This is a genomic window from Massilia sp. BSC265 (assembly GCF_000740675.1).
Taxonomy (GTDB): Bacteria; Pseudomonadota; Gammaproteobacteria; order Burkholderiales; family Burkholderiaceae_D; genus Telluria.
Genome location: NZ_JPXI01000039.1, coordinates 227704 through 322061, shown reverse-complemented (window position 1 = coordinate 322061; position 94358 = coordinate 227704). Strand labels below are relative to the sequence as shown.

General features: G+C 65.9%; 68 protein-coding genes, 2 tRNA genes and 1 pseudogene (1 of these 71 running past the window's edge). 38 read left to right on the top strand and 33 right to left on the bottom strand.

Annotated features, from left to right (window positions below; all coding sequences use genetic code 11):
• Positions 1–71: 71 nt before the first annotated feature.
• Both MA09_RS20250 and MA09_RS20245 read right to left on the bottom strand, forming a co-directional pair.
• On the bottom strand, positions 72–1445 hold the full coding sequence (locus tag MA09_RS20250) for a choice-of-anchor Q domain-containing protein (RefSeq protein ID WP_051933641.1): 1374 nt from the start codon (positions 1443–1445) through the stop codon (positions 72–74).
• A gap of 452 nt (positions 1446–1897) precedes the next feature.
• Positions 1898–3007 carry a right-handed parallel beta-helix repeat-containing protein gene (locus MA09_RS20245; RefSeq protein WP_051933640.1) on the bottom strand — a complete coding sequence of 370 codons (1110 nt, stop codon included), beginning with the start codon at positions 3005–3007 and terminating at the stop codon, positions 1898–1900.
• 315 nt (positions 3008–3322) lie between these two features.
• On the opposite strand from MA09_RS20245, the gene MA09_RS20240 reads away from it, so the two are divergent.
• From MA09_RS20240 to MA09_RS24295, 9 genes are all read left to right on the top strand, one after another.
• The gene (locus tag MA09_RS20240; protein WP_036252414.1) at positions 3323–4666 is read left to right on the top strand and encodes a lipopolysaccharide biosynthesis protein; all 1344 of its coding nucleotides are present in this window, start codon (positions 3323–3325) and stop codon (positions 4664–4666) included.
• A complete protein-coding gene (locus MA09_RS23855; RefSeq protein ID WP_051933639.1) occupies positions 4663–5991 on the top strand; it encodes a glycosyltransferase in 1329 nt (442 codons plus the stop codon). Before MA09_RS20240 ends, MA09_RS23855 begins: the two co-directional genes overlap by 4 nt.
• A 27-nt stretch (positions 5992–6018) precedes the next feature.
• Entirely contained in the window at positions 6019–7230 is a 1212-nt protein-coding gene (locus MA09_RS20230; protein ID WP_036252412.1) for an O-antigen ligase family protein, read from the top strand.
• A gap of 146 nt (positions 7231–7376) precedes the next feature.
• Positions 7377–7574, top strand: a complete 198-nt coding sequence (locus MA09_RS20225) for a hypothetical protein (protein ID WP_036252410.1) — start codon at positions 7377–7379, stop codon at positions 7572–7574.
• 131 nt (positions 7575–7705) lie between these two features.
• On the top strand, positions 7706–9001 hold the full coding sequence (gene serS / locus MA09_RS20220; protein WP_036252408.1) for a serine--tRNA ligase: 1296 nt from the start codon (positions 7706–7708) through the stop codon (positions 8999–9001).
• Between the two features lie 95 nt (positions 9002–9096).
• A tRNA-Ser gene (locus MA09_RS20215) sits at positions 9097–9186 on the top strand.
• Positions 9187–9607: 421 nt separating this feature from the next.
• Entirely contained in the window at positions 9608–11107 is a 1500-nt protein-coding gene (locus tag MA09_RS23850; protein ID WP_051933638.1) for an SEL1-like repeat protein, read from the top strand.
• Positions 11108–11255: 148 nt separating this feature from the next.
• A tRNA-Ser gene (locus tag MA09_RS20205) sits at positions 11256–11345 on the top strand.
• A 312-nt stretch (positions 11346–11657) separates the two neighbouring features.
• Entirely contained in the window at positions 11658–11873 is a 216-nt protein-coding gene (locus tag MA09_RS24295) for an AlpA family transcriptional regulator (RefSeq protein ID WP_081897716.1), read from the top strand.
• A 282-nt stretch (positions 11874–12155) separates the two neighbouring features.
• On the opposite strand, the gene MA09_RS20200 is transcribed toward MA09_RS24295, so the two are convergent.
• The 10 genes and pseudogenes from MA09_RS20200 to MA09_RS20160 all read right to left on the bottom strand — a co-directional run bounded on the left by MA09_RS20200 (position 12156) and on the right by MA09_RS20160 (position 24680).
• The gene (locus MA09_RS20200; RefSeq protein WP_036252529.1) at positions 12156–12413 is read right to left on the bottom strand and encodes a PAAR domain-containing protein; all 258 of its coding nucleotides are present in this window, start codon (positions 12411–12413) and stop codon (positions 12156–12158) included.
• A gap of 20 nt (positions 12414–12433) precedes the next feature.
• Positions 12434–12868 carry a hypothetical protein gene (locus MA09_RS20195; RefSeq protein WP_036252406.1) on the bottom strand — a complete coding sequence of 145 codons (435 nt, stop codon included), beginning with the start codon at positions 12866–12868 and terminating at the stop codon, positions 12434–12436.
• A complete protein-coding gene (locus MA09_RS20190; protein WP_051933637.1) occupies positions 12861–14126 on the bottom strand; it encodes a DUF2235 domain-containing protein in 1266 nt (421 codons plus the stop codon). The genes MA09_RS20195 and MA09_RS20190 overlap by 8 nt, the downstream gene beginning before the upstream one ends.
• A complete protein-coding gene (locus MA09_RS24290; protein ID WP_081897715.1) occupies positions 14123–14743 on the bottom strand; it encodes a DUF3304 domain-containing protein in 621 nt (206 codons plus the stop codon). Before MA09_RS24290 ends, MA09_RS20190 begins: the two co-directional genes overlap by 4 nt.
• Positions 14744–14755: 12 nt before the next feature.
• Entirely contained in the window at positions 14756–15646 is an 891-nt protein-coding gene (locus tag MA09_RS23845; RefSeq protein WP_051933636.1) for a DUF4123 domain-containing protein, read from the bottom strand.
• A complete protein-coding gene (locus tag MA09_RS20175; protein WP_051933635.1) occupies positions 15643–18246 on the bottom strand; it encodes a type VI secretion system Vgr family protein in 2604 nt (867 codons plus the stop codon). Before MA09_RS20175 ends, MA09_RS23845 begins: the two co-directional genes overlap by 4 nt.
• 476 nt (positions 18247–18722) lie before the next feature.
• A pseudogene (locus MA09_RS24285) lies at positions 18723–19035 on the bottom strand (transposase); the annotation flags it as partial.
• Positions 19036–19157: 122 nt separating this feature from the next.
• A complete protein-coding gene (locus tag MA09_RS20170; RefSeq protein WP_051933634.1) occupies positions 19158–20360 on the bottom strand; it encodes a family 1 glycosylhydrolase in 1203 nt (400 codons plus the stop codon).
• A gap of 143 nt (positions 20361–20503) precedes the next feature.
• Entirely contained in the window at positions 20504–21883 is a 1380-nt protein-coding gene (locus tag MA09_RS20165) for an enolase C-terminal domain-like protein (RefSeq protein WP_036252402.1), read from the bottom strand.
• A gap of 31 nt (positions 21884–21914) precedes the next feature.
• Positions 21915–24680, bottom strand: a complete 2766-nt coding sequence (locus tag MA09_RS20160) for a glycosyl hydrolase 115 family protein (protein ID WP_036252400.1) — start codon at positions 24678–24680, stop codon at positions 21915–21917.
• 329 nt (positions 24681–25009) lie between these two features.
• On the opposite strand from MA09_RS20160, the gene MA09_RS20155 reads away from it, so the two are divergent.
• Positions 25010–25717 (top strand): GntR family transcriptional regulator, encoded by a 708-nt coding sequence (locus MA09_RS20155; RefSeq protein WP_036252399.1) that lies wholly within the window; start codon positions 25010–25012, stop codon positions 25715–25717.
• Positions 25718–25784: 67 nt separating this feature from the next.
• A complete protein-coding gene (locus MA09_RS20150) occupies positions 25785–26207 on the top strand; it encodes a DoxX family protein (RefSeq protein WP_051933633.1) in 423 nt (140 codons plus the stop codon).
• A gap of 6 nt (positions 26208–26213) precedes the next feature.
• Here the strand turns inward: MA09_RS20150 and MA09_RS20145 are convergent, their stop codons facing one another.
• Positions 26214–28946, bottom strand: a complete 2733-nt coding sequence (locus tag MA09_RS20145; RefSeq protein WP_036252397.1) for a hypothetical protein — start codon at positions 28944–28946, stop codon at positions 26214–26216.
• 222 nt (positions 28947–29168) lie between these two features.
• Here MA09_RS20145 and MA09_RS20140 point away from each other — a divergent pair, with 222 nt between their 5' ends.
• The 6 genes from MA09_RS20140 (at position 29169) to MA09_RS20115 (ending at position 40130) form a co-directional block, all read left to right on the top strand.
• Entirely contained in the window at positions 29169–31001 is a 1833-nt protein-coding gene (locus MA09_RS20140) for a glycoside hydrolase family 2 protein (RefSeq protein WP_036252395.1), read from the top strand.
• 27 nt (positions 31002–31028) lie between these two features.
• On the top strand, positions 31029–31232 hold the full coding sequence (locus tag MA09_RS25125; protein ID WP_036252393.1) for a hypothetical protein: 204 nt from the start codon (positions 31029–31031) through the stop codon (positions 31230–31232).
• 84 nt (positions 31233–31316) lie between these two features.
• The gene (locus tag MA09_RS20130) at positions 31317–31601 is read left to right on the top strand and encodes a hypothetical protein (RefSeq protein WP_152594726.1); all 285 of its coding nucleotides are present in this window, start codon (positions 31317–31319) and stop codon (positions 31599–31601) included.
• A gap of 249 nt (positions 31602–31850) precedes the next feature.
• A complete protein-coding gene (locus MA09_RS20125; RefSeq protein WP_036252389.1) occupies positions 31851–35642 on the top strand; it encodes a TonB-dependent receptor in 3792 nt (1263 codons plus the stop codon).
• 233 nt (positions 35643–35875) lie between these two features.
• Entirely contained in the window at positions 35876–39046 is a 3171-nt protein-coding gene (locus tag MA09_RS20120) for a TonB-dependent receptor (RefSeq protein WP_036252387.1), read from the top strand.
• Positions 39047–39119: 73 nt separating this feature from the next.
• Positions 39120–40130: a family 43 glycosylhydrolase gene (locus MA09_RS20115; protein WP_036252386.1), complete on the top strand. Its 1011-nt coding sequence runs from the start codon at positions 39120–39122 to the stop codon at positions 40128–40130.
• 233 nt (positions 40131–40363) lie between these two features.
• Here the strand turns inward: MA09_RS20115 and MA09_RS20110 are convergent, their stop codons facing one another.
• On the bottom strand, positions 40364–42028 hold the full coding sequence (locus tag MA09_RS20110) for a sodium/solute symporter (protein ID WP_036252384.1): 1665 nt from the start codon (positions 42026–42028) through the stop codon (positions 40364–40366).
• Positions 42029–42338: 310 nt separating this feature from the next.
• Here MA09_RS20110 and MA09_RS20105 point away from each other — a divergent pair, with 310 nt between their 5' ends.
• A complete protein-coding gene (locus MA09_RS20105) occupies positions 42339–46232 on the top strand; it encodes a beta-galactosidase (RefSeq protein WP_229440792.1) in 3894 nt (1297 codons plus the stop codon).
• Between the two features lie 177 nt (positions 46233–46409).
• Entirely contained in the window at positions 46410–47165 is a 756-nt protein-coding gene (locus MA09_RS20100) for a hypothetical protein (protein WP_152594725.1), read from the top strand.
• A 302-nt stretch (positions 47166–47467) separates the two neighbouring features.
• Here the strand turns inward: MA09_RS20100 and MA09_RS20095 are convergent, their stop codons facing one another.
• The 7 genes from MA09_RS20095 to MA09_RS20065 all read right to left on the bottom strand — a co-directional run bounded on the left by MA09_RS20095 (position 47468) and on the right by MA09_RS20065 (position 55701).
• Positions 47468–48613 (bottom strand): glycerophosphodiester phosphodiesterase, encoded by a 1146-nt coding sequence (locus MA09_RS20095; RefSeq protein WP_373887857.1) that lies wholly within the window; start codon positions 48611–48613, stop codon positions 47468–47470.
• 104 nt (positions 48614–48717) lie between these two features.
• Positions 48718–50115, bottom strand: coding sequence for an FGGY-family carbohydrate kinase (locus MA09_RS20090; protein ID WP_036252380.1), 1398 nt, complete (start codon positions 50113–50115; stop codon positions 48718–48720).
• Positions 50116–50132: 17 nt separating this feature from the next.
• Positions 50133–51182 carry an ABC transporter permease gene (locus MA09_RS20085; RefSeq protein ID WP_081897714.1) on the bottom strand — a complete coding sequence of 350 codons (1050 nt, stop codon included), beginning with the start codon at positions 51180–51182 and terminating at the stop codon, positions 50133–50135.
• On the bottom strand, positions 51179–52174 hold the full coding sequence (locus MA09_RS20080; protein WP_036252378.1) for an ABC transporter permease: 996 nt from the start codon (positions 52172–52174) through the stop codon (positions 51179–51181). Before MA09_RS20080 ends, MA09_RS20085 begins: the two co-directional genes overlap by 4 nt.
• A gap of 2 nt (positions 52175–52176) precedes the next feature.
• Positions 52177–53754 (bottom strand): sugar ABC transporter ATP-binding protein, encoded by a 1578-nt coding sequence (locus MA09_RS20075; protein WP_081897713.1) that lies wholly within the window; start codon positions 53752–53754, stop codon positions 52177–52179.
• 70 nt (positions 53755–53824) lie between these two features.
• A complete protein-coding gene (gene rhaS, locus MA09_RS20070) occupies positions 53825–54844 on the bottom strand; it encodes a rhamnose ABC transporter substrate-binding protein (RefSeq protein WP_036252376.1) in 1020 nt (339 codons plus the stop codon).
• Positions 54841–55701, bottom strand: coding sequence for a DeoR/GlpR family DNA-binding transcription regulator (locus MA09_RS20065; RefSeq protein WP_036252374.1), 861 nt, complete (start codon positions 55699–55701; stop codon positions 54841–54843). Before MA09_RS20065 ends, rhaS begins: the two co-directional genes overlap by 4 nt.
• Before the next feature lie 367 nt (positions 55702–56068).
• Between MA09_RS20065 and MA09_RS20060 the strand changes: the two genes are divergently transcribed.
• The 3 genes from MA09_RS20060 (at position 56069) to MA09_RS20050 (ending at position 59927) form a co-directional block, all read left to right on the top strand.
• On the top strand, positions 56069–58177 hold the full coding sequence (locus MA09_RS20060) for a bifunctional rhamnulose-1-phosphate aldolase/short-chain dehydrogenase (protein ID WP_152594724.1): 2109 nt from the start codon (positions 56069–56071) through the stop codon (positions 58175–58177).
• Positions 58178–58244: 67 nt separating this feature from the next.
• Positions 58245–59552 carry an L-rhamnose catabolism isomerase gene (gene rhaI, locus MA09_RS20055; protein ID WP_036252370.1) on the top strand — a complete coding sequence of 436 codons (1308 nt, stop codon included), beginning with the start codon at positions 58245–58247 and terminating at the stop codon, positions 59550–59552.
• A 60-nt stretch (positions 59553–59612) separates the two neighbouring features.
• Positions 59613–59927, top strand: coding sequence for an L-rhamnose mutarotase (locus MA09_RS20050; RefSeq protein WP_036252516.1), 315 nt, complete (start codon positions 59613–59615; stop codon positions 59925–59927).
• A gap of 130 nt (positions 59928–60057) precedes the next feature.
• Here the strand turns inward: MA09_RS20050 and MA09_RS20045 are convergent, their stop codons facing one another.
• Together MA09_RS20045 and MA09_RS20040 are read right to left on the bottom strand one after the other, a co-directional pair.
• A complete protein-coding gene (locus MA09_RS20045; RefSeq protein ID WP_229440791.1) occupies positions 60058–60969 on the bottom strand; it encodes an alpha/beta hydrolase in 912 nt (303 codons plus the stop codon).
• A gap of 44 nt (positions 60970–61013) precedes the next feature.
• Positions 61014–62363, bottom strand: coding sequence for a hypothetical protein (locus MA09_RS20040; RefSeq protein ID WP_036252368.1), 1350 nt, complete (start codon positions 62361–62363; stop codon positions 61014–61016).
• A gap of 155 nt (positions 62364–62518) precedes the next feature.
• On the opposite strand from MA09_RS20040, the gene MA09_RS20035 reads away from it, so the two are divergent.
• From MA09_RS20035 to MA09_RS20025, 3 genes are read left to right on the top strand one after another with little or no spacing between them, the layout of a single operon-like run.
• Entirely contained in the window at positions 62519–64183 is a 1665-nt protein-coding gene (locus MA09_RS20035) for a rhamnogalacturonan acetylesterase (RefSeq protein WP_036252366.1), read from the top strand.
• The gene (locus tag MA09_RS20030; RefSeq protein WP_036252364.1) at positions 64183–64863 is read left to right on the top strand and encodes a DUF6250 domain-containing protein; all 681 of its coding nucleotides are present in this window, start codon (positions 64183–64185) and stop codon (positions 64861–64863) included. The genes MA09_RS20035 and MA09_RS20030 overlap by 1 nt, the downstream gene beginning before the upstream one ends.
• 15 nt (positions 64864–64878) lie before the next feature.
• Complete coding sequence (locus MA09_RS20025) at positions 64879–66300, top strand: glycoside hydrolase family 105 protein (RefSeq protein WP_036252362.1); 1422 nt, start codon at positions 64879–64881, stop codon at positions 66298–66300.
• A gap of 48 nt (positions 66301–66348) precedes the next feature.
• Here MA09_RS20025 and MA09_RS20020 read toward each other — a convergent pair whose 3' ends face one another.
• From MA09_RS20020 to MA09_RS20000, 5 genes are read right to left on the bottom strand one after another with little or no spacing between them, the layout of a single operon-like run.
• Positions 66349–67317 (bottom strand): glycoside hydrolase family 43 protein, encoded by a 969-nt coding sequence (locus tag MA09_RS20020; RefSeq protein WP_036252360.1) that lies wholly within the window; start codon positions 67315–67317, stop codon positions 66349–66351.
• Positions 67314–68627 (bottom strand): GDSL-type esterase/lipase family protein, encoded by a 1314-nt coding sequence (locus tag MA09_RS20015; protein WP_036252358.1) that lies wholly within the window; start codon positions 68625–68627, stop codon positions 67314–67316. Before MA09_RS20015 ends, MA09_RS20020 begins: the two co-directional genes overlap by 4 nt.
• Positions 68628–68637: 10 nt before the next feature.
• Positions 68638–71346 (bottom strand): hypothetical protein, encoded by a 2709-nt coding sequence (locus MA09_RS20010; protein ID WP_036252356.1) that lies wholly within the window; start codon positions 71344–71346, stop codon positions 68638–68640.
• 3 nt (positions 71347–71349) lie between these two features.
• Positions 71350–72582, bottom strand: coding sequence for a DUF4861 family protein (locus tag MA09_RS20005; RefSeq protein WP_036252355.1), 1233 nt, complete (start codon positions 72580–72582; stop codon positions 71350–71352).
• Between the two features lie 11 nt (positions 72583–72593).
• Entirely contained in the window at positions 72594–74537 is a 1944-nt protein-coding gene (locus MA09_RS20000) for a rhamnogalacturonan lyase (RefSeq protein ID WP_229440790.1), read from the bottom strand.
• Positions 74538–74765: 228 nt separating this feature from the next.
• Here MA09_RS20000 and lldD point away from each other — a divergent pair, with 228 nt between their 5' ends.
• The gene (gene lldD, locus MA09_RS19995; protein ID WP_036252353.1) at positions 74766–75899 is read left to right on the top strand and encodes an FMN-dependent L-lactate dehydrogenase LldD; all 1134 of its coding nucleotides are present in this window, start codon (positions 74766–74768) and stop codon (positions 75897–75899) included.
• A 642-nt stretch (positions 75900–76541) separates the two neighbouring features.
• Positions 76542–76784: a hypothetical protein gene (locus MA09_RS19990; RefSeq protein WP_036252351.1), complete on the top strand. Its 243-nt coding sequence runs from the start codon at positions 76542–76544 to the stop codon at positions 76782–76784.
• 120 nt (positions 76785–76904) lie between these two features.
• Here the strand turns inward: MA09_RS19990 and MA09_RS19985 are convergent, their stop codons facing one another.
• Complete coding sequence (locus tag MA09_RS19985; protein ID WP_036252350.1) at positions 76905–78230, bottom strand: DUF3422 family protein; 1326 nt, start codon at positions 78228–78230, stop codon at positions 76905–76907.
• Positions 78231–78699: 469 nt separating this feature from the next.
• Here MA09_RS19985 and MA09_RS24915 point away from each other — a divergent pair, with 469 nt between their 5' ends.
• A complete protein-coding gene (locus MA09_RS24915; RefSeq protein ID WP_161783240.1) occupies positions 78700–78870 on the top strand; it encodes a hypothetical protein in 171 nt (56 codons plus the stop codon).
• A 159-nt stretch (positions 78871–79029) separates the two neighbouring features.
• Here MA09_RS24915 and MA09_RS19975 read toward each other — a convergent pair whose 3' ends face one another.
• Entirely contained in the window at positions 79030–79806 is a 777-nt protein-coding gene (locus MA09_RS19975) for a slipin family protein (protein WP_036252346.1), read from the bottom strand.
• Positions 79803–81272, bottom strand: coding sequence for a nodulation protein NfeD (locus MA09_RS19970; RefSeq protein WP_229440789.1), 1470 nt, complete (start codon positions 81270–81272; stop codon positions 79803–79805). Before MA09_RS19970 ends, MA09_RS19975 begins: the two co-directional genes overlap by 4 nt.
• Before the next feature lie 174 nt (positions 81273–81446).
• Between MA09_RS19970 and MA09_RS19965 the strand changes: the two genes are divergently transcribed.
• The 4 genes from MA09_RS19965 to MA09_RS19950 all read left to right on the top strand — a co-directional run bounded on the left by MA09_RS19965 (position 81447) and on the right by MA09_RS19950 (position 85025).
• Positions 81447–82595 (top strand): DUF1624 domain-containing protein, encoded by a 1149-nt coding sequence (locus MA09_RS19965; protein WP_036252344.1) that lies wholly within the window; start codon positions 81447–81449, stop codon positions 82593–82595.
• Between the two features lie 62 nt (positions 82596–82657).
• On the top strand, positions 82658–83368 hold the full coding sequence (locus tag MA09_RS19960; RefSeq protein ID WP_036252342.1) for a YjjG family noncanonical pyrimidine nucleotidase: 711 nt from the start codon (positions 82658–82660) through the stop codon (positions 83366–83368).
• A 99-nt stretch (positions 83369–83467) separates the two neighbouring features.
• Positions 83468–83884 (top strand): CopG family transcriptional regulator, encoded by a 417-nt coding sequence (locus MA09_RS19955; RefSeq protein ID WP_036252340.1) that lies wholly within the window; start codon positions 83468–83470, stop codon positions 83882–83884.
• Between the two features lie 22 nt (positions 83885–83906).
• Positions 83907–85025 (top strand): PHB depolymerase family esterase, encoded by a 1119-nt coding sequence (locus MA09_RS19950; RefSeq protein ID WP_036252338.1) that lies wholly within the window; start codon positions 83907–83909, stop codon positions 85023–85025.
• Here the strand turns inward: MA09_RS19950 and MA09_RS19945 are convergent.
• Positions 85022–85957, bottom strand: coding sequence for a class I SAM-dependent methyltransferase (locus MA09_RS19945; protein WP_036252336.1), 936 nt, complete (start codon positions 85955–85957; stop codon positions 85022–85024). The genes MA09_RS19950 and MA09_RS19945 overlap by 4 nt on opposite strands.
• A 181-nt stretch (positions 85958–86138) precedes the next feature.
• On the opposite strand from MA09_RS19945, the gene MA09_RS19940 reads away from it, so the two are divergent.
• The 4 genes from MA09_RS19940 to MA09_RS19925 all read left to right on the top strand — a co-directional run bounded on the left by MA09_RS19940 (position 86139) and on the right by MA09_RS19925 (position 89274).
• On the top strand, positions 86139–86324 hold the full coding sequence (locus MA09_RS19940; protein WP_036252335.1) for a hypothetical protein: 186 nt from the start codon (positions 86139–86141) through the stop codon (positions 86322–86324).
• 34 nt (positions 86325–86358) lie between these two features.
• Positions 86359–87228 carry a neutral zinc metallopeptidase gene (locus tag MA09_RS19935; RefSeq protein ID WP_036252334.1) on the top strand — a complete coding sequence of 290 codons (870 nt, stop codon included), beginning with the start codon at positions 86359–86361 and terminating at the stop codon, positions 87226–87228.
• A 218-nt stretch (positions 87229–87446) separates the two neighbouring features.
• Positions 87447–88631: a zinc-dependent alcohol dehydrogenase gene (locus MA09_RS19930; RefSeq protein ID WP_036252333.1), complete on the top strand. Its 1185-nt coding sequence runs from the start codon at positions 87447–87449 to the stop codon at positions 88629–88631.
• 10 nt (positions 88632–88641) lie between these two features.
• Positions 88642–89274, top strand: coding sequence for a hypothetical protein (locus MA09_RS19925; protein WP_152594722.1), 633 nt, complete (start codon positions 88642–88644; stop codon positions 89272–89274).
• A 55-nt stretch (positions 89275–89329) separates the two neighbouring features.
• Here MA09_RS19925 and MA09_RS19920 read toward each other — a convergent pair whose 3' ends face one another.
• Complete coding sequence (locus MA09_RS19920; RefSeq protein ID WP_081897710.1) at positions 89330–90592, bottom strand: PepSY domain-containing protein; 1263 nt, start codon at positions 90590–90592, stop codon at positions 89330–89332.
• Between the two features lie 103 nt (positions 90593–90695).
• Between MA09_RS19920 and MA09_RS19915 the strand changes: the two genes are divergently transcribed.
• Both MA09_RS19915 and MA09_RS19910 read left to right on the top strand, forming a co-directional pair.
• A complete protein-coding gene (locus tag MA09_RS19915; protein WP_229440788.1) occupies positions 90696–92843 on the top strand; it encodes a TonB-dependent receptor in 2148 nt (715 codons plus the stop codon).
• A gap of 134 nt (positions 92844–92977) precedes the next feature.
• A protein-coding gene (locus MA09_RS19910; protein WP_036252332.1) for a M4 family metallopeptidase crosses the window boundary here: on the top strand, positions 92978–94358 show its 5' portion. The gene runs 416 nt beyond the window's last position; the window shows 1381 of its 1797 coding nt (coding positions 1–1381); its start codon is at positions 92978–92980; its stop codon lies off the right edge, out of view.

Sequence of the window (94358 nt, the reverse complement as noted above, 5' to 3'; positions counted from 1 at the left end):
ATGGGCTGGCCATCGCAGGGCTTGGTGTTGCGGGCAGGCCTGTATCAAGTGCCCCTGCCGCTATGCCTCGATCAGTAGTTCTCGTAGGCGCCGATGTCCCAGGCGCCGCCTTTCGGACGGGCCACGTTGAGGATGTCGACGGTCGGGGCGTAGTTCTTGGTGCCCTTGTTCACGGCCGGCGAGGTGCTCTGCAGGCGATAGTCGCCGGCGCCGGTCGGGTTGTAGCTGACGAACTTCGGATCGGCGGTGACGGTGCCGGTGGCGCTGCCGGCGCGCAGCGTGATGGCCGAGCCGTTGCCGTTGACCAGGTTGTTCGCGGTGACGTTGCCCGAGCCGATGCAGTTCTGGCCCGAGTAGCAGTACTGCGAGATGCCCTGGCGCGGGTTCTTGTACACGATGTTGTTGACGACCATCGTGTTCTTCAGCTGGATGTTGCCCGGCTTGTCGCCCACGCCGGTGACGATGCCGCCGCCCATGCCGCTCGAACCGTTGGCGAACACGGTGTTGTTGGCGATGATCGAATCGGTCGCGGCGTGCCACAGGTGGATGCCGTAGGCCGAAGCGCGGTAGACGATGTTGTTCAGGATCTTGCTGCCCTTGTTGGACGAGTAGATCCCCTGCACGCCGTTGCAGCCGCCCGGCTTGCCGATGTCGTGCACGACGTTGCCGATGATGTGGCCGGCCGAGCTGGTGTAGTTGGCGTTGACGATGCCGGCGCCGCCGCTGCCGGTGCAGCCGCCCGAGACGGTGATGTGGTGGACGCGGTTATTGGTCACCAGGGTGTTCGAGCCCATGTTCTGGATACCCAGGCGGCCCGGGCCGCTGATATCAAAACCGTTGATCTCGACATAGCTGCCGTTGTTGAGCCACATGACTTCGGTGCCGCTGCCGACGATCTTGGCGCCCCACTTGGTATCGGACACGAAGCGAATGGCGCCGGTCGAGGTGCCGCTGAGCCTGGTCGAGACATTGCCGTAGTAGGTGCCCGGGGCCACGTGCACGGTGGTGTTGGCCTTGGCCACCGAGGCGGCCTTGTTGATGGTCTTGAACGGACGCGCCTGGGTACCCGGGTTCGAATCCGAACCGGTGGTGGCCACGTACAGGTGGTAGAACGAGGTAGTGGCTGCGGCTACCGTACGGTTGGTGTATTCCTGACTGCTCGTGATGCCGGCGCGCACGCTGTCGAGCGGCAGGCCATCGCTGACGAGACCAGACCAGTAGGCGAGGCCGGCGGTATCCGGCTCACGGCCGAGCAGGGTACGGTAGAGGCCCGTAACCTGATCGACCGAGCTCGACGCCGCGGTAGCGGCGGCAACAGTCGCTTCGAATGCCATGGCGTTGTCAGCAGCATAGGCATTGCCACCGAGGGCGGTGAGCAGGACAGCTGCGCTGCAGAGGGCTGCGTTAACACGGGCATTCGAAGCAAAGTTGACTACGTTTTTCATTAAAAAGTTTCCTTCTCAAAAAAGTGAAAGCGAATCTTTTGAGAGCAGGAAACTGCAAGAGTTCAATTTTATTGGAGAAAAATTTTCAGCTGATAATAGTTGCGTAAATATTGTTTTCTGGACGAAACAAAACCGATGAGAGATACTTAATTGATCGTGATAAAAAATTATTCGAACAGACTACATCCATCAGTATGTTTCTTTGTAGAAGCAAACAGTGCGGATGAGCTTGTGGAATCAGGGCCGGCACGGCCCTGGCGGCTGGGGCGCAAGCACAAACAGATGCTGGGCCACGAACCTCGGCTGGCAGGGAATGCCAATCAGTCAGGCCGGCGGGCTAGGCCGGGACCTGCGCGTATGGGAACGGCATCAGGACACCCGGCCACAGAGGGATAGGACATCGCAGTCGCGCGAACAGCCGGCTACAAAGGCGCCTGTTGGCGGCGAAGCGCTCAAGGCTGCTGATAAGCCCCGATGTCTACTGCGGGAGCACGTGGACGGCTTATCCCTTCCATATCGGTCGGTGGTGCCAGCGAAGCCAGGCCGCGCTTGCGGGCGGGCGAGCTGCTGCGCAGGCGATAGTCGCCTTTGCCATCGATTCGGAAATCAACAAACAAAGGGTCTTGGGTAATTGTCCCAATATCTTTTCCGACTAGCATTTCAATTTTTCTACCATTTTGGAAAACGACATTGTGCGCAACGAGATTATCTGCGCCGATGCAAGACTCGCCTGTATAACAATATTGCCTGATTGATGCGCGGGGATTGTGGACGACGATATTGTTGATCACCTTGGTTTCCGTCATGACCACATTTCCCGGCGCATCGCCGGTGCCGACCACGATGCCGCCGCCCAGCACGCTGGAGCCGTTCGCAAACACTGTGTTGTTCGCGACGACGACCTTGTTGGCAGCATGCCAAAGATGGATCCCCCATGCCGAGGCGCGATAAACGATGTTGTTGTAGATCTTGCCGCGCAGGTTGGAGTAATAGATTCCCTGGACACCGGCGCAAGCGCCCGGCACGCCGATATCGTGCACGAGGTTGCCGCTGATTTCACCGTCCGAGGCCTGGTAGTTGGTGAAGACGATGCCGCCGCCGCCGTTGCCGCTGCAGCCGCCCGCGACCGCGAGGTCATGCACGTGGTTGTTGATCACGCGCACCCACGACCCATAGTTCAGGATCCCGTTGCGTCCGCTGCCGCTCACGTCGAAGCCGGCAATCTCCACATGCTCGCCATGGTTTTCCCAGACCGCCTCGGTCCCGCCCCCGATGATCTTTGCCCCCCATTTGACGGTCGAGACATAACGTATCGGCGCCACGGCCGTGCCGCTTTTCATCGACTTGACGTTTTCGCGGTAGGTGCCCGGCGCGACATGGACGACGCTGCCTGGGACCGCGCGCTTGGCGGCCGCCCCGATTGTCTGCAGCGGCGCGCGCTCCGTCCCCAGGTTGCTGTCGTTTCCGTTGGGAGTGACGAACAGGGCGCGCGGGTCGATCGGGGGCTCGAGCGAGATACAGGCCTTGAGGCCGGCACCGGCCACCAGGAGGGAGACGATCATCGTCGGATACCGTAGGGTTCGCAGGTTCATCGTATCTAAATACAAGACGAGGGCATCGGGATTCCGAGCTTAACGCGGCGCGTAAGCACGCAGTTTGCGTTTGGCCGACTACCGCCGCATTTCGTTCTTGTTTAATTTCGGCAATTGATTGTTCGCGTACACCTGCTTGATCGTGCGCAGCATGTCGTCAGGGCCGGTCCGGATAATGAACTGGACAATCTGTGCCGGCCAATTGCCAGCCGCACAGGCGCGACGTTCCAGGTCATCCTCATCCGAACCCGACAGCGAGTATCAAGACAGCGACGACAAGCCCATATGCTGACCCAAATGAAGAGCCTGCTTGCGTCGCTGTCGCTAGGCCGCAGCCCCGATTCGCGATTCAACCTTTCGACCGCCATCGGCTCGACGATGCTGCGCCAGATGCTCTCGAGCGCCCTGTACTTCGTCGCGCTGTGGGTTACCACGCGACAGCTCGGCCCGCACCACAACGGCCTGCTGGTGACGGCCCTGCTGCTGCCGCAAACCCTGTACGCCGTCCTGAACCTGGGCCTGGCCTCCAGTCACGTCTACCACATGAGCAGCGGAACCGCGGATGCAGCGGCCATGCGCCGTATAAACTGGATTCTGTCCTGCGTGCTGTGGGGCCTGGCCATGCTCGCGCTCGCGCTGAGCAGCGATGCCGTGATCGGGCGCTACCTGCCCGGGACGAGCAAGGACACGGCCTTGTATGCCACTCTCCTGTTTCCGGCGATGCTGCTGGCTGCCTGGACCGTATCGATGATCCAGGGCGCCCGCGACTACCCGACCTTCAACAAGACGGCCCTCACCCAGCCGTTCACCTTCTGCGCGGGCGTGCTGGTGCTGGGTGCCATCGACGCCATCAGCGTCATCTCGGTGTTGTCCTGCCACATCCTGAGCCAGACGGCGCTGTGGGTGGTCAGTGAAGTGCGGGTGCGTCGCTACGCGGCCGCGCCCCCGGCAGGCACGCTCGGCCTGGCCCAGATGATCGGCTACGGGCTGCGTGCGCACCTGAGCAACGTCATCACTTTCCTCAACTACCGGGTAGGCTTGTATATGGTGAGCCTGCTGCTCGATCCATCCTCGGCAGGCATCTACGCCCTTTCGGTGCAGCTGGCCGAGGCGCTATGGCTGATCGCAAGCGCGGCGTCGGTGGTCGTGTTCCCGGAATCGGCGGCGGCCAGCAGCACGCCGGCGGCGCTGCGGAAGATGGTCGGCCGTATAGCGCTGACCGTATTCAAGATCACCCTCGTGGTCGGGATGCTGGCGGCGGGGCTGTCGACCGTGCTGATTCCGTGGGCTTTCGGGGAGGATTACGCGAGCGCCGTCGTCCCCTTCATTGTCCTGCTGCCGGGGATTATCACCTGGAGCTACATGAACGTCATTGCCAACTCCCTGGCGGGCATGGGTCGGCAAGGCGTCAACATCGTGGGGGCCACGCTGTCCCTGGTACTGAATGGCGTCGGCTGCATGCTGGCGATCCCGGCTTACGGCACATGGGGGGCGGCGCTGGCTGCCAGCGTGGCGTTCACGGCAACGGCCGCCTATACGGTGTTCATGTACCGCCGCATCATGGCCAAGCGTATCGCGGAGGAGGGCGCCGGCGAAATGGCGGCGCCAGCTGGAGGAGACAAACGATGAAAACAACGAAGATGTTGATGGTGACTTCGCTGTATCCATATGGAAATGGCGAGACCTTCATAACAGCCGAGCTCGAACACGTCGCGCGTCACGTCAGCCATATCGAGATCGTACCGGGCTTCTATCCCCGGGATGCCGCACCGCGCCCGGTCCGGCAGCCGGTCAACCTTGCCTACGCCGATGGGCGCTGGGGCGCGCTGCGGGTGCCGATGATGGTCGCTGCGCTGCTGTCGGGCCTGTTCAAGTACCGCTGGCTGGCCGATTTCAAGATGATCCTGAAGCGGCCGGGCAAGGTAGCGAACTTCAAGGAGCTCGTCCGCGGGCTGTACCGGGCCAGCATGTTCGAGCGCTTCCTGGAACAGGAGGTCAGCAAGGGGAAGGCGGGCTACGACGTCATCTATTTCTACTGGCTGGTGCCCGAGATCCTTGGCGCCAAGCGGTTTTGCACGACCTCGGGCGAGCGCACCCGGGTCGTCTGCCGCGCCCACCGGGGCGACCTGTACGAGGAACTCAAGCCTGCAGGCTATGCCGGGCTGCGGCGCGAGATCGTCGCCGCAGTCGACGAGGTCTACTGCATCTCGGAGCACGGCAAGCGTTACCTGGACCGGCATTACGCGCAGATGGCCGCGAAGTTCCAACTCGCGCGGCTCGGGGTGAACGACCCGGGCTATCTCAACCGCCAGCCCGGCGGCGGACCGCTGAGTATCGTGTCGTGCTCCTTCGTCATTGCGAGCAAGCGCCTGCCTCTGCTCGTCGATGCCATCGCGCACCTGCTCGCTGCCGATCCGACGCTGGAGGTGCGCTGGACGCATGTCGGCAACGGTCCCCTGCTCGAGGAGGTGAGGGCCCATGCCGCGCGCAGCCTGGGCCCGCGCGCGCAGGCGCTGTTCAAGGGCTACATGACGCAGGCCGAGCTGATGGACCTGTACCGTGCGGACGCATTCGACCTCATCGTCAACGTGAGCGACAGCGAAGGCATCCCGGTAAGCCTGATGGAGGCCGCTTCGGCCGGCATCCCGATCGTGGCCACGGATGTCGGGGGCAGCCCGGAGATCATCGGCGGCGCCAACGGCGTGCTGGTACCGGCCGACGCGGACGCGGCGACGATCGCGGCGGCCATCGCGCGCTTCAAGGATCGCGACGCCGCCGCTGCCTGGCGCCGCGCCGCACGCCGCCATTGGGACGAGCGTTTCAACGCGGCCGTCAATTACGACCGCTTCGGGCGCATCCTTGCTGCCTTGCCGAGTCCGTCGACCGGCAGCGGCGAGCCGCAAGCGGGAACTGCGGCGCTGGCGGCGCAGGGCGGCGACCGGGTTGCCGGTTGAGGCGGAATGTCGGATACAGGAGGAGCCATGCAAGCGCACGCACAAGCCCGGACCGCCCGTATTCCGGCAGCCGTGGCGCTGTTCATCGCGCTGTTCCTGCTGTTTACTCCGTTCGAACAGGGCGGGCCGAATCCGAGCATGTTTCCGAAGTATTTCTCGGCCGGCGTCTCGGCACTGGCGCTGGCGCCCTTGTTCATCATCACCAGAATACGGTTCCGGGTGGAGTCCCAACTGGTGCTGGTGACGCTCGCGATGTTCGCCTTCCACGCGCTGGTGGTGAAGCCCGTGCCCTTTCACTTCCTGTTGCTGGTCGTCCTGAACGTCGTGCTGGCCATCGTCATCTACGAGGCCAGCTTCACGTGGCGCGCCGAGTTCGTCAAGGCGGTATCCTGGCTACTGGTACTCAACGCCGTGGTCATCGCCGCGCAGGCATTGATGTTTCACGTCCTCGGCGGGCCGATCTTCGACTTCCACAAAGTGATCTTCGGTTCCAACAGCCGCTTCGTCGAGGACTTCCTCAACATCGCGCGCTTTTCCGGGCTCCACGTCGAGCCGGGCACCTATGCCAACTACATCGCCTGCCTGGCGGTGATCCTGATGCTGACCTCCGGGTTCAGCGCCCGTTTCATTGCGCTGTGCTTCATGGCCGTGCTGTCGGTCTTCCTCACCAATTCGGGCTCGTCCGTCTATTTCGTGCCGGTGATGGTTCTGCTCCTCGGTTACCTGTGGCGCTCGAAGGTGCGCGCGCTCCATATCGCCCTGCTCGCCGTGTCGCTGTACACCTACATGCTGCTGTCCGGCGTGCTCGAGCACCTCGAAACACGCTTCCTGGAGCAGGACGATGGCAGCCTGTCGCACCGGATCCACGGCGTGAACGTATGGCTGGCCCTGACCCTCGAAGAGAAACTGATCGGCGTGGGGTTTGCGAACGATCCCTGCGTGCGCTGCTACTACCAGGACATCGGCATGATCTTCAACCTGCTGACCCGCGGCGGCATCGTCGTCGTGCTCGCCTTTGCCCTGGTGGTGGGGCGCATGCTCGTCGCGAACGGGTTGGTCCTCTCCATGCTCCTGATGCTCATCCCCATCAACGAGAAGATGTTCTTCTACGAAGCGCCGATCTGGCTCTTCCTCCTGTTTGCCATGACGCCCTTCGTGCGCCGGAATGCGGCGGCCGGCGCCACCACGGCCGATGCTGCTGGCACGCTGGCGGCGGCCGGGGCTGCGCAAGGGCGCTGACGCGGCGGGGCCGCTGCATCGCACGGCTGGCCCGCCGTTCCTGCATTTTATGCCGTGGTTTCAGCACTTCATCGCAAGTCGGTGGCTGCAGCAAGGATGCGTCGGTAAAGTTCGAGCATACCAAACGCATCACACAGGAGCACACCATGAACATCCGCAAGAACTTCGAAGCCATCTTCCTGGGCGCCGCCGCACTGGGCCTGGTCGCCAGCTACGCCACCGCCGCCGGCCGTCCGGTCGAAGTGGTGAAGCAGGAATCGGCGATCCTGATCGACTCCACCATGCACGTCGTCGTCGTCAAGGCGCCGCGCCTGAGCGTCGCCGAAAAAGCCGGCCTCAAGTAATGCAGGGAAGGGCCGCGCGAAGCCCGGGTCATCGGTGAATCACACCGTAATCGAGTTTCGCAAATCGCTCGCTAGGATTCTCTGTCGGCTTGGTACAATTGTGTTTTCGACATACGCAAGCCCAACCCGACATGATTGACATCCAACTTCTCCGCAAAGACATCGACACCGTCGCCGCACGCCTGGCGACCCGCAAGTTCCAGCTCGACGTGGCCGGGTTCAACGCCCTCGAAGCGGAACGCAAGGCGATCCAGACGCGCACCGAGGAACTGCAGGGAAAGCGGAATTCCCTGTCCAAGCAGATCGGCATGATGAAGGGCAAGGGCGAGGACACCACGGCCGTCATGGCGGAGGTGGCCGGCCTGGGCGACGAGCTGAAGGCCAACGAAGTGCTGCTGGCCGAAGTGCAGGCAAAGCTGGCGCGCTTCATCGAAGCGGTGCCGAACCTGCCGCACGACAGCACGCCGCAAGGCCTTGACGAATCGGGCAACGTCGAAGTGCGCAAGGTAGGGACCCCGCGCAGCTTCGACTTCGAAGTGAAGGACCATGTCGACATCGGCGAAAAGCTGGGCCTGGACTTCGACACCGCCACCAAGCTGACCGGCTCGCGCTTCTCGATGATGAAGGGCGGCATGGCGCGCCTGCACCGTGCGCTGGCCCAGTACATGCTCGACACCCACACCGGCCGGCACGGCTATACCGAGTGCTACACACCGTACATGGTCAATGCCGACTCGCTGCGCGGCACCGGCCAGCTGCCGAAGTTCGAGGCCGACCTGTTCTCGGTGAAGAAGGGCGGCGCAGAAGGCGAGGGCGAGAACTTCTACCTGATCCCGACGTCGGAAGTCTCGCTGACCAACGTGGTGCGCGACGAGATCGTGGCGCTGGACCAGCTGCCGCTGAAGCTCACCGCACATACCCCATGCTTCCGTTCGGAAGCAGGCAGCTACGGCCGCGACACCCGCGGCATGATCCGCCAGCACCAGTTCGACAAGGTCGAGCTGGTCCAGGTGGTGCATCCGGAACAGTCCTACGCGGCGCTGGAGGAGATGGTCGGCCAGGCCGAGTTCATCCTGACCTCGCTGGGCCTGCCGTACCGCGTCATGTCCCTGTGCACCGGCGACATGGGCTTCTCGGCCGCCAAGACCTACGACCTGGAAGTGTGGCTGCCGGCGCAGAACACCTACCGCGAGATCTCGTCGCTGTCGAACTGCGAAGCCTTCCAGGCCCGCCGCATGCAGGCGCGCTTCCGCAACGCCGCCGGCAAGCCCGAACTGCTGCACACCCTGAACGGCTCCGGCCTGGCGGTGGGCCGCACGCTGGTGGCGGTGCTGGAGAACTACCAGCAGGCCGACGGCAGCGTGATCGTTCCGGAAGTGCTGCGTCCGTACATGGGGGGGCTGGAGCGTTTGGCGCCTGCTGCCTGAGGCAGGGGAGGGCAAGTTTTTAAATTGCTCTTCCGTTTTCGCAAGAGCATCGCTATAATGCGTGTCTCTTGCAGCGACCGCGCCGCACCGAATCAGGAGAGGTGGCAGAGTGGTCGAATGTACCTGACTCGAAATCAGGCGTACGGGTGACCGTACCGTGGGTTCGAATCCCACCCTCTCCGCCAGCAAATAAAAAAGGCCCCAATGGGGCCTTTTTCATTTACTGGCGGAGAGGAGGGAGTCCCCTGCGGGACTCCCGTGTGGGATTCGAAGCTTGGCGCGTACTCGCGCCAAGGCGGCCCGCGGCACGTGGGCGAATCCCACCCATGAGCAGCCGCACACTTCGCGTGTGGGATTCGAAGCTTGGCGCGTACTCGCGCCAAGGCGGCCCGCGGCACGTGGGCGAATCCCACCCTCCCAGTAAAGAAGAAGGGCTCCCAAGGGAGCCCTTCTTCTTTACTGGTCCTACCGCGTCCGCGACTCCGCAGGTATGCGCCCATCCAATCATCTCGCTGATCACTTCCCCATCCCCTCGAAAACATGTAGAAGTTTATTATTAGTAACGGCACACTCGCTACTACGCATCCACTGTGCCAAGGCACCACCATGTTGAAACCTCTCCTCAGCATCGCCATCCTGCTGGCCTTGCCCTCCGTCGCCGCCCAGACCCCGGCTGCTGCGCCCGCAGCCGACGCTCCAGGCCAGGTGGTCAAGATCACCGGCGCCAAGCCGACGCCAACCGGAGAAGGCGCCAGGGTATTCGCCGCCAAACGCCGCGTCCTCAAGGGAACCCTGGCCCAGAAGTGCGCGCTCGACAGCGCCTACTTGACGGCGTCGGACGATATGGACACGTATATCGAGCAGCTCGAGGAGATGAAAGAGTCCGAAGAGATCAGCGAGACGGGCACGCCGATGCCGTCCCCGACCCTGAAAAAATCCAATCCCAACGCGCCCTATGGCGACGCATCGAACGTGGTCGATTCCTCGTCGATCACCGGCGCGGCCTCCCGCAACGACGTGGGACCGTGCGATGTCGGCGACCGCCGCTTCGCCTCGGGCCGCGAACGCATCATCCGCAACGACAAGTCCTTCGCGCAGGCCCTGGCGCATCTCGATGCCAAGGAGTACGACAAGGCGGTGCCCCAGCTTGAAACCGCCTACGGCAAGATCGGCTATGCGGAAGCCGCGGTCCTGCTGGGCAAGCTGAGCCTGGAAGGTCTGGGCGTGCTGCGCAGTACGGAACGAGCGCTGTACTGGCTCGACAGGGCTGCCGGCACCCGCTTCGATCCGCGGCGCGACGCACTGCGTTTCGATCCCAAGGACCCCGAAGCTAGCAACGGCATGATCGACGCGGCCCTGCTGCTGGCCAGGATCCACCTGCATGGGGTCGGTGGCGTCAGGAAGGATCCGCGCGAGGCGCGCAAGTGGCTCCTCAAGGCCGCCGACTTCGGATATGTGCCGGCCCTGAATACACTGGGAATGGCGAGCCAGGCCGGCGTCGGCGGACCCAAGGACAGCAAGCAGGCGCGCTCGTATTTCCAGCGGGCGGCGGAGGAGGGCTATATCCCGGCCCAGTTCAACCTGGCCAGGTTGTACCACGCCGGCGCCGATGGCACGGCGCAGGATCACAAGCTGGCGGGTGCCTGGTTCGCCCAGGCGGCGAAGGCCGGCCATGCCCGGTCGCTGTATGCGATGGCCCGCATGTATGACATGGGCGAAGGCGTGCCGGCCGACCAGTCGAAGGCCATCGTGTACTACAAGGAGGCGGCCCTGAAGCTGGTGCCGGAGGCCCAGAGCGCGCTGGCCTCGTATTTCTACAGCGGCGAGCAGGTCCCGAAGAACCTCGCCACCGCGCGCCAGCTGTTCAACCAGGCGGCCATGGGCGGACAGCCCGAAGCGATGTTCAACCTGGCGGTCATGCTGGTCAACGGCGAAGGAGGGGACAAGGACCTGGGCATGGCCTATGTGTGGTTCAGCCTCGCCAAGGTCGGCGGCCTCGAGCGCGCCGGCATGGCGATGACCCAGATCGACGGCAAGCTGACGCCGCCGGACCGCGCCAAGGTGAAGGCGATTCTGAAGCCGTCTGCCAAGACTGCCGAAGAGTGAAATTTTATTTCATAGAACATGGCTGTATGAAATATTATTTCATCGATGCCGCAGTAAATTAATGTGGCGGAACAGTTTCGTCTTCCACAAACGGAAAACAGCCGCTATAATGCGGCCTCGCTTACGGCGACCACGCAGCACCGATTTAGGAGAGGTGGCAGAGTGGTCGAATGTACCTGACTCGAAATCAGGCGTACGGGTGACCGTACCGTGGGTTCGAATCCCACCCTCTCCGCCAGACTAAAGTCCCCAGATGTTTGGGGACATCAAATAACCCGCTGTTCTCATAGAGACAGCGGGTTTTTTGTTGCCTAATACTGTCCAGTACCGTCCCCCAGGAGCCAGCATCCATGGGGGCTCGTTTGGGGGCCTCGTTGGGGCTCCCTTGGACAGAAGGCCCCAAAATGCCCAAGCGCGTACCGCCGTTGACCCAGCTGCAGATCAAGATCGCCCGAGCGGAGAAAGGGGCCAAAATCGGGGGTATTAGGCGCCGGTCCTGACCAGCTTTGCAGGGCTATTCTTGAAGACATCGCAACTGATTGGAATAGCGATGCAAACCCCAGTTCTTTCGAGCCACGGCCGCATCATTCGCATCCGCGGAGTCATCGCCATGACTGGGCTTTCCCGCTCAAGCATCTACGCAGCCATCAAGCAGGGCACCTTTCCAGCGCAACTCAAGCTGTCCACTCGCTCATCGGGTTGGCTGGAGAGTGAAATAATCGAATGGAGGGAAATGCGGCCTCGCGGCTCGCAGCGGGAAGGTTGATAAGTGCCCGTGTTCATGCCCAGCTCTGACGAAAGTCGGCTACGTATCCACGGGCGCTGCGTCAATTCAGCACTGTCGAGGTAAGAAAGCAGTAATGCATTTCCCTGTAACTTGGCATTTGAACCTATGCCGAACGGATTAAAAGTCGCCAAGGCGGATAGGTAAGTCCAAATCGATGACTTGCGACTCGTGGCAAACTCAGAAGTCAACCTTAACCAAAAAGGAAAATACCGATAGTTTTTGAATTTTGGGTTACAAATGTGTCATAACCCCGGATGCCGGTCAGATCGATGAAATCAGCTTGGCGCCGCACGCAGTGAGGTCCTGGTCGTATGCAACTTGCTTCCCATGGTGTCTGCGGGTGCTGCCGCTTGGCAGGATCGGAAACTTTCCTTTGCATTGAGGGCAATGGGTGGAATCGCCTTCGACAGCGACCCGCTTGCCCAGTACCGTGAAGTCCTGCGCCGCCGAGATGACTTCTCCGCCGTGCGTGGTTTTGTCGCCAAGCCGGATGACACCGCGCCCTCGATGGTCTTTCATGCTGGCCTCGTCCGAAAAAGTCACGCGACGTTGCGCGCCGCATCGGCATCCTGATTGGCTGCGATAAGCGCCTCGTCATTACCCAGGAAGATTTTTCGATAGCGCCAATAGCCTGTCAGTTCCAGCGTTGGCGAATTGAATCCGGCCAGCGAATCATGCACGTAGCTGTCAAACAGGGCGGCAAACGAAGGCAGCGTCGCTGTGGCGCGCTGGGCCCGGGCAAACACCTCCCGGGCTTCCGGGTCCAATGCGCTGGTCGTCACAAGGTCTTTTCGCGCACCGGTATTGAAGACGTCCTTGACGACCGCGAGTGTCCGCTGGCCCAGGCCCATCGCGGCGGATCGCAGCATGGCGGCGGCGTCGTTGACCAGGCTCTTGTTAAAGGCAAGCAGAATTTCCCGGTCGGACTGGCTGGCTCGCTTGACCTGAGTGGTCGTGTGAAAATGGTTACGCATCTGCCATCGCCAGTTGATACGGCTGGAGCCACTCGTACATCGGACGGGGCGCGAGCGTGGCTTGTGCAAGGAATTCGTCGTAGGCTTTGGCCAGGTCGGGATGGATGGCGAATGGGTCATGGGCACCAGATTTGATTTTAGGTTTTTTCATCGGGGCGCCAGCCGCTACCGCGCAATCGAACATGTGGTTCAGCGGTATCTGGGACAGCTTCAGGGAGTCGCCGTGCTGGGGATTATCTCCCACCGAGATGCCGAGCTCACCCGGCCGGTAGCCGCCGCCGACATCGCTGTGCGAGCCCGGGTAGGCGTGCTGGCTCCATCCTGTTTGCAGCTTCCCGTCGACGCCGATTTCATCCAGGGGGAAGTTGCGGCGAAGCTCGTGCATTGCAACCATGTGAACGCAATTCGGCACGGAGGCTGGTACGCGCAGCGACCCGCCACTCGCCCATGCGCCATGTCCGCCGGTCGAGTTGGCGAGCAGCGCCGAGGTGCCGGACCAGAATCCCGCTGAGGCGACGGTGTCAATCAGCCCGACGAAGCGAAAGCGCAGGGGCACGCCGGCCAGACGGCCGCCGACCAGCAATTCGTCCAGCCAGTGGCAGAATACCCTGGCTTCCGCCGCACCCCTGGAGAATCCGAACACGTCGAGGAAACATTCGACCACGCGGGGCTTTCTGCCCTTGAGTTTTGCTTCCAGAAGTTGGGCCTGCCGCGTCAGGAACGCACGGCGGTCGCTGTCGTTGGATAGCGCCGCTTGCAGCAGGCCACTGCGTGTGCCGAGCTTGGCAAGACAGTCTCTATCGTCTGCGTCGGTCACATTGCGGCCGTTACGGCATAAGGCGAGCACGGCGCCTTCGTCAAACATGAGGCTGTTGAAACAACGCCGGTGTAGCGCATTGAAAACGGCCAACAGGCCGAAAATGACCCGCTCTTCACAGCCGAAGGCACATGCTGAACCCATGGTGCTTTCGTCCTGCTCCCCGATCTCGGGAAATCGCGTTCCGACCCCTGGAATATAGACTCGGTAGTAGCCCATATCTTCCGCGCTATGGTAGACGTCACGCAGCCGCGCAATGTTGCTATCAGCGAATTCTGGACGATCGCGGTCTCGATTGTTGCGTGTTCCATCAAAAAAGAGTCCGATGTTCGACGTGACTTCGCATTTCTTGAAATCACAGTCGTATTCCGGAACGATCCGCCTCACTCCAGAGGTCGGCGCACCTCTTGTGGGCGCGATGATGACGTCGGCCCGTTTCATCGCCAGTTTCCATATTTAGCCCGGTCGCGGGCATTTTCACGTGCAATATCCGCAAGTTCTTCGGCAGTGAAAATTTCTTTGATCGGCACGCCTGCTGTCGCTAACAGGCCCTCTCGAGCATCCCCCTTTCTAATCGGGTGCCCATCCCCGGACGGGCTAATTGAACTCACAACAATGCGCACGCGACCATTGGGGAAGAAATGAACAACAAACTGCCCCGGTTCCCGATACGACTCCACCGGCACCTGCGCACGGTATATACCCTCTGGTTCCACCGTTTCTTCTTCCGCAGGGTCTGTTGGTTTGATTATGCGGTACACCTCCCAGCGGACGTCCGCTTTCAATCCTGGATGCCAGTGTTTCGGGAGCGTGACACAACATGTGACATCACCGCCGCCGCCTTCTTCACCAACGTTACCGTAATAACCTTTATCAACATAAAATTCATGAATGAGATGACCCGATCCCAGGTGGTGAACCGAGTTGATGGAGACACCCATACGGTCGTCGCCCCTGGTACGAGCGTGGAGTAGCGCATAAGATCCAAGCAACACCCCCATGGCCAGTAAAGATACGCTGGGATGCGACCGCACAACCGAGAGGATAGGAATTTTCATAATGCCTCTGTGTCAGATAACAATCGGGATTGCATTTGAATCGTCGCCTGCAGTGGCTCCCTGGGTGGCCCGGCTGCGTCTTTCCTGTAGATCGTCGACGAGTTCCCGCAATCTGCTTCGGAACGCGCTGACTTCATTCATCACAAGGAATTCGCGAATCTCCTGCCGTCGCAGGATTGCGCCGTTGGTCAGGAGTGCGGCCTCGGTCAGGAACATTAAAATTTGGGGTTGCGCGTTGCCGGCGGCTCGCCAGGCTCGGCGTGCCGCTTGCGCCCATTCGTGCTGTTCCACCGCGTTGCCGGGCAAGGCCTCGCCATTGCGCATCATCTTCACCTTGGCGATGAAGTGATCCGGTTCGCTTGCCTCGTCCAAGGCCAGCAGCTGATCCTGGTCCAGGCGCAGGGGCGTCAGTGCAACTGTGATCGCCTCGGCCGGTGGCAGCGGGACTAGCGCGCCCGAACGGTAATGGATAGTCCAACGTGCAATCGGTCCTGACATCGCGGCCCACTGTGCCGGCGTCAGCAATTCCGAGAGCGCTGCGAGAACCGCGCAGTCCGCATACCTGAGCGTGAACTGCTTGCCCTCCGGATTAAGAATGAAAATGAATCTGCCCAGATGGTGGGCAAGCTGGCCGATATCCAGCGCTGACTCGATGACAGACACGTGCAGTGCAGGCTTGCGCGCGTTCATGAGGCGCATGACACGATCGAGATCGCCGACTTCGTAAGCGGCTTCGACGTCGACCAGAAGTGGGCTGACCGCCAGGGCACGCTCTGGATAAATCGGCGCCAGCCATGCCGGGCGGCTTTCGGGAGCATCCTCGGCGTAGCTGGCCGATACTTCATCCAGCATGCCGTTGTCGATCAGGAGATAGACGGAACCATTCGAATTACCCTGGCTCATTCTGCCTCCACCAATGGGCTATGGGCACGTGCTGCCGCGAGCATGCAAGGGATGCAGATATCGTGATGCGGCAATTCGTCGGGGAACTGGGTTTGCTGCGCTCGTTTCGGGAAGGTCTGGTGATCGGCAGCGTAGATGTGGCTGTTGCCTGTCGTGCTGCCGATAATTCCCTCTTCGCTGATTTTCAATTCACTGCCACCGCCGTAGAGACAGACACCCTTCCTGGCCTTGATGCTGATCCAGTCTGTCGTGCTGATCAGCTCCATCACCTTTTTTGCCAGCAGCTCGATGGTGCCGTCCTGCGCTTCGGTCTGTATGTTGCCGCGTGCGGCAATGTGCTTCATGCCGCCGTCATTGGCAAAGACGCTGACGCCCTGCGCCGCGCGTAGCGATGTTTGCCCGCCGGCAGTGAGCTGCGTGTCCGCAGCCGTGATGAGGTAGGCGTTCTTTTCCGCACCGAGCGCCAGGTCTTCATTGCTTGCCACGACAATTCCCGCAGGACCGCTGACTGCCACAATGGGTGCGCCACCCGTAGCGCCGGCTGCTCCGGCAGCGGCATTCGTTCCGTGATCCAGATGCCTGAGCTTGTCAACCAGTTGCGCCAGTTGCGGACCGTTTGCCGGGTCTTTTGAATGAGTTTCCGCGAGCTTCGCGAGCTGGTCGGCAATGTCGCGCAAGCCGTCGGCAAGGCCAATCAATTCGGCCCGGTCCAGCTGTTTGCCTTCGGCCTGGTTGCTATTGCTTGCGGTAACCAGCACGCCTTTGCCACCCCGGATTGCGACGGCCTTGTCACTACGCAGCTCAGCGCCTTCGCCGCGGGGGCGCCGGTCTTCCCCCCTTGGATGCGTCAGCCATCCGAGATTCAACTGCGAAGCGCCATCGTCGCTCGCCAACTGGGCGCTGATTTCGCGCGGTGTATCGTCGAACCGGAGCTGGTTCATGCGCCCGCCGTGGATCTCCTGGCTACGCATGCCCGAAAGAAAGCGCGTTGACGGCAGGTTGGCGCGATTGCTCAAGGGGGGAGGCAAGGCACGCCCATTGAAAAGCTGGCAAAGAATGATGGGTTTGTCGGGGTCGCCGCCGAGAAAGGCCACCAGGACTTCGGTCCCCACGCGGGGTAGCGCCAGGGTGCCGCAGTGCGAGGTGCCGTTGCCGGCCCAATTCGTGGCCACCCGCACCCAGGCCGAATCCGCATCCGTGTCCGATGCGCCCGCGCCTTGTGCGTGCTGATGGTCTTCCGGACGCGTCGCAGGAAATCGAATCTTCACGCGGCCGAGTTCGTCGCAATGCACGACGTCGTTTTCTCTGCCAACCACGATTGCAATCTGCAAACCGGGGTCGCTCAGGTCGGTACGCGGGTCGAATGCTGGGACGATAGGGATAGTGCGCCGTACCGCCTCGAATCGCATGTGGAAACGGTTTGCGTTATCTTCGCTGGAAAGATCAGTGGGCATGCCCGCCGTACCGCGCCAGTCATTGAAATGGAACAGCCGTTGTATCCGTTGTTCCAAGCTTTTTGGGAGGTTGTTCTGTGCCTTGACTTCGATTGACGTGATGATGAAATCGCGCTCGGCGGCAGGATGGCCATCGATTTCCGGGTGGTCGCTGATGGTGAAGTACTCGCCTGCACAGAAGTCGCGGACGCTTCCTTCTCCGGTGAAGCGTTTTGTATCGAGCTCCTTGCGCTGCATGCGCAGCACGCCCAGGCGATATAGCTCCTTGTCGTCAGAGCCCGCATGCGGTGATTCAACGATGTATTCTTGCACTCCGCCAGCTAACTGGTTGCCGGATGGGCCTTGATCGACCTGGCCTGGTATTTCAGCGGCCATCCCGGGGATGCTTTCCGGTCGCTTGTAGTCCCAACTGAAACCCCGGACGCTGCCTGCCTGAAGCTTGCGTACTGCGCCCCAACGTGTGACCGAATCGCGCTGCTCGGTGGCGTTGTCGCGGTGGTAGCGTACGACGCCGGCCGCGTTCTGCTTCAGGTCACGCGGGTTGTCAAATAGCACGAGAGTATGCACCGGCAATTCCGAGTCGTGAGTTGCTTGCCGGTGTGCTGGGTGGCACCCCGGGCGGAAGAACCAGGCAACTCCGGAGCGCGCCAATAGTCGACGGATAAAGCTTGCATCCGATTCGTTGAACTGTATCGTCTGTTCGCGCTCGGGATATTTCTCCAGATGGAACCCAGGTGCAAGTTCAAATTCGAAGTAGCCACTCAATGCGCTGTTCAGCTGCAACCATTCCTGCAACACGACAGTGACGATCCGCGGCCAGCTCATTTTCCTGAACACGCGCGTGTTGACACGTTGCTCCATGACCGCCATGGCGTCGCGAATGACGAGTTGGTAGCTCGCAATCGCGCCATCGCACTCGCCAGAGCTTGCCTGCGTGACCAGACCACACACCTTGCGCAACTGGCCTCGATCATTGACGAACTCAAGGGCGGCGGGCACGCCAATGAATTCCTTCAGTGGCAGACTGTTGGAAGTGGCAACGCAATTGACCTGATACTCGAACCCACTGCAGACGGATTCGGTACTGCGGACAAACTGAGGGAGTAGGACGTCGGAGATCTGTTGCTTTTTATAAACAAGTGTCAAGCGGATAGGACGGTTGGTGGTGATCAGCTTTTTTTTTCGTCAGTATGAAATTGACAAGCTCGGTATCATTTTGCACAGCGTGCTCCCTGAGTTTCCAACCGGAACAATTAATTCTGGCATTTTCAGGCAAGCGTGGAATTGAGGATCGATAAGCTCGACCGTCATGAACGATGGGATAGAGGTTCCGCGGACGGCCTTCCGCGCGCTGCGGAAGATTGGTGACCTTCGGACGCTACGGTTCGTAAACTGACCAGAAGGCGTCATTATGGGCAGAGGAGAGGACTGGATGGTGCGACAGACGCGCACCTGACACGGGCGCAAGTTGCATGTCGCGTGGCGGTAGTGGCCGGGCTGCTGCGCGCCACAAGCACGGCACAGTAGGTAAAAGAGGGGCTGCCGCAGATACAAATAAGGCGCCACGATTACTCTGACCTGATCGGTTAATTTGTAGCCACGGCGATTGTTAGTTTTCGACTTCAGGCAACCTGTTTCTGGCACCGCTGACGCCCGACTGCAGCCGGTGTACGATTGCCAAGTGCAGAATGCGGCCGCTTATTGTTATAGAAGTGCCGCCATTTCTCAATGATTAGCTTGGCCTCCTGCCGGCTGACGAACCATTCCCGGTTCAGGTATTCATCGCGCAGTTTGCCATTGCAGCTTTCGACGAAACCGTTCTGCCATGGACTGCCCGGCTTGATATAGGCCGGGCCGATGTCCTTGGTCCCGCAGCCATTTCATGACGGCCGTGGCGGTGAATTCGGCCCCGTTGTCCGAGCGCGTGCGGAGAGGAGCAGAGCCCCTGCGGGCTCTGCGTGTGGGATTCGAAGCTTGGCGCGTACTCGCGCCAGGGCGGCCCGCGGCACGTGGGCGAATCCCACCCGTGAGCAGCCGCACAGTCTGCACTTTACGCCTCAGCGCAGGAAAATAAAATCGTTCCCCACCCGGTGCCGCCACGTCTGGATCAGGTCGCGATAAGCCTCGCCCACCGGCCGCACGCGCCGTTCCAGGTCGCACAAGCCGTACTGGTTGACCGTGCCGGCGTCAAGGGTGAGCGTGCTGTCCCAGTCGACCTGGTCCACCAGGCTGTACCAGGTGAAGCCGAGGATGGGGACCCCGTCCGATTTCAGGCGTACCAGGTTCGACCACTGCTTGTCGAGCCAGGCGCGCGCATCCTTTTCGCCGGCGCCGGTGTCGCGGTTGTTGGTCTCGGTGTGCATCACCGGGATGCGGTAGCGGTGGTAGTACTGCTGGGTGATCACGTAGTAGCCGAACAGTTCGCAGGACGTGGTGCTGCCGTCCGGCTTGATGACATGCTCGTTGGTGGCGTAGTAGTCGTTGCCCATGATGCAGACGGGCTTGACGCTGCGGTTGAGGAAGAAGTGGTAGTCCTTGCGCGTCATGCCGTGGTCGAACAGGTATTCGTACATCCTGCCGCTCACGTCGTGGCCATAGGTCAGGTCCAGGGCCAGGAAGCGCAGCTCGTTCATGTGGCGCGCGACCTCGGTGGCCTCGGGGCCGGAAGGGTGGTAGTACTCGGAGGATTCGCTCTGGATGAACTTGGCGTCCGGCCGCACCATCATGATCGCTTCCGTCGACAGGATGTTGGCCCGCGCCAGGTTGCGCATGGCGGTGACGAACGCCCGGTCCGAGCGCAGGCGCTCGTTCCACAGGCCTTCATGGGCCGAGAACTTGGCGGTGATGTAGATCTCGTTGATCGGGGTGTACAGGTCGACCCAGGGATAGCGCTTCGCGAAGGCGGAGGCGTACTCGGTGAAGAAGGGGACGAACTCCGGATTCTGGAAATTCCCCAGCCAGTCGGGCACGCCGAAGTGGCACAGGTCGACGATCGGCTTGATGCCGCGCCGCTGGATTTCGGCGAAGACCTCGTCGGTGAAATCCCAGTCATAGCAGCCGGGGCCCTGGTGCACGCGGTAGTAGGGCGGCCCGTAGCGCAGCGCGTCGATCCCGAGCGCGCTGACCAGGGACAGGTCTTCTTTCCAGTGCCGGTAATGGCCGGTCTTTTCCATCTCGTCGACGCGCAGCGCGTCACCGTTGCGCCCGGCGACGACCGGATAGCTGCCCTCGATCCCGGTCGCGAACATGAAGCCTTGCATGGCGTGCTCCTATCCCTTGGCCCCTTCGCCACAACGGGTCAGGGCGAATTCATCTTCCTGCCAAATCCGGGACCATGCAAGCGCAAAGCGGTAACAACTTGTATTCTTGGGCGTCCGCGCAACGCTTGCAAAAAAAGCGCCGGTCAGCGTGCGAAGCTCGGCCGTTTCGGATCGTAGGTCCAGCCCGGCACCAGGCAGCGCATTGCCATCGCATCGTCGCGTGCGCCGGTCGCCACCTGCTTGTACAGGGCGTGCGCCGCTTCGATGCGCGCCATGTCCGGTTCGATGCCCAGTCCGGGCCGGTCCGGCACGCTGACGGCGCCGTCGACGATCTGCAGCGGCTCGCGCGTGAGCCGCTCGCTCCCTTCCTGCCAGATCCAGTGGGTGTCGATGGCCGTGATGGCGCCCGGTGCGGCAGCGGCGGCGTGGGTGAACATTGCCAGCGACACGTCGAAGTGGTTGTTCGAATGCGAACCCCAGGTCAGGCCCCAGTCGTGGCACAGCTGGGCCAGGCGCACCGAGCCCCCCATGGTCCAGAAGTGCGGATCGGCGAGCGGGATGTCGATCGCGCCCAGCAGGTGCGAGTGGCCCATCTGGCGCCAGTCGGTCGCGACCATGTTGGTGGCGGTGCGCACGCCGGTAGCGCGCTTGAACTCGGCCATGATCTCGCGGCCGGAGTATCCCTGCTCGGGTCCGCAGGGGTCCTCGGCATAGGCCAGCAGGTGCCCGTATTCCTTGCCGACAGCGACCGCCTCGGACAGCGACCAGGCGCCGTTCGGGTCCACCGTGCAGCGCGCGGCTGGACGACGGCGCTTGATCGCGGCGATCGCCTGCAGTTCGTCCTGCGCCGACATCACGCCGCCCTTGAGCTTGAAGTCCTGGAAGCCGTAGCGCGCGGCGGCCGCGTCGGCCAGGTCGGCGATCGCGCTAGGGGTGAGCGCTTCGCGCAGGCGCATGCCGTACCAGTCGTCGCCGGGGCGCGGCGCAACGTAGTCGAGGCCCGTGCGCCGGCTGTCGCCGATATAGAACAGGTAGGCCAGCATCGGCACCCGGTCGCGCTGCTGGCCGCTGCCCAGCAGCTCGCAGACCGGCACGCCCAGGTGCTGGCCCAGCAGGTCGAGCAGCGCCGCCTCGACGGCGGTGATGACATTGTCGAGCCGCAGGTTGATCTCGTGCGGCTGGCGCAGCACGGCTGCCTCCGCGGCGGAGCTGACCTGGTGCTGCATGGTGCCGGTGTGCGCGCCATGGCTGGCGCGAATGGCATTCAAGGTGCGCTGGTAGCGGGCGACTTCCGTACCTTCGACCAGCGCTACCGCTTTCTGCAGCGCCTTCAGGATGCCGGCGCCGCCGGGTACCTCGCCAATGCCTGTGCTGCCGTCGCTGGCTTCCAGCAGCACCAGGTTGCGGATGAAGAAGGGGCCATGGGCGCCGCACAGGTTGAGCAACATGCTGTCGCGGCCCGCCACGGGAATGACCCGCATGGCGCTGATGGTGGGGCTCGAGGAAGGACGCGCGAGAGGCATGGATGTCTCCGTATTCAGAAGAGGGGGCGGTTCAGTCGGCCGGCGGCATGCCGTAGTAGTGCGGTGCGCCGTCCAGCACGATGTCGATACGGTCGAGCACCACGCCGGGATCGAGCGCAAAGACGCGCAGCGTGTGCACGCCGGGCTTGAGCCGGGCGAGGCTGGTGCTGCGTACCGCCGTGTTGGACAGGACGTTCTGTTTCCACTCGTCGCTGCGGCCGACCGTGGTGTAGTCGAAGGTCTGGAGCGGTCCGTCGTCGAGCTGGACGGCAATGCGCAGCCGGTGCTCGGAAGTGAGGGCGTGGACCGGCACGGCGACGAAGCGCAGCAGGGCGCCGCCGTCGCTGCGGGTCTGGAAACGGTAGGTGAGGGGCTTGGCCTTCGTCAGCGAGGTGCGCTTCGGCAGGTCGAGGCGGGCGCGCATCGCCTGGCCTGACGTGCCCAGGCCTGGCTGCAACGCCCATTCGCTGCTCGCCGCCGCGCTGCCGGCCGGCAGCACCACGATCCGCTCGCGCTCACCCGGCAGCGCCTTGTCGCCTGCATCCTGCGCCTGCGCGTTCAGCTTGACGGTTCGGCCACCGCACTGCAGTGCAAGGGCCGGCTTGGCTGAGCCGTCGTACTCCAGCGCGATACGCTGTTCGTAGCCGTTCGACGCATCGAGCAGGCCGCCCTGCACGTGCGTGCGCAGGCCCTGCGCACCGGGAGCGACCGACCACGTGAGCTGCTCGCCGCCGTAACTGACCAGGGTGACGCTACGGCTGGCCTGTCGGCCGGCCGGCAGCACCAGCATGCTCGCCTCGCTTGAATGCGGCGCCGGATAGACCAGGCCGCAGCCGCGCCGCGCCGACGGCGACCAGGAGGGGTAGGCCGGCTCTGCGAATACCGGCAGGCGACGCGGTGCAATGTCCATCAGGTGCGCCCACTTGCCCTTGCCGAGCGCGTTGTAGGCGGCCGCGTCGCGCACCAGTGCCGTATGCGCCTCCTTCGCCTGGCTGGCGTAGAGGTTGGACGAGGGCCGCTGCTGCAGCGCGTATTCACCCGCCAGGTCCAACTTCAGGATACGCCGGTTGAGGTTGGCGCTGGAGCGCACCGGGTAGAGCACCAGCTGGAAGTAGGCGTCGCGCAGTTCCGCCGGCAGGCGCTGTTCGACCGCTTCGGCCCGTGCCACCAGCGCGCCGTAGCGGGCCAGGCGCTGCTCCGCTTCTTCGCCGCCGGTGCGCACGTACTCGGTGGTGCGCACGGGGCGCGTCGGCTCGGTCTGGCTCCAGCCCATGAATTCGGGACGGCGTTCCCAGGCCAGGCGGTAGTACTCCTGCTGGATGGCGGCGACTTCCGCGGCGTGGTCGGCGCCGAACGCCTGCGCGGCCCAGGTGCTCAGGTGGCGCGCCGGATCCTGGCGCAGCACGCCGGCGTCGAAGGCGGCGTCGAGGAAGTACTGGGTCAGGTATTCGCCCGGCTTGATGTCGCCCACGTTCACCACCCACATTCTTCGTGCGCCCATGCTCCAGGCGCGCTCGAGCTGGTCGCGGATCAGGGCCGGATGGGTCGTGCCCAGCCACAGGTAGTCGTGCGGTCGGCCCCAGTAGGAGATGTGGTAGTAGATGCCGTTGCCGCCGGGGCGGGCGCGTTCCTTCGCCGTGCCCAGCTGGTGCAGGTAGCCGTAGTTATCGTCGGGCCACACCAGGCTGACGTCGCCAGGCACCTGCAGGCCGGCGTTGTAATAGTCCAGCACCTCCTTGTACATCGTGAACACGGTCGGGATGTTCGCCGCCGGCTTGCCCAGGCTGCGGGCAAGCATGTCGCGCTGCAGGCCGATGACCTGCTGCACGGTGTCGCGCGCGTGTTCCGGGCTGGTGGCGCCTTCCATGGCCGAATCGTGCACGCCGCGCAGGCCGAGGGTGTAGACGTTCTCGAAACCCTTTACCTGATCGATGCGCTCCTGCCAGTAGCCCAGCAGGCGCTCGCGGTTCGTGAAGAAGTTGAAGGGACCATGGAGCTTCTTCCACTCGCCGACGTTATTGCGCATCATCGGCTCGGCATGCGAGGTGCCGACCAGGATGGCGTAGTCGTCCGCCACCCGGGCGTTGCCCGGCACCGCGTAGAAGGCGCGGGTGGAGTCGTGCATGGCCGGCCAGATCAGGTTGGCCTTCAGGCGCCACATCAGCTCGAACACGCGGGCGTAGGTGGCAGGGCCGATGTCCTTCACCGGATCGTAGGTCTTCGCAGCCCAGGGCTGCAGGCCCCAGTCCTCGTCGTTGATGAAGATGCCGCGCCAGGCCACCGAGGGCGCGGGCGACAGGCGGCGCGCGCCGTCCAGGACGAGCCCCGTGCGGCGCCGCGGCTTGACGTCGGCCCACCACTCCCAGGGCGAGATGCCCAGCTCGCGCGATGCGTCCACCACGCCGTAGACGGCGCCGCGGCGATCGGCGCCGGCGATCAGGAGCACGCTGCGGCCGTCCACCATGCCCGCGGCCCGGATGTAGCGCTCTTGCTGGCCGCGCAGGGGCGACAGGTCGACGCCCATCGCCTGTGCCGCCTGCGTGACCAGCGGGGAAGCGGCGCTGCCGATCATGATGCAGCGGTCCCGGCAGTCGTCCAGGCTGTCGCTGCGGGTACTCGCGAGCCCGGTCAGCCCCTGCAGGTCGCGGCCGAGCACCCCGCCCGCCAGGCGGTAGGTGGGCTGCGCATCGGTGACGATGACGGGCAGGCGCCCGTCGGCGTCGAGGGTGAAGGGCGCTGCATGGGCGAGGGCCGATGCCAGCAGCAGGCCTAAGGCCGCCAATCGTGATTTCATCATCGTCAGTCGTATGGGTCGCATGGAGCTCAGCGACAGGTAATGTATTAGTATTGTAGCGGGTCGGCGTGGAGGGAACTTGCCCATCTCCGAAACGCTCATCGAACTGAGTAATCTACACCTGAGCTGCACCTGAGCTGCACCCGAGACAGCATGAAGGGGCCTCGTAGGCGGGGCGGCGATCGTGGCCGAGGGCAGGCCTGCTGGGCGGTGCGCTAATGTGCTAGCATCTTGTCAAGTAGACCGGCCTTGACTGGTGCCGCCTGTCGCCCTGCCGCGCCTTGCGCGGAAAGTTCACAACACCCCACGTAGCGAGATTGAAGCTTCACCCTATGGAAACCATCGCATTCCGCAGTCCGTTCACCCTCGACCGGTCGCGCCACGCCGCGGTCCAGGTGTACGAATACCTGCGCGAAGAAATCGTCAATCTCACGCTCAAGCCCGGAACCCTGCTGTCGCGGAACGAGCTGTCCGCACATTTCGAGCTGTCCGTCACTCCCATCCGGGATGCCCTGATGCGCCTCGAGGAAGAGGGACTGGTCGACATCTATCCGCAGCACGCGACGCGGGTGCGCGGCATCAGCATCGCCTCGGCGCGCCAGGCCCATTTCCTGCGGCTGTCGATCGAACTGGAGGTCGTGCGCACCCTGGCGCAGAAGAACGATGCGGCGCTGGCACAGAGCCTGCAGAGCCTGGTGCTCCAGCAGCGGGCGGCGCTCAAGGCGCGCGACCTGGAGTCCTTCAGCCGCGTCGACCACGCCTTCCACAAGCAGCTCTACCTTGCCGCCGAAGTCGAGGAATTGTGGCGGCTGATGCGCCACCGCAGCGGCAACATGGACCGCCTGCGCCGCCTGCACCTGCCGCTCAACGGCAAGGCCGAGTCGGTGCTGAAGGACCATGCCGACATCGCCGACGCGATCGGGCGGGGCGACGCCCTCGCGGCCGAGCAGGCCGTGCGACGCCACCTGTCGGGAACGCTCTCCGAGCTCGACGCGCTGCGCGCGCAATATCCCAACTACTGGATGCCGGGTCCCGATTGACGTCCACCCGGGCACCGGCATGTGTCGCGCGGTGCTATGCTCGCCCGACAAAACCACGGAGGGCGCCATGCAGACCACAGCCGTACACGCCAGCCACGACGACCTGGGCAAGCTCATCCTCCGCATCGTGCTCGCGGTCCTGCTGCTGTTCCACGGGCTGTCGAAGATCGGCGGCGGCATCGGTTTCATCGAAGGCATGCTGCAGAAGGCCGGCTTGCCGGGCGTCTTCGGCTACCTGGTCTACATCGGCGAAGTCCTGGCGCCCCTGCTGATCCTGGTGGGGGTGTTCACCCGGCTTGCTGCCGTGGTGGTCGCCATCAACATGGTGGTGGCGCTGCTGCTGGTGCATACCGCCGAGTTCTTCGCGCTCTCGGATACCGGCGGCTGGGCCCTCGAACTGCAGGGGCTCTATCTCGGCACCGCGATCGCGCTCGTCTTCCTCGGGGCGGGACGCTACAGCATGGGCGGGGCGGCAGGGCGCTTCAACTGAGCCCGGTCAGCGCAGCAGCCCCGCCGCACGCGCTGCCTCGTCCAGCGTATCGCTGCCGAGGGCCATGTGCTGGATCGCCGCCAGGCCCCACTGCGCCGAGCCGTTGGTGCTGATGCCGCTCATCTCGTCGAGCGCACGCAATACGGCGGGGCCGTCGATGCGGCGCACGGTGTGGCGTGGGTCGCCCGGCCTGAGCCAGTCGGACGCGAAGAACTCGCGCCAGGCCCGCAGCGACAGGGCCCGGTCGCGCAGCTGGTAAGCGGCGTAGGCCGTCATGCGCGAATTGGTGTCTTGCATGCCGCGCCCGCCCGGATCGCTGCCCAGCAGGGCCACCACTTCCGCCTTCGGCGCATTGTAGGTGCGGCAGTACTGCAGCCAGGTCCTGCGGTATTCCGGCACGTCGACCAGGGTCAGGAGCTCGGAATTCATCTCGACCACCCCGAACACGCCGTTCAGGTTGGAGAACGATGGCTTGTCGCCGGGACCATGGAAGCGGCCGGTGCGATGGTCGTAGGGCGCGCCGGCGGCGAACCACCCGAGCTTGAGGGAGGCGATGCTCTGCATGCCGTTCACGATCTTGTCGCGCCAGCGGGTGTCGCCGGTGCGCTCCCATTCCGCCAGCCAGGCCGAAATCAGGGAGCCCCAGACGGTGCCGAAGGACGCCCCGATGAAGACGTCCGGCCGCGCGCCTGCCACCTTCAGCTTGCGCGAGATGTCGACCTTGTGCAGGTCCCGGTCCGAGTCGAGCAGTTCGCGCATCAGGTCGCCGACGCGCTCGTCCGCCGTCAGGAAGTAATAAATGCGGCGGTAAGCGGCATTCGAGACGCGCGGCTGCTTAGAGGAATCCGACCAGTGCTGCACGGCGTGGCGCGTGCCGAAGCCCTTGAAGGGGCCCAGGTGATAGACGTCGACCTCGCCGGTATGGCGGGTCATCGCTTCGGCATAGCGGAACAGGTCGGCGCGGCCGGTGCGCAGGTAGCTGTACCAGAGCCAGAGGTCGGTCGACAGTTCCGAGTTGTCCCAGGCATAGCCACCGATATCGTAGCGCCACATGTGGCGGTCGGCGTCGTAGCTGTGCATCACGTCGCCATAGGACCAGAAGCCGTACCAGCGGTGCTGCTCGGTCTCGCGCAGGTACTGGTCCAGCTGCAGGGCGAGGCGCTCTTCGATCAGCTTGCGTGCGGCGGTAGAGGCATCGACCGGGTCCCAGTCGCCGAACACGCCGCACTGGTGGATGCGCTGCGGCGTGAGCACCAACCTGGCCGGCCGGGCGACCTGCTCGGCCATGTCCGACAAGTCCTGGTGCGAGGGCGTCGCGCCCAGCACCCACAGCTGCAGCTCGGAGGTGCGGGCGACACCCAGGGCCGAATCCCAGCCCGCTTCGTAGTCTTCATAGGTGATGTTCAAGCCGGCGATCTGCTTCTCGTGCGTGTCCATGCCGTCTTCGGCGCGGTAGGAACGCACGTCCATGGCCGGCGCCGAGGGCGCCCACATCCAGGCCGTCACCTCCGCCATCGGGCTCGCCGCGTTGCGCACATCCAGCTGCACCGGGGCGCGCTGCCAGAAGTCCTTCAGGCCCAGGGCCACGCCACCGGAAGCGCCGCCGGCGTACAGCAGGCCCTTGCTGCGGGTGCCGGCATTCGAGTCGATCCAGGCGCGGCCCGCGCGCAGGCGCTTCTGCAGGGTGAAGCCGTCCGGTGAGAGCTGCGCCAGGGAGAAGTCGCCCCACTCGGGCACCCATTGCAGGCCGTCCTGGACCGGCTTGGCCATGCCGGCCAGGGGCGGGAGCGCCTGGCCGGCCACCTGGGCTTCCCGGTATGCCTGTCCCGGATCGCGACGCAGGCCCGTGACCGGGCGCACGGCTTCGCCCCACACGCCGACGCCCTCGCCCGAGAAGCGCACGTGGCGGTCGTAGGTCGTGTCCGTCATCGGCACCTGTGCCGTCACGCCCAGGCCGGCGATGAAGTCCTTCTCCGGGTCGCCGTCGTAGATAAAGGAGTGCACGATGCGCACGCTGCCGGAACCCGTATAGAAGTACAGGCGCACCGAGAAGGGCAGCCAGTCGCGGGCGCCGTCGCTGTGCATGCCGTCGAGCTTGACCACGGCGCGCACCGGGCCGGTCTGTTCTACCGTCAGCTTCGTGATCCTGCTGGTGAAGGGCCGGCGCGCGACGCTGCCGGTGGTTTCCAGTTGCGGGCCGTCCTGGCGCAGCGCCACCAGCTTCAGGTTCTGCATCGTCACCCGGCCGGCGCGGGTTGCGCTGCGCACCAGCACCCCGCCGCTGCGCGGGATCACCCACGCCAGCTCGGCGGCGGAGAGCAGCACGCCGTCCGCGTTTTCCTTCACCGAGACCGTGCCGAGCGCCGGTGCGCCGCGCTCCAGTCGATAGTTCCCAGAGGTGGCGCCGCCGGCGATTGCGTGCGCGGTCCACTTCAGCGAGCCGTCCGGCCAGTAGGCGAGGGGCCAGGACTGCATGGCCGGACCGCTCGCGCCCAGGGTGAAGTCGAGCCGCTTGCTGGCGGGCAGGCGCAGCGTGCCGCGCGGCCAGGGCACGCCCAAGGTGCAGCCTTCGAAGCGGGCGGGCGCCTGGCCATCCAGCCAGCGCAGGGCGGTCCCGGGCACGGGCGCAGGCTTCGCCCCCGTGTTCGCGGTGATTGCGCCGGCGAGGCCGGGAAAGGAGGCAAGGAAGGGAAGGGCGGGAGCCGAGCGAAGGAAGGCCCGGCGCGATGGGGTTTGCACAGTCTGTCTCCGTGCCTGCGCTGCCGCCGGGCGGCGCGCTGGTCTGTCGAATGGGTGGGATGGCGTTGCGCTGATATATTAGTGTTAGATCCGATGCGCGTTCACTCAACATGGTGATTGAACCCGGCCTGCTGTTGTGCCGGGCCGGTTCGAATTCTAATATATCAGTGCCTTGTGCCCTTACATAGGGCGGCCCCGTATCCAATGCATTTACCTGAACCCATGAGAAAACTCCTCGCAGCATTCTGGATCTTCATCAGCGCGTTCGCCTGCCTGCCCGCCATGGCCGACGAGCCGAGGCCCGCCTTCCTGCTCACCGGGGCCTTGCATCGCGACGGCCAGGACTTGTCGGGCCAGTGGACCTATTCGAAGGACCTGTACCGCACCGGCCTCACCGACATCAACGGCTGGGTGGCGAAATCGCGCATGCAGCGCTACCGCGACATCGACGTCGCCGCCGTCGAAGCCAAGGGCGGGGCCGATTTCTTCGAATTCGACCTCGACCGCGGCCCGATCATCAACGTGCCGGGCGCCTGGAATGCCGCCACCCCCGAACTGCGCTACTACGATGGCCTGATCTGGTTCCAGCGCAAGTTCAATGCCCAGGCCTTGGCCGGCAAGCGGGCTTTCCTGCGCTTCGAGGCGGTCAACTACCGCGCCTACGTCTACCTGAACGGCAAGGAAGTGGGCCGCCACGAGGGCGGCTTCACGCCCTTCGTGCTGGAGGTGACAGAGGCGCTGCGCGCGGGCGACAACCGCCTGGTCGTCGGCGTCGACTCGACCCACGACGCCCAGTCGATCCCGACCTTCATCACCGACTGGGACCTGTACGGCGGCATTACCCGCCCGGTGCGCCTGATCACCACCCCGGCCACCTTCATCGACGACGCCATGGTCCAGCTGCGCCCGGACGGCCGCATCGCCGCCGAAGTGCGCCTGCAGGGACCGCAGGCCGTCAACCAGGCGGTCACGATCGCCATCGGTGCGCTCGCCACCGCGCGCGCCGTCACCGACGCCAATGGGCGTGCCGTGTTCGAGCTGGCCGCGCCCAAGGGCCTGGAGCGCTGGTCGCCCGAGAAGCCGACCCTGTATGAGGTGCGCTTCAGCGCGCCTGGGGACGCGGTCCGCGACCGTGTAGGCTTCCGCACCATCGCGGTAAAAGGCAACCAGATCCTCCTGAACGGCAAGCCGGTGTGGCTGCGCGGCATCTCGCTGCACGAAGAAGAGTTGGGCCCCAACCCGGCGCGCAACATGACGGAAACGGCCTCGCGCGCGCTGTTGCACGAGATCAAGCACGGCCTGGGAGGCAACTACGTGCGCCTGTCGCACTACCCGCATTCGGAAACGACGGTGCGCCTGGCCGACGAGATGGGCCTGCTGGTGTGGAGCGAGATCCCGGTGTACTGGACGGTGGACTGGGACAACCCGGCCGTGCTGCGCAAGGCCCTGGCGATGCAGGCCGAGACCATCTACCGCGACCGCAACCGCGCCTCGGTGATCATGTGGAGCGTCGGGAATGAGACGCCGGTGGCGGATGCGCGGACGCGCTTCCATGCGGCGATGGCGGACAACGTGCGCCAGCTGGATCCCTCCCGCCTGGTAAGCGCGGCCCTGTTGGTCAAGCACGACGGCGACGCGCTGGCCATCGATGATCCTTTGGCCGACAAGCTCGATGTGCTGGCGGTGAACACCTATGCCGGCTGGTACGGTTCCGACAAGCTCGACGCCGTGGCAAAGCTGCAATGGAAGGTGCCGGCGGACCGTCCGCTGATCCTGTCCGAGTTCGGCGCCGATGCGCTGGCCGGATATCGCGATGACGGCATGAAGAAGTTCACCGAGGAGTACCAGGCCGAATACTACCGCCAGACCCTGGCAATGGCCGAGAAGATCCCGACCCTGCGCGGCATGTCGCCCTGGATCCTGAAGGACTTCCGCTCGCCGCGCCGCGAGCACCCGGTGTTCCAGAATGGCTGGAACCGCAAGGGCATCCTCTCCGAGACGGGTGTGCGCAAGCAGGCCTTCGGCGTGCTGGCCGACTACTACCGCTCGAAATAACAAACCGAACATCCCACTCGAGAGATCATGAATGGCAAGCTTGCCGGCGCGCCGGTCATCACCGCGATGCGGGTCGTGCCGGTCGCCGGCCAGGACATGTTCGGCCTGACCCGGGGCGCGCACTCGAACAAGCACTTCGACATCTCGCTGGCCATGTTCAGCCACGTCGGCGCTGCCGCGCCGGACCTCGGCATCGCGCTCGATGACGATGCCTTGGCCAGGGTTTTGTAGGGTGGGCGGGTCTCCCGCCCACCCTACGATGAGAGCGACGGCGGACTCGCCGGAACCGGGTGCTCCGAACGGAAGGGTGTGAGGTTGAGCGAAGCTGCCGAAGTGGAGCACCTGGCGCCGCTTCCCGGTCGCGGCATCAGCCTGGTAGGGGGCGAACTGGCGCAGGCCGAGGTCGAAGGCGATAGCGTATGGATTGCCACGACAGGGCCGGCAGGGCAAGTGCAGGGCGTGCACCTGGGCCTCCATGAGCACCACGGCAAGCGCAGCGAAGAGACCATTCCGCACGCCGATCCGCAAGTGGCTGTTCCACCAGCAGACTGCGCTCGGCGCGTCCGGGCGATAACCCAGCAGGGCATTGCGATGCCATAAACGGCATCGCTTGCGGATGCACGCCTGCGCACCTCATGCGCCGACTGTGGTGGTTTGGCACTTAACCGCTCAAGCCTGTGAGTGTTTGGCGTAAACGCAAGGAACCTTGTTGTTGTAATGATTCCATTCAATAACAATCGAACACGTCGACAGTTTCCGGACAACACGATTCGGAAGCGAACCAGGGCGCCGGCGGCACGCAGCAGGCGTCCCACCACATAAGAACGACAACATACACAAGGAGACGAGATGTTATCCCGTTCGCAGGAAGGATTCCCCGTAAAACGCATCAGCCAGGCCGTGGCCATGGCGCTGGCCTCGCTCGTGGCGAGCGGCGCGTACGCGCAGCAGGCCGCCAGTACGCAGTCCGGCACGCAGGCCGCGGCCAAGCCATCCACCGCACCCGAAGCCGTCGAAACCGTGCTGGTGGTCGGTGCCCGCGAATCGCAGCGCGGCGCCATCTCGCGCAAGAAGAACGCCGCCACGGCGCAGGATTCGATCATCGCCGAAGACGTCGGCGCTTTCCCCGACCGTAACGTCGCGGACGCGATTTCGCGCATCGCCGGCGTGGCCGTCGACCGCGGCGAATTCGGCGAAGGCATCAGCGTCTCGATCCGCGGCAATGGCCCGGAACTCACCCGCGTGGAACTGGACGGCATGGGCGTGCAGCAGGCCGGCGGCGCCGACATGCTGGGCGGCATCAATGCAGGCGCCGACACCTCGGGCGGGCGTGCGGTCGAGATGCGCCAGCTGTCCTCGGACCTGATCAAGAGCGTGGACGTGGTCAAGGGCTCGACCGCCGACATGACCGAAGGCTCGCTCGGTGGCGGTGTGCGCATCCAGACCCGTAACGGCCTGGACTTCAAGAAGGACTACCTGTCCTTCCGCGTGGCCGGCCAGCAGAACTCGCTCAACAAGAAGAAGAACCCCAACCTGAACCTCATCGGCGCCAAGAAGTTCATGAACGATCGCCTGGGCGTGCTGGTCAATCTTTCGAAGAGCAAGGTCAACCAGGAAGCCCACTCGATCAACCAGGGCGGCAACAGCAGCGTGGTCGGCAAGTACCGGCCAATGGATTTCGACAATTCGCCGGAGAAGACGGTGGCGCTGCGCCCCGATACCCTGAACCTGAACGACGTGGCATCGACCACGCCGTTCTACACGGTCCCGTACAGCAATGCGGCCATGGGCAACTGGGTCAGCATGACGCCGAAGGACGTGCTGGAAGGTTCCGCTGCCGCCAAGACCAAGGCGGAGTGCTACCAGAAGTTCCCGCTGCTGCCGGCCAGCGTGGCCAGTCAGATCGCTACCGGTAACAACGGCCGCACCAACGCCCAGAACATCACCCAGCTGGCGCTGCTGAGCTGCCTCGGGCAGTGGAACGACTGGGTGCCGAGCAATACCCGCTACTTCGTCAACCGCTGGAACGACGACCGCACCAGCGGCGACATCCGCCTCGACTTCAAGGTCAACGATGCGCTCACCGTCTATGCCAAGCATAGCCGCAGCAAGGGCGACGTCATCTCGTACAGCACCAACCTCGGCTACGGCGGCGTCGGCGTCAATCCGGCCACCGCGCGCGGACCGAACGGCTTTTCCGGCGCGCCCTTCGTCGATACCATCTCGACCACCCAGCTGGCCAACGGCGCCTGGGGCACCCGCGCCCTGAACCCGGCATCCGGCTACTACCTCTACCCGAACGAGCTGACCTATCGCAGCACCGGCGCGCTCAACGGTGCGGTGTCGAACGTCAACCCGGGCTCGGTGGTCGTGGACGGCAACCACCACGTCACCAGCTTCCAGTTCTCGGACGGCGTCTATGGCGTCGACAACACCACGATCACGACCGGCACCAGGTCCAGCTATACCCAGGCGGGCGGCACCTTCAAGAAGGGCATCGTGCGCGCCGAGTTCCTGATCGGCGATTCCAAGTCCGATTTCTACCGCTACGAAAAGCGCATGGGCCAGAGCGCCTACCTGGGACCGACCAATGCCACCGTGCTGCCGAACGGCATCTGGAACTACACGCCGACCAACGCGGTGGACCTGAGCAACCCGAACAACTGGCTGACGCTCGCCAACCAGCCCGCGGCGGCCGCGGTCGCACCGAGCTTCACCACCCCGGGCGCGCCAGCATACACCTCGGCCCAGCTGCCGCGCGTGAACGGCGCCACCACCCTGGCCTTCCAGAACCCGCGGATCAACGAGTCCTTCGAAAAGACGGCCAAGCTGGACGTGGACGTCTACACCGACGAGTACATCCCCTTCATCCCCTCGATCAAGGTCGGCTACAACCGCCGCAAGACGGGCTACGACCACTGGGGCACCGGTGGGCCGACGGTCCAGGACGCCGTCGGCACCTTCGGGGCGGCCGACTACATCCCGGGCATCTATGTCTCGACCAACAACCTGCGCACCACCTTCCAGGTGTGCGAGAACACGCCAGGCTCGCTGGCGCCGGGCGGCCGTCCCTGCCAGTACGGCTACAACCCGAGCACCGACCCGCGCAACGCGCGCCAGGGCACGATTGTGATCTCGCCGGAGCAGTACCGCCAGCTCTTCAGCCAGTCCTACACCAAGCAGCCGACCGCGCAGTTCTATGCGGGCGACAAGGACCGGCCAAGCAATCTGGTCAACGGCTGGACCGAGTTCGACATCGACAAGGTCTACGCGCTGCTGGGCGTGCCGAACTACAACCTCGACTGCATCAAGGAGTGCATCGGCAGCGACGGCAAGATGTACGCCCAGCCGGTGAATGCGATCAGGGAGACCGTCGACGCCGGCTACATGATGGCCAACTTCGAGGTCGACCGCCTGCCGTTCACCCAGCGTTCGCTCCCCTTCGGCATCGTCTTCGACGGCAACGTCGGCGTGCGCGCCGTGCGTACCAAGGTGGTGGGCAGCGGCCAGCTGACCTTCCGCTCGATCGTGCCCACGGCCGCCTACAATCCGCTCGACCCGAACAACGTGGCGGGCATCAGTACCCGCGTGTACCGCAAGGACACCGCGATCAATGCCACCACCACCGACTACCTGCCGTCGGCCAACCTGAACACCTGGCTGGTTCCGGACAAGCTGGTCCTGCGCTACAACTGGGGCAAGACCATCGCGCGTCCGGCCGCCGGCCGCCTGATCCCGAACGGCACCTGCGAATACGACGGCCGCAAGCTGGTCGAGCTCGACGACGACGGCAGCGAAGTCTCGATGCGTTGCACCGACGTCATGGGCAATCCGGAGATCAAGCCGCTGACCAACCATAACCAGAACCTGTCGCTGGAATGGTATGCCAACCGCGACATCATGCTGGCCGGCGCCGTCTACAAGCAGGAAGGGGTCACCGGTGCGCCGACCCTGATCGAGACCGTCGACGACATCAAGCCCTTCGCCGGCTCCAACGCCGTCGACCCGCAGACCGGCAAGCCGCTGGCCGACCTGGTGTTCACCCAGCGCCGCTGGACCAACCAGATCCCGTTCACCCGCAAGGGCTTCGAGGTCTCGGCCAAGGTGGCCTTCACCGTCCTGCCGTGGTACCTGCGCTATACCGGCGTGGACGCGAACTACACGCGCAACAAGGCGACCCTGAACGGCGGCGGCCTGCGCGACCTGATCACCGGCGACCTGCTGCCGGTGGCGGGCGAGCCGCGCCACTCCTGGAACGCATCGGTGTGGTACGACGACGGCGCCTTGTCGATGCGCGTCGGCCTGCAAGTGAAGGCGGATACCTTCTCGTGCACGTCGGGCTGCAACACCAACTCGGTGAACAACTACCCCGTGGTCGGCATGACCAACGTGCGCTACCCGACCTACAGCCCGGGCGCGCCGCTGTTCCGCCTCGGCACCCGCTACGTGGACGCCAAGCTCGCCTACCGCTTCAACAAGAACGTCGAGTTCTTCATCGAAGGGCGCAACCTGGGCAAGACCCACACCGGTTCGAACACCGGCGGCTACTCGGTGTTCGCGGACGGAACGCCGAACGTGTACACCGACTCGTTCGCCGGCAGTACCTACATGGCCGGCCTGAACTTCAAGTTCGGCGGCTAAGCATCTCGTAGGTCAGGAGGGCCCGATGGCCGCCGCATTTGCGGCGGCCATCGCCGTTTACGGGCGCTCGAATACCAAACGATCACCTGCATGATCGTTTCTCGATGCGATCGCGGCAGTTTCGCTCAGTTCGATGATTCTTTCGTCGCTCGACGGATCGTCGCCGTCTTACGCACATAGAATTATTCCAAGGCCAAGCCGTACCTCAAACTACAGAGCCCATGGAGACACCGATGAATCGAGCTATGACCAGCACCCACGTGCTGAATCCGATCCGCTGCGCACGCGCAGTGGCCGCAGTGATCACCCTCCTGGCAGCGCAAGCCGCACTGGCGCAAGAAAGCGCGCAAGCGCAGGCTGCGCAGGCCTCGACCTCCCAGGGCCAGTCCGGCGCCGGCACGACCGCCAGCGGCGCAGCTCCCGCACCTCAGGTCGTCCACATCGCCGGCACCCGCCAATCCGTGGCGTCGGCCATCACCCGCAAGAAGAACGCCGGCACGGTGTCGGATTCGATTGTGGCCGAGGACATCGGCCAGTTCCCCGACAAGAACGTGGGCGAAGCCCTGTCTCGCGTGACCGGCGTGCAGCTGTCGCGCGATTTCGGCGAAGGTTCCCAGGTGGCGATCCGCGGTGTCGAACCGGACCTGAACCGCATCGAGATCAACGGCATGTCGGTCCTCGGCACCAGCGGCACCGCCGGGCGCGGCGCCGAACTGCGTGAACTGGCATCCGAGCTGATCGGCTCGATCGACGTCTACAAGGGCCTGACCGCCGACATGACCGAAGGCGGCGTCGGCGGCACCGTGCAGATCACGACCCGCAAACCGCTCGACTTCAAGGAGCCGACCATCGGCACCAGTATCTCTGCCGAGCATTCGACCTCGCGCGGCGGCGTCCAGCCGCGCGGCAACCTGTACATGGCCGACAAGTACCTGGACGGCAAGCTGGGCCTGATGGCCAACTTCGTCTACGACAAGGTGCTGACCCAGAACGACTATGCGCGCAACACCTCGTGGCGCTTCCTCCAGGATTGGGACAATTCACCCGAGAAGACGGTGGTGAGCCGGGATCCGGCAGTGGCCGCGATCGGCACCATCGCCGGCTGCTCCACGCCGGGCCTGAGCTCGGCACAGCAGACCGCCTGCCGCAGCCAGTGGTTCGACTATTCGCCAGGCATCGCGCGCTACGGCCTGTGGACCCGCGACCACAAGCGCTCGTCGGGCGAAGTGACGGCGCAGTATGCCTTCAGCAAAGAATTCAATGCCTACGCCACCTACCAGGCCAATACCCAGCGCCAGCGCCTGAACGACCGCAATTTCGGCACCGACTTCTCGAATGCGGCGCGCCTTGCCAATACCGGCCGCGCGCCGGTGTATGGCGCCAATGGCGTGCCGACCACTGCCGGCGCATGCACCGCGCCGACGGCCGCCACGCCGGGCATGGTGGTCCAGAACCACCACGTGACCGAGTACGTCGTCGGTTCCTGCCTGTTCGGCGCGGGCCAGGGCGGACAGGGCGCCTTCAGCACGTCGGCGCGCGACTTCCAGCTCGACATCGATTCGCGCTACTTCTCATCCGGCTTCAGCTTCAAGCGCGACCGTCTGGAAGTGACCGGCCTGCTCGGCACCTCGAAGTCCATGTACGACAGCAACAGCAACAGTATCGTGCTGACCCAGAACGCGCCTGGCCTGAAGGTGGCGCTGGGACCGGACAGCCTGCCACGCTTCACCTTCCCGGCAGGCTACAGCCCGGACAACCCGAGTTCCTACGTCCAGGCCCAGCTCCAGTATCGTCCGAGCGAGACCGAGAACAAGGAACACCAGGCCAAGCTCGATCTCAAGTACCGCCTCGACACGCCGTTCTTCAACAAGGTCTGGTTCGGCGCCCAGGCCCGCAAGGCCACCTCCGAGCAGTACAACGGCGGAGGCTACCTGGCCAGCAACGGCGCCGACCTGAGCTCGACGGCCGACGACATCAACGTGCGCGGCGCCAACGTCAACCAGACCGCGGTGTACGATCCGCTCTACACCGGCACCGCCCAGCGTCCGAACGATGCGCAGAGCTTCATCAACTCGGGCTTCAGCACCCGCTACCTGAACGCAGCCCAGATGGCGGCCCTGGTCAGCGCCGTGCAGGGTCGCACGCCAGGCACCTTCTTCAACGGCTACGACAAGGTCACGGGCCTGCCGTCGGGCTGGATGTCGCCGGTCTACGCCAACGCGACCGAGTTCTTCGACACATCGAGCTTCAACCACGCCTACCTGCGCTCGGCGCCGGGCAGCGACGGCAAGATGTATCCGCAGATCCCGGCCTTCGCGGTCAGCGAACGCATCGCCGCGACCTACCTGCGCCTGGACTATGCGACCCAGCTGTTCGATCGCGAGGTCGAGGGCAACATCGGCGTGCGCTATGTCCGTACCCGCAACAGCTCGACGGGCCTGGCGCGCTATTCGATCCGCAATGCCACGGCACCGGGGGCGTCGACCTTTACCGACATCGTCGTCAGCAATGCCGTAGCCACCGTGGACAACACCTACAACGACGTACTGCCGAGCTTCAATGGTGCGGTCTGGCTGATCGACAACAAGCTGGTGACCCGCGTCGGCTGGTCCAAGGCGATGGCGCGTCCACGCATGGACCTGCTGGCCCCGAACGCCACCTGCATCCGCGGCAGCGGCAATCCGGCCTTCGGCGGTGACGGGACCGACGACTGCACCGCCGGCAATCCGGACCTGAAGCCTTACCGCTCGACCAATACCGACTTGAGCTTCGAGTACTATCCGAGCCCAGACAGCCAGCTGTCGCTCGCGCTGTTCCACAAGGACATCACGAGCTACGTGATGGAACGCGTGCTGACCCGTGGCGTGGACTTGTTCAAGAACGGCGAGCGCTTCGACGTGACCCAGGCCGTCAACGGCGAGGGCGCCACCACCAAGGGTATCGAGATCGCCGGCCGCACGGCGCTGACCTTCCTGCCGGGCTGGCTGAGCGGCTTCGGCGTCGACGCCAACTACACCCGCATGAACTACAAGTATGCGGCGGGCGCCGAGCGCCTGAACATCCTCGACGGCACCGTGCTGCCATATCCCGGCATGTCGAAGAATGCGTACAACCTGTCGCTGTGGTACGACCAGGGGCCGATCAACGCGCGCCTGGCCTATAGCTTCCGCGACCGCTTCTTCACCGGCGGGAACGACGTCTCGGGCAACCCGGTGTTCGAAGCCAAGACCGGCTACCTGGATGCGAAGATCCAGTATCGCTACAACGACAAGGTCACCTTCGCCCTGGAAGGCAAGAACCTGACCGACGAGGTAAAGCGCCTCGATGCCGGCGACAGCTTCCGCCTGAACGAGCTGGCCTGGGCAGGCCGCCGCTACTACTTCACCGTGTCGATGAAGCTCTGATCGTCTCACCCCTCTCCTGTTCCGATTTGCCAGTCATCTCGCGGTGACTGGCTTTTTTACTTGTCGAGGTCCCATGATCCGCACTACCGTACTCGCTGCCGCCTTGCTGGCCGCGCTGAGCTTCCCCATCCCATCCACGGCCGCCGAAGCCGGCTTCGCCAACCCCCTGGTGCGCCAGCGCGCCGATCCCCACGTCACCCTGCAGCGGGATGGCTGGTACTACTACACGGCCACTGTGCCGGAGTACGATCGCATCGAGGTGCGCCGGGCGCGCAGCCTGAACGAGCTTGGCGCGGCCGACGCCAAGGTGGTGTGGCGCAAGCACGCCAGCGGCGAGATGGGCGCGCACATCTGGGCGCCCGAAATGCACCGCATCGACGGCAAGTGGTACATCTATTTCACGGCCGGACGCGCCGACAAGATCTGGGAGATCCGCCTCTACGTGCTGGAGAACGCGTCGGTCAATCCGCTCGAAGGAGAGTGGACCGAGCGCGGCCAGCTCAAGACCGGCTGGGAGAGCTTCTCGCTCGACGCGACCACCTTCGAGCACCGTGGCCAGCGCTACCTGAGCTGGACCCAGCGCGCGCCCGACGCCAGCAAGGCCACCAATATCTACCTGGCGAAGATGGACGGGCCGCTGGCGATCCGCCAGCCGGCGGTGTTGCTCACGCGTCCGGAATACGCGTGGGAGAAGATCGGCCACGAGGTCAACGAGGCGTCCGCATTCCTGGTCAAGAACGGCAGGGTATGGATGACCTACTCGGCCAGCGCGACCGACGCCAACTATGCGCTCGGTATGCTCAGCGCGCCGGAAGACGCCGACCTGATGGATCCGCGCTCCTGGACCAAGTCACCGGTGCCGGTGCTGCGCAGCAGTGCGAGGACCGGGCAGTACGGCCCGGGCCACAACAGTTTTACCACCACCCCGGACGGCAAGACCGACATCCTGGTCTACCATGCGCGCAACTACCGCGACATCGTCGGCGAGCCGCTGCGCGACCCGAACCGGCATACCCGCGCCCAGGTGATCCGTTGGCGCGCGGATGGGATGCCGGAGTTCGGTGAGCCGGTGGCTGACCGCTAATACGACAGATACCGGTTCGTAGGGTGGGCGGCTCCACCCGCTTCCTCGATGAGCCCGCGCCGCACATGCCGCCCACGCGTTCAACTGGAACGTGAATAGCCGTCGCATCTGTTCCAACAGGATTGACGGCGTGGGCGGCACCGAAGCCGCAGGTTAACCATGCGTCCGCTGGGAGCCGCCCAGCCTACGCTTCTCCATTGAACTGTTGCCGGCAGCACGCCGACAACCCTGTCCTACCACCAGGCCGCGTAGATGAGCACCAGGATGGCGCACACCACCGCCGAGCCGAAGGCGAAGCCCGGCTCCACCTTGAACAGGCTGCGGTCGACCTTGACGATCGTCGATGCCGGCTGGCGGCCCAGCAGGCTGATGATGGCCATGCCGACGACGATCATCAGGAACACGATCAGGGTGCGGTCGAGGAAGGGAATCTCGTACACGCCAACGCTGTTGGGGACCGCGAAGCCGATCGGCGCCAGGAAGGACAGGTCGACGAAGTCCGGCAGGAACTTGAGCACGATCGACAGGCCCACGCTGGCAACCGCCGCGAACATGGCGGCGGCGCCATTGGTGCGGCGCCAGAAGAAGCCCAGCAGGAACATCGCCAGGATGCCCGGCGAGACGAAGCCGGTGTACTCCTGGATGTACTGGAAGCCGCCTTTCTTGTCGATGCCCATCAGGGGCGCGATCGACACCGCGATTGCCATCGAGGCGACTACCGTCAGGCGGCCGATCCAGACCATGTGGCGCTCGCTCGCGTCCGGGCGGAACTTGGGACGGTAGATGTCGAGGGTGAAGATGGTGGCGATGCTGTTCGCCTTGCCGGCCAGCGAGGCCACCACGGCCGCCGTCAGGGCCGCGAACGCGACGCCCTTCAGGCCCTCCGGCAGCAGGGTCAGCAGGGTGGGGTAGGCGCGGTCCGGATTCACTTCGCCGCTAGGGCGCAGCGAATCGCCCAGCACGCCGCCCTGGTCGAGCGCATAGGCGGCGATGCCCGGCAGGACCACGATCAGCGGCATCAGGAGCTTGAGGAAGGCGGCGAACAGCAGGCCCTTGCGCGCGACCGGCAGGCTGGCGCCCAGGGCGCGCTGGGTGATGTACTGGTTGCAGCCGAAGTAGCTCAGGTTGACGATCCACATGCCGCCGATCAGGGTCGACAGGCCCGGCAGGTCCATGTAGTTCGGGTTATCGCGCGAGAGCACCATGTCGAAATGGCCACCGGCGCGCTGGAACAGTTCGCGCACGCCCACCATCGCGCCTTCCGCGCCGCTCAGGCGGGCCACCAGGTCGAGGGCGATCCAGGTCGTCACCAGGCCGCCGATCACCAGGCAGAACACCTGGATCACGTCGGTGTAGCCGATCACCTTCATGCCGCCCAGGGTAATGACGGTGGCGAACACCGCCAGGAACAGCATGCAGGGCAGCACGCCGATGCCGACCATGCTGCTGATCGCCAGCGCGCCCAGGTACAGGATGGCAGTCTGGTTCACGACGATGTACAGGGCCAGCCAGAACCAGGCCATGACGGTCGCCACGCCGGGCCCGTAGCGCTGCTGCAGGAACTGGGGCATGGTGTAGATGCGGTTCTTCAGGTAGACCGGCATGAAGAACACCGCCACGATGATCAGGGTGGCGGCCGCCATCAGCTCGTACACGGCGATGGCCATGCCGATCCGGTAGCCGGCGCCGCTCATGCCGATGAACTGTTCGGCCGAGATGTTCGAGGCGATCAGGGAGGCGCCGATCGCCCACCAGGTGAGCGAGCCTTCGGCCAGGAAGTAATCGTGCGTGTTCTTGTCCGAGCCGTTGCGGCGTCGGTAGATCCAGATGCCGTAGCCGGCCACGATGACGAAGTAGATGAGGAAAACGAAGGTGTCGAGGGAAGAGAACGAATTCATTGGGTAGCGGTGTCTCGTCTTGGTACGGAGCCGGTCCGTACCTTGTTATCGGCCGGCGCTGTTGCGTCACGGCTGTCGGGGCGCCAGGGATGGGCTCCGCGGTGCCAATCTTTGCATAGCCGGCAACGCGTGCGCGCGGGTGCGCGAAATACTCATCCATTTGAGCGAATGCCTGCCCGCGTCCGGCCATCCGATCAGCTGCCTGATTCTTTCGCCGCGAGGCTGATCGAAGCGCGGCCGAGCACCTACAATGCCCAGGGGCGCCGCCACCCGATGAGCAGGCGCACGAGAATACAAAAAAGGAGACACCTTGCCGAATACCTCCCCATCCAGGCCCCCGGCCCTGGCAACAGGGCTTGTCACGTCGCTTTCTGCTCCCCGCGCGCTTTCCCTGCGTGCCGCCGCGCTCAGCGCCGCGCTTGCCGCTTCCACCGTCCTGGGCGGGCCGGCGTTTGCCCAGGAACTGGGCATCCCGCAAGGGTCCGGCCTGCAGGCCGGCACTGCCAGCGCCACTGCCGCATCCCAGTCCGGACAAACCGTCCTGATGCCTGCGCTGACCGCGGGCGCGGCCAATACCTTGAGCCTGCTGTCGTCGCAGGACGGCGCCAACTTCACGTCGCTGGTATCCGAAGCCTGGACGCCGCCGTCCGGCAAGCTGCAGGACCCGACCCTGGCGCGCCATGCCGACGGCCGCTACGTCCTGGCCTATGCCAGCGCTGCGCCCGGGACGATCGGCCTGGCTTCGTCGCCGGACCTGCGCCGCTGGGATGCCGTGCGCGAGGTGCGCCTGGGCACAGGCCAGGTCCGTTCGCCCAACTGGGTACGCAGCAACGACAAGCAGCTCCATCTGGTAGCGACCCTGCCGGCGGCCGGGGGCGGGCAGGGCGCCCATGTGCTCACCCCGGATGCGACGCTGGCCAACTGGCCGGCCCCCGTGCCGATGCGCGGCCTGGAGTCCGGCTATCTCGACACCGTGGCCGTTTCCGACGGCGATGGCTATGTCGCCGTCGCGCGTGAAGCGCGCAGCGGCCGCCTGGTGCTGGCCCGGGCAGCCGACGTGAAAGGACCATGGCGCATCGAGCAGCAATCGAACCTGAGCGCCCTGGACGCAGGCTTGAAGCCGGCCGGGTTGGTGCGCCTGGGTGCGACGCTGCGCCTCTATACCCGAAGCGAAGGCGGGGACCGGGCCTGGTTCAGTGACAGCCAGGACGGCGGCCGGACCTGGGCCGCGCAAGCCCGCCTGACCGGAACCGCCGCGATGGCGTCCTCGTTCGGCGTCATGGGCGAAGCGTCGCCAACGCTCGCCGGGATCACCGCACCGAAGGGCCGCCCCAAGGCGGTCACCTGGGACCAGTATTCGCTCAAGATCGACGGCAAGCGCGTCGTCGTCTGGTCGGGCGAGATCCATCCGTTCCGCCTGCCGAATCCGTCGCTGTGGCGCGACGTGATGCAGAAGATGAAGGCGCTCGGCTTCAACGGCGTGGCCTTCTATTTCGACTGGGGCTACCATTCGCCGGCGCCGGGCGTGTACGACTTCTCGGGCATCCGCAACGTCGAGCGCGCGCTGCAGATCGCGGAAGAAGAGGGCATGTACATCATCGCCCGCACCGGCCCCTACATCAATTCCGAGCTGACCGGCGGCGGCTATCCGGGCTGGATGTTCCGCAACCGCGGCGAGGCGCGCACCGACGATCCGGTCTACCTGTCGGCGGTCGACGAATGGATGACCCAGGTGAACGCGATCATCGCGCGCCACCAGGTGACCGACGGCGGCGGCAACGTGATCGCCTACCAGCTCGAGAACGAACTGGGCAAGGTCGAACCGAAGCACGTGCGCCAGATGGAGCACCTGGCGCGCAAGGCGCGTGCGGACGGCATCCAGGTGCCCTTCTTCCACAACTCGGCCGGCCGCCTGCCCGACTGGACGCCGAAAGGCTCGACCGCGCCCTGGGCCAACCCCGGCCCAACCGACATCTACGCCTTCGACGGCTACCCGGGCGGCAGCTGCAACGTGCATGCCGACCCTTCCGGCGCGAACAAGGCGCCGGACTGGGGCATCTACGCCACTCCCGGCCCGCGCGCCGGGGCGCTGTCTTCGCCCAACACGCCCGGCTTTGCTGCCGAGCTGGGCGGCGGCTGGTTCGACTACTGGGGATCGAACGGCACCTACCACTGCACCGCCGAGCGCCAGGGCACGGGCTACCAGCGGGTCTTCTACGGCACCAACCTGATCAACCGCATCACGATCCACAACGTCTACATGACCTTCGGCGGCACCTCCTGGGGCTGGCTGGCCGGCCCGGTCGTGTACACCTCCTACGACTACGGCGCCCCGATCTCGGAAGACCGCGGCCTGCGCCCGAAAGCCTATGCGCTCAAGCAGCAGGGCATGTTCGTACAGGCGGCCGAGCAGGTGCTGGCCGAGATGGACAAGGGACCCGCCCTGGCCCCGGCGGACGGCAAGGTCAAGGTCTACCACAACGTCAACCGGCGCCTGGGCACCCACGTGATCTTCGCGGCCCACAATCCCACCGACGGCAAGGGCGAGGAAGCCTTCAGCGTCAGGCTGGCCACCCGGGACGGCGAGTACACGTTCGGCACCACCTTGCGCGGCCAGGATGCGCGCATGCTGCTGGCCTCCTACGACATGGAGCGCCAGCGCCTGGTGTACTCGACCTCCGAGCTGCAGACCCATTTCCGCAACGGCGAACGCGATATCGTCCTGCTGCACGGGCGCGACCGCCAGCCGGGCCAGACCGTGCTGCGCTATTCCAGCGCACCGACGGTGGAAGTGCTGGCCGGGCAGGTCAAGTCGCGCTGGGATGCCGCCAAGGGCGACCTGGTGCTGGACTACGTGCACGACGGCCTGGCGCGGGTGCGCATCTCGGGCGGCGGCAGGGCGCCGATGCTGCTCCTGCTGGCCGACGAGCCCACCAGCCTGCGCTTCTGGACCCAGGAGACGGGCGCCGGCCGCGCGCTGCAGCTCTCGCCGGCGCTGGTGCGCTCGGCACAGCTCTCCGCGGGCAAGCTCGTCATGCGCGGCGACGCGGGCGAAGACAGCAGCTTCGAGATCTGGGGACCGGCCTTCGAGGCGGCCAGCTTCAACGGCCAGGACCTGGCCTTGAGCCGCCAGCCGGACGGCAGCGTGCGCGGCGGGACGGTCAAGGGGCCGGAGGCGGTGACCCTGCCGGACCTGTCCCGCCTGGCCTGGACGCGCCGCATGGACAGCCTGGAAAGCGCGCCGCGCTTCGACGACAGTGCCTGGGTGCAGGCCGACCGCCGTCCGTCGGCGGCCCAGACCTGGACCATGCCGGAACGCGGCCAGCCGACCCTGGCGATGAGCGACTACGGCTTCCACCACGGCGACGTGTGGTACCGCGGGCGCTTCACGAGCACGGACCCGAAGGCCAACCAGCTGGAGCTGTTCTACGGCGCCGGCGGCGCGGGCCTGATCCAGGTCTGGATCGACGGCCGCTTCGTCGGCCAGCACGAGCTCGACACCGGCCGCTCCTTCCCGGAGACCACCGACAGCGTCAAGCTGTCGCTCGGCGACCTGAAGCCGGGCGAGCACGTCATCTCGGTCATGGTGCGCAACAACGCCCACAACTGGAACCTGATGGCCGACGACTACCACCGCGAGGCGCGCGGCCTGATCTCGGCCTCGCTCACCAAGCGTGGCGGCCAGCGCTTCGCGGTGCCGATCGCCTGGCGCATCCAGGGCCGCCAGGGCGGCGAGGAGATCGTCGACCGCCTGCGCGGGCCGATGAACAACGGCGGCCTGTTCGGCGAACGCCAGGGCTGGCATTTGCCGCTGGCCTCGCCGAAAGGCTGGCAGGCGGCGCGCACCACCGATGCTCCGCCGGCGGCCGGTACCTATTGGCTGCGCACCAGCTTCAAGCTCGACCTGCCGCGCGGCCACGACGTGCAGCTGGGCCTGGCCTTCGGCGATACCAGCAAACCGCGCTCGGACCGCGAGAACCGGGCGCTGATCTTCGTGAACGGGTGGAACATGGGGCAGTTCATCGCTCACATCGGCCCGCAACGCACCTTCGTGATCCCGCCGGGCATCCTGAACCCGAACGGCGAGAACACGGTCGCGCTGGCGGTGACGACCGACGGGCGCAAGGAGAATGCGCTGGAGCCGGTCAAGCTGGTCAAGCTGCGTTCGGTGCGCGGCGGGGTGGATCTCGAGATCATGCAATAAGCAGGGCCAGGCGCGATGTCGGCAATTCGCATCGTACTGGCCGCGCTCGCGCGATCCTGATCGTGGTATGAAGTGGCGCTTTGGAAACATTTTGTTTCCAATCAGCGCTAGCTTGGATTTGGCGTTTTGCTATTCTGCACAAGCTGTTTTTCGCTGACGCCAACCGACTTCATCATCATGCGACTGTTGATCCTGCTTTGTGCATTCCTGTCATCGCTCACCCATGCGGGGACGCGTGCCGTCTACGAGCAGGCCGCCGATCCGGCCAGGCTGGTATTTGAAATCGCCGACAACGGCGATTTCCGCGCCGGCGCCCCAGGCGGACGGCAGTACCGCCTGGTGTTGTCGGGCGAGGCCTTCCAGGTGGCCGAGCTCGACGGCAGGCCGGTGGTGGCGCGTCTCGGGGACATCGAAGAAGTCTTGCGCGCGAACGCGAACGGCGTCGGGCGCGGCATCATGCGGTCGCTTACCGCACTGGCGGCAGCCACGCCGCAGCGTCTCGTGCACAAGGGGCCGATCGAGATCAACGGCTGGCACGGCGAGGTATACAACATCCGCGGCGCGCAGTGGGAGTTCGACCGCTACGGTGCATACCGCGATCCGGAAGGCGCGCCCTATTACGTGCTCAGCCGCGACCCGGCGCTGCGCCAGGTCGGCCCGGCCCTGACGGCGTTGACGGCGGGCGACCTGGCCTTCGGCCGTCATCTGCTGGCCGACAGCGCCATTCGTACGCTGCTGGATACGCTCGAACGGCTCGCGGCTCGAGGAACACTGGTCGAAAGCAGCGAGAACGGATTGCAGCTGGTGCAGGCCGAGCAGGTCCGGATCGGACCGGCGCGCCTGGCCCTGCCTGCCCAGCCCATGAGCCTTGCAGCGCTGTCGACACTGGTCCGGGAAGGACGCAACCCATTCCTGGCAATCACCGCGCAATGATGCGGCGCCCCGAGCGCCGTCCTCAGCGCATGGCGATCCGCGATCGGATCACCACGCTCCAGGCCAGGCATGGATCGGGACGATAGCGCATCACCATCCCGGTGTCGGCCGTCGGGATGCGGCGATTTCAGGCTGGTGCGGGCCAGGCGACCTGCAAGGGTGCGCAGCGGCCCATCACGAAACAGCCTCGGTGCCGGCGAAACCAGAGCGGGGCGACATGATTCAGATTTCGCGGCCTGGCAAGAAATTTTGTATCACGATCCTGCTCCGGCGGTATCGCGGCTCCCGGATCCCGGCAGCGCTCACTTCCTGGTGAATGCGTTCACGGCAGCACGGCCGACTGCCGGATCGTCGGTAAAGAAGCCGTCGATGCCGGCGTCGAGGTAGGCGCGGATCTCGGCGGCCGCGTTCCCGCGCCCGCTGGGCGAGGTGGCAGGCGCGGCGCGCAGGCTCACCGGCAGGAAGGGGTTTTCCGGCCGCAGGGTCCAGGTGTGCACCTTCAGGCCGGCCGCGCGGGCGTTCGCGACGAACTGCGTCGGTGTCCCCAGTTCATTGGCGCTCGTCCGGGGAATGATGATTTCCTTGTACGGCGACACGACGTCCGCATAGGTGGCGATCTCCTTCAGCCCGGCGGCCGTGACCAGGTCGGCGTAGGTGCGGCCGTTCTTCGCCGCGACGAAGTCGTAAGGCGCATTGGCCGGATTGTCGAGCAGCTGCACCAGGCGCATGTCGGTCATGGTGCGCAGCTCCTTCAGGTTGGCGGTCTCGAAGGACTGGATGAATACGGCGGCATCCTTGCCGCGGTAGCCGTTCGCGAGCAGGGTATCGACGAGGCGGCGCTCCATCGGCAGGCCGATCGACTTGAAATAGCTCGGGTGCTTGGTTTCCGGATAGATGCCGATCACCTTGTTGCGCGCCTGGCTCTCGCGCTTGACCAGGTCGATGATCTCCTGCAGCGTGGGGATCTCGAACTGGTCGTTGTAGGCGACGTTGGCGGGGCGGTTCGCGGGAATGCGTTCGCGGGCGCGCAGGGTCTTCAGCTCCGCCAGCGTGAAATCCTCGGTGAACCAGCCGGTAACGGGCACGCCGTCGATGGTTTTGCTTGCCTTGCGCGCGGCGAACTGCGGCAGTGTCGCCACGTTGGTGGTGCCGGAGATCTCGTTCTCATGGCGCGCCACCAGCACGCCGTCCTTGGTCGGCACCAGGTCGGGCTCGACGATGTCGGCGCCATCCTCGATGGCCTTCTGGTAGGCGGCGAGTGTGTGCTCCGGACGCACGGCCGAGGCGCCGCGGTGGGCGGTCACGGTCGGGATCGGCGGCCAGCTGGCGCCGGGGTTCTGCAGGTCGAGGCCGTCGTCGCTGCCGCAGCCGGTCGCGAAGACGGCGACGGCGGCCAGGGCGATCAGGGAAGGAAGACGAACTGAAAACAGGGAAACGCGTCGCTGCACGGTGAACTCCAGGTTGTTAAACGTGCAGCGAATTTAACAATCGGATATGACCGTCCCGTGACGGCCACCCGCAGTGCGAAGGGGCTCGATCGCGTCCGGGTGCCTCAGCCGGCAGCCGCTGCCGGAACCCCGGTTTGCTGCAAGGCTTCGCGCCACTTCGCGCGGTAGGCTTCCAGGCCGGCGAGCGCGCGGGGAGGCTTCGGCACACCGGCGCCTGGCGGCGTGGCGTCGCGATAGCGCAGCAGCCAGCCGCCGCAGGTGGTGCCGCTGGCGTCGTCGGAATAGCTCAGCGCCTGTTGCGGGCGCAAGCCCCCCAAGAGCGGACCGAACCAGGGGTTGGCGGTGAAGCTGCCCTCGACGGTGATGGGGCCGCGCGCACCGAGCGCATCGAGGCAGTAGTCCGTCATCAGCACGCAATACAGGGTGGCCAGCGCGAAGCGCTCGCCGGCGTCAACCGGGGCCGGGCCCTCGATCCGTCCGGCACGGCCGGCGAACGGCCCGCCGCTCTCGGCGAAGCAGGGAATCGCCATGCTGCCGCGCGCCACCATCTGCTCGAGCTGGAGGTAGGAACAGGTGGCCGGCTGGTCGCCTGCCAGGGCCGCGAATTCACGCCCGCCCATGAAGCGCATGCAGGCCACCGGCTGGCCCAGGGCATTGGTATTGGCCAGCATGTCGGCGTCTTCGCGCAGGCCGTCCAGGCTTGTGCCGAAGGCGGCGGCGATCACCCAGGTGCCGGTCGAGAGCACCGTGCGCGGCGTGCCGGCACTGTCCCGGCCCAGGTAGCGCACCAGCGAGGCATTGCTGTCGTGGATGCCGCACAGGACTTCGCAGTCCGGCGACAGCCCGGTGGCTTGCGCCACTTCCGGGCGCAGGGTGCCGAGCGAGGCGCAGGGGAGGGCGATCGGCGGCAGCTTGTCCTGCCAGCCCATGCGCGCCGGCAGGGAAGAATAATCCTGGCGCACCGGGTCCCACATGTCGGTATGGCAGCCGAGCGACGTCGCTTCGCCGGCAGCCGTGCCGCACAGGCGCCAGGCCCAGTATTGGGGGTACATCAGGATGTGGCGCGCGCGTGCGAACTGCTCGGGATGACGCTGCTGCAGCCAGGCCAGCTGGCGGCCCAGGTTCAGGCCGGCCGGCAGCAGGGGCGAGTAGGTCTCCCCGTACGACGGGCGCAGGGCTGCGTAGTCCAGGCCGGGCAATGCGGCTTCGTAGTCGAGCACCGGCAGGACCAGGCCCGCGTTGTCCACCAGGGCGGCGGTGGCGCCGTGGGTTACCGGGACGATCGCGGAAACCCGCGCCTGCTTCGCGAAGCCGCGGCAGGTCGCCAGCATCCAGTTCCAGATGCCCTCGGTGTCGTGGTGCGGGTAGGGGCCGTCGTTCAGGATGGCGTTCGGGCGGCGCGCTTGCGCGACGGTGTGGCCGCTGGCTGCGACCAGGGCCAGCTTGACGTTGGTCTTGCCGATGTCGAGAACGATGAGGGCGTCGCCTGTCCGTGCTTGCATGTTGAATCGAATCCTGGTCAGTGGCGGGTTGGCTTGCCGCGCAGGAGGCGCGACAGGGCGATGGTGCCAAGCAACAGCACGCCCACGACGATGGTCATGTAGATGCCGGGGACGTTGGCCAGGGCCAGGCCGTAGGTCACGGCGCCCATGGTCAGCACGGCCAGCATCACGCCGCCGATGGTGCCGGCGCCGCCGGCGATGCTCACGCCGCCCAGGATCACCATGGTGATGATTTCCAGTTCCCAGCCGGTGGCGATGTTCGGACGGGTGCTGTCGATGCGGCCGGTCAGGAGAAAAGCGGCCAGGCCGGCCATCGCGCCGGTCAACATGAACAGGCCCAGGCGATAGCGGTCGACGGCGATGCCGGAGAAACGCGCTGCGTCCGGATTGTTGCCGATCGCGTAGATGCGGCGGCCCGTCGAGGTCCAGTGCAGCACCAGCGCGAACAGCAGGGCGAAGCCGAGCAGGATGACGAAGGAGCGCGGCACCATGCCGAAGAACACGCCCTGGCCCCAGTCGGCCATCAGCTGGGGGTAATTGGTGAAGGCCTTGTCGCCCAGCACCACGCTGCCCAGGCCCCGGTACAGCGAGAAGGTGCCGATGGTGACGACGATCGACGGCAGCATGAAGCGGGTGACCAGGAAGCCGTTCAGCCAGCCGCACAGCAGTCCGGTGCCCAGCGCCACGAACAGCAGGCTGCCGGCCGGGGCCCCGGCCTGGTGGGCCAGGCCCATCGCCACCGAGGACAGCGCCAGGGTGCCGGCCACCGAGATGTCGATCTCGCGGCAGATGATGAGCAGCGCCATCGGCAGCGCGATCAGCGCCTTTTCGCTGAAGTTGGCGGTGCCGTCCAGCAGGTTGTACGGGTCGAGGAAGTGCGGCAGGGTGATGCTGCCCGTGACGAACACGGCCAGCAGCAGCAAGGCAAGCAGGCTTTCCCAGCGTACGGCCAGGTGGCGCAGGGACCGTTGTTCGCGATCCAGGATCGTGTAGCGTGCGTTGCCGGCTGCGGCTTCCGGGTTGATCACCGCCTCGGCTTCGGTTTGTGCAATGGTGGTCGCGTTCACGCGGCGCTCCTCAAGTTGTCAAGCTTGTGCAGCGGCAGGATCTGGCGGCTGCGGTTGCGGTTGCCTCGTGCATTCATCAGGACGGCGACCAGGATCACGGCACCGGTCAGGGCGCTTTGCCAGAACGGCGAGACCTGCAGCACCGGCAGGGCATTGCCGATCACGGACAGGAACAGCGCGCCCAGCATGGCGCCCAGTACCGAGCCGACACCGCCGGCGATGCTCACTCCGCCGATCACGCAGGCGGCGATGACGGTGAGTTCGAAGCCGTAGGCGATCTCGGTGTAGGCGACGGCGTAGCGCGCCACCCACAGGTAGCCGCACAGGCCGGCGACCATGCCCGACAGGCCATAGGTCCAGAACAGGCGCTTGGCGGTCGGGATGCCGATGTAGGCGGCGCAGTGCGGCGCGTTGCCGATGGCGTACAGGTCGCGGCCGAAGCGGGTATAGCGGGCCACGAAGGTCATCGCCAGCACGGTGGCGAGCGCGATCCACACCAGGTGCGGCAGGCCGAGCAGGCGCTGCAGTGGAAAGGCGACGAAGCCGGCCGGCATCTGGTGGGCCGAGACCCAGGTACCGCCCGAGATGACGAACACCAGGCCGCGGTAAACGCTCATGGTGCCGAGGGTAACCACGATCGGCGGCAATTGCAGGTAACCGATCAGCCAGCCGTTCAGCAGCCCGGCGACCAGGCCGGTGAGCGTCGCGGCGAGCATCACGACGACCAGCGGCAGGCCCGGATTGGCGGCGGCCAGCATGGCCGCGACCATGCCCGCCAGGGCCAGGGTAGAAGCGACCGACAGGTCGATGCCGCGCGTGACGATCACCAGCATCTGGGTGAGAGCGAGCATCACGAGCAGGGTGCTGTCGGTGAGCAGGTTGGCGAGCGACTGCGGGCTCAGGAAGACCGGCGCGCGCATGCCGACCAGCAGCACCAGCGCGACCACCATCAGGGCGAGCAGGGGCTCGCGTTGCTTGAGAAGGTTTTTCATGTTCATGCTGCCACCTCGCTGGGGGCGTCGAGGTCGACACCGGATGCCGCCGCGACCACGGTTTCGGGCGTGGCGTCCTGGCGCGCGAACTCGCGCACCACGCGGCCCTGGCGCATCACGACCACGCGGTCGGCCAGGCCCAGCACTTCGGGCAGTTCGGAGGACACCAGGATGACCGACAGGCCGCGCTTGACCAGTTCGCTGATGAAGCGGTGCACGGCGGCCTTGGAGCCGATGTCGATGCCCTTGGTCGGCTCATCCAGGATGATGACCTTCGGATCGGTGGCCAGCCATTTGCCGAGCACCACCTTCTGCTGGTTGCCGCCCGAGAGTTCGGCGACGTTCTGCTGCAGGTGGTGGGCCTTGAGCTCGAGCTGTTCGGCAAAGCGCCGCGCCAGCTGGGCCTCAAGCCGGGCGCGGGGGAAGAAGCCGAAGCGGGACAGCACGGCCAAGGTGATGTTGTGCTGGATCGGCTGGCTCAGGTGCGCCCCATGCTGCTGGCGGTCTTCCGGCACGTAGGCCAGGCCGCGGGCGATGGCGTCGCGCGGGGCGCGGAAAGCCGCATCCCGGCCTTCCAGGCGCACGCTGCCGCGCACATTGGAGGTCAGGCCGAACAGCGCTTGCATCACTTCCGAGCGGCCGGCGCCGACCAGGCCGTAGAAGCCGAGGATCTCACCACGGCGCAGGGTGAAGCTGACGTCCTGGAATTCGGTCGGGTGGCACAGGTTCTGCACCTCCAGCAGCGGGGCGCCGATCTCGACCTGGGCCTTCGGATAGGCCTGGTGGACGGCGCGGCCCACCATCAGGGCCACCAGTTCCGGCTCGCTGATGTCGGCCAGGCGGCCTTCGGCCACGAACTGGCCGTCGCGCAGCACGGTATAGCAATCGGCGACTTCGTAGATCTCGTCGAACTTGTGCGAGATGAAGATGACGGCGGTGCCGGCGGCCTTGAGCTGGTCGATGATGCGGTACAGCTCGCGGATCTCGCGCTGCGACAGGGCGGCGGTCGGCTCGTCCATGATCACCACGCGCGCATCCTGCGACAGGGCGCGCGCGATCTCGACGAAGTGGCGCTGCGCCACCGACAGGTCGCGCACGCGGGCGCGCACCGGCAGGGCGACTTCGAGGCGCGCGAACAGGCGCTCGGCTTCCTGCTCGATGTGGGCCCAGTCGATGCGCTTGGCGGCGCCTCGCGTGGGGTGGCGCCCGACGTAGATGTTTTCGGCGACCGACAGTTCGTCGAACATGACGGTTTCCTGGTGCACCGCCGTGATCCCGGCCGCCATCGCCTCCTGCGGGCTGCCGAAGGCGACTTCCTTCCCGTCCAGCAGGATGGTGCCGGCGTCGGGGCGGTGGATCCCGGTCAGGGTCTTGACCAGGGTCGACTTGCCGGCGCCGTTCTCGCCGATCAGGGCCATGACTTCGCCCGGGCGGATGGACAGGCGCACGCCGTTCAGGGCATGGACGCCGTTGAAGCGCTTGGTGATGCCGCTCAGCTGCAGGACCGGCGCGCTCGCAGTATTCGCTGGGCTTGCGTTTGCGCCGGGTAGGGGAGGGCTTGTCAGTTGGGTCACTGGCATACGGGTGTCGCTCAAGGTGAAAGGCGCCGCGCGGAAATCAACGCGCGGCGGTGGAGCCGGGTCGGAACACTCAGAACAGCTTGGCGAACTGCTCGACGTTCTCGGCGTTGTAGGTGAACGGCGGGCCCAGTGCGGCTTCGCCGTTGGCGTCCAGGGTCACGTTGCCAAGGCGGCCGACCGAGACGCTGGCGCCGGGCTCAAGCTTGGCCTTGCCGGTCACGAACTGGTGCGCGGCGTAGGTGGCGGCGTAGCCGAGGTCGATCGGATTCCAGATCGCGAACTCGCGCACGGCCCCGCTCTTGACGTGGCCGGCCATCTCCGATGGCAGGCCGAGGCCGGTGACGAACACCTTGCCCACCAGGCCTTCGTCGGCGACCGCCTTGCTGGCGGCGACGATGCCGACCGTGGTCGGGGCGATGATCGCCTTCAGGTTCGGGTGGCTGCGCAGCAGGCCGATGGCTTCGCGGTAGCTCTTGTCGGACTGGTCGTCGCCGTAGACGGTGGCGACCAGCTTCAGGTCTTTGTATTCGGGCTTTTCCAGCGTCTTCTTCATGACGCCGATCCAGATGTTCTGGTTGGTGGCCTGGGCCGAGGCCGACAGGATCGCCAGCTCGCCCTTGCCGCCGAGTTCCTTGGCGGCCATCTGGATCTGCTTCTCGCCGATCATCTCCGGGTTGGACGGGTTCAGCTGCATCTGGCGACCGCCGGGCGCCAGTCCGCTGTCGAAGGCGATCACCTTGATCCCGCGCTGCATCGCCTTCTTGGTGATCGGCACCAGGGCGTTCGGGTCGTTGGCCGAGACCACGATGGCGTCGACCTTCTGGCTGATCAAGGAGTTGATGATCTCGATCTGGCCTTCGGCGCTGGGCGTGGTCGGGCCGGTGTAGATCACCTCGACGCCGCCGAGCTGGCTTGCCGCTTCCTTGGCGCCGGTGTGGGCGGCGTCGAAGAAGCCGTTGCCCAGGCTTTTCACGACCATCGCGATCTTCGTCTGTTGCGGCTGTTCAGGCTTCTTCTCGCCGCAACCGGCCAGGCCGGCGAGGATGCCGACGGCGGCCGCCGCGAGCAGGATTTTTTTAATCTTCTTCAATGGGAAAGCTCCATCAGGGCTGCGGACTGCAAATCATAGGATGCGCTGTAGCGCGGGGCGCTCGGGGCGGAGGGTTCGCCGTCGGGTTCGACGGTGACCACCTTCACGCCGTACTGCTCGAGCAGCTGCACGGCCTTGTCGGAGGCGTTGGTGTCGGTGATGACGGTGGACACGCGGTCCAGGCCGCACAGGATCAGGCCGGCCTTGCGCGCGAACTTCGAGCTGTCGGCCAGCACGACCAGTTCTTCGGCCTGGCTGATCAGGCGCTTCTCGGCCTGGATCAGCAGCGGGTCGGCTTCCATCAGGCCCAGCAGCGACAGGCCATACACGCTCATGAACATCTTGGTGGCGTAGTGGTGCTGGGTGATGTCGTTATCGAAAGGCGAGAGGATGACGTTCTGCTCGCGGTAGACGCGGCCGCCCGGCACGATGATCTCGTTCTCGCTCGAGACCAGCAGGCGCTCGGCCATCAGGAAGGAGTTCGTGAGGATCTTGAGGTGCTTGTCGGTCAGGAATTCGGCCATCATGAAGGTGGTGGTGCCACCGTTGATGATGATCGTTTCGCCGTCGGTGCACATGCCGGCCGCATGGCGGGCGATGGCACGCTTGCGCGCCGCGAAGCACTGGATGTTGTTCTGGAAGGTTTCGCTGGTCAGCGAAAACTGGCGCGTCTTCGGCAGCAGGTTCTCCGCGCCGCCGCGGGTGCGGGTGAGCAGGTTGCGGCCAGCCAGCCAGCTGATATCGCGACGGACCGTCGCCGGGGATGCGTTGAGCCATTCGACAAGCTGCTGGACTGTTGCCGTCCCATGCTCGGCAAGCAGCTTCAGCAAACGCTTGCGGCGTTTGTGATTCACCATGTTGTCTCCTCCGAAAGCCGTCTGTTTTTATGCGGCATGTCTTTTTGGACGCTGAGCTGTCCGACCGTCGTTCCTCGCGGAATCGCGGTGTGTGACAAAAGTATTAATCAAGCACTGCCGTAACGTCAATCACCAAATGATCAAGGGCCTGATTATTTCGCTTCGCTGCAACGCACAAACGCGCAAATTGATCAACTCGATGATTGATTGAGACTTGGTCAGCAAGTTGATTGTTTCTGCGTTGACACCCCTTATCCCGCTGCTTTCTACTGTCATCCGGTGCCGCAAGGTGTGGCGGCTGCAGGACATTGGAAGAGACGCATCGACCAATTGGCCGGTGACAAAACAATCAACTTGGAGATAATTGATGGGCGCAATGAGCGAAACCAAACAGCGTGAACCGATCACTTCGCGCTGGGACGACAGTGTGGCCGCGAACATGAGCGAGCCGGAACTGTTGCTGTACCGTTCCAACCTGCTGGGTTCGGACCTGCGCATTACCAATTTTGGCGGCGGCAATACCTCGGCCAAGGTCATGATGCTTGACCCGCTGTCGGGCGAGCAGGTCGAGGTCCTGTGGGTGAAGGGTTCGGGCGGCGACCTGGGTTCGATCAAGATGGACGGTTTCTCGACCCTCTACATGGACAAGCTGCAGGCCCTGAAAGGGCGCTACCGCGGCCTCGAGCACGAGGACGAGATGGTCGGCTACCTGCCGCACTGCACCTTCAACCTGAACCCGCGCGCAGCCAGCATCGACACCCCGCTGCACGCCTACATCGCCCACAAGCACGTCGACCACATGCACCCGGATTCGTGCATCGCGATCGCCGCCTGCAAGAACAGCAAGGAACTGACCGCCAAGATCTTCGAGGGCGAACTGGGCTGGCTGCCGTGGCAGCGTCCGGGCTACGACCTGGGCCTGAAGCTGGAAGCCGTCTCGCGCGAAAACCCGCAGCTCAAGGGCATCATTTTGGAAGGCCACGGCCTGTTCACCTGGGGCGACACCGCCAAGTCGTGCTACGAAACCACGCTGGCGATCATCAAGCGCGCCGAGGACTGGCTGGCGGCGAACATCCAGCAGCCGGTGTTCGGCGGCCAGGCCACCCAGGCACTGCCCTCGACCGAGCGCGCGGCCCTGGTGGCGCGACTGATGCCCCTCCTGCGCGGCAAGATCAGCCAGGAAGAATACAAGCTGGGCCACTTCGACGACAGCGACGCCGTGCTGGAATTCGTCTGCAGCGCCGACCTGAAGCCGCTGGCGGCCCTCGGCACCTCCTGCCCGGATCACTTCCTGCGCACCAAGATCCGTCCGCTGGTGCTGGACTTCGACCCGGCTGCGCCGGACTTCGAGCGTCTGGTGGCTGGCCTTGACCAGGCACTCAGCGACTACCGCGCCGACTACACCGCGTACTACGAGCGCTGCAAGCGTTCCAACAGCCCGAAGATCCGCGACGCCAACCCGATCATCTACCTGATCCCGGGCGTCGGCATGCTGTCCTTCGCAAAAGACAAGGCGACCGCGCGCATCGCCGGCGAGTTCTACGTCAACGCCATCAACGTGATGCGCGGCGCGAACGGCGTCGACAGCTACGTCGGCCTGCCGGAACAGGAAGCCTTCGACATCGAGTACTGGCTGCTTGAAGAAGCCAAGCTGCAGCGCATGCCCAAGCCGAAGAGCCTGGCCGGCCGCATCGCCCTGGTGACCGGCGGCGCCGGCGGCATCGGCCAGGCGGTCGCCCGCCAGCTGCTGCAGGAAGGCGCCTGCGTGATGGTCACCGACATCGACAGTGAAGCGCTGGCCGGCGCCCAGCAGGAACTGAGCAAGGTCGCAGGCAAGGACAACGTCGCGGTCGTGCGCGGCAACATCACCAGCGAGGAAGACGTGGCGCAGGTGCTGGCCGACACCGCGCTGCGCTTCGGCGGCGTGGACCTCTTGGTGTCGAACGCCGGCATCGCCTCGGCGGCGCCGCTGGACGAAACCACGCTCGATATTTGGAAGCGCAACCAGGACATCCTGGTGACCGGCTACTTCCTGGTGAGCCGCAGCGCGTACCAAGTGATGAAGCAGCAGAAGCTGGGCGGCAGCATGGTCTTCGTGGGCAGCAAGAACGGCCTGGTGGCGTCAAGCGGCGCCTCGGCCTACTGCACCGCCAAGGCGGCCGAGCTGCACCTGGCCCGCTGCATCGCCCTGGAAGGCGCCGAGCACGGCATCCGCGTCAACGTCGTCAATCCGGACGCGGTCATCAAGGGCTCGCGCATCTGGGACGGCAAGTGGAAGGAAGAGCGCGCCGCATCGAACAAGATCGGCCTCGATGACATCGAAGAGTTCTACCGCAAGCGCAGCATGCTGAAACTGAGCGTGCTGCCGGAAGACATCGCCGAAGCCGTCTACTTCTTCGCCAGCGACAAGTCGGGCAAGAGCACCGGCAACATCCTCAACGTGGACGCCGGCAATGCCGGGGCATTCACCCGCTGAGTTAAACTATAACGCTGCGGAGCGGGGAGCTGAGCCCCCGCCACCGCAGGCACGAAGGAGACAAAGCATGACGAGTACGAAACGCGGCGTGATCAACGCAGGCCTGGTGCAAGACCAGAACGCCAAACTGGAAGCCAACCTGCAGGCAGACTACGACGCCCTGGGCGGCGTGCTGTCGCGCCGCGGTGTGGACATCGACAAACTGACCGCACTGGCGCAAACCTTCGCCGTGGCGGTCCCGAGCTGGGGCGCCGGCACCGGCGGCACGCGCTTCGCGCGCTTCCCGGGCCGCGGCGAGCCGCGCAACGTCTTCGAGAAGATGGAAGACTGCGCCGTGATCAACCAGCTGACCCGCGCCACCCCGGCCGTCTCGCTGCACTTCCCGTGGGACAAGCCGACCGACGTGCAGGAACTGCGCGGCACCGCCGAAGAACTCGGCCTCGGCTTCGACGCCGTCAATTCGAACACCTTCCAGGACCAGGTCGGCCAGGAACACACCTATAAATACGGCAGCCTGACCGCCACCAGCGCCGGGGCACGCGCCCAGGCCGTGGCCCACAACATCGAATGCATCGAGCTGGGCAAGGCGCTCGGCTCGCAGGCCCTGACCGTCTGGGTCGGCGACGGCGCCAACTTCCCGGGCCAGAGCAACCTGCGCGGCGCGCTGGAACGCTACCTGGAAAGCATGCGCCAGATCTACGCCGCGCTGCCGGACGACTGGAACATCTTCATCGAGCACAAGCTGTTCGAGCCGGCCTTCTACGCCACCACCATCGCCGACTGGGGCACCAGCTTCGCCTGCGCCACTACGCTCGGTCCGAAGGCCAAGTGCCTGGTCGACCTGGGCCACCACGCCCCGAACACCAACATCGAGATGATCGTGGCGCGCCTGGCGCAGTTCGGCAAGCTCGGCGGCTTCCACTTCAACGACAGCAAGTACGGCGACGACGACCTCGATTCGGGCTCGATCAACCCGTTCCAGCTGTTCCTGGTCTTCAACGAGCTGGCCGACGCGGCCCTGCGCGAAGGACCGGGCTTCAAGCCGGCCTACATGCTGGACCAGTCGCACAACGTGACCGATCCGATCGAAAGCCTGATGAGCAGCGCGGTGGAAGTGCAGCGCGCCTTCGTGCAGTCGGCCCTGGTCGACCGCAACGAACTGGCCTCGCTGCAGGAGCAGAACGACGTGCTGCAGGCGGCCCAGTGCCTGAAGCGCGCCTTCCGCACCGACGTCGGCCCGATCCTGGCCATGGCCCGCGTCCGCTCGGGCGGCGCCGCCGATCCGGTGGCTGCCTACCGCGCCAGCGGCTACCGCGACCGCGTCGCCAGCGCGCGCCCAGCCAAGGCGGGCGCGAGCAGCAGCGGCATCGTCTGATCCTGGTTGTGGCGCCTCTTCGGAGGCGCCTTTTTTTGTTGAGCAGGAGAAGACATGAGCATTACCACAAGAGCGTTTCGCATGAAGCTCAAGGCGGGCAACGAGGAAGCGTACCGCCGCCGGCATGACGAGATCTGGCCGGACCTGGCCGAGCTGCTGAGCGGGGCAGGTATCCACGACTATTCGATCTTCCTGGATGAAGAGACGCTGGACCTGTTTGCGGTCATGAAGCTGCATCCGGGGCACCAGCTGGGGCCGTTACCCGATCATCCGGTAATGAAGCGCTGGTGGGATTACATGGCGGACCTGATGGAAGTCGAACCGGGGAACCGGCCGAAGGAATGGCCATTGAAGCAGGTGTTCCACCTCGCATGATTCGTTCTATAGCCGTAGGGTGGGCGGCTTTGCCGCCCACGCGTTCAACCAACATTCGCGTACTGAACCGGCTTTCCTGGTCCGCTGCGTGGAGTTGAACGCGTGGGCAGGAAACCTGCCCACCCTACGATTATTTTGCCTGGTCGAGCAGCCCACGCGCTCGCAACCACTCCTCCGCCCTGCGCGGCCAGATCGACGCCGTCCCCAGCCCGTCCCGCATCCCCATCCCGTGCGATCCCTGCTCGAACAGATACATCTCCGCCGGCACCTTGGCCCGCGTGAGCGCCTGGTAGAACAGGATGCTGTTCTCGACCGGCACCGCCTGGTCGGCCTGGGTATGGATCAAGAGCGTCGGCGGGGTTTGCGGCGTCACCTGGCGCTCGGGAGACATCAGCTCGACGTCCGCCGCCTTCGGCGAGCCACCCAGCAAGGCCTTGCGCGAACCGGCGTGCACCGCCGGCCCCTCCATGGCGATCACCGGATACATCAGCATCAGGAAGTCCGGCCGTGCGCTTACCTTGTCCAGTTCCGCTCCGGTGCGCCCGAGCGGATGGTCGTACAGGGTGCCCGCGGTGGCGGCAAGGTGTCCGCCCGCCGAGCTCCCCATCACGCCGATGCGGTCGGGCTGCACCTTGAAGCGTGCCGCCTGCGAGCGTACCAGGCGCACCGCCCGCAGCACGTCGCGCAGCGGGGCCGGGTGGCCGAATTCCTGCTGGCGGTAGGTCAGGACAAAGCTGGTGATGCCCAGGGTGCCGAGCCAGTGCGCGTATTGCTCGCCCTCGCGCCGGGTCGACTGGCGCACATAGCCGCCGCCCGGGCAAATGATGACGGCGGTGCCGTTGGGGCGGTCCACCGCCGCCGGGTACACGGTCAGCGTCGGCTCGGTGATGTTGGTGGTGCGGCCATCCTCGTCGACCCGGTTCGGCCCGAGTTCGGGCCTTGCGCCCGGCACGCCCTCAGGCCATAAGGGAATCACGGCGGGCCCTGCGCCGAACGCTGGCGGCAAGGCCGTGGCCAACAGGCCGGCGCCGATTGCCTTCATCAGGTGTCTCCTGTCGAGCATGTCCATACCCCGATGATAACGCTTTACTGCTTGGCGCCGCGCTTCAGCCAGGCTTCCGGCACCGGCACCACGACGATGTTCATCGAGCGGCCGTCTTCCGACAGCATGGCCGACTGGATCTGGATCTTGGTGCCGTCGGCGTTGAAGGTCGGGTGTGGGTGGTCGGCGGCGGTGGTCTTGTGGCCGGTGGTCAGCAGCATCATTTCGCGGTTGCGGCGGTCGATCAGGTAGACGCTGCGGCTGAAGTCGTCGCCCACGGCGAAGCGGCCGTCGCTGGAGCCGTGCACGTGCCACAGGCCGCTGCCGGAATCGGTCTGTCCGACGATCTGCATCTGGCGGGTGCGCAGGTTGACGATCGCCAGGCCGGTCGGCTTCTCGCGGGTACCGGTCTGTCCCCAGCCGTCGTCCTGGCCCGGGTTGGCGCCGCCGACGTCGGTGGCCGGTGCGTCCACGGCTTTGGCAGCGCCGGGGATGGCGCGGTGACCCATGATGGCCATCGCCACTTCATCCTTCGAGATCACCGCCTCGTGCGTCACCCATTCGTACGGCGCTTCCGGGTAAAGCGGGCGCAGGCCGCTGCCGTCCGCCTTGACGGTCCAGGTGCGCTGCGGCGACTTGCCGCCGGTCTCCCAGCAGAACACGATCTCGCCCGGGTTCCACAGGTTGGCCTGGATGTGGCCCACCTGGAAGGGCACCGACACCACATGCTTCACTTCGCCGGTGCGCACGTTCAGGCGTGCGATGCCCTGCGGGCCGGCACCCATCTTGCGGGGGCCGAAGGCCGGTTCGATCTTGGTGCCGGGCGCCAGGTGCCTGGCTGCCTGGCCCGGACCGACCTTGAAGTAGACCCACTCTTCGTCCGCGTCGAGTGCCAGGTCGCCGCCGGCTTCCAGCTCGGCGGGCAGGTTGGCGGCCACGCGCTGGTAGCTGGCCGCCGCTTGCATGCGGCCCGCGGCGCTGTCGGCAAAGACCCGCGCCAGGTCGGTTTCGACGATCTGCAGTCCCGTGTCCGCCTTGCGCATGTAGTACAGCTTCATCGACTTCTGCGCGAGGTTGAGCATGCCGGTGTAACCGCCTTCGGTCACCTGCACGAGATCCCCGGTCGCTTCGTTCACCGCCACGGCTTCGTTACCGGCCAGGCGCGAGCGGAACACCAGCCATTTGCCGTCGGCGGTCCATTGCGGGTGGGTCGGGTAGATCTTGGAGTCGCCGTGCGGCTTGCTGGTCAGGAAAGTCAGCATGGTGCCGGTGACCGGATCCTTGACCACCTTGCGCTCGGACGGAAAGCGTTTGCCGATCTGGGCGGAGGCGTCGAAGCTCAGCGTAAGGGCTGCGGCGAGGCAGAAGATGGTGGGGGCGAAGCGGAATTGCATGATGGTGTCTCCGAATTGTGGTGTTGTCCGCTCATTCTCCCAGCAGGTGTTGCTCAGATCTAATCATTTTATTGATTCTTTCTGCGTCATGACTGCCGGGTTTGGCAGTGGCGCATAGAATCAAGGCAAAGCCAAAACACATGGAGACCCCGTCAATGTCCTTCCTGAGCACCTTGATCCGTGCCGGCGCGATGCTGTTGCTGGCTTGCGGCGTGGCGCAGGCCCAAATCCCGCCGGCAGCCGTCGATACCGATCCGGCGCGCGCCCAGGTGAAGCTGCCCGAGCCCGCCAATCCTGCACTGCCGTCGATCATCCTGATCGGCGACTCGACCGTGCGCAACGGCCATGACGACGGCCAGGGCAAGGGCGCGGAAGGACAGTGGGGATGGGGTAATCCGCTGGCAGCCTACTTCGACCCGGCCAAGGTGAACGTCGTCAACCGCGCGGTCGGCGGCCTGTCCAGCCGTACCTACGTCACCTCCGGCCACTGGGAGCGTACCCTGGCCTTGGTGAAGCCGGGCGACATCGTCCTGATGCAGTTCGGTCATAACGACGCCTCCCCGATCAACGACGACAAGCGGGCACGCGGCACCATCAAGGGCATCGGCAACGAATCCCAGGACATCGACAACATGCTGACCGGGAAGCGCGAGACCGTGTACAGCTACGGCTGGTACCTGCGCAAGTTCATCGCCGAGATCCGCGCCAAGGGCGCGACGCCGGTGGTCGTTTCGCCCATCCCGCGCAAGCTCTGGAACGAGGAAGGACCGGATGCCGGCAAGATCCGCCGCGGCAAGGGCGACTACGCCGGCTGGGCTGCGGAAGTGGCGCGCCTGGAAAAGGTGGGCTTCATCGACCTGAACGAGATGGCGGCGCGCCGCTATGACGAAATGGGCCGCGAGGCCGTGATGAAGATGTTTCCCATGACCGTGCCGGACGAGCGCGTCCATACCAACTGGGCCGGCGCCATGCTCAATGCGCAGCTGGTCGTCAGCGGCCTGAAAACCCTGGGCGACCCGCGCCTGGCATCCTTCTTGAAACCGGTCGAGGACGTGCGCCCGGTGGTCGATGCGCGCACGGTACGTGAAGAATCTCCACTGGACCCGAAGCTGCCGACCCTGTTCCTGGTGGGCGACTCGACCGTCAAGAGCGGCGGCCAGAACGGCGCCATCGGCTGGGGCGAGCGCATCGCGCAGTACTTCGATAGCCGGAGAATCAATGTGGTCAATGCCGCCATCGGCGGCCGCAGCAGCCGCACCTTCTTCACCGAAGGCCGTTGGGAGCGCGTGCTCGGCCAGATGAAGGGGGGCGACATGGTCATCATCCAGTTCGGCCACAACGACGGCGGCCGCATCGGCGACCCGGCCAACAAGAACCGTGCATCGGCACCCGGCGTCGGGCCGGAAACCGTCGAGGACACCACCCCTAGCGGCAGCAAGGAGCAGGTGCACAGCTACGGCTGGTACATGTCGCGCTACGTGGCGGATGCGAAGGCGAAGGGCGTGACGGTGGTCATTGCCTCGCCGATCCCGCACCGCGACAAGTGGCAGCAGGAGCGCGACTTCGCCAACTTCGCCGAATGGGGCAGGCAGGTGGCGCAGGCGGGCGGTGCCCACTTCATGGACCTGACCATGCTGGTGACCGATGGCTACCACAAGATCGGCGCGGAACGGGTCGACACCTTCTTTTCCGACGCGCGTACCCATACCAATGCCGCCGGCGCCGAATTCAATGCGCAGCGGGTGGTGGCGGGCCTGAAGGCAATGCCGGGCAATCCGCTGCGTCCTTGCTTTTCCGAGAAGGCAGCGGGCATCCAGTGATGAAGGCGCTGTTGGCAAGCATGCTGCTCGCAGCGGGCAGCGCACAGGCGGCCTGCGGGCATTGGGGCGAAAAGGGCGCCTTGCTCTACGAGGACAATTTTGACGGTCCGCTGAAGGGCTACGTCAGCGAATATGCGCGCAAGCCGGTCAACTTCATCGGCAACCGCGACGGCCGCCTGGTCATCGATGTCGACTCCGGCGCCACCGTCTGGCTCGACAAGCCGCTGTCCGGAGATATCCTGATCGCCTACACGCGCCGGGTGGTCGTGGACGGCGGGCCGAACGACCGGCTGTCGGACCTGAACCACTTCTGGATGGCCCGGGACCCGGCGCGGAAGCACCTGTTCACCCGCTCGGGCAAGTTCGAGGACTACGACGACCTGGACATGTACTATGCCGGCGTCGGCGGCAATTACAACAAGACCACCCGCCTGCGCCGCTACGGCGGCGGCGAGCGCGTGATGGTGGCGGAACGCCTGGGCCCCGAGTGGATGCTCGAGCCCAACCGCGACTACCGGGTGGAGATCGCCGTCTACCGCGGCTGCACCCGCATGCTGCTCGACGGCCGCGAAGTGTTTTCCTATCGCGACCCCCACCCCTTCACGCAGGGCTACACAGGATTTCGCACCACCTGGTCGCGCCACACGATCGATAACCTGACGATTCACCAGTTGAAATAAAAGGAGACACCCAAGATGAATTCCCCTATCCCGCGCCGTGCCTTGATCGGCCTGCTCGTTGCGAGCCTGTTCCCGGCCATGAGCACAATTGCGCAGGAAGCGCCTGCGGCCCAGGAAAAAGGTCCGGCAGCGGCCGACGCCATGCTGCACGCCCTTGACGTGAAATACCCGACCCGCTACAAGCCGATGGAAGCCAACGAGGTCAAGGCCGTCCTCGACCGGGTGTTCGCCTACCTGGACCGCACCACGCCGGCCGAACTGATCCACAAGGGCGACAATTCGCGGATCACCGACCTGAGCAAGGCCGAACCGGACGCGGTACTGAAGCCGGGCGACTTCCGCCTGACCAGCTACGAATGGGGCGTTACCTACCTCGGCATGCTGGCTGCCGGCCAGGCCACCGGCGACCAGCGCTATACCGACTATACCTTGACGCGCCATGCGCTGCTGTCGCAGCTGACCAGGACCTACCTGCCGGTCGTGCAGGCGGACCGTGCCAACTCGCTGGCGCCGATCAAGAGCTTCCTGAATCCGCACGCGCTCGACGACGCCGGCGCCCTGTGCCACAGCTTCCTGAAGGCGAAGGTGGGCGGCTCGAAGGTCGATTACAGCCAGATGGTCGGCATCTGCGGCGACTTCGTCACCAAGCACGAGTACCGCCTGAAGGACGGCACGCTGGCCCGCGGCGGCCCGGACGGCAAGGGCGGCCGCAAGATGCGTCCGCTGCCGGACACGCTGTGGCTGGACGACATGTTCATGGGCGTGCCGACCATGGCCTACCTCGGCAAGGTCACGGGCGAGCGCAAGCACTACGACGACGCGGTCAACCAGGTGCTGCAGTTCTCGAAGCGCATGTTCAACCCGAAGCTGGGCATCTACATGCACGGCTACGTCGAGGGCATGCGCGACCATCCGGAGCTGCGCTGGGCGCGCGCCAACGGCTGGGCGGTGATGGCCATGGTCGAGGTACTGGAAGTGCTGCCGAAGGACCACAAGGGCTACAAGGCCGTGCTGGACCAGCTGCGCGCCCACATCAAGGGCCTGGCCGGCTACCAGACCAAGGACGGCTTCTGGCACCAGCTGATCGACCGCAACGACACCTATCAGGAGACCTCGGCTACCGCGATCTATACCTACGCGATCGCGCGGGCGGTCAACCGCGGCTACGTCGATGCGCAGATGTACGGCCCGATGGCGAACCTGGCCTGGAATGCGGTGGCAAGCAAGGTGACGGCGAACGGCCAGATCGACGGTATCTGCGTGGGTACCGGCATGGCCTTCGACCCGGCGTTTTACGCGTATCGCCCGACCAGCGTGAAGGCGGCGCACGGTTATGGCCCGACGCTGCTGGCCGGCGCCGAGATCATCGAGATGAACAAGAAGTACAAGTTCGGCTTGAACGACAGCGGCTTGATGTTCCAGGGCGCGCGTCAGTAATCCGGCGGTCTTGTAGGGCGGTCGGCTCCGCCGACCGTCCTACGGGTTCTATGGCCTCGCGGTCTTGATCTTATCGACGAGGTTCACCGGCACCGCAAACGCCGTCCCGTGCCGCACCCGCTGCTTCGTGCCGGCACCCGGGAAACGCAGCTTGCCCGTCACGTCTTCCCAGTTCACCATGTCGCGCGTGCGCAGCGCGCCGTAGTGGCCAGCCGTATAGGCGTCGTAGTACACGATCACCTCATCCCCGACCTGCAGCACACTCGGCCCTTCGCTCCACAGCCCGGACGGCGTGATCGGCGCACCCAGTGCCCCGAACGGACCCTCGAAGCTAGACGCCTGCGCCACCCGCAGGTGCTTCATCGGCGGATAACGGGTCTCGTCCTTCACCAGCAGCCAGTCCTTGCCGAAGGCGTGCGCCAGCGTTGCGTCGATCACCGAAAAACCCGGATCGTAGTACAGGCGGGTCGGCGTGAAGCTGACGAAGTCCCGCGTCGTGGTGGCATAGATGCGGTGGTTGTACTTGTCCTCGCTCTTGCCCTCGGTCTCCGGGAAGTGGCCCGGGATGGTGGACGACCACAGGATCAGGTAGTGGCCCTGTCTGGCATCGTAAAAGAGCTCGGGCGCCCAGGCGTTCAGCGCGGTCGGCTCGTGCCCCATCACCGGAATCTCGCGCTGGGGAGACCAGTTCAACAGGTCGGGCGAGGAGGCATGCCCGATGCCGCGGTCGTTCCAGCCGCTGGTCCAGACCATGTGGTACAGGCCGTCCGGCCCGCGTACCAGGCTCGGGTCGCGCATCAGCTTCGTGCCCACGGTCGGGGTGAGGAAGCTGGCGCCGCCGCCAAGCGCGTCCCACTGGTAGCCGTCGTTGCTGGCAGCCAGGTGCAGTCCGTCGGCGCCGTTGCCGATGAAGTAGGCGAACAGGTAGGCCTGCTTTTCCCCGCTGCGGACCAAAGGAGCGCAGCCGGCCAGCAGCGTCATACCTGCGAGCGCCCCCAGGGCGGCGCGCCGCTTCATTGCGCGCCCCCGGCGCTCGAGACCCGCACGTCGCGGTTGCCCTCGTCGCCTGCCGGGCGCTCGGCCTTGTGGCCCGGGCTCGGCGGCACGGCAAACGAGGCGACCGGATCGGGCCGCGCCGGATCGAAGGAGAAATCGTCCACCACATGCTGTGCGACCGGCAGCTTTGCCTGGCGCATGCCGAGCACGATGGCCTTGGCCAGCACGTAGCTGCCGTAGTTGTTGTGGTGGGTGTTGTCCAGGCGGTCCGGGGCGGGCAGGGCGAAAGCCGCCTTCGAGCCCTCGACGCCAAGCGCCGCGTACAGGGTCTGGCTCATCGCATGCAGGTCGATGAAGGGCACGCCCAGTTCCCCGGCCGACTGGCGCGCCGCTTCCGCGTAGTCGGTCAGGGTGAGCTGGATTCGACCTGCCGGGTCGAAGCGGCGGCGCTCCATGGACGAGACGATCACCGGCAGGCCGCCGCGCGCGCGCACCATCTCGACGTGGGTTTTGATCTCGGCCTTGTAGGTGGTGAAGGGGCCGCCCTTGCCGGAAGCGATCTGTTTCTGGTCGTTGTGCCCGTACTGCATCAGCAGCGTATCGCCCGGTTTCATCTGGGTCAGGATCTTGTCGATGCGCCTTTTTGAGAGCGAATCGCGGTAGGTCTCGCCCGACTGCGCGTAGTTGGCGACGGCGACCGATGGCTTGAGGAAGCGCGGCAGCATCTGGCCCCAGCTGTTGTAGGGCTCGCCCGGCTGGTCGCTGACGGTGGAGTCGCCGAGCAGGAACAGGGTCGGCACCTGTACCGGCGTGATTTCCACGGTACGCACCGCCGGGCGGGCGCCGTTGAATTCCAGGGTCAGGCGCTTGTCCCAGGCCCAGGCTTCGGACACCGTCTCGCGCGGGACGTTGAGTTTCACTTCGCCGGCGGCGACGCCGTTCACTGCCGGAATCTGCGGCGTGCGAACGTTGACGATGAAGCTGCGCTCCACTATCTGGCCGGGCGCGGTCTGCACGTTTTCCAGCGCCAGCCGGCGCAGTTCGGACTTGACGGTCGTGGTAGACGGCCGGGTGTCATCGCCCAGGGTCACGGTCACGCGGTAGTTCCCCTCCGGGAGGTCCACGGAAAAGTAGCTGCCTTGCGCGGCGCCCGGCTCGAAGCCGTAGCCGCGGCTGGCGTCGTAGGTGGTGCTGGCGGCGACCTGGGTGTAGCCGGCCGGGGCCGCGGCGCTGCCGAAGGCGAAGCGCCTGGCCTGCTCTGCCTGGGGGTGGGAAGCGCAGCCTGCCAGCAGGAGCGCGCCGATGGCGGCGCCAAGGATAGTCAGTTTCATGTTCGTCCTGTTATGACGCCGGCAGGGCGTCGCCGATCAGGGCCAGGTTCTGGATCGCGGCCAGGCCCCACTGGGCGGTTTCGTTGGTGGTCACCCATGGCACTTCGTTTACCGGATTGAGCACGGCGGGGCCGGCGATGCGTTTGGGCGCAAAGGGTGGATAAGGCCGGTTCCCGCCGCCGAACTCCTTCCAGGCGCGCCGCGCCAGTTCCGGGTCCTTGCGCTTCCAGGCCGCGTAGGCGGTCATACGCGAATTGCCCTGGTAGATGGCGTCGGTGCCGCCATGCGTCTTGCCCAGCCTGCGGCGCTGTTCTTCGGCAGGTGCGTTGTACAGTTCGCAGTACTCGAGCCAGGCCTTCTCGAACGCCTTGTCGCCGGTGAGATTGATCAGCTCGTCGAAGATCTCGACGGCGCCGAATACCGCGTTCAGGTGCGAGGCCTTGACGTCGCCGCCGGTCATGTTGTGCAGGCGCTTGGTTTCCAGTTCGTAGCCCATGCGTTCGGCGCTGAAGAAGCCGCGCGGCATGGCGGCGATGTCGCGCATGCCGGTGAGGATGTAGTCGCGGTACCTGGCGCTGCCGGTGCGCTCCCATTCGGTCAGCCAGTTGGCCGCCAATGATGCCCAGTCGGTACCGAAGCTGGCGCGCACCGGGAAGCGGCCCTTGGGCGGCTGGTTGGGGAGTTTACGGACCGGGTCGACCGCCTCCAGGCGCTGGTCGGCGTCGAGGGTTTCGCGCATCACGTCGCCGGTGCGTTCGTCGGCGGTCAGGAAGTAGTACATGCGGCGGTAGACCGCGGTGCTGATGCGCACCTGCTTGGCGCTGCAGCCCCAGTGCTGGACGTTGTGGCGCGTGCCGAGGCCCGCGAAACGGCCCAGGTGGTAGGTGTCGACGTCGCTGGTGTGGCGCACCATGGCTTCGCCGATGCGGAAGATGTCGGCGCGGCCGGTGCGCAGGAAGGAGTACCACAGCCACAGATCGGGCGAGAGCTCCGAGTTGGCCCAGGCATAGCCGCCGACGTCGTAGCGCCACTCGTGGCGGTCGGTATCGTAGGTGTGGCGGAAGTCGCCGTGGTCCCAGAAGCCGTACCAGCGGCGCTGTTCGGCCTCGTCGCGGTAGAAGTCGAAGTGAGCGCTGAGGCGGTCCTCGATAGCGGCCTTGGCCGGCGTGGAGCGGTCGGGCAGCGACCACATGTTGCCGAACACGCGGGTGGCGAGGATGTGGGCGGGCGCCGCCACCAGCTGCGGCGGCGTCTGAACCAGCGCCGCCATCTGCACCAGGCGCTCGCGCGCCGGGGTCGCGTCCAGTGCCCACAGGGTCAACTCGCTGCTGCGCGCGACGCCGACCGGGGTGCCGAAGCCTTTTTCGTAATCCTCGTAGGTGATGTCCAGTGCCTGCAACTCTTCGGCGTGGCTGTCCATGCCCATGCCGTCGTGGTAGAAGCGCAGGTCCATGGCAGGCGCGTCGGGCGACCACATCCAGAGCGTGACCTGGGCCGCATCCGTGTGCGCGTTGCGGATGTCGAGCTGGGTCGGGTGGCGCTGCCAGAAGTCGCGCAGGCCGAAGGCCACGCCGCCCCTGGCGCCGCCGATGTAGCCCAGGCCCGGCGCGCGCCGGCCCCAGGCCGCGTCGATCCAGCCATGGCCGGCCTTGGTGCGCTTGCGGATGCGGAAGCTGTCGGCGGACAGCTGCGACAGGCTGTAGTCGCCCCAGGCCGGAACGTAGTGCAGGTTCTTGCGCACGCGCTCGGCGATCTCGGGCGTCGCTAGGCCGGCCAGCTGGGCCTTGCGCACCGCTTCGCCGGGGTCGCGGCGCAGGCCGGTGAGGTTGCGCACGCCTTCGGCCCACAGGCCGCCCGACTCTCCGCCGAAGCGCACGTGGCGGTTGTGCGGCTCATCAAGCATCGGCACCTCGAAGCGCAGGCCGATCCCGCGCACGAAATCCTTCTGCTCGTCGCCGTCGAAGACAAAGGTGTGCATGATGCGCACCGATTCGGCGCCGGCGTAGAAATACAGGCGCACCGTAAAGGGCAGCCAGGCGCGGTTGGCGCCGAGCGCGCGGTGCATGCCTTCGAGCTTGACCACGCTGCGCACCGGGCCGCGCTGCTCGACCGTGACCTTGGCGAGCTGGCTTTCATAGGCCGTCTGGCGCGTTGTGCCCTGAGAGCCGTCCGGCTGGTCGTCGCTCAGCGCGACCAGCTTGCCGGCGCGCGCTATATCCTGGCTTCCACGCCGCATGCTGCGAATGATCTCGCCGCCCTGGCGCGGGACGACGCACTCGATGACGCCGGTATTCACGACGATGGCGTCCGGGCTTTCCTTGATCGCCAGTGCCTGGGCGGGGGCACGCGCTTTACCGGGCTTGAGCTGCAGGCGTCCCGGCATTGCACCCTGTGCCGGCAGGGCGTGGGCGGTCCACTTGAGCGAGCCGTCCGGCCAGTAGGCGATCGGCCAGCTCTGGCACGCCAGCTCGCCGTTGGGGCCGGAGAGGGAAAAGGCCTGGTCCTTGCGCAGCGCGCCCCGCGGCCAGGGCACGCCGAAAGTAGTGCCGGTCAGCAGGGAGGGAGCGCCTTCGAGCCAGGACAGGTCGGCAATCGTCGGGGAAGCGGGAGCGGCGGGAGCGGCGGCCACGCCGGCGGCCTTAGTGGCACCGATGCCGAGCGGCAGCGCCGCCGCCAGCGCACCAGTCTTGAAGAAGCTCCGGCGGGACAGCGGGGCCATCGGTCAGTTCCCTTTCGACAGGCTGATTGCAACCGGCGCACGCAGGCGTGCCGCCTCCTCGGCCACGTGACGCTGCCACTCGCGCTGGGTACTGAAGGGGCTGCCGCGGGTCCAGGCCGCGCCCACGTGGTAGCTGAGCGGCTGGCCGGAGGCCACCGGTGCGATCACCAGGCCATTGCGTTCGTCGGCGGCGAAGCTTGCAGCGGTCGGCACGATCACGGCCACGCCGAAGTCGCCGAAGCTGCGCTGCGTGACCCATTGCACCAGGCTGCCGTCGCTCTTGTTCTCGCTGAAGTCGACCTTCACTTCCTGGCCCTTGTCGCTGGGGCGCTTGTTCAGGCCCACGGCGGCGTTCAAGCTGGCCGGACCGGAGAACGTGAAGGTGCTGTCGATGCGGTCGAAGTAGCGGCCGGCGTCGACGGTGAAGCGCTTGACTTCCGAGACCTTGGTGCCGGCTGCATCCCAGCCGTCGTAGTGCAGCTCGAACACGGTGCGCACCGGGCCGTTGGCCAGGATCTTCCAGCTCTTGTAATTGGTGCCGACATACAGCTTTTGGCCGTCCCAGATGCCGGTGCCGCCCGCGCCGCGGGTCGGGCCGACGTTGTACATGTCGATGCCTTCGCCCTGGTCCACGTGGTAGTGGTCGTGGCCCTTGTTGTACCAGCGGTCGACGACCGGGTAGGGAACGCGCTTGAACCAGATGTCCAGGCCGCTGGTGACCAGTACTTCCTTGTCGCTGCCTGCGGGTGCAGGGGCGCCGAGGGCCGGGCCGTAGGTGCGGTGCGCCAGCTTGTCGTTCTCCCAGGCGAAGTCGTCGAGGCGTTCCTGCACGTAGCGCGCATAGGTCTTGGCCGGAAAGGGCGGCACGGTGGCGCCGGCTTTCTCGATGGTGACGACCGTGCGCTTCTCGCCCGGCTTGAACCCCACCTGGAACAGCAGCTCGCCATAGGCGGCGCCGGTCATCTTCGGATCCTTGCCGGTCGGGGCGATATTCGTCACCTGGTAGGGCAGGACGCGGCCGGCGGCATCCTTGACCACCAGCTGCTGGTTCAGCGCCTGCGGCAGGGCTTCGTTGACCTTGGCCCAGGGGATGGCGATGGTCTCGGCCGGACGGGCGATGTCGAGCGTATGGCTGACGGTGACGGTCAGGCGCTCGGCGGCATTGGCGGCACCGATGACACCGAGGGTGAACAGGGAGGCCGAGGCGATGGCGGTCAGGGAGATACGAGTGGTCATGTCGGATGCGCTTATCGAGGTTGGGTGCTTGCGTTAGCCTGCGGCGGTGTCATGCCTTCGCCGAGGAAGAAGCTGGGGTGGGGCGGCTGGTTGTAGGCGGCGTTCTGGGCCGCCACCTGCACCCGGTATTGCGTGTCATGCATCAGTGTCGGCAGGCGGTGCGTGGTGGGCACGGTGGTGCTGAACACCAGCAGGGCGTCGTCGGTGTTGCTGCGCCAGACGACTTCCTCGCGCCAGTCGCCGAACAGGTCGGCCGACAACACCGGGTTGGCCTTGGTGCTGTTGTTCGAGGCCGCGTGCAGCGGGGCGGCATCGAGCAGGGTGTCGAGGCGTTGCGTCTGCGGGTTCCATTTCTCGATCTTGGTGCCGTCGAGCGATTCGCGCAGCAGGTCGCCGTCCCACCACAGGCCGAAGTTGAGGGAGCGTGGGCGGACCGTGGAAATCTGGACGCCCTTCGCGTTGTAGAGGCCACCGGCCGGGTTGGTGATGCCGCCGATGGAAGCCCAGCACTCGTTGCCCGGATGGGCGGCGTCGATGTCCATGCAGATGCCGCGGCCGACATCGATGGTGCTCGGGATGCCCCACAGGACCTTGCCGGTGGCGGCGTCGCGCATGGCGCCGCCGTTGCCCTGGTAGCACTTGGGCGACTCGTGCACCATGAAGACCTGCAGGCCGGGCAGGCTCGGGTCGTGCTTGCCCACGTGGAGGGCGTCGCCGTGGCACAGGTTGGACGAGTACATCAGCTTACCGTCGCTGGTGATGGTGGCGGCACCGTAGACGATGTCGTCGCGGCCATCGCCGTCGGTGTCGGCCACCGCCATCCAATGCGCGCCCTGGCCGGCTGCAGCGCCGTTGCCGGGCGTGTCGCTGTCGAATACCCAGCGCTGCGTCAACTTGCCGTCGCGCCAGTCCCAGGCCGCCAGCACGGCGCGCGTGTAGTAGCCGCGCGCGAACACGGCGCTTGGACGCTTGCCGTCGAGGTAGGCCACGCCGCCGAGGAAGCGGTCGACCCGGTTGCCGTTTTCGTCGCCCCAGGCTGCACCATTGCCGCCGCGTGCCGGCAGGTAGCCGGTGGTGGCGAGCGCGGCGCCGCTGCGGCCGTCGAACACGGTCAGGAATTCCGGACCTTCGAGGATGAAGCCCCTGTTGTTACGGTAATCGGCCTTGGCGTCGCCGATGACCCTGCCGGTGCCGTCGACACTGCCGTCGGCCGTCTTCATCATGACTTCCGCGCGCCCGTCGCCGTCGAAGTCGTAGGCGAGGAAGGTGGTGTAGTGGGCGCCGGCGCGGATGTTCCTGCCCAGGTCGATGCGCCACATGAAGCTGCCGTCGAGACGATAGGCGTCGACGTAGGTCGAGCCCGTATGGCCGCTGTGCGAATTGTCCTTCGCATTGGTCGGCTGCCACTTGACCAGCAGCTCGTAGCGGCCGTCGCCATCGAGGTCGGCGGCCGAGCCGTCGTTCACCACATAGCCGTAGGCGACGCCGTCCGGGGTGACGCCATCCGCCGGCTTGCGCAGGGGGATGCTCAGGTAAGCCTGGGGCCAGGCATTCACCGGTCTCGCGTCCGCGCTGCTCTCGAGATTGCCGCGCACGGCCCGCACGCTGTAGGCCGCGCCCGCAGTGGCGCCGTTGTCGACGAAGTTGGTGGCGGCGAGCGGCTGCGGGTTGAGGCGCTTGCCGTCGCGGTAGACGTTGAAGCTGGTGGCCGCGTCTTCCCCGGCCAGCGCGCGCCAGCTGACGAAGTTGCCGCCCTGCGTATGGATTGCGACCACGCCGCGGTCCAGTCTTTCGAGCTGCCTGCCTGCGAGATCGGCAGCGGCAGGCGTCGTGCCTGTGGTGGCACAGGCGGTGCAGGCGAGGGCCAGCATGCCGAGGGCGATGCTGCGCTGCAGCGTGTCATTGTGAGTATTGGAGGCCATGGTGTCCTGGGTGAGGCGTCGAGAATAGCTCATCCGAGTATTCATTTGCCATGCCGACAGTGTCAACAATCGGGGAGTTCCACGGCCCATTTAATCAGTCGCTTGAGCGAATCCCGCGCCGTGTGAATACAGCGCAGGTGCTCATTTGCGCTCATCTGCGCTCAATGCGCTGATCGATGCGCGCCTCCGGCGCAGCGGGATATGGACGCTCACGCGCGTGCCAGCGTAGACTGTACGGATTCGACTCTCACTCGTCAGTACATGATCATTTCGTCCGCCACCGACTTTCGCGAAGCGGCACGCCGCCGGCTGCCACCTTTCCTGTTCCATTACCTCGATGGCGGCGCCGGCGCCGAGCAGACGCTGCGCAGCAACGTCGACGACCTGCAGGCGGTCAAGCTGCGCCAGCGCGTGCTGCGCGGCTCCGAGCAGCTGGACGTGGGCGCGCAGTATTTTGGACAGGATTACGGTCTGCCCATCGCGCTGGCCCCGGTCGGCCTGACCGGCATGTATGCGCGCCGCGGCGAAGTGCAGGCGGTACGCGCGGCCTGCAAGCGCAACATCCCCTTCATCCAGTCCACCGTCTCGGTGTGCCCGCTGGCCGAAGTGGCGGCCCAGGCCTCGAACCCGATCTGGTTCCAGCTCTACGTGTTGAAGGACCGCGGCTTCATGCGCGACGTGATGCGGCGCGCCTGGGAGCTCGGGGCCACCAACCTGGTGTTCACCGTGGACATGCCGGTGCCCGGCGCGCGCTATCGCGATGCGCACAGCGGCATGAGCGGCCCGAACGGGCCGTTGCGGCGCGTGCTGCAGGCCATGATGCATCCGCGCTGGGCCTTCGACGTGGGCGTCTTCGGGCGTCCGCACGATCTCGGGAACATCTCGGCCTACCGCGGCAGCGCCACCGGCCTGGCCGACTACATCGGCTGGCTGGGCGCGAACTTCGACCCGGGCATCGCGTGGAAGGACCTGCAATGGATCCGCGACGAGTGGAAGGGCAAGTTCATCGTCAAGGGCATCCTCGACCCGGAAGATGCGCGCGACGCGCTGGCCTTCGGCGCCGACGGCATCGTCGTGTCGAACCACGGCGGGCGCCAGCTGGATGGGGCGCCGTCCTCGGCCCAGGCCTTGCCTGGCATCGCTGCGCAAGTGAAGGGCAAGCTGGCGATCTTTGCCGACGGCGGGGTGCGCACCGGGACCGACGTGTTCCGCATGCTGGCTCTCGGCGCGGACGGCGTGCTGATCGGACGGGCTTTTGTCTATGCGCTAGCCACCCAAGGGCAGGCCGGCGTGGAGCGGCTGCTGGCGATCATGGAGAAGGACCTGCGCACCAACATGGTCCTGACCGGCGTGCAGTCGGTGCGCGAGATCGGACCGCACCTGCTGGCGAAATAAGGTCTGGAACGTCCAACGGAACCTTCAGGGCAGGGGATGCGGCCTACCGGCGCGCCATCGACGACACGACGCCGGTACGGCGAGACGGTGCAACGCAGCCATGGTGGTTTGTCAGGCGCTCTTGGTCGGTCGGGGCTGCGCGATCATCGATGCGTGGCGGTCCGTGTTTCGGCGAGCGGTCGTGCCGCAGGCCGGAGCGGACGCCGCTCAAGCAGCGTTGCTTGATGCACGCTGCAGCCCAGCGGTGACGACTTCCCGCAGGGCGGCCGCTGCCTCTTTGCCTCGTCCATGGCCGGGAGAACCGTCACTCCCCGCATGCCTTTCGTCGGCGTCCGGCATGGCCTGGAACCAGCTGCACGGCGTTCGCGATGCAGGAAACGCGGCCCGCCGTTCCCGGCCAATCGCGGCAAGCGGATTGGCACGCATCCTCTTATATGGATTTCAACTGGGACATTTTGTCCCAATGTATGGGAATTGCTTTTAAGTAGAATGCCTCGGAACGTGCAACAAGACCGTAGCTGCATGGCATCCCGCTGGCGTTTCGTATGCTTCGAACAAGAAAGAAGCTGTCGACGCAGCGTCTTGCGGTAGTGCTCCTCACGATCGACAGTGTCAAGTAATAGCCTGGAAATACTCAAAATCATGGATTGGTTCCCGATAGTCGCCGGTACGTTCAAGGTCCTCGCCTTATGCACGGGCATGTTCTTCGCCATCAAGTGGCATTACGATCAAGGCAAGAAAAAGAAGGAGAAGGGGAAGGAGAAGCGTGCGCTGCTCCGCGCGGGCGGCATGGTGGCCGCGCTTTTCGTGATATCGCTCCTGGGCCTGGTGCTCGGCACCTTCGTCCTTGCCAGGAGACTCGGTTTGGACTTGACCTTTTCCTGATGGTCGCGGCGGCGATTCCCGGATGCGGCCAGGATCTCCAATGAATCGCCTTTGCGCCGTCGTTCCCAGATGAGCGCCTTCTGACTGCACTCACAACAAGATCGGGTTGGTCAGGCGCTCCTAGTGTCCGCGCCGCCCGATGCGGTGATGCACCCGGCGCTGCGCCAGCCAGACGCCGACGGCGACCACCGGCACCAGGATCCCCAGCGCCAGGTCCGGATTGACGGGCAGCCCGGCCGCCTTGGCCGCCTTGCCCGCGTAGCCGAGCAGTCCCACCAGGTAGTAGGAAATCGCAGCCACCGACAGGCCCTCGACCGCGAGCTGCAGGCGCAGCTGCTGGGCGGCGCGCGCGTTCATCGATTCCAGGATGCGGCGGTTCTGCAGCTCCTGGACGATGCCGACCCGGGTGCGCAGCAGATCGTTGGTGTCGGCGATGCGGCGGCCCAGCGCATCCTGGCGCGCGTTGACCGCCCCGCAGGTGTGCATGGCCGGCGCCAGCCGGCGTTCCATGAATTCTTCCACCGTCGGCGTGCCCTCGATGCGCACTTCGCGCAACTCCTCGATGCGCGCCTTGACGATGCCGAAATAGGCCTTCGAGGCCGAGAAGCGGTAGCCGTTGTCGAGCACCAGCTTTTCCAGGCGCGCGGCCAGCCGCGTGATCTGCTCCAGCAGGCGCTGCTCGTCCTGGGCGCCTTTTTCGACCGGCGCCATGTCGGTCGCTACCATCGCGCTCGCCAGCGCGGACAGCTCCGCCTCGATCTGATCCAGCTCCATGCCGACGGTGCGCGCGGCGGGCAGGCCGAGCAAGGCCATCATGCGGTAGGTTTCGATCTCGAGCACGCGCTGCACCAGGCGTCCGCCCTGCAGGTGGCGCATGCCGTGGTCGCGGATCACGAAACGGCTGAAACCGTCCGACTGGATCGCGAAGTCGGTCCACAGCTCGGCGCCCTGCATGACCGAGGAACCGGCCAGCTGGTTGCGCTCGAACACCGAGGGCAGGCGCGAGGCATCGGCATCGCCCCTGACGAGCGCCACGTGGGCCGCCGCCATCAGGCTGCCTTCCAGGCTGGCCAGCCAGCTGGCGGGCAGGAAGGACAGCGGCACGTGCGAGAAGGCTTCGTGCGGCGCCATGTCGGGCGGCAGCGGCGTGGTCACCGTATAGGTGGCGAACTCGGTGTGGCATTCCCACTTCAGGCGGAAGCTTCCGAAGTCGTAGAAGAAGTGGTTGCTGCCCGGGCCCGGCGCAGCGACGCCGAAGTGCCCGCACAGCTCCCCCAGCAGGCGGTGCTGGGAATGCTGGGCCGGCGGGCCGGCCTGGCCGCCATGGCAGACGGCGAGGTGGGTGATCGCCTCGGGGGCGTCGAGCCGCATGAAAGGGCGCGAGTGCAGCTCGGCCGCGAGCGGGACCCGCAAGGGATGGTTCAGCGATACGTTGAAGTCTCTCACGACGCTTTCCTGATCGAAGGTTGTAATTACTAGTATGTCATTACCTGCCGTTTCGTGCTGTGGGTCAATCTGTTGATGCCGAATACTCAGGGGATTGAGCGGAAACGGGTGGAAATGATCATCCGCCAGTGGTTTTTGCGCACTCGACGAGCGTTTCATCGTTGCGTTCCTGCATAAGCATTGAGTACAGTCAAAATCCACGCCACCCAGCAGGCCAAGGTGCGCGCCGCCGGTGCGCTGGTCGCCAACGGCACCGATTCGCCGCTGGTGGTGCCCGGCATCTCGCTGCATCTGAACATGCGCGGGGCCGCGCTGGTGCAGGGGAACCTGACGGCGCTGTACTCGGTGACGCGCGACGCGGCGCGCGTGGCGCTGGTGGGCGACGACCTCGGTACGGTGGAGAGCGGCAAGCTGGCCGACCTCATCGCCGTGGGCGGCAACCCGCTGGCGGACCTGCGCCGCAGCCGACGTGCGCTTCGTGGTGAAGAACGGCCGGGTGATCACGCAGGCCGAGATCCTGGCCCCGGCGCAGACGCCGGAGCAGCTGGAGGCGCGCCGGCAGGCCCTGGCCGCGCAGGAGAAGCGGTGCCGCGACGAGCCGCATCAGTGCGAAGAGCCGGGCGGAGGCCATGCGCACTAGGTCCGTATCGGGATCGTAGGGTGGTCGGCTGTGCCGGCCGCGCGTTCGACCAGCCCATGGACAGTCGCTGCGTCTGCTCAATGCCGCAGTTGAACGCGCGCACGGCAAAGCGTGATCTGGTCCACCGGACCAGATCGTCCCTACAAGAACCCGCCATTCCTAGCCGGCCTCCTTGCGCGTTCTGGCACCGAGGCCGGCCAGCACGTCGATCGGCAACGGGAACACGATCGTGGACGACTTGTCGCCCGCGATCGCGTTCAGGGTCTGCAGGTAGCGCAGCTGCATCGCGCCGGACTCCTGCGACAGCACGCGGGCGGCCTGCTGCAGCTTTTCCGAGGCCTGCAGCTCGCCTTCGGCGTGGATGACCTTGGCCCGCCGTTCGCGCTCGGCCTCGGCCTGGCGCGCGATGGCGCGCACCATCGATTCGTCGAGGTCCACGTGCTTGATCTCGACGTTGGCGACCTTGATGCCCCAGGCGTCGGTCTGGGCGTCCAGCACCTGCTGGATGTCGACGTTCAGGCGTTCACGCTCGGCGAGCATCTCGTCGAGCTCGTGCTTGCCGAGCACCGATCGCAGGGTGGTCTGGGCGAGCTGGCTGGTCGCCTCCATGTAGTTCGCGACCTGGATGATGGCGCGCTCCGGATCCACCACCCGGAAGTAGAGTACGGCGTTGACCTTGACCGAGACGTTGTCGCGCGAGATCACGTCCTGGGTCGGCACGTCGAGCACGATGGTGCGCAGGTCGACCCTGACCATTTGCTGCAGCACCGGGATGATGATGATCAGTCCCGGCCCCTTGACGCCCCAGAAGCGTCCCAGCTGGAACACGACGCCGCGTTCGTATTCGCGCAGGATGCGGATCGCCGTAGCCAGCAGCGCCAGCACCAGGAAGAAGAGAGCGGCAAGGCCAAGGCCGAATCCGGGAATCGCAATCATGTTGTCTCCTGCTTGGTATCGGTGGGAACGACTTCGAGGATCAGGCCGGAGCGGCCGACGATGCGCACGGTCTGGGCCGGGAGCAGCGGCGTGGCGCTGATCGCATGCCAGAGTTCGCCCTCGACCCTGACCCAGCCCTCGTGCGGCCGCGCGGCGTCATGGCGCTCGACGCTGCACAGTGTGCCGATCATGGCCGCGGCGCCGCTGGCAACGGGACGCCGGCGCGTCTTGAGAGCCAGGTGCGCGGTGCCGAACATGAGCAGCGCGCTGCCCACGGCCAGGGTGACGACCAGGCCGACCGGGATGCCGAAGCCGGGCAGCTCGGTATCGATCAGCATGAGTGCACCCGCAACAAAAGCCGCGATGCCGCCCAGTCCGAGGATGCCGAAGCTGGGCAGGAAGGCTTCTGCCACCATGAAGGCCAGGCCGAGGACGATCAGGGCCAGGCCGGCGTAGTTCACCGGCAGCAGCTGCAGGGCGTAGAGTCCCAGCAGCAGGCAGATCGCCCCGATCACGCCCGGCGCCACCGCGCCCGGGTTCATGAACTCGAACACCAGGCCGTAGAGGCCGACGGTCATGAGGAGCAGGGCGACGCTGGGGTTGCCGATCGCGGCCAGGACATCGGTGCGCCAGTCGGGCGCGAATTCGACCAGCACGGCGCCCTTGGTCTCGAGCCGGCGCGGCTGGCCCGCGACGCTGACGGTGCGCCCGTCCACCTGCGCCAGCAGGGCGGGAATGTCGGGCGCGAGCACGTCGATGACCTGCATCCGCAGGGCTTCCTCGGCGGTGAGGCTGACGGATTCGCGCACGGCGCGCTCGGCCCAGTCGGCATTCCGGCCGCGCAGCTGGGCCAGGCCGCGCAGGTAGGCGGCGGCATCGTTGAGGGCCTTGGCCTGCATGGGCGAAGGCGGGTCCTTCTGGCCGGCCTTGGGAGCGCCCTTGCCGCTATCCTTGTCACTGCTGCCCGGCGGTGGCTGGCCGGCGGGGGCGGGCGGCGTCAGGCCGATCTCGACCGGGGTTGCCGCGCCAACATTGGTGCCTGGCGCCATCGCCGCAATGTGGCTCGCGTACAGCAGGTAGGTGCCGGCGCTGGCCGCGCGCGCGCCGCTGGGGGCGACGTAGGCGGCGACCGGTACCTTCGATGCGAGGATGGCCTTGATCACGGTGCGCATCGAGGTGTCGAGCCCGCCCGGGGTGTCCATCCGGAGCACCAGCAGCCCGTGTCCGAGCGAGGCGGAACGGTCGATGCCGCGAACGACCTGGTCGGCGCTGGCCGGACCAATGGCGCCGTCGATGGTCAGCAGGCCGACGGCGGCAGGCTTGTTGACGGCGCCTGCTGCCGGCAGGGATAGGCCCGCCAGGGCGCCCGCCAGCGCGACCAGAAGCGCTGCCAGGAACGCAACCGGGAACGCAATCGTGAACGGCAGGACGGCGGCCGGGGCCGCGGCGGGCTTGTGGCGCAACACGGTCGCTTCTCCACGTGATGGTTGACCGTCCGCGGACCGGACCGGTCAAGGACTTGGACCGCATTGGGCAGCCGGGTGTTCCCGGGGCCGGCGGGACAAGCTCGAACGGCACTTGAGGCGCTAACGATAATGTATTATCATTAGCGACGTTTAGCGTCCACAGGTTCCCCCATCATGTCCACGACGATGCACCCCGGCGCCCACCAGCGCATCATGGGCATCGACGCCCTGCGCGGCCTCGTGATGGTGTTCATGCTTGCCGACCACGTGCGCGAGACCTTCCTGCTGCACCTGCAGGTGTCCGACCCGATGCTTGTTGCGAGCACTTCCGGCCCGCTGTTCGCGTCGCGCCTGATGGCCCACCTGTGCGCCCCGGTGTTCGTGTTCCTCACCGGCCTGTCCGCCTTCCTGTACGGTGCGCGTCAGCAGGACAGCGCCGGCGCGGCCGCCGGCTTCCTGTGGAAGCGCGGCCTGTTCCTGGTCGCGCTGGAACTCACGGTCATCAACTTCGCCTGGACCGCGAGCTTCCCGCCGAAAGTCATCTACCTGCAGGTGATCTGGGCCATCGGGCTGTCGATGCTGGCGCTGGCGGCCCTGGTGCGCCTGCCGCGCTCGGCCCTGGTCGCGCTCGGGCTGGCGATTGTCGCCGGCCACAACCTGCTCGACCCGCTGCAGTTTGCGCCCGGGCATCCGCTCCACGCCACCTGGGCGGTGCTGCACGATCGCGGCTGGCTGGAGCTGGGCGATACCTTGCGCCTGCGCACCTCCTACCCGGTGCTGCCCTGGATCGGCATCATTTGCCTGGGCTACGCCTGCGGGCCCTGGTTCGGCGCCTCCTTCGGGCCAGGGCGCCGCGCACGCCGGCTGCTCGGGTGGGCGGCGGCGGCGCTGGGGGGCTTCATGCTGCTGCGTGCGGCGAATGCCTACGGCGACCGGCCGTGGACTACCGGCGCCTCGGCGCTTGAAACCGTCATGGGCTTCTTCAACGTCACCAAGTATCCGCCCTCGCTGCAGTTCACGGCGCTGACGCTGGGGATCGGCCTGCTGCTGCTCCTGGTGCTGGAGCGCCGCGCCGGGACCGTGGTGCGCAGGCTGGCGGTACTGGGCGCAGCGCCGATGTTCTTCTACATCGTACACCTGTACGTGCTCAAGCTCCTGTTCCTTGGCGCCGAAGCGGTCGATCCGGATGCGGCCCGCTTCGATGCGGTATGGCCGGTGTGGGTCTCGAGCGCGGTGCTGTGCGTGGCCCTGTATCCGGCGGTGCAGGCCTTCGGGCGGCTCAAGGCGCGGCGGCGCGACCTCGCCTGGCTGAAGTACCTCTAGGGGTAGCCAGCGCCGGGACGTGCTACCATCGAAGATTCCCCGACTACCGCTGGCAGCGCCTGGTGAAACACAGACTGTTCCTCTTCGACCTGGACGACACGCTCCTCGACTTCAAGGCTTCCGAACGCCTTTCTTTCGTGCGCACGATGGGGGAACTCGGCCTGCAGGGCGACATCGAGGCCTTGTTCCAGCAGTACCAGGCGATCAATCTCGCGCTGTGGCGCGAATTCGAAGCGGGGAGGGTGGCGAAAGACGTCCTGAAGGTCGAGCGCTTCCGCCAGACCTTCGTGGCGAACCGGCTCGACCTGGACCCGGGCAGGGCCAGCGTCCTCTACCTCGAGTCCCTGTCCGAGGCGGTGGTGCTGGTGGATGGCGCCCCGGCACTGTGCGAAACCCTGGCCGCGATCGGCGAGGTCGGCGTGATCACCAACGGCGTGCACCACATCCAGCACCAGCGCATCGCCAGTTCGGGGCTGGGCGGTCACATCGCCTTTGTCGCGACCTCGGAAGCCTGCGGCCATGCCAAGCCGGATAGCCGCTTCTTCGAATTCGCCGCCCGGATGGCGCGTGCGCGGCCCTTCGCCAAGCACGAGACCGTCATCGTCGGCGACCGCCTGGATGCCGACATCCTCGGTGCCAATCGCTTCGGCATCGACAGCTGCTGGTTCAATCCAAGCGGCCTGGCCAATGACACCCGGGCGCGCCCCAGCTGCGAGGTCGCCAGCCTGGACCAGGTCGTCCCTGCACTGAGGCAATTGGCACTGGCTGCCTGAGTCTCATCGACGCCACACTGCGCCGGCCGCGCATTTTTTTCCTTGTCGGGACTTGTAATACTCCCGCTATACTCCACATGGAGTATAAGGAGAAGATAAATGCAAGCGACCCCAACCCTGCAGCGCGTTCCCGACAGCGACAAAGTCACCGTCAACGTCGGCCTGGTCGACCTGGCCCAGGTCGACCTGCTGGTCAACGAAGGCTTCTATTCGAACCGGACCGACTTCGTCCGGACCGCCATCCGCAACCAGCTGGTGGCGCATGCCGATGCGCTGCGCCAGATCGTGGTGCGCAAGCGCTACGTGCTCGGGCAGCACCGCTATACCCGCAGGGAGCTGGAGGAGGTGCTCGCCGGCGGCCAGCGCCTCGAAATCCATGTGCTGGGACTGGCCGTGATCGAAGACGAGGTCACGCCGGAACTTGCCGGCGCCGCCATCGCCTCGGTCCAGGTCCTGGGCGCCTTCATCGCGTCGCCCGCCGTCAGGCAGGCGCTGGCGGACCGTATCCATATGTAGTACTCATAGAACAGGAATCCCCATGAAACCCATCGACGAATTCGTGCGCCAGATGCTGGCCTCGGCCGAGCGCGTGCGCGCCGGCGACCCCGGCGCCGCCACCGGCGTCATCCAGCGCGCACTGCAGCAGGCGGGGCTGGTGAGCCCGACAGCTCCCGGCGACGACACCCCCACCATCATCGATATCAATCCGGCGCCCGGCGCGACACAGGCGCAGCCGAAGCCGAAGGCCAAGGTCCGGCCGATGCCGGGCGTGCGCACCGGCTGGAAACGCAAGCCGCATGTGCCCGCCGACCTGGGGCCCGGCCGCTTCATCGAAGGCAGCTTCGCCTGCCCCGAAGGCCGGCGCCGCTACAAGCTGTACGTGCCGGCCCGTGCCGCCGAAGGCCCGCGCCCGCTGGTGGTGATGCTGCACGGCTGCACCCAGGATGCCGGCGACTTCGCGGCCGGCACCGCGATGAACACGGTGGCCGAGGCGCACGGCTGCCTGGTCCTGTATCCCGAACAGGACCGCGGTGCCAACCATTCCAACTGCTGGAACTGGTTCGAACCGGGACAGCAGCGGCGCGGCAGCGGCGAACCGGCGGTCCTGGCCGCCATGACGCGCGAGATCATCGCAGAACATGACGCCGACCCGAGGCGTGTGTACGCGGCGGGCCTGTCGGCGGGCGGGGCGATGGCGGCCATCCTCGGCGCCGAGTATCCGGAGCTGTTCGCCGCCGTCGGCATCCATTCCGGCCTGGCGGCCGGCACCGGCAAGGACATGATCTCGGGCTTGCATGCGATGAAGCATCCCCCGACCCCGGCAACGGCCGGGCAGGGCGTGCCGGTCATCGTGTTCCATGGCGACGCCGACCATGTCGTCCACCAGGGGAACGGGGAAGCGGTGCTGCGCCAGTTCAGCAATGCACATGGGGCAGGCCGCCTGCGGCGCGAGCGCCTGGATGGCGAAGCCGGCGGACGCCGTTTCACCCGCAGCTGCTGGCGCGACGCGAAGGGCCGGCGCATGGCCGAGCACTGGCTGGTGCATGGGGTGGGGCACGCCTGGATCGGCGGCAAGGCGGCCGGTTCGCACACGGACGCCAGCGGGCCCAGCGCGTCAGCGGAAATGCTGGCCTTCTTCCTCGAGCACGGCCGCTAACGCTTGATCGCGTGCAGCCACACTGCCGCGATCCGTTCCGTGTCCTCGTAGCCGGGTTCGCCCAGCTGGCCGCCGAAGATGTCCGGGTCGAGCTCTTCGTAGCTCCAGTGGTCGCATTGGGCGTCCAGGTCCGGGCGGACCGCCTCCAGGAACTCGTCGGCCGCGCCGGCGATTGCCACCCCGGTGTACAGCATCAGGTTGCCGCCCCGGCGCAGCCGTCCCAGGCTTTCCCGGACGATCCGCACCGACAGTTCGGCGCCGCGCATGCCGCCCCCGTGGCGGTAGGGAAGTTCGCTCGGGTCGAGCACGTAGGGCGGGTTCGACACGATCAGGTCGAAGTCGCCGTCCAGGCTGTCGAACAGGTCGCTGTGGCAGGCGTGCAGGTTGGGGAGTTCCGCGAGCCGGGCGTTCACCACCGTCAGCGCCAGCGCGCGCGTATTGATGTCGGCGCCGATCACCTCGGCGTGCGGGAAGTGGTGCGCGATCGCCAGCGCCCCGGCGCCCCCGCCGCAGCCGATGTCGAGCGCCCGCACCGGTCCGGAACCGAGCCAGGGAAAGGCGCGTCCCATGGTGCCCACGAAGCGATACGTGTCCGGTCCGAAGAAAACCGAGTCGTCGTCGTCGGTCGGATAGGCCGAGTGGAACACCAGCAGTTCGCCCAATGTCGAGGCGCGCAGCGTCGAACGCAGCAGGGCGCCGTCGGGTTCCACGATGCCGGCCTCGCGCATCAGCACGAGCAGTTCCGGCGCGACCTCGTCGGCAGCGAAAGGCCGGCTCCAGCCGAAGATGCCGCGCAGGTCCGTGGCCCGTTCGTTGCCGGGCCGGCGGTTGATGCGGCGGTGCGTGGACGGGGTGACCGTGATGAAACGGTAGTCGTGGTCGCGCAGGTAGCGGCCTACGGCGACGAGGGCATTGGCGTGTGGGCTTGTCATGACTGTGAGCATCGCACGCCGGCAAGGGCGACGCTGTGCGCCAGCTAACGCAGATCGCCGCCTTGGTGACCGGAAATTTCCACGGCTATGTGAATATCCGAACAGTGCGCAGCCGGGTGGCCGGCCATACTCGGTTGCAGGAACGTTGTTCGGGTCGGCTTGTCGTTCAGGGGAGACGGAAATGGCGAACAGGGGCAGTAAGGAAGCGGCGGGACGGCTGGAGCGCGAGATCGCACGCGAGCGCCACGAGCGCGCGCTGCACGACGAGGCGCGGGGCGGACTGGCGCCGCTGGAAGAGGAGTTCCGCCTGAAGGATGCGCGCGAGCGCGCCGACACGGGCACGTTCAGGCGTCATCCCGCACGCTGATCCGTCGGCGACGCACACACGAGGAGGGCAGGCCATGAAATGGGAAGGCGATCGGCAGAGCAATAACGTGGAGGACCGCCGCGGTGGAGGCAGAGGCGGCTTCGGCGGCTTCGGCGGCAAGTCCGTCGGCATCGGCACGATCGTCATTGCACTGATCGGCAGTGTCTTCTTCGGCATCGACCCGGGCGTGTTCCTCGGCGGCGGGGGCGGGCCGGTGCCCGTGCAGCAAGGCCCGCAAGGACCGCAGGGGGCGCCTGCGAACGACCGCGAAACCCAGTTCGTCAGGACCACGCTGGCCTATACGGAAGATGCCTGGGCCCAGATCTTCGCCGCCCAGGGCGCCCAGTACCAGCCGACCACGCTGGTACTGTTCGAGGGCGCTACCCGGACCGCCTGCGGCACCGGGCGCAGCGCCACCGGCCCCTTCTATTGCCCGGCCGACCGCAAAGTCTACATCGACCTGAGCTTCTTCCGCCTGATGCAGCAGCGCTTCAACGTGGCCGGCGAGTTCGCGCAAGCCTATGTGATTGCGCACGAGGTCGGCCACCACGTCCAGAACCTGCTCGGCGTGTCCGGCCAGGTCCATCACGCCCAGCAGCGCGTTTCCGAAAGGGAAGGCAATGCCCTGTCGGTGCGCCTCGAGCTGCAGGCCGATTGCTTTGCCGGCGTCTGGGCCAACCGCACCAACCAGCGCGAACAGATCCTGGAAGCCGGCGACGTCGAGACCGCCCTGGCAGCGGCGGCCGCGATCGGCGACGACGCCCTGCAGCGCCAGTCGCAAGGCACGGTGGTGCCGGACTCGTTCACCCACGGCAGCTCGGCCCAGCGGGCGCGCTGGTTCTCGCGCGGCTTGGAGAGCGGCAGCGTCGAGCAGTGCAACACCTTCGAGGCGCGGCAGTTGTAGGGTGGCCGGGACGAGGAGCGCCCACCCTACGAAAATCCGGTCGCTTGTAGGACTAGCGCCCGTCGAGCTGCGGTCGCACCGGAAAGCCCGTCAAAACGCCCCGTTCGTTTCCGTGCGCGTATCGCAATTCTTGGTGTTTTGACATAACGTGTTCCCACCATGCCCGCCGAGCCGGCGGGCGCCGTCAACCCCGTTGTGAACATCATCGAGGAGGAGTTATGCTGGCAATGAACTACCGCGGGCCCTACCGCGTCCGCGCCGATCACAAGCCCGACCCCGTCATCGAGCACCCGGGCGACGCCATCGTGCGCGTTACCCGGTCCTGCATCTGCGGTTCGGACTTGCACCTGTACCATGGCATGGTGCCCGACACCCGTGTCGGCCATACCTTTGGTCACGAGTTCATCGGCGTGGTCGAAGACGTCGGCTCCGGTGTGCACAACCTGAAGGTCGGCGACCGCGTGCTGGTGCCCTTCAACCTGTTCTGCGGTTCCTGCTTCTTCTGCCAGCGCGAGCTGTTCGGCAACTGCCACAACACCAACCCCGAAGCGACCGCGGTCGGCGCCATCTACGGCTACTCGCACACGGCGGGCGGCTACGACGGTGGCCAGGCCGAGTTCGTGCGCGTGCCGATGGCCGACGTCGGTCCCTACGTGATCCCCGACGACATCCACGACGACGACGCCGTCCTGCTGACCGATGCGCTCCCCACCGGCTACCAGGCGGCCGAGATGGGCGACATCCAGGAAGGCGACACCGTGGTGGTATTCGGCGCCGGCCCGGTCGGCATCTTCGCCGCCAAGTCGGCCTGGCTGATGGGCGCCGGGCGCGTGATCGTGGTCGACTGCGTCGACTACCGCCTCGAGTTCGTCAAGCGCTACGCCCAGTGCGAGGTCGTGAACTTCCTCGAGGTGAACGACATGGCCCTGCACATCAAGAAGATGACCGACTGGATGGGCGCCGACGTCTGCATCGACGCGGTCGGCGGTGACGCCTCCGGCAACATCAGCCAGACCATCACCGGGCGCCTCATGAAGATCCAGGGCGGCGCGGCCACGGTGCTGCACTGGTGCATCAACTCGGTGCGCAAGGGCGGCAACGTGTCGATCGTCGGCGTCTATGGACCGACCACCAACATGGTCCCGATCGGCAACGCGCTCAACAAGGGCCTGACCCTGCGCATGAACCAGGCCAGCGTCAAGCGCCACCTGCCGCGCCTGATCGAGCACATCCGCGCCGGCCACATCGATCCGAAGCAGATCATCACCCACCGCATTCCGCTCGAGGAAGTTGCGGATGCCTACCACATCTTCTCCAGCAAGCTGGACAACTGCATCAAGCCGATCCTGATCCCGCCGAGCGCCAACCAGGTGCGCGCGGTGTCGGCCACTGCCGCGCATTGAGGAGCGAAACATGGAACCACGCAAGGAAGACAGCGGCCACCATCATCACCACGGCCACGACCACGGCCACGGCCACCTGCAAATGCATCCGTCCCAGGGCCACCTGGAACCGCGCCGTCCGTCGCGCGAGGAACTCTCGCACATCCAGGGCTGGGGCGCCGACCTCGACCGCAAGAACCGGCCGGCCGTGCCGATGGAGCGCACCCCGCCGCGCTTCATCGACGCCAAGCCGGGCGACCCGCCGCAGCAGCCGGAAACGGTCGAGGTGCTGGTCTCGCCCGAGCGCCCCGGCATCACGCCGATCTTCGGCACCGCCCAGCCGCCGTCCGGACTGTCGGGCATGATCCGGCGCCTGGCCTTCAAGTCCACCGAGAACGACCTGCGGCACTGGATGCTCCTGCTGCTGGCCGACCGCGTCAACGTGGTCGAAGGCGTCGTCGAGGACCTGGCGCGCGGGCACGTCCCGAACATCCTCGGCGAGATGGGCATCAAGTCCGAAATGAAGCACAACCCGGCCGGGCTGGCGAAGAAGGTGGCGATCACCGCCGCCGTGGTCGGTGCGGCGGTCTACCTGATGAAGCGGAGCGACCGCGACCAGGTGGGTTACGAAGGCGACCGCTACGGCAAACGTTATTACCGCTGAGATTCGCCCACTCGGCCGCATGGGCAGCAGGGCCGGGCGGGCCTGCTGCCTGCGCCTAACCGTAGCGTGGGTCGTGCACCACGGGTGAGGTTCCGCTCTTCGCCATGTTCGATACTGGTGCGGGTTCGGGGCGGGGCGCCGCAGCTACGGCGGGCGCCTTGCGCTTGGCCGGCTTGCGGCGGAACTTGATCCAGACTACCAGGCCGGTGACGAAGAACAGCAGGGGCATCACGCCGACCACGCTGATCAGGATGCGGCCGGCCGTACCGAAGGCTTCGCCGGTATGCAGTGGGAACAGGGTGCTGACGAACCAGTCGCCGCCGCGCGCCGTGAGCGGATCGATGGCGCGCAGCACGGCGCCGCTGCCAGCGTCCACGCTCACGCGCGTGGCGCCCGCGCCATGGCGCAGCTCGCCCGGTTGTCGCACCCGCACCTCGTAGGGCTGCTCCGGTTTGCCCGGGATGCCGATGCGCGACACCCGGCCCTCCGGGTAGCGCGCCTGCGCCGCCGCCATCGCCGCCCCCGCATCGATGCGCGGCGCGTCCTTCGGGCTGGCATTGACCGCCTTGTCGTTCTTGCTGAGCGGGGCGACGGCGCGGATGGCCGGCGTCACCCAGTCCGGCGCATTGAAGTACACCCCCGAAAAGGCCAGCACCAGCAGCACCGGCGCCGTATAGAAACCGGCCGCGCGGTGCAGCTGGAAGTTGAACTTGGGCCAATTGCTGCCGCGCCGCACCGAGATCGCATGCCAGAAGGCAGACAAGGTCATCTTCGGCCACCACACCACGATGCCCGTCAGGGTGAGCAGCATCAATGCCACGCCCTGCACGGCAATGACCACCTTGCCGCCTTCGCCCGCCATCAGGTAGCGGTGCAGGTGGAACAAGGTCGGCATCAGGAGCGGCCGCGACAGGCCTGCCTCTCCCCAGTTGCGTTCGCCCAGGACCGCCAGGGTGGCCGGGTCGACCATGACCTGGCGCGTCACGCCCTGCGTCCAGCTTGATTCCGGTTTCCCGGGCCGGTACCAGGCGACGTACACGTCCCCATGCACTTCCGGCAGGAATAGCGTGTCGGGCCGGCCATAGCTCGGATCGCCCGCGAGGCGTGCCATGACCGCCGCCACCTGGGCCGGGGCAGGGCGCGCTTCGAGGCCTGCAACGGCGCCGGCGGGCGGGGCCACGCGCAGCAGTCCCGGATTGAGCCAGGCGTCGAGTTCATGGCGCCAGCCGATGACGGTGCCGGTAAGCCCTTGCAGGACCAGGATGGTGCCGAAGATCAGGCCGGCCCAGAGGTGAACGGTGCGGATGAGCGGTTTCATAAATGGAATGATAACCGAAATGAGAATGATTCTCGATCTTGCGTCCTTACATGATAACGATTATCATTTCGGCAGTCCTGCTGAGTGAATGTATTGAATTTCCATGAATAAAAATAATCCGATCAAGCCGATCACCGCTGCCGTCGCCGTCGCATGCATGCTGATGGCCATGTCCCATGTCGCCGCCCAAGAGCAAAAGCCGGAAGAGGAGCATGAACTCGCGTCGGTCGTCGTCACCGCCACCCGCACCGCCAAGGCCGTCGACAAGATCCCGGGCGCGGTCTCGGTGATCACCCAGCAGGAGCTGGCGACCCAGTACCTGATCGCCGACGATCCTTCGCAGGCCCTGGCCACCTATGTCCCGGGCTATGCGCCGAGCCGCCAGAAAATGACCTCGACCGGCGAATCGCTGCGCGGCCGCCAGCCGCTGATCCTGTTCGACGGCATCCCGCAATCGAACCCGCTGCGCGCCGGCATGCGCGAAGGCTACTTTGCCGACAGCGCCATCATCGAACGCATCGAAGTCATCAACGGCGCCTCGGCCATGCAGGGCATGGGCGCGACCGGCGGCATCATCAACTACATCACCAAGACCCCACGGAAGGAAGGAACAAGCTACGCCCTCAACACCCGCTTCGCGAGCCAGTTCGAATCCGACAGCCTGGACTGGAAGACCGGCCTCACGGTGACGCACAAATCGGGCGACTTCGACATGCTGGCCTATGCCAGCGTGCAGCGCCGCGGCATGGGCTACGACGGCAGCGGCCGCCGTCTGGGCATCGATGCGGTGCAGGGCGACACCATGGATTCGCACGGCAATGACCTGTTCCTGAAGATCGGCAAGACCTTCGGGGAGCAGCGCCTGCAATTGACCCTGAACCGCTTCGACCTGGCCGGCGACGGCGACTACCGCAGCGTGCCGGGCAACCTGGCCCGGGGCTTGCCGACCAGCTCCACACCCGGCACCCCGATTGGCATGCCGCCGCGCAACAAGGTGCGTAGCGCCAGCCTCGACTACCGCCACAACGGCGTCGCCGGCGGCAGCCTGGCCGTGCAGCTGTTCGGCCACAAGTTCTCGGCGCTGTACGGCGCCACCAATACCTCCACCTTCCAGGACCGGGCCATCGCCCCCGCCGGCACCCTGTGGGACCAGTCCCAGGTGGTGACGGACAAGCGCGGCGCTCGCGTCACCTGGGCGCGGCCGGACCTGTGGGTAGAAGGCCTGGAACTGACGGCCGGGGTCGACTGGCTGCAGGACAACCCCCAGCAGCGCCTGGCCGGCACTGGCCGCACCTGGGTGCCGGAGCTGAAGTTCCGTTCGCTGGCGCCGTTCACCCAGCTCGAATACGAATTCGGCCCGGTGACGGTGCGCGGCGGCCTGCGCTACGAAGACGCCAAGCTGGACGTCGACACCTATACCACCCTGGCCGCCTACGGCAGCCGCCGGGTGCAGGGCGGTTCGGCCGAATTCTCGAAAGCGGTGAAGAATGTCGGCGCCGTGTGGCGTTTCGCACCGGGCTGGTCGGCCTTCGCCGGCAGCTCGGAAGGCTTCGGCCTGCCGGACGCCGGCCTGGTGCTGCGCGGCGTGTCCGTGCCGAACCAGTCGGTCTCCAACCTGATCAGTCTGCAGCCCATCGTCACCCGCAACAACGAGGTCGGCATCAACTGGCGCGGTACCAAGGGCCAGTTCGGCCTGTCGCGCTACGATTCGCGCTCCAAGCTCGGCAGCGTGATCCGCATTACCTCGGCCGGCATCGGCCTGGTCGAGCGCGTGCCGACCACGGTCAAGGGCTGGGAAGCGAATGCCGAATGGCGTCCGTCCAAGGATTGGAGCGTGTTCGGCACCTGGGCCACCACCGACGGCAAGACCGCCGCCACGCAAGGCGCCCCGATGGACCTCGACCTGGGTGCCCGTTCGCAGGGCCCGGACAAGGCCGTACTGGGCGCCAACTGGAAGGTCCAATCCCAGGCCCAGCTGCGCCTGCAGGCCACCCACCTGCGCGACCGCGACATCAACATCGGCCGCCGCGTCGGCACCAGCAACCTGGAAGAGCATTTCAAGGGCTACACCCTGGTCGATGCCGCAGCGACCTGGGACACCGCCTACGGCCGCTTCGGTCTGAGCGTCGAGAACCTGTTCGACAAGTACTACGTCGGTTACTACTCGCAGTCGGCATCCAGCGTGGACGTGAACGCCACCTACGCCGGCCGCGGCCGTACGCTGGCGTTGAGCTGGAACCGCGGTTTTTGAGGTCGACGACGCAGGCAGGCGGACTGGCCTGTCTGCGTGAGCGTTGCGCTCAAGCAAATCTTTTCTGCTGAGCTCGTCCACACTGTCCGGTGGGCGGTCCATCCCAGGGCCGCGTTTCCCCGGACGGAGGCGAGATGAGAACGCACACCACCTTCCCGGCAGCGCTGCTCGGCGCCGCCTGGCTGCTCGTACAGCTCCCGCAGCCCCTCCACGCGGCTCCGATGATGAGTCCGCCCACGACGCTGAGCACTGCGGTGACGTCCTCCATCCTGGCCCGACTGGTGGCGCAGCGCCAGGCCAAGGGTCTGGACAACGACCACCATTACCGCATCACGGCCCAGCACCCCGGCGCGAACGGCACCCAGATCCTGCGCGCCGCCCACACCTGGAAGGGGCTGCGCGTGTTCGGGTCCGAGTCCGTGGTGGTGCTCGACAAGTCCCTCAAGATCCTGTCCGAATCGGCCTCGGAGCGCCGCCAGCACCTCGGCACGGGCGGCGCCAACCGCCTCGGCGCACTGACCGCAAGCTTCGCCGTCCAGCCCCGGATCGACAGCAAGGCCGCGATCGCGGCGGCGCTGGCCTCGCTGGCGAACAGTCTCGGGCAGAGTGCGGTGAACGTGGTCAAGCCCAGCGCAGAACTGTTGATCTATCCGATGATGCGCATGCAGCGCGTGGTCGGCGCCGGCGCGAAGGAAGAAGCGGAGCTCAATGCCCTTGACGTCCACGACGTGGTGGAGCGCTACGAACTGGCCTACCTGGTGCGCACCCGCATGCGGGTAGGCGACCAACCGGTCTACTACGACACCATCGTCAGCGCGCGCGACGCCGCCGTGCTCGACCAGTGGAACATGCTGCAGACCGTGATCGGCGTGGGCAAGAGCCAGTACAACGGCGAAGTCCCGATCAGCACCACGCTTGCCAACGGCAGCTACCAGATGCTCGATCCGGAACGCGGCAAGGGCGGCGCCTTCGGGGCGATGGCGATCACCAACGCCAACAATGGCAGCAGCGCGGGCAAGGTCTATACCAATGCCACCAATGTCTGGGGTGACGGCAAACAGTTCGAGGGCGGCAGCACCCTGGGGCCGAACGGCCAGACGGCGGCGGTGAACGCGATGTGGGGCTTGATGAACACCTACGACGCCCACAAGAACGTGCTCGGCTGGCTCTCGCTGGACGGCAAGAACACCGCGACCTATATCGCCGCCCACGTCAACCGCGGCTACGACAACGCCTACTACAGCGACACCTGCAAGTGCATGTTCATCGGCGACGGCACCTACTTCACCAGCCTGGCGGCGATCGACGTGGTCGGCCACGAAATGGGACACGGCATCACTGCATCGACCTCGGACCTGATCTACAGCGGCGAATCGGGTGGCCTGAACGAGTCGAGCTCGGACATCGCGGGCGAGGTGGTGGAAGCCTATGCGCGCGCCGGCGGCAAGGGCGACCGGTTTCCGGAGGAGGGCAACGACTGGCAGCTGGGCACCGAGATCAGCCGCAACGCCACGC

Coding starts and splice junctions, on each gene's coding strand:
- MA09_RS20075 (WP_081897713.1), bottom strand. CDS start 53,754: ATGCCAGTGACCCAACTGACAAGCCCTCCCCTACCCGGCGCAAACGCA.
- MA09_RS24295 (WP_081897716.1), top strand. CDS start 11,658: ATGCAAACCCCAGTTCTTTCGAGCCACGGCCGCATCATTCGCATCCGC.
- MA09_RS19975 (WP_036252346.1), bottom strand. CDS start 79,806: ATGATTGCGATTCCCGGATTCGGCCTTGGCCTTGCCGCTCTCTTCTTC.
- MA09_RS20125 (WP_036252389.1), top strand. CDS start 31,851: ATGTTATCCCGTTCGCAGGAAGGATTCCCCGTAAAACGCATCAGCCAG.
- MA09_RS19940 (WP_036252335.1), top strand. CDS start 86,139: ATGGCGAACAGGGGCAGTAAGGAAGCGGCGGGACGGCTGGAGCGCGAG.
- MA09_RS20195 (WP_036252406.1), bottom strand. CDS start 12,868: ATGCGTAACCATTTTCACACGACCACTCAGGTCAAGCGAGCCAGCCAG.
- MA09_RS19915 (WP_229440788.1), top strand. CDS start 90,696: ATGAATAAAAATAATCCGATCAAGCCGATCACCGCTGCCGTCGCCGTC.
- MA09_RS19920 (WP_081897710.1), bottom strand. CDS start 90,592: ATGAAACCGCTCATCCGCACCGTTCACCTCTGGGCCGGCCTGATCTTC.
- MA09_RS20010 (WP_036252356.1), bottom strand. CDS start 71,346: ATGGCCCCGCTGTCCCGCCGGAGCTTCTTCAAGACTGGTGCGCTGGCG.
- MA09_RS20245 (WP_051933640.1), bottom strand. CDS start 3,007: ATGATCGTCTCCCTCCTGGTGGCCGGTGCCGGCCTCAAGGCCTGTATC.
- MA09_RS20030 (WP_036252364.1), top strand. CDS start 64,183: ATGAAGGCGCTGTTGGCAAGCATGCTGCTCGCAGCGGGCAGCGCACAG.
- MA09_RS20160 (WP_036252400.1), bottom strand. CDS start 24,680: ATGATGAAATCACGATTGGCGGCCTTAGGCCTGCTGCTGGCATCGGCC.
- MA09_RS20080 (WP_036252378.1), bottom strand. CDS start 52,174: ATGAAAAACCTTCTCAAGCAACGCGAGCCCCTGCTCGCCCTGATGGTG.
- MA09_RS19955 (WP_036252340.1), top strand. CDS start 83,468: ATGCAAGCGACCCCAACCCTGCAGCGCGTTCCCGACAGCGACAAAGTC.
- MA09_RS20020 (WP_036252360.1), bottom strand. CDS start 67,317: ATGAAGCGGCGCGCCGCCCTGGGGGCGCTCGCAGGTATGACGCTGCTG.
- serS (WP_036252408.1), top strand. CDS start 7,706: ATGATTGACATCCAACTTCTCCGCAAAGACATCGACACCGTCGCCGCA.
- MA09_RS20090 (WP_036252380.1), bottom strand. CDS start 50,115: ATGCAAGCACGGACAGGCGACGCCCTCATCGTTCTCGACATCGGCAAG.
- MA09_RS20150 (WP_051933633.1), top strand. CDS start 25,785: ATGCAGACCACAGCCGTACACGCCAGCCACGACGACCTGGGCAAGCTC.
- MA09_RS20000 (WP_229440790.1), bottom strand. CDS start 74,537: ATGAGCTATTCTCGACGCCTCACCCAGGACACCATGGCCTCCAATACT.
- MA09_RS20045 (WP_229440791.1), bottom strand. CDS start 60,969: ATGAAGGCAATCGGCGCCGGCCTGTTGGCCACGGCCTTGCCGCCAGCG.
- MA09_RS20100 (WP_152594725.1), top strand. CDS start 46,410: ATGCGACTGTTGATCCTGCTTTGTGCATTCCTGTCATCGCTCACCCAT.
- MA09_RS20005 (WP_036252355.1), bottom strand. CDS start 72,582: ATGACCACTCGTATCTCCCTGACCGCCATCGCCTCGGCCTCCCTGTTC.
- MA09_RS19930 (WP_036252333.1), top strand. CDS start 87,447: ATGCTGGCAATGAACTACCGCGGGCCCTACCGCGTCCGCGCCGATCAC.
- MA09_RS20120 (WP_036252387.1), top strand. CDS start 35,876: ATGAATCGAGCTATGACCAGCACCCACGTGCTGAATCCGATCCGCTGC.
- MA09_RS20140 (WP_036252395.1), top strand. CDS start 29,169: ATGAGAAAACTCCTCGCAGCATTCTGGATCTTCATCAGCGCGTTCGCC.
- MA09_RS19935 (WP_036252334.1), top strand. CDS start 86,359: ATGAAATGGGAAGGCGATCGGCAGAGCAATAACGTGGAGGACCGCCGC.
- MA09_RS23855 (WP_051933639.1), top strand. CDS start 4,663: ATGAAAACAACGAAGATGTTGATGGTGACTTCGCTGTATCCATATGGA.
- MA09_RS20155 (WP_036252399.1), top strand. CDS start 25,010: ATGGAAACCATCGCATTCCGCAGTCCGTTCACCCTCGACCGGTCGCGC.
- MA09_RS23850 (WP_051933638.1), top strand. CDS start 9,608: ATGTTGAAACCTCTCCTCAGCATCGCCATCCTGCTGGCCTTGCCCTCC.
- MA09_RS23845 (WP_051933636.1), bottom strand. CDS start 15,646: ATGAGCCAGGGTAATTCGAATGGTTCCGTCTATCTCCTGATCGACAAC.
- MA09_RS24290 (WP_081897715.1), bottom strand. CDS start 14,743: ATGAAAATTCCTATCCTCTCGGTTGTGCGGTCGCATCCCAGCGTATCT.
- MA09_RS20035 (WP_036252366.1), top strand. CDS start 62,519: ATGTCCTTCCTGAGCACCTTGATCCGTGCCGGCGCGATGCTGTTGCTG.
- MA09_RS20250 (WP_051933641.1), bottom strand. CDS start 1,445: ATGAAAAACGTAGTCAACTTTGCTTCGAATGCCCGTGTTAACGCAGCC.
- MA09_RS20240 (WP_036252414.1), top strand. CDS start 3,323: ATGCTGACCCAAATGAAGAGCCTGCTTGCGTCGCTGTCGCTAGGCCGC.
- MA09_RS20200 (WP_036252529.1), bottom strand. CDS start 12,413: ATGAAAGACCATCGAGGGCGCGGTGTCATCCGGCTTGGCGACAAAACC.
- MA09_RS20065 (WP_036252374.1), bottom strand. CDS start 55,701: ATGGTGAATCACAAACGCCGCAAGCGTTTGCTGAAGCTGCTTGCCGAG.
- MA09_RS20115 (WP_036252386.1), top strand. CDS start 39,120: ATGATCCGCACTACCGTACTCGCTGCCGCCTTGCTGGCCGCGCTGAGC.
- MA09_RS20230 (WP_036252412.1), top strand. CDS start 6,019: ATGCAAGCGCACGCACAAGCCCGGACCGCCCGTATTCCGGCAGCCGTG.
- lldD (WP_036252353.1), top strand. CDS start 74,766: ATGATCATTTCGTCCGCCACCGACTTTCGCGAAGCGGCACGCCGCCGG.
- MA09_RS25125 (WP_036252393.1), top strand. CDS start 31,029: ATGAATGGCAAGCTTGCCGGCGCGCCGGTCATCACCGCGATGCGGGTC.
- MA09_RS20060 (WP_152594724.1), top strand. CDS start 56,069: ATGGGCGCAATGAGCGAAACCAAACAGCGTGAACCGATCACTTCGCGC.
- MA09_RS20015 (WP_036252358.1), bottom strand. CDS start 68,627: ATGAAACTGACTATCCTTGGCGCCGCCATCGGCGCGCTCCTGCTGGCA.
- MA09_RS19950 (WP_036252338.1), top strand. CDS start 83,907: ATGAAACCCATCGACGAATTCGTGCGCCAGATGCTGGCCTCGGCCGAG.
- MA09_RS20170 (WP_051933634.1), bottom strand. CDS start 20,360: ATGCAAGGCTTCATGTTCGCGACCGGGATCGAGGGCAGCTATCCGGTC.
- MA09_RS19965 (WP_036252344.1), top strand. CDS start 81,447: ATGTCCACGACGATGCACCCCGGCGCCCACCAGCGCATCATGGGCATC.
- MA09_RS19925 (WP_152594722.1), top strand. CDS start 88,642: ATGGAACCACGCAAGGAAGACAGCGGCCACCATCATCACCACGGCCAC.
- MA09_RS20110 (WP_036252384.1), bottom strand. CDS start 42,028: ATGAATTCGTTCTCTTCCCTCGACACCTTCGTTTTCCTCATCTACTTC.
- MA09_RS20190 (WP_051933637.1), bottom strand. CDS start 14,126: ATGAAACGGGCCGACGTCATCATCGCGCCCACAAGAGGTGCGCCGACC.
- MA09_RS20025 (WP_036252362.1), top strand. CDS start 64,879: ATGAATTCCCCTATCCCGCGCCGTGCCTTGATCGGCCTGCTCGTTGCG.
- MA09_RS20165 (WP_036252402.1), bottom strand. CDS start 21,883: ATGCCTCTCGCGCGTCCTTCCTCGAGCCCCACCATCAGCGCCATGCGG.
- MA09_RS20040 (WP_036252368.1), bottom strand. CDS start 62,363: ATGCAATTCCGCTTCGCCCCCACCATCTTCTGCCTCGCCGCAGCCCTT.
- MA09_RS19990 (WP_036252351.1), top strand. CDS start 76,542: ATGGATTGGTTCCCGATAGTCGCCGGTACGTTCAAGGTCCTCGCCTTA.
- rhaI (WP_036252370.1), top strand. CDS start 58,245: ATGACGAGTACGAAACGCGGCGTGATCAACGCAGGCCTGGTGCAAGAC.
- MA09_RS19945 (WP_036252336.1), bottom strand. CDS start 85,957: ATGACAAGCCCACACGCCAATGCCCTCGTCGCCGTAGGCCGCTACCTG.
- MA09_RS20225 (WP_036252410.1), top strand. CDS start 7,377: ATGAACATCCGCAAGAACTTCGAAGCCATCTTCCTGGGCGCCGCCGCA.